Raw genomic sequence first — 111,347 nt, 5'->3', positions numbered from 1 at the left:
GTAAGCTGTTTCCAGTGTGTGCTCTTTGACTTTTACGTATAGAGCATAGGCGCGCCTAATTATGAAAACATCATTTTCTTCAAGTGAGTATCGTGCGCGTTCTGCTTCTTCGGTTTTCTGTTTTGGGGGGCGGCCTAAGGGTATTCCTGGTTTGGCTATTCGTTTTACTCCTTTAGCGCCACTTTTCTCTCTATTGTCTAGGAAGCAATTTTTAGAATGACCAAGGCGCCAATATCGATATAGTAGGCGATATATGCTCTTTCTGGGAATTCCCAACTCATCTGCGCGCTGACTTATCATTGCTCCCATTCTAGATTCGCAGAACAATTCCCCGGGTATATCCGTGTTTATTAGGGGGGAAACCCATTGCCAGCATTTTTCGCGTTTTTCCTTTTCTCTGTCGCTAATGTCCTCGTCGCGACGAAGCATAAAGTTCGGTGTTTTCTCGCTGATTTTCTTGATGTTGCCATCGTTAAGGAGGGCCTTGATTTGGCTAAGTCTAAACTCTAGAGGCTTTTTATCCGGGAATGACAGCGGGAAGAGAATTATCGTATCTGAGTTTAAGCTAATCCAGATTACTCTTGACTCAACTTCTATCTCACAGTCCGCTGTGGTTGGTGCGAGGATTTCGTTCTTGTATATTTGCATGTTACGCACTCCATCTGCTGGGGGTTGCCAGAAGAGATACCCTGAACTTTATATGATTCCCAAGTGAGATTCGCTCTTCGCTTAAATCAATCTCTATGAGGTTTTTCCACAAGCAATAGAAGAACAGGTGCTCAATTTCGTTAGTGGAAAAATTCATTTCTTTTGCGATAATTATTAGCGAGTCTGAAAGGGGAGCAGGGGAGGCAGATATTTTGCTTAATTTAGAGAGAAATTTGTTTATGGAGATGGATGTGTCCAGATGTTCTGGGAGTCTGACTTTCGCCTTTCCATAGATGTAGTCGAGATTTTCCGTTTTTTGGGTGTTAAGGGAATCTTCCGAAACGTTTTTCCAATCAATTCCCTTGGATTTCCAGTATTGCCGCTCGATGGCTAGTTTCTCTACTGTTCTTCTGCCATTAACAAGATCTTTCTTGTATTTAACTGACCTTGCAGCAAGTTTGGGTCGACCAGAGGGATCGCTGAGAGTAAGCAAGAAATCTGTGGTCATGACACATGGAGTGCGAGTGCCTGGGTACATCGGGTGAGCAATCCCTAACTCATTCGCACAGCGTTGAGTTTCTGAAACGGGTAGAAGCGGGAACTGCTCCCGGAAATCGATGATTTGATTTGAGTAGTCGCAGACCAGAAAGTAGTAATACTCAAGATCTGAGAGGAGATGGTACGTGCGACCTACTTTCAGCCCCTTCACTATGCGAGACCGCCCTTGGGAGGGCACATCTCTCACCGTCAGCCATGGCTTGTAAGAAGAACCTTCCCCTTGGCCAGCGCCTGCCTTGATATGGCGACGTATGTCCTCAGGGGTTAGAAAACGCTTACCTCTCACGTGCACCTCCCGTGGAAGTGGCGGAGGAGCCGTCTATTGCATAGGTAAGGCTAGGTAGGACTGGATGCCTTGCTTGGGGGGGTGACAATCGGTTTTTCACAGAAAATACATATTTTTCAATGAGATAGGTGATTGTCAGAATATTTTGGTATTTGTCAAAATATATTGGTATTTGTCAAAATATTTTGGCAGAAACCACACCAAACGCGGCATTTCTCCCGCTTTCTGCAAGGTCTGAATCCTGATTCACTGAAAGAAGTGAATCAGGATTCAGATCATGGCTTATCGCACCACCGCTTCCCGAATCGACCGTGATCAGGCGCTGCGCAGCCGCATTCTCGCGTGTGCCCATGCACGGGTGGTGGAAGGCGGCTTCGCCGCGCTGACCATGCAGGCCCTGGCCGAGGACGCCGGTATCGCCACCGGGAGTCTCTATCGCCATTTCGGCAACAAGGGCGAGCTGGCGGCTGAGGTGTTCGCCAAGGCCAGCCAACAGGAAGTCGACAGCCTGGCCGAGGTGCTGCGTGGCGAGGGACCGGCCGCCGAGCGTCTGGCGCGCGGCCTGCGCCAGTTCGCTGCGCGCGCCTGGCACAGCCAGCGGCTGGCCTTTGCCCTGATCGCCGAACCGGTCGACCCCGAAGTGGACGAACAGCGTCTGCTCTACCGCGAGGCCTACGCCGAACTGTTCTGCCAACTGTTGGCGGAAGGCCAGGCGCGTGGTGAGTTCCAGGTGTCATCCATATCCCTGACCGCTGCCTGCCTGGTAGGCGCTATCGCCGAGTCCCTGGTCGGCCCGCTGTCGCCTCCGGCCCGCGCCCTGCGCGAGTCCGGTCATGCGTCGGACGACCTCGAGGCCGTCTGCACCACTCTCGTCACTTTCTGCCTGCGCGCCCTGGGCGCCAGTCAATCTGCCCCTGGAGACTTTCGATGAGCCTGCACGAGTTCGCTGAAACCCATGAAGTTTTCAACCAGGTGCCGCCACTGGATGGCGCCAACCTTTATCGCGTCGACCTCCCGCTGCAGGAGTGGGTGCGTCGTTACCAGGGTGGTTGGGCCGAACAGCGCCTGGATACCTATGGCGCCTTGGCCGGCGGCTCACTGATGGCCGCGGGTTTTCTCGCCAATGAGAACAAGCCGGTGTTCAAGAGCCACGACCGCTATGGCCACCGTGTCGACCTGGTGGAGTTCCACCCGGCTTACCACGAGCTGATGCGCGCTGCCATCGAGCACGGCATTCCGTCCATGCCCTGGACCGATCCGCGTGCCGGTGCCCAGGTTGCTCGCGCCGGAATGAGCTACTTGCACAGCCAGGCCGAAGCCGGCACCGGCTGCCCGCTGACCATGACCTTCGCCAGTGTGCCCGCCCTGCGTCTGCAGGCGGACATCGCCGAGAAGTGGCTGCCGAAGATACTGTCCACCGAGTACGACCCGCGCAACCTGCCCATCGAGCAGAAGACTGGCGCCACCATCGGCATGGCGATGACTGAGAAGCAAGGCGGTACCGATGTCCGTGCCAATACCACCCGTGCCCACCCGGTGGGCATCCCGGGGCCGGGCCAGGCCTACGAGCTGGTGGGGCACAAGTGGTTCTGCTCGGCGCCCATGTGCGACGCCTTCCTTACCCTGGCGTACACCGACAAGGGGCTGTCCTGCTTCCTGCTGCCGCGTCACCGTCCGGACGGCAGCCGCAACGAGTTCTACATCCAGCGCCTGAAGAACAAGCTGGGCAACTGGTCCAATGCCTCCAGCGAGGTCGAGTACCGTGGCGCCCTGGCCTGGATGGTGGGTGAAGAGGGCCGTGGCGTACCGACCATCATCGAGATGGTGGCCCTGACGCGCTTCGACTGCATGATCGGTTCCAGCGCCTTGATGCGTCAGGCGTTGACCCAGGCCGCCCACCACTGCGCCTACCGCAAGGTCGGCGGACGCGTGCTGGCTGAGCAGCCACTGATGCAGAACGTGCTGGCCGATCTCGCGCTGGAAAGCGAAGCCGCATTGGCCCTGACCATGCGCATGGGCCGCGCCCTGGACAACGCCCACGACGAACAGGAAGACAAGTTCGCCCGCCTGGTGACCGCCGTGGGCAAATACTGGATCTGCAAACGTGCCCCCGCGATGATCAACGAAGCCGCCGAATGCCTGGGGGGCGCGGGCTACGTGGAAGACACCATCCTGCCGCGCCTCTACCGCGAAGCACCGGTCAACTCCACCTGGGAAGGCTCCGGCAACGTGCAGTGCCTGGACGTACTGCGTGCCCTGTCCAAGGAGCCCGGTGTGCTCGACGTGCTGTTCGCCGAGCTGGGCGACGGCCACGGCGATGCGCGACTCGCGTCCTTCATCGGCAACCTCAAGAAGGGCTTCGCTGATACCGGCGATATTCAGTACCGCGCCCGCCAGCTCACCGAAGACGTGGCCGTAGCACTGCAGGCCAAGCTGCTGCTGGAGGCCGGCAACGCCACTGTCGCCGACGCCTTCATCGGCAGCCGCCTGAATGGTTACGGCCGCGTCTACGGCACCCTGCCGCGCGGCGCCGACGTGGAGGCCCTGGTGGCCCGGGCTACACCGCATCTGGCGTGATCCCAAGGTTCCTCCACCCGCCGTGCGGCGGGTGGAGTGAGCGGCGAGGCAACCTGCCGAATCGTTCTATGCCTTTATCTGTCCAAGCAGGCAAGATAGGTCCAGAGCGAATAGAAAGGATGCCGACCGTGAGCCGCGAACCGAACGATTTTGTAATTGCCGAAACCGCCGAGGAAGCTGTCGATCGCCTCGCCGAGCTGCACAGGCAGGCTACCGGAGCCCTCAGTCAGGCGCTGAAGCGCTACATCAAGGAACGCATCGAGCCGGATGCCGAGCAGCGCGCGCTGTTCCGCTACCCGCTGCTGCGCATTACCTATCGCTGCCAGGGCGAAGTGCCCTCCACCACTCGCGCTTACGCCAAGATCCAGGTGCCGGGCAACTACTGCGTTACCGTCACCCACCCGGACGCCTTCCGTAAGTATTTGCTGGAGCAGTTGCGGCCGCTGATGCATGACTTCACCGTGCTGGTGGAAGTGGGGATCAGCCAACAGAACATCCCGTATCCCTACGTGGTGGAGCAGGGCGACGAACTGGCCGGATCCGGGGTGACCGCCGCCGAACTGGCGCGCGTGTTCCCCAGTACCGACCTTTCCGCCGCCACCGATGGCGTGGCTGATGGTCTCTACGATTGGGAAAACGCCGACCCGCTGCCCCTGGCGCTGTTCGACGCCGCGCGCGTGGATTTCTCCCTGCGCCGCCTGGTGCACTACACCGGTAGCGACTGGCGCCATGTGCAGCCGTGGATTCTGCTGACCAACTACCACCGCTATGTCGACCAGTTCATCCGTCACGGCATCGATCAACTGCGCGAAGATCCGCGCTTCGTGCGCATGGTGCTGCCGGGCAACGTGGTGGTGGAGCGCGGTATGGATGAAGGCGAGATGCAGGCCATCGTCGACGGTGTGGTCTGGCACCGCTACCAGATGCCGGCTTACCACCTGATCGCGGCCGATGGACACGGGGTGACCCTGGTGAACATCGGCGTCGGGCCGTCCAATGCCAAGAACATTACTGACCACCTGGCCGTGCTGCGCCCGCACTGCTGGCTGATGATCGGCCACTGTGGCGGCCTGCGGCAGTCGCAGACCATTGGCGACTACGTGCTGGCCCACGCCTACATGCGCCGCGACGGCATTCTCGATCGGGTATTGCCGCCTAATATCCCGCTGCCGGCCCTGGCCGAAGTGCAGCAGGCATTGCAGGAAGCCGCGGCACAGGTCACCGGTGAACGTGGCGAAGACCTCAAGCGCCGCCTGCGCACCGGTACCGTGCTCACGTATGACGACCGCAACTGGGAGCTGCGTTGGGCCCAGGAGCGACCGCTGATCAACCTGTCGCGGGCGGTAGCGGTAGATATGGAAAGCGGCACGATTGCGGCCCAGGGCTACCGTCTGCGGGTGCCCTACGGCACCTTGCTGTGTGTCTCCGACAAGCCGCTGCACAGCGAGATCAAGCTGCCCGGCTCGGCCAGTGCCTTCTACCAGCGCGCCGTCAGCCAGCACCTGCGCATTGGCATTGCAGCCCTCGACCTGCTGCGTACTCAGTTGAACGCATTGCACTCGCGCAAACTGCGCAGCTTTGATGAGCCGCCATTCCGCTGATCGACGCGGCGTCCTGATTGTCCAGGGCGAGAATTCACTCGCGAAACGAACGAAGAAGGGCCGCGCAGTGCGGCCCTTCTTCATTCAATCGGTCAAGGCTGGAATCAACCACTGATAGCCCGGAGTCGGCACACGGAAGACGTCGGCGTCCACCTGCCAGTCGGCAAGTGCCTTGGTCAGGTCGCGGGGCGGGGCGAACTGACCTTCATCCGTGAGGTTGAAGGTGCCGAAGTGGATGGCCAGGCTGCACCCGGACTCCAGCTGCTTGTGGGCTTGCACGGCGTCGTCCGGGTTCATGTGGTTGTCGCGCATGAACCAGCGCGGCGCGTAGGCCCCGATGGGCAGGGCGGAAAAACGCATCGGCCCGAAGCGTTCGCGGATCAGGCGAAACTCTGGTCCCAGGCCGGTATCCCCGGGGAACAGGAAGGGGCCGTCCGGTGATTCGATCACGAAGCCCATCCACAGCGTTTCGTTGGTATCGCTGCGGGTTCGCGCCGACCAGTGCTGTACCGGCACCGAATGCAGTTTGAGGCCGCCCGCCAGCGGCAGTTCCTGCCACCAGTCCAGTTCGGTGACCTGCTTGAAGCCGGCTTCGCGAATCAGCACCCCGTTGCCCAGCCCGCTGACCACGGTGGCCAGAGGGAAGCGCTCCACCAGCGCACGCAGGCTTTCCAGGTCCAGGTGGTCGTAATGGTTGTGACTGACCAGGATCAGGTCGATGGGCGGCAACTGGTCCAGCCCCAGGCCCGGCGGGTGATGGCGCCTGGGGCCGACGAAGCTGAAGGGGCTGACCCGCTGGGACCAGACCGGGTCGGTGAGGATATTCAACCCGCGATGCTGGATCAGCAGGGTGGCGTGGTTGATGTAGGTGACCCGCAACTCGTCGCCCTCAACCCGAGTCGGCACTTCGGGTGGGACGGCCGGGCCGGGCTGGTCGAGCCAGTCCGCCTGCTTCTCGCGGCTGAACTGCCAACGCAGGAAGGCGCGCAAGTCCTTGTGCGGTTTGGGTTCCACGTTGCGAAAGCGCCGGCCGTCGAAGTTGTCCGAGGCCTGGCCACGATAGGGTGAGCGGTGATAGCCCGCGAGGGTCATCAAGTTGATCAGCCAGATAGGACGCAGGGCACGCGACATGGCGTTCTCTCTTGCGGCAGGGAAGCACTCAACCTAGCATGCCTCTCCCATTCCCAGACCGCCAACCCGTTTCCAGGCATGTCGCGTCCAACTCGCCCCTCCCGTCCCGCTTCCCGTCGCCCCAGTCCCGCTGCTCCTCGTCGCGTGGCCAAGGCGCCGCCGGCCGAACCGCGCCTGGTGCTGTTCAACAAACCCTTCGACGTGCTGACCCAGTTCAGCGACGGGGAGGGCCGCGCGACGCTCAAGGACTACATCCCCATCCCCGGTATCTATCCCGCCGGGCGGCTGGACCGTGACAGCGAGGGCCTGCTGCTGTTGACCAACGACGGCCGCTTGCAGGCGCGCATCGCCGACCCGAAGCACAAACTGGCAAAGACCTACTGGGTGCAGGTGGAAGGTGAGCCCAGCGAAGAGCAGCTCCGGCAATTGCGCGAGGGCGTGGAGCTGAACGACGGGCCGACCCTGCCGGCTGAAGCGCGGCGGATTGAAGAGCCGCAGCTATGGGAGCGCAACCCGCCCGTGCGTTTTCGCAAGAGCGTGCCCACTGCCTGGCTGGAGCTGGTGATTCGTGAAGGGCGCAACCGCCAGGTCAGGCGCATGACTGCAGCGGTAGGGCTGCCTACCTTGCGCCTGGTACGAGTGCGAATAGGCCCCTGGAGCCTCGATGGGCTGGGGCTGGGGGAATACAGGGAAGTGCCGGCCCAGCTCTGACCGGCTTGCTGAGCCCGCCTTGGCTGACGGGCTCGGGCGTTGCGACTCAGATACCTTCCAGGCCGCCAATTACCAGCGTCTTGATGACGAAGCCCAGCACGCCCAGGCCGAGGGCCAGGAACAGGATCATGGTGCCGAAGCGTCCGGCCTTGGACTTCTTGGCCAGGTCCCAGACGATGAAGGCCATGAAGGCCACCAGGCCGGCGATCATCGCCGTCATCATCAATTCTTCGAATTTCTCCGGGCTCATTTCACACCTCGTGGACTGAATACAGGCTGCACCCGCTCGGCCGAAGGGCCGGGCGGAAAGCGGGGCGGTGCGCTTGTGATTCTGTGAGCCGGAGGGCTCTTATGAGGCGGGGCCACGCGGGGGTACAGCAAAGCGCGAGGATTATACGCCAAGCCATCCGCCGCGCGAGGGCCGTTCAGCCGCGCAGGTGGCCCAGGGGGAGCTCCGTGCTGCTCAGTACCTGGTTGAGCACGAAGCTCGAGCGCACGCTGGTCACCCCTTCGATTCGGGTCAGTTGCCCGAGCAGGAACTGTTGGTAGTGGTCCATGTCCGGCACTACCACCTTCAACTGGTAGTCCGCTTCCATACCGGTGACCAGGCTGCACTCCAGCACCTCGGGACATTGGCTGATCACTTCCTGGAAGTGCTCGAAGCGCTCCGGCGTGTGCCGGTCCATGCCGATCAGCACGTAGGCGGTGAGGCTGAGACCCAGCTTCTTGCGGTCCAGCAGGGCGACCTGGCGAACGATATAGCCGTCATCCTCCAGTTGCTTGACCCGTCGCGAGCAGGGCGAAGGGGACAGCCCTATGCGCTCAGCCAGCTCCTGATTGGAGATGCGCGCGTCGCGCTGCAGTTCGGCGAGGATCTTGAGGTCGTAGCGATCGAGCTTTTCCATTGCGGCCGCCATTATTTGATTGGATTGCGATATATCTTGCTGTCTTAGTGATTAATTGCGCAAGTGGCACTGTATTGAGCAATGTTCGCAATCATTCGTCGTGCGCCTGGACGTAAGATTTCTCTCAGTTTCACAGCCCGGACAGCAAGTCCACCCGACCCGCCCAATCAGGTGCGTCGGCGCCGCCGATCCAACCGGATCGAGCAGGTCCCCGGGTCCGCGCTGCCCAATCAGGCAGGCGATGAAAGCGGCGACACAATCGCCAGCACAGGACGAATTTCCCGAAGGGGACCCGCAGTATGGGGTCCCCTTTTTTCTTGCGCGTATGAAGCGGTTGTCAGGCCAACCCTGCCAGCTTCAGCAGCCACCAGGCCAGGATCGCGACCTGTACGAAGAACCCGGCAAACCTCAACCAGACGAAAAGCGCGCTGGTGCTGATCAGGTGCATGCAGCTCTGGAACAGTCGGGCGCCGAGAAGCAGGCCAGCGAGCGGGTCGGTGATTGCGGTTTGCCCGGCAGCGATGGCGTAAAGCAGTACGGCCGCCTGCATCGGCAGGTTTTCCAGGGCATTGGCATGGGCGCGTACCAGGCGCTGGCCGAATGCTCCGGGGGTATTGCTGCCGTCAGCGGCGAAGGCGTTGACCTTCATCCGCCCAGCCAGTACCAGCAAACCGCGCTGGTTCACCATCAGGAAAACCAGCAGCAGGCTCCACGCCACCAGCCCGAGCAGGGCGGCGGCGGATAGGGACGGGGGCATTGCAGACTCCTCGTTATTGTTATGGAAGGAGGCAGTCTAGGAGTTTTAGAGCAATTGCTCTAGTCGTGCTTCACCACTTCGCTGGGGTCGGCATGCACCAGCACTTCGGCACGAGGGTACTGCGCTGTGATGGCATCCGCGGCCGCTTCGCAGAGAGCGTGGGCACGGGAAAGCGTCAGCTCCCCTGGAAGCTCAAGGTGCAGTTGCACGTACCAGTGGTTGCCGGAAATCCGCGTGCGCAGGTCGTGTGCGCCAAGCACGCCGGGGACCGCGCACGCCAGTCGGTGCATGTCGGCGCTGATCGCCGGCGTCAGTTCCTCGTCCATCAACACCGAAATCGATTCCCGCGCGATGCTGATGGCACTCCAGAGGATGTAGCCGGCGATACCCAGGCCGAACAGCGCATCAGCCTGTTGCCACCCCAGGTTGGCCAGCACCAGGGCGAGGAGAATCCCGCCGTTGAGCAGCAGGTCGGAGCGGTAATGGAGGGAGTCGGCGCGGACAGCGGTGGAGCCGGTAGCGAGGATCACCCTCCGTTGCAAAAGGAGCAGTGCAGCGGTGAGGGCCAGTGACAGGATCATCACGCCGATACCGAGCATTTCCGCCTCGAGCGGCTGCGGGTCATTCAGGCGCTCGTAGGCCTGGGCCGCCACCAGCACGGAACTGACGCTGATGAATAGCGCTTGTGCCAGGCCGGCCAGGGCTTCGGCCTTGCCGTGACCGTAGCGATGGTCGTCATCAGCCGGTTTCAGGGCGTAGTGCACCGCAAGCAGGTTGAGCAGGGAGGCTGCGCTATCCATCAGCGAATCGGTCAGGCCGGCGAGCAGGCTGACCGAGCCGCTCATGGCCCAGGCGATGGCCTTGGCTATGACGAGGATGATGGCGACGGCGAGGGAGGCTCGGGTGGCCAGGCGCAGCAGTTGCGCGTGCCGGCGGGGTGAGGTCATGCCGACTCCGGCTTGAAATAGATGAAGTCCATGGCCGGCGTCTCCAGGCCCATGGCCGAAATCGCGGCGGAGGCCTGGCCGCGGTGGTGGGTACCGTGGTTGACCAGGTGGGTGACGATATCTGCCAGAGAGCGGCGCTGGGATTCGCCGCGCATATTGCGGTAGTTAAGTGGACTCAGCAGGGCGTTGCCCTCCAGTCCGGCCAGCTGCACCTGCCAGGCCTGCACGCCCGCCGCCAGGCAAGCGGCAAGTCCGTCGCGCCCATTGGCCACTTCCACGTCCAGGCGGTCAAAGGGCGGAGGCTCCTGGCGTACCCGCGCCAGCCAGATGCGATCCACTGCCGCCAGATGGTTCAGGGTCCCGTGCAGGCTGCCGAAGAACAACCCGCACGGCGCGCGTAAGGCCGCATCATCCACGGGCCGCAGGCTCTCCAGCAGGCGCTGGTAAGCCCAGCCGTGGTAGGCCAGCAGATGCTGGAAGTGCCTGGCCAGCGCGTCCATTTCAGGCGGCTGGGCGCAAGCCCAGGGCGGCCAGTTGCTGCAGGTTGCCGCTGCGCTGAAGCAACTGCGGGTTGTCCAGTGGCAGGTCATGGCCGGTTTCGCGGGCGATGATCGATTTCAGGCGTACCGGGTCGACCTTGCCGTCGGCGCCGATGGCCTCCTGCAGCTTCTCGGGGGCGACCTGGGCATTCTGGCCCCCGGGCAGGTAGATGGCCCCGGTGGCGAAGTCGACGGCGAAGGCAATCAGGCCAGGGATCACGAAGAAGAGAATGCCGATGGCATCCATGGCTGCTACGGCCGGGTCGATCTTGCCTTCGATCTGGCCGCGACGATCCGGGTAGAACAGGGTGCCACAGGCGGTGAGCTGGGTGAGCAGGGCGGCGGCGACGGCGCCGCCGATCCAACGGGAAGCAATGCGCATAAGCATCTCCTGGTCGAAAGATCGCAACTATATCAAGGCTGTTGTTGCAAAACTGCCTGACATCGCCAAGACCCCGGCAAGGAACTGGCAGTTCGCCGGTATACTTTTGCGCCAGTCTGGAGCGCCCATGAATCCGTTACCCATCGATGCCGTCCTGCCCGCCTTGCGGGCCGCCCTGCAATCTCGCAACGAAGCCGTACTGGAGGCGCCGCCCGGGGCCGGCAAGACCACGCGCGTGCCGCTGGCGTTGCTGGACGAGCCCTGGCTGGCCGGACAGAGCATCCTGATGCTGGAACCCCGCCGCCTGGCTGCCCGCGCCGCAGCTGAGCGTCTGGCGAGCGAGCGGGGTGAGACGGTGGGCGAAACCGTTGGTTACCGCATCCGTATGGAATCCAAGGTCGGCCCGCGCACCCGTATCGAGGTGGTTACCGAGGGCATCCTTGCGCGCCGCCTGCAGGACGACCCGGCGCTGGAAGGCGTCGGCCTGGTGATCTTCGACGAGTTCCACGAGCGCAGCCTCGATGCTGACCTGGCCCTGGCGCTTTGCCTGAACGGACGCGCCCTGCTACGCGACGATCCGCCGCTGAAGGTGCTGCTGATGTCCGCCACCCTGGAAGGCGAGCGTCTGTCGCGTCTATTGGATGAGGCGCCGGTGGTGCGCAGCGAAGGTCGCATGTTTCCGGTGGAGCAGCGTTGGGGCCGACCCAGCCAGCTGGGGGAGGCGCTCGAGCCAAAGGTGGTGCAGACCGTGCTTCAGGCCCTGGCCGACGAGCCCGGCAGCCTGCTCGTGTTTCTCCCCGGCCAGGCGGAGATCCGCCGCGTCGCCGAGCAATTGGTAGAGCGTCTCGACGGTCGCCCCGACATCCTGCTCTGCCCGCTTCACGGCGAACTGGACCTGGCGGCCCAGCGCGCGGCCATCGAGCCAGCCCCGGCGGGCCAGCGCAAGGTGGTGCTGGCTACCAACATTGCCGAAACCAGCCTGACCATCGACGGCGTGCGCGTCGTGGTGGATGCCGGCCTGGAGCGGGTGCCACGTTTTGACCCGGCCAGCGGCATGACGCGCCTGGACACCCAGCGGATTTCCCGCGCCTCTGCGACCCAGCGCGCCGGCCGTGCGGGACGCCTGCAGCCGGGTGCCTGCTATCGCCTCTGGTCCGAGGCCCAGCACGAACAAATGGCCGCCCACGGCAGCGCGGAAATCCTCCAGGCCGACCTTGCCAGCCTGGCGCTGCAACTTGCGCGCTGGGGCGTCGGGGACCCCAATGAACTGGCCTGGCTCGACCCGCCGCCCAGTGCCGCCTATGCCCAGGGCCGCGATCTGTTGCAACGCCTCGGCGCTCTGGCTGAGGACGGCAGCCTGACCCGCCATGGCCAGGCCATGGCCGAGCTGCCTGCCCATCCGCGCATTGCCCACCTGCTGCTGCGTGGCCAGGCCCTGGGGCTCGGCGGCCTGGCCTGTGACCTTGCGGCGCTGCTGGGCGAACGCGACATCCTGCGGGGCGGCGGTGCTGATCTACATAGCCGCCTCGCCCTGCTGGCGGGTGGCGATCGGGCCGCACGTGCTACCCGTAGCGGCGTGCAGCGAACCCGCCAACTAGCGCGGCAGTTCCGCTCCTACCTGCGTGGCCCGGCCAGTGACCCTGTGGCCGATCCGGATCACCCGCGCTGGCTCGGCTGCCTGCTGGCCTTCGCCTACCCCGACCGTATCGCCCAGCAACGTCGGCCAGGTGGCGCCGACTACCGCCTGGCCAATGGTCGAGCGGCCACGTTCGGTGAGCCGGATGCGTTGATGAAGGAGCCCTGGCTGGTGATCGCCGACCTCGGCAGCCGTCAGGGCCAGCGCGAAGAGCGCATCTACCTGGCCGCCGATCTCGACCCGGTGCTGTTCGACGGGCCCTTGGCCGAGCAGGTGAGCCATCAGGACCTGCTGGACTGGGACGAACGCGAAGGCGTGCTGCGTGCTGAAAGGCAGATCAGAGTCGGCGAACTGGTACTGGCCCGAGAGGCCTTGGCCGCGCTGGACGAGGAAGCCCGTTCGCGGGCGCTGCTCGGCCTGGTACGACGCAAGGGGCTTGAGCTGTTGCCCTGGACCCCGGAGCTGCGTCAGTGGCAGGCGCGTGTAGCGCTGCTGCGCCGCCTCGACCTTGCCGACAAGGGCAACAGCGAGTGGCCGGACCTCTCCGACGGCGCCCTGCTGGCCAGTCTGGAAGACTGGCTGCAGCCCTGGCTGGGCAAGGTCAGCCGCCTCAGCCACTTTTCCAACCTCGACCTTGCCGGCATCCTTCAGAGCCTGCTGCCCTGGCCGCTACCGCAACGCCTCGACGAACTGGCGCCACGTACCCTGGAGGTACCCTCCGGTTCACGCATCCGAGTGGACTACAGCGATGAGATGCCGGTGCTGGCGGTGCGATTGCAAGAGCTGTTCGGCCTTGCTGATACCCCCCGCATCGCCGGTGGCCGCCAGGTCGTCAAACTGCACCTGCTTTCTCCGGCTCAGCGCCCGGTGCAGGTGACCCAGGATCTGGCCAGCTTCTGGCGCAACACCTACACGGACGTGAAAAAGGACCTCAAGGGGCGCTACCCCAAGCACTACTGGCCGGATGATCCTCTGGTAGCCGAGCCGACCGCGCGGGCAAAGCCGAGGAAGTGAGCCTGCGTTTGCTGTTACACGCGTAGGGGCGATTTCAATCGCCATGGGACGCGAAGTGGCCCTCAAAGAATGTGAAGGACAGGCCTTCGGCCTGCTAGGTGAATGAATTGGCTATGTCTGCGTTAGCTGTCGCGAGAGATTTATTATCGGGCCGAGAGCCTTGTAGGAGCTGGCTTGCCAGCGAAACGGGGCCATTCGCTGGCAAGCCAGCTCCTACGGGCAATGCAGCTGCTTGCAACACGTCATGCAGACAGAGCCAATGAATTCGCCCCTTCGGTTCAGCAGCCTCCCAGGCGGCAGGACGGATTCCCGATCCTCATTGCACCGACGGCAGAAAGAACCTGGCCACCAGCGGCAAATGATCGGATATCCGCAGGGTATCGTCCTGGCGTACTCGCGCTTCGATGCGGGTCAAGCTGGGGCTGTGGAGGACGTAGTCCAGCGTACGGTCCGGCCCTTTCACCCCGGGGTCGTTGGGGTAATGGGTGTACCACTGCGCTTGCCATGCGCCGCCAGCTTCCTCGACGCTGGGAATCATCGGGTACTGATCCCATAGCGCCCTCAGTTCGCTGTCGCGGGTATAGCGGCGTCGCTGGGCTTCGGACAGGCGTTCGTACTGGCCTGGAGGCAGTTGATTGAAGTCACCTGTGAGGATCCAGGGCAGGCCCGTGCTCTGTAACTGGTCGAGCAAACCGCGGGTCATGGCGAGCTGACGTTTCAGGGTTTCCTGGTCCTCGGGCAGGGCATCCAGGTGCGTGTTGATCGCCGCCAGGCGGCCACCGCCACGTATCGGCAGGTAGCTCACCAGCAGGGCCCGTTTCTTGTCGAACTGGCGGCTGACCGGATCGTTCTCCTCCAGCGGCAGTTGCAGGCGTTCGGCGCTCTCGATGCGGAAGCGGCTGAGGGTTGCCAGCTTCATGCCGACGCTGCCGAGTATATGGGGATGCGGCACGAAGGCGGCCTTCCAGTAGAAGGCCTGGCTGGCGCAGGGGTAGAGGTCCGCCAGGCGCTCGTGGAGCAGGGCCAACTGATCCTGGTAGTCGGTGGCGCGGGCGCCCTCGTGCAGTTCCTGGAGATTGACGATATCCGGCTGCTCTTCGCGTATCACCCGTACGACCTCGTCCAGGCTGTAGGCCAGATCTTCGGGCGTGGGGCGCTCGTCCCGGCCTTCGTCGTCCGGGAGGTCGTAGTAGAAGACGTAGCGCTTGCCGGCCAGGTATTGCAGGTTCCAGGTCATCACCTTGAGTGCCTGGCCGGGCTGCAGTTGTGGCGCTTCGGCCAGGCAGGCCAGGGGAGCAGGCTCGCGGGCCGCGGGATGCCACGTCAGTGCAAAGATCAGGGCGACCAGGCCAACGACCAGGACCGACAGGCTGAGCAGGGCAAAACGCAGGACTCGGGGCATCGGCAAGAGCAGGCATCTATGCTGGAAGAGGGCGAGCATACCCGAGCCGCCGCTGCGGCCCAAGCCAGACACGCCCGGGAGGATTGCCGTGAGCAGCGAAGTGCGGATCGCCCAAAAGGGGCCTTACGAGGTGGAGGTGGTCGCTGGCCGGGATTACTTCTGGTGTCGCTGTGGTCGAAGCCAGCAACAGCCATTTTGCGATGGGTCTCACAAGGGCAGTGGCCTGGTGCCACTCAAATTCCATGCAGAGGTCAGCGAAACCCTGTATTTCTGTGGCTGCAAACACAGCCACACACCGCCTTGCTGCGATGGCACTCATAACGAACTGCAAGACTGATCCGGGAGCCGGCATGCAGCTGGGCGTAGTCCTCTGGTCATTCCAGGCCTTTATCTCCAAAGCGCGGCGTCGCTGGTTCTGGCTGGCGGGCGTGCTACTGCTTCCCGGCCTGGCAAACGCGGACGACCAGGCACCGTTGCGGGTGATGACCGACTACTGGCCTCCGTTTCGCATTGCTGGCGAAGGGGGGGCATTGCGCGGCCTGGACATGGACCTGCTGGCCGAACTGGAGCGCCGGACTGGACTGCGCTTCGAAGTGCAGCGTGCGCCCTGGTCGCGTGGGCTGGCTGCCCTGGAGCGGGGGGCGGCGGATCTGATGACCGGGCTTGCCCGGACGCCAGAGCGCGAGCGCTATATCGATTATCTGGATCGCCCGTACTTCACCTGCGCGCCGCGCTTCTACAGCCTGCCGGAGTTGGCTCAGAGCGTTACCGGCTATCCGCAGCTGGGCCAGTACGACATCGGTTTCGTGCGGGGCTCGGCCTACTTCGAACCCTTCGACTCCGACCAGGCGTTGCGCAAGGTCGGAGTCGGCAGTGAAGGGCAGTTGCTGGACATGCTGCGCCACAAGCGGCTGCAGTTGGTGATCGGCACCGACTGCCAGGTGGACTATGAATTGCTGCGCGACCCGGCCCTGGCTGGGCGCATCGTCAAACTGGCGTATCGGCCACCGGCACGCACCGAACTTTTCCTCGGCTTCTCGCGCCAGCGGTCGTTGCTGCCCCAGCGCCAGGCCATTGCCGAGGCCCTGGGGAAGATGATCGATGAAGGTTGGGTGCTGGGCGCCGCGCAGCGCTATCGCCCCGGCGCTCAGTGAGCGTGGGGTTCGACGTACAGCTCATAGCCCTGATCCAGGTCCATGTCCCAGAAGGTCGCTTCGATCTTGTGGCCGTCCAGATCGCGGACGAAACAGCCATAGTAGGGATCGCCGTATTCCGGACGCGGGCCGGGTTCACCGTCGCCCTTGCCGCCGGCATCCAGCGCTGCTTCGAAGAAAGCCAGCACGGCCTCCTTGCTGGGGGCGAAGAAGCCGATGTGGGCGCCATTGCCAACGCTGGCCGGGCGGCCGTCCACGGGCGTCTGCACCCAGAACTCGGGGTACTCGCGGCCGTAGGCCACGGCGCCGGGGTGTTCCATGATGCGTCTGCAGCCCAGGGTGGCCAGCACCTTGTCGTAGAAGGCGACGGCGCGCTCGAAGTCGTTGGTGCCCACCGAGATGTGGGACAGGATGCTGGGATTTTCAGCCATGGGGGATCCTCCTTGAGTGGCTTGAAAAGACTAGCAGCCTGGCAAAAAACTACTGCACTCGGCCATGCGTTGTTGAAATCAGCCGACGCTCGCTACGCAATTCAATCGTATTCCGGGCAGCGATCACTGCTCGGTCGCCTGCTCCGTCACCAGCGTGAACATCCGGTACAGGGTGATGCTGACAAATAGCTGGAAGAAGCTATTGAAGCTTTCAAGCATCACGGTGCCCACCGGGTCCGGGTTGTCCCCGAGTTCGCGATAGGCGAACCAGTCCACCAGCCAGATCGGCCCCATCACCAGCAGCACGCAGGCGAGGATGCTCCAGAAGTGGCCCCGGGTCAGGGCAAAGCTTTCCTTGATGGCGTCCAGTGGCGCCTTGCCCTCCAGTACCAGCAGGTATTCGGCGAACGCCAGTTTGATCATCACGTAGAGGCCGGGAATGATCAGCATCCAGGCCCCGACCATGATCAGCAGGGTGCTGATGGCGGCCAGCACGGCGAACGAGGGCCAGCGGAACAGCGCCATCTCCAGCACCTGCCGGGGTTTGAGCCGGATGCGGTGGCTGCGGCTGTCGACGAAAATGATCAGCGCGCCGACGTAGAGCGGGTAGAACAGCATGCTGAGGATGATCGAGGCGCCCTGGGATTTGTCCGGGCCAAGCCAGGCGACCAGCCCTTGTTGGGCGATGGCTTCGATGAGGATGGTCGGCAGGCAGAGCAGGACGATCTCGCCGACATTGCGGGAGAAAAAGTACCAGGTGTCGCGCAGCAGCTCGAAAGGATTCATCAGCAGGCAGTCACATCTTGCGGCAGTCAGTCTTGGGCACTTTAGCCCAAGCTACGGCTGCCTCCAAAGGCATCCTCAGCTGGAGCGATAGTTCAGCACCCGATTGGGGAGGGTTGGCAGCAGGCGTGCAAGGTCGGCGGTGGAAACCTCCAGCGTGCGTTCTGGCGGGCCGGGTGAAAAGAGCAGGTATTCGTGCTGGAAGATAGCATCGTCGAAGACCAGCGTAATCGCCGCGGCATGACCCAGCGGACAGGCGCACTGCGGCACGCAGCCGGTCAGGGCCACCAGCTCCTCGTCGCTGGCGATGCTCGGACGCGCACCCAGCACTGCCTTGAGCTGGACCCAGTCGGCCCGCGCGTTCTCCAGCGTTACCAGCATGGCGTAGCCGCCGCCTCTCAGGCGCAGGAACAGGCTCTTGCTCTCCACCCCACGCAGGCCGAAGCGCTGGCGCACCGCATGGGCGGTGGGGTAGTCGAGCACGGCTTCGTGACTGACTTCCCGGTAGGGGATGGCGAGATCGTCGAGCAGGGCCAGATTGCGGGCGTGAAGCGACATCGGAGTTCCGGGTGATGGGAAACAGGAGCGCCATGATAGTCGTTCAGGGTGGGCTCAGATCATCCAGCCCGGCCTCCTGCAGAACCTGCTGCTCGATCTGTTGCAGGCGACCTGTTTTCGCCATGTGCCGCAGCACTTCCTCCAGGCGAACTGCCAGGTCGCGATGGCGTGGGTTGAGGTAGTGGTGCATGGAGAACCGCTCCAGCACCGGATGCAGCGGCTGGATACCGCGCATGCCGCTCTGGCGCAGGATGCACATGCCTGAATAGTAATCCTCGACATGCACGTCTACCCGCCCCCCGGCCAGCTTGCGCATGCCGTTTTCCACCCCGTTGGACGGTGACATGCGCACGCCTTTCAGTCGCAGCTCCAGGGCCGCCTTGCCGCGTTCGAACCCCACCAGGTAGGGCTTGAGGCTGGACCAGCCGTGCAGTTGCAGCGGGCGATTGGCGAAGGCCACGGTGTAGGTCTCGAACAACGGAGTGCGGATCAGCAGCAGGTCGTTGCGCTGCTCGGCAACCAGGCTGGTGCGGCACAGTTCGCCATCGTTCAGGCCACGCTCGGCGTACTGCAAGGCGCGCGCGGCGGGGGCGGCGCGCGTCTCGATGCGGATACCAAGCTCCGCGTAGGCTTCCACCAATATGCGTTTGCAGATGTGAAACAGTGGCAGGCCCTGGTCGGGGAAGGCGCTGAACACCAGGCGCGCCTCGGCATGACAAGGGGCAGACAGGAGCAGCAGGGCAAGCAGGCAGCATCCATGAGCGCGCATTGCACAATCGCCTTTGGCACGGCCTGCGGCTGGAGTGACTGCCAGACGGCGCCGCCTGCCATGGCGGGCGCCTTGCTCCCTGCAACAGACCCATGCGGTGGGTCTCGGCGTCTTCCCCGTTCTCGAAGCTCGCGGGGGTAGCTGAAACTATAGACGCCCGCTCTCAAGGCGTCGGCCAGATCGCCAGCAGTTCGTCAGCGAGCAGCACCTGGGCGTACTCGCCCTGCAGGTTGGCCATGGCCATGTCATGCACTTCTTCGGCGCTGCGCGGGCGGCCGGCGAAATCAGCCTTGGCGAAGGTGTAGCAGGCGTCCGTCACGACCCGTGTGGTGAAGCCCAGGTTGCCGGCGCTGCGGGCGGTGGCTTCTACCGAGTTCTCGCTGGCGACGCCGACGATCACCAGCGCATCGATGCCGCGTACTCGCAACCAGTGTTCCAGGCCGCTGTTGATAAAGGCGTCGGGGACGTTCTTTTCAAGCACCTGCTCGTGATCCAGAGGTGTGAACTCCGGCTGGAACAGGGCGCCGGATTGGCCGGGGGCAAAGACCGAATTCGGCTCGCGAGAGATGTGGCGGATGTGCACCAACGGCCAGCCGGCCTTGCGCCACTGTGCCAGCAAAGCAGCCATGTGGGTTTCCGCACCGGGGTTATTGCGTGGCTTGTCCAGGCGGCGAATACCCTGCTGTTGATCGATGATCAGCAGGGCACCTGGCGACTTCTGCAAGGTCATATCCACTTTCCATTCCCTGAGGCTGGCATACTGGCGGAAATCTACCCTTATCCAGCCGCCGCCAGCCAGCCGCGAGGAGCCGCGTTGAAGAAAATCGCAGTATTCGCCGACGTGCAGAACCTCTACTACACGGTGCGCCATGTCTACGGCTGCCACTTCCACTACAGCGCCTTCTGGCAGAGCGTCAGTGCCGAGGGGGCCATAGTCGAAGCCAGCGCCTACGCCATCGACCGGGGCGACCCCAAGCAACAGCAGTTCCAGCAAATCCTGCGCAACCTGGGCTTCAACGTGAAGCTCAAGCCGTTCATCCAGCGCAGCGACGGCTCGGCAAAAGGCGACTGGGATGTCGGCATCACCATCGATGTGCTCGATGCCGCTCCCCGCGTGGATCTGGTGGTGCTGGCCTCGGGCGACGGCGATTTCGACCTGTTGCTCGAACGAGTGGCCCACGCCCATGGCGTGGAAACCCTGGTCTACGGCGTGCCCGGCCTCACTGCGCAATCGCTGATCCGTTCCGCGAGTCGCTACCAGCCCATCGAAGGCAACCTGCTATTGCGGAACTGAAACCCGCCCCAAACTGGACATTCTTGTGGACCCCATCGCTGTCATCGACTTCGAGACCACCGGCATCACGCCGGGCAACGACTGCCGCGCCACCGAGATCGGCGTCGTCATCCTGGAGGGCGGACGTATCGTCGACCGCTACCAGAGCTTGATGAACGCCGGCATACCGGTGCCTGCCTTTATCCAGGGCCTGACCGGGATCACCACCGCCATGCTGCGCGACGCGCCGCCGGTGGAGCAGGTAATGGGCGAGGCCGCCGACTTCATCGGTGACCTGCCGCTGCTGGCGCACAACGCCTCTTTCGACCAGAAGTTCTGGGATTTCGAGTTGGCTCGCATCGGCCGTTCACGTCGGCAGGCGTTCGCCTGTTCCCTGCTGCTTGCGCGACGCCTGCTGCCCGAAGCACCCAACCACAAACTCGGCACGCTCAATACCTGGGCGGGCCTGCCCAACACCGGCAAGGCCCACCGTGCGCTGGCCGACGCCGAGATGGCCGCCAACCTGACCTTGCACCTGGCCGGGCGCCTGCGGGACAGGCACGGGATCAACGAGGTCTCGCACACGTTGTTCTGCAGCCTGCAGAAAGTGCCGGCGGCGAAAATTCCCGAAGCGCTCAGGCGGCATCGGGAGGGTTGAGAGCCCTTCAGGGCGCTCAGCCTTTCACCGTTCGCAGGGTTTCGACCTTGCCGCGCTCCTGCAGCACGCCGGGAATCCTCTGCTCGAAGGGCGTCGACAGGATCAGCGAAGTCTTGGTTGCGCCGAACTTGCCGATCTGGTCGATCAGGTCCTGCAGCTCCGGCATCGACGCCACGGCGGCCTTGATCAGCAGGCAGGCATCGCCAGTCACCCGGTGGCAGAGGTTCAGCTGGGGAATTTTCTCCAGGGCTTCCTGGGTGCGCTTGTAGTCGCGGTCCGTGATGCGCAGTTCGATCACGCATTCGATGGGCAGGCCCACCTTCGCCAGGTCGACACTGGCGTGGTAGCCGGTGATGACCCCGCTGGCTTCCAGCTTGGCAACCCGGTCCGCCACGGCCGGCGGCGACAGATTGACCCGGCGGGCCAGGTCGGCGAAGGACGCTCTGCCATTCTCGATGAGTGCCGCCAGCAGCAGTCGGTCGTACTTGTCCATGGGACCTCCGGATTCGGCTTCTGTCGAATCAACGGCAGAAGATTGTGAAATCAGTTCTTTCCAAGGTTTCGGGCGCCATGAATAAGGCTTTCGTCCTTATTTCTCGCTTATTGCCTTACTTAGAATAGACACCTCACTCCTGCCTTTGTCGAGTTCCGATCATGCCTGCGCGCCGTTTTCCGCTCTTGCTCATAGGGGCCTTCCTCGCTCTGTACCTGATCTGGGGCTCCACCTATCTCGCGATCCGCATCGGCGTCGAATCCTGGCCGCCGTTGCTGATGGCGGGCATCCGCTTCGTGGTCGCCGGCGCGTTGATGTACGGCTTCCTGCGATGGCGCGGAGTGCCCAACCCGAGCTGGCAGGAATGGAAGTCCGCTGCAGCGATCGGCTTCCTGTTGCTCAGCTGCGGCAACGGCGGCGTGACCCTGGCCGAGGATCTGGGCGTGGCGTCGGGCGTCGCTGCACTGGCCGTGGCCACGGTGCCGCTGTTCGCACTGCTGTTCGGCCTGATCTGGGGCCAGCGCACCACGCGCCTGGAGTGGGCCGGCATCTTCCTGGGGCTGATCGGCATCGGCCTGCTCAACCTCGGCTCCAACCTCCAGGCCAGCCCCCTCGGCGCCGTCCTGATCATCTTCGCGGCTGCGGCCTGGTCCTTCGGCTCCATGTGGAGCAAGAACCTCAAGCTGCCCGCCGGCCCCATGGCCAGTGCCGTGGAAATGCTCGCCGGCGGCGTCGCCCTGCTGGCCGGCAGCCTGCTCAGTGGCGAGCGCATGGTTGGTGCGCCCACTACCGCCGGTTGGGGGGCGCTGGCCTACCTGATCGTGTTCGGCTCCATCATCGCCTTCAGCTCCTACCTCTACCTGCTGAAGAACGTGCGCCCGGCAGCGGCTACCAGCTACGCCTATGTCAATCCGGTGGTGGCGGTGTTGCTGGGCATCGGCTTCGCGGGTGAAACCATCGGCATCGAGGAAGCCCTGGCCATGCTGGTGATCATCAGCGCGGTGGTGCTGATCGGGCTGCCGCAATGGCGCGAGCGCAAGGAGGAGAAGGCCGAAGGGCTGCAAGAGCAGACCAGTTGATCCCGAAGGGCTGGGGCGGCCTGCTAGAATTGCGCCTTTTCCGCACACTATGGCTGCCCCAATGACCTTCGCTTCCCTCGGCCTGATCGAACCCTTGCTGCGCGCCACCGAGGCGCTCGGCTACCAGACCCCATCGCCGGTGCAGGCCGAGGCGATTCCCGCCGTCCTCAAAGGGCGCGACCTGATGGCCGCGGCCCAGACCGGCACCGGCAAGACCGCCGGCTTCGCCTTGCCGCTACTGCAAAAGCTGACCCAGGAAGGTCCACAGGTGGCCAGCAACTCGGTGCGCGCCCTGGTGCTGGTGCCCACCCGCGAGCTGGCGGAGCAGGTCAACGAAAGCTTCCGCGTCTACGGCCAGCACCTGCCGCTGCGCAACTACGCGGTCTACGGCGGCGTCAGCATCAATCCGCAGATGATGAAGCTGCGCAAGGGCATCGACGTCCTCGTCGCCACCCCCGGTCGACTGCTCGACCTCTATCGGCAGAACGCGGTGAAGTTCAACCAGCTCCAGGTGCTGGTGCTGGACGAGGCCGACCGTATGCTCGACCTCGGCTTCGCCCGTGAGCTGGACGAGCTTTTCGTCGCGCTGCCCAAACGCCGCCAGACCCTGCTGTTCTCTGCCACCTTCTCCGATGCCATCCGCCAGATGGCCCGCGAGCTGCTGCGCGACCCGCTATCCGTCGAAGTCAGCCCACGCAATGCTGCCGCCAAGAGCGTGCGCCAGTGGCTGATCCCGGTGGACAAGAAGCGCAAGAGTGAACTGTTCCTGCACCTGCTCGAGGATCGTCGCTGGGGGCAGGTGCTGGTCTTCGCCAAGACCCGCAAGGGGGTCGATCAACTGGTGGACGAACTCCAGGCGCATGGCGTCTCTGCCGACGCCATCCACGGCGACAAGCCGCAGCCCTCTCGACTGCGCGCGCTGCAGCGGTTCAAGGACAGCGAAGTGCAGGTGCTGGTGGCTACCGACGTGGCGGCCCGTGGCCTGGACATCGACGATCTGCCGCTGGTGGTCAACTTCGACCTGCCCATCGTCGCCGAGGACTACGTGCATCGCATCGGCCGTACCGGTCGCGCCGGCGCCACCGGCGAGGCGGTGTCCCTGGTCTGCGCCGACGAGGTGCAACTGCTGGCGGCCATCGAAGTGCTGACCCGCCAGACCCTGCAGCGCCGCGATGAGCCGGATTTCATCCCCGATCACCGGGTACCGATGACTGACGCCACCGGCCAGGTCGTGAAGAAGCCAAAGAAACCGAAGAAGCCCAAGGAACCTCAGGCAGGCGCTGGCAAGGCGGTCAAGGGCGCATCCCTGGGCCGCTGGATCGACAGCGAAAAACCCAAGGTCAAGTCGGTGCGCAAGGCTCCGGGCTTCGGTAAGGCCAAGAAGGGCTGAACGCCACCCCGAGCGTCACTCGAATGTGGTGAAGGGTGACGCCTTGTGGCGCTGCGGGAACCGGAATGGGGCAGGGCGATGAACGTCCAGTCCCGTACCAGAGGGCCTGGTTGGGCTTTCAGGATATTGGCTCACTTCCTGCATTTCTGTGTGAAATGCTGAACGCCTATAGTGATTGAAGCGCAGCCCAACCTCAGGCATTTCCCACATGCGCCACAAGGAACTCAAACACTGGACCACCGGTGTCGCCCACCTGCTGGCCCAACCGGCCGGTAGAACCCGTTTGCTCGGCCTCAGCCAATGGCTGCAGCAGGTTTGCCACGTCGATCATTTCGTGCTCTTCGTCTACGAAGGCAATCACCGGCCGCTGGCGCTATTCGACACCTTCCCGCCGGACAAGCGCCATGTGTACGTCGAGGACTACCAGGTCGGCCCCTACCTGCTCGATCCTTTTTACCTCGCCTGCACCCGCAACCAGGCACCCGGCCTCTGGCGTCTGCGCCAGTTCGCCCCGGACCACTTCTATCTCGGCGAGTACTACGTCACCTACTACCAGCAGACGGGCCTGACCGAGGAGATCGCCTTCTTCGTCGACCTGGCCGATGGCGCCAAGGCGGTGCTTTCGCTGATGCGCAGCACCTGCAGCCCGGCCTACAGCCGTGACGAGATGCAGCTGCTGGACTGCGCCCAGCCCGTGGTCGAACAGGTGGTCAACGAAGCCTGGGAACTGGCGCGTGCCCATGCACCGCGCCCCGCACAGGACCTGGACTACAAGATCCGCGAAGCTTTCGACCAGTTCGGCGCCCATGTCCTCACGGCCCGTGAGCAGGAAGTGGTGCAGATGCTCCTGCGCGGCCACTCCAGCGCTTCGGTGGCCGAGCATTTGTGCATAAGCCCGGGGACGGTGAAGATCCACCGCAAGAACATCTACGCCAAGCTCGGCATTGGTAGCCAGTCGGAGCTGCTGGGCCTGTTCGTGCGTGATCTCGCCGGCCAGCAGGATGAGCCAGAAGCGCTGCAAAAGGCGGTTTAGGCTTATCGCTGTTGGCAATTAACAGGGGCTGGTCAATAACCGAGCAGCCTGCGCGAAACCAGCCGCTACGGGCCTCCGCCGCGGCTACCCACGACTTATCCACAATTATTTGCACAGAATTTGTGGGCAGCGAGATGGATATCCAGGCCGCTGCGACTTGACATTCTGCGTAGGGGCGAATGAATTGGCCCCTTCGGATCAAGCGCTGCTCAAAAACCAAGCACTTGCTTCAAGCCCTTGCGGCAAGCGAGCTGCAGCCGGTCATCCATAACTTATCCACATGCTGCTCCACAGATTCTGTGGAGGGCGCGCCTATCCCCGGAGGGATATATACAGCCGAAAACCGCCATTGCTAGCGTGTGGCCATATGCCAAGAACACCTGCAAAAAGGGGCCGGCCGTGAGTGATGCAAGCGAGTGCTTCGATATCGAGTTCCGCCATGTGGTCAAGCGCTATGGCGCGGTCGCGGCGGTGAACGGCCTGAACTTCAAGGTGCGGCGTGGTTCCTTTCATTCCTTCCTCGGCAGTTCCGGCTGCGGCAAGACCACCACCCTGCGGATGATCGCCGGCTTCGAGCAGCCCAGTGAAGGCGAGGTGCTGCTGGCCGGGCGTTCGGTGGCCGGGGTGCCGGCCCACCTGCGGCCGGTGAATATGGTGTTCCAGAGTTACGCGCTGTTCCCGCACCTCTCGGTGGCGGAAAACATTGCCTACGGCCTGCGCTACCACCAGCCGCGCCCGGACCGTGCCGAGCAACGCCGCCTGGCCGATGAAGCATTGGAAATGGTGCGCCTCTCCGGCTTCGGCCAGCGCAAGCCCCATGAACTGTCTGGCGGCCAGCAGCAGCGGGTCGCCCTGGCCCGCGCCCTGGTGAATAAACCCACGGTGCTGTTGCTGGACGAACCCCTGGCCGCGCTGGACCGCAAGCTGCGCAAGGAAATGCAGTCCGAATTGCTGCGCCTGCAGCGCGAGGTGGGCATCACCTTCGTGCTGGTCACCCATGACCAGGAAGAGGCGTTGTCGATGAGCGACAGCATCAGCGTCATGCAGGACGGCCAAATCCTCCAGAGCGCCAGCCCCGAGCAGCTCTACGAATCGCCGGCGAGCCGCTACGTGGCCGACTTCATCGGCGAATCCAACCTGTTCGACGGCACCGTGCGGCGCATCGAGGATGGCCGCGTGCTGCTGGAAACTGCCCACGGCCTGCAACTGGCCAGCCCGCCGACGCCTACCGGGCCGATCCTGAAGGCGTCCGAGCCTGGCTGTATCGCGGTGCGCCCTGAACTGATCGCCATCGGCGCTGGCGAAGAGGCGCTGCCCCGGGAGATCAGCCTGCCCGGCGAGGTAGTGGACCGCATCTACCTCGGCAATCTCACCGAGTACCGCGTGCGTACCGAGCCGTTCGGCATCATTTGTGTGCGCGTGCCACGCCATGGGCAGCACGAGCGCTCGGCCTTCGAACATGGATCGCCGGTACGCATTGGCTGGGATCAGGCCGCCGGTCTCGCAATGACCCTGTAACGACGCAGTACGGAACGGACAAGAACAACCAACCACTCACAGGCAGGTAGCAGCAATGGATCGGAAAGACTTCATCAAGCAACTGCGCAGTTGGCAGAACGGCTCCATCAGCCGTCGCGAGTTCCTTGGCCGCACCGGCCTGGGCCTGGCCATGGCGGTCATGGCCGCCAACATGCCGGGGCTGCTCACCAGCAACCGGGCCTTCGCCGCCGAGAAGGGCTCCCTCGGCGACCGCGTGGTCCTCGCCACCTGGCCGAACTATCACAATGCCGAGAACTTCGCCGCCTTCGCCGAAAAGACCGGCGCCCAGGTGCAGATGAACGTCTTCGGCTCCAACGAAGAAATGCTCGCCAAGCTCCAGGCCGGCGGCAGCGGCTGGGATGTCTTCGTCCCCACCAACTACACCATCAGCACCTACGCCGAGTTGGGTCTGATCGAACCCCTGGATCTGTCGCGCATCCCCAACTTCGACCCGGCCGCCTATGAGAAGCGCTTCATGGAGCAGGGCGTGATCAACGGCAAGACCTACGCCGTGCCGAAGAACTGGGGCACCACCGGATTCGTCTACGACGGCGGGAAGATCAAGGCCAGGCCCACCACCTGGAAGGAGTTCTGGGAGCTGAGCAAAGGCGAGGCGACTGGTCGGGTGATGGTCCACGACTACCAGCTCACGGTCATCGGCAACGCGCTGAAGTCCTTTGGCTACAGCTTCAACTCCATCGATCCGAAGGAGCTGGCCGACGCCGAGAAGCTGCTGCTGGAGGTCAAGCCGCACCTCTTCGCCATCAACTCCGACTACCAGCCCTCCATGCGCAACGGCGATGCCTGGATGTCCATGTGCTGGACCGGCGACGCCTCCCAGCTGCACCGCGACATGCCGCAGATGACCTACGTGCTGGGGCGCGAGGGCGGCGAGCTGTGGAGCGACTTCTTCGCCATTCCGAAGAGCGCCGAGCGGCCGGATGCGGCCTATGCGCTGATCAACTACCTGCTCGACCCGCAGGTGAACAAGCTCGAAGTGGAAGCCCACGGCTACCCAACCGGCGACAAACGGGTGGATGCGCTGTTGCCCAAGTCCATGCTCGAAGACCCGATCATGTATCCGGCCGCCGACCTGCTCAGTGCCTTGGAATTCGGCGCCGCAGCCACCCTGACCAGCCCGGCACGGGCGGAGCTGATGGCGCGCTTCAAGGCAGCCTGATGCATGACGTTGTAGGAGCGAGCTTGCTCGCGAACCTGCGTTCGCGAGCAAGCGCGCTCCTACGGTGGACGTCTCCATGAATCGCAAGGAATCCTCCATGAATGTCGCCCTTGGCGCTCCAGCGCTGGCCGATACGGGCCGGGCCGCGCCAGTCGAAAGCCGCAGCCTCGGCCGACGCGTCACGCTGCTGCTGTTGCTGCCGTCCACCCTCTGGTTCCTGCTGCTGCTCCTGCTGCCGCTGGTGATCATCCTGGTCTTCAGCCTGGGCGAGCGCAGCCCGGTGGGTGGCTACAGCGCGGCGCTGACCCTGGACAACTACCTGAACCTGGGGGCGCGCGCGAAGGCCTTCTACAACACCCTGCTGCTGGCGCCATTGGGCACCCTGGTGTGCCTGGTGGCGGCTTACCCGCTGGCCTACTTCCTGGCCGTGAAGGTGCAGCGCAACCGCTCGCTGTTGCTGACCCTGGTGATCGTGCCGTTCTGGACCAGCTTCCTGATCCGCACCTATGCCTGGATCTTCATCCTTGGCGGCAAGGGCATCCCGGCGCTGCTGGCGATGGTCGGGCTGGAGGATGTGCGACTGATCAATTCGCCGACCGCGGTGCTGATCGGCATCGTCTACGGCTACTTGCCGCTGATGGTGTTCCCCATCTACGTCAGCCTGGAGAAGCTGGACAAACGCCTGCTGGAAGCGTCGTCCGATCTCGGCGCCAGCGCCTTCGAAACCTTCCGACGGGTGACCCTGCCGCTCTCCGCCCCCGGCGTCATCACCGGCGCGATGCTGGTGTTCATTCTGCTCATGGGCGAGTTCCTGATTCCGGCCATCCTCGGCGGTGGCAAGGTGTTTTTCGTCGGCAACGCCCTGGTCGACCTCTTCCTGCAATCGCGCAACTGGCCGTTCGGCAGCGCGGTGGCCATGACCCTGGTGGCGATGATGCTGGCGATCATCGCCCTCTACCTGAAGCTGGTGGCGCGCTACGGCAAGCGCGGCACGGAGGGGATGCTCTGATGTGGCTGCGCAGCTATTCCACCTCGCTGTACCTGTTCCTCTACGCGCCGATTGCGCTGATCGTGCTGTTCTCCTTCAACGCCGGGCGCAGCGGGCTGGCCTTCGAGTGTTGCTCGGCGCAGTGGTTCGGCCGTGCCTTCGGTAACCCCTTCATCATGGAGGCCCTGGGCACCAGCGCGCTGATCGCCTTCTGCTCGGCGCTGATCGCCACAGTGTTCGGCACCCTCGCGGTCTTCGGCCTGCAGCGGGTGGGTAGACGCGTGCGGCTGTTTTTCGATGCACTGACCTACTGCGCCATCATCATCCCCGGCATCGTCATCGGCATCGCTACCCTGATCGCCTTCATCAGCCTGTTCGAAGTGGTCAATCCGCTGCTCGACCTGCTGCTGGGCACCGGCTTGCCGCGCCTGCGCATGGGATTGTTCACGGTGATTGCGGCGCACTCGCTGTTTACCATGGCGCTGGTGATGGTGATCGTCCGCACCCGCGTCGAAGCCCTGGACAAGGCCCTGCTGGAAGCCTCCGCGGACCTCTATGCGCCGCCCCTGGAAACCTTCCGCCGGGTGACCCTGCCGCAGATCGCCCCGGCCATCTTGGCCAGCTTCCTGCTGGCGTTCACCTTCAGCTTCGACGATTTCATCATCGCCTTCTTCGTCGCCGGCTCGGAAACCACCCTGCCGATCTACATCTTCTCGTCGATCCGCCGGGGCATCACCCCGGAGATCAATGCCATTTCGACGGTGATCATCTGCGTCTCCCTGGCGCTGCTGTTCACCTCCCGCTACCTGCAGAACCGTCGCAGCGGCGCCTGAGCGCCCATGGAGCAAAGCCATGCGTGACCAGCTGTACATCAACGGGCAATGGGTCCGTCCCGATCTGGGCGGCTATTTCGAAGTGCTCGACCCCAGCAATGGCGACCTGATCCAGCGGGTGCCGGCCGCCACCGAGGAAGACATCGACCATGCCGTGCGTGCCGCTCGCCAGGCCTTCAATCGGGGCTGGGGGCAGAGCAGCGGGGCAGAGCGTGCCGGTTGGCTGGAAGCCCTGGCCGATGAGCTGGAATGTCGCCAGGACGCCTTGGCGGTTCTGGAAGTACGCGATAACGGCAAGCCGCTGCCCGAGGCGCAATGGGACATCGCTGACGCCATTGGCTGCTTCCGTTACTACGCCGAACTGGCGCGGGAACTGGATGGCCGCCAGGACCAACCGCTGGCGCTGCCGGATGACCGCTTCAGCTGCCGCATCCGTTACGAACCGGTGGGCGTTGCCGGGCAGATCATTCCCTGGAACTACCCGCTGCTGATGGCCGCCTGGAAGGTGGCCCCGGCCCTGGCGGCGGGCGCCACCTGCGTGCTCAAACCGTCGGAGATGACGCCGCTGACCGCGCTGGAACTGGCCGGCGCCGCCGAGCGTATCGGCCTGCCCTCCGGTGTGCTCAATGTGGTCACGGGCCTTGGCAGCGAAGCTGGCGGGCCCCTCAGCCAGCATCCGGGTGTGGACAAGTTGGCCTTCACCGGTAGCGTGCCGACGGGGTCGAAAATCATGTCGGCGGCCGCCGCCGACATCAAGAACATCAGCCTGGAACTGGGGGGCAAGTCGGCCTTCATCGTCTTCGACGACGCCGACGTGGACGCGGCGGTGGAGTGGATCATGTTCGGCATTTTCTGGAACCAGGGGCAGGTGTGCAGCGCCACCTCGCGCTTGCTGGTGCAGGAGGGCATCGCCGCTCGACTGATCGAGCGCCTGGTGGATGAAACCCGGCGCATCGCCATCGGCCCCGGCCTGGAACGCGGCGTGCTGCTGGGGCCGCTGGTGAGTGCCGGGCAGTACCAGAAGGTCATGGGCATGATCGAACAGGGCAAGCAGGAGGCCAATCTGCTGACCGGTGGCAAGCGCCCCTCGCACCTGTCCCACGGCTACTTCGTCGAGCCGGCGGTGTTCGATGAGCCGGCGGACAACGGCCGAATCTGGCGTGAGGAAATCTTCGGCCCGGTGCTCTGCGTGAAGCGCTTCAAGACCGAGGCGGACGCCTTGCGCATGGCCAACGACAGCCGCTTCGGCCTGGCCGCTGCGGTCATGAGCACCGACCTGGACCGCGCCGCACGGGTGGCTAACGGCCTGCGTGCCGGCATCGTCTGGGTCAACTGCTCGCAACCCACCTTCACCCAGGCGCCCTGGGGCGGCATGAAGCAGAGTGGCATCGGCCGCGAGCTGGGCCGCTGGGGGCTGGAGAACTACCTGGAGGTCAAGCAGGTCACCGAGTACAGAAGCACCGAGCCTTGGGGGTGGTACCTGTAGGGGCGATTCCAATCGCCAAGAGGCCGAAGGTCTGCCTTGCTGATTGCCGGGGCTGCTGTGCAGCCCTTGGCCAATGAGTTCGCCCCTACAGGAGCCGTGGACGATTCGTCTCCGCCAGCTGCCGCGTCAACCGCGCCACCTCGGTCATGTCGGTGATCACCAGGCAGACCCGCTCGACTTGCCCACCGGCCGCCGCCAGGGGCAGGACCGTGAGGTTCTGGTACATGAAATCTTCCTCGCCGGTGATCGGGCGGTAATTCTCGAAGCGAATCAGGTAGGGCCGTTGTTCCCACAGGCTGAAAGCGCGGGTCCCGAGTTGCAGCACGGTGTCCACCTTGCGGCGCAACCAGCTGCGGTCGATCTCCGGGAACACGTCGAAGAGGTTCTTGCCATGCACCCGGTCGGGACCGAGGCCTGAATGGTTCTCCATGAAGCTGTTCCACACCTCGATTCGGTACTGGCGGTCCAGGACCACCACCCCGACGTCCAGGCACTGGACGATATCGAGCAGCCAGTGGAGTTCCTTGAAGTCGATCTGTGCCGGCATGGGTCAGTCCATCAGGTAGTGGATCTTCTGGGTCAGGCGCGCGATGGAGGTTTCGGTGAAGAGCAGCAGCAGGTCGAAGTGCAGGTTGTGGTCTTCGATGGCGTAGCTGATCTCCACCGCCAGCGTCTTGCGCCAGCGCCGGTTATTGAGCTGGAACAGTCGTTCGATGGAGCTGTGCTGGCCGAGCAGTTGCGGGTGGCCCTGGGAGAAACGCACATCGATCTGCTCGGCGATGCCGGCCAGGCAGGCGCCAATCAGGATGCTCGCCAGGTCCAGCAGCATCTCTGCCTCATCGGCATCGCCCTGGGGCTGCCAGCCGAGCAGGCGCGCCACCTCGGCGCTCTCGGCGTCGTGGAACAGCAGCAGCGCCTCGCCGGCGATGGATTCGCCGATAAAGCCCTGGCACACCGCCGACAACCGCTCGCCGCGCTGGGCGTCGGCCAGGGCCATGTGCAGTTCGCTGACTTCGAAGAGGTTGACGTTGGGCACCGGTAGTTGCACGAACACGCCGAGCACCCGCGCCAGCAAGGCAGCGGCGCGGCCCATGGCGACGTTGCTGACTTCGCGCAGGGCGTCGCGGAAATTCACCCGCAGGTCCGGGTCGATGCGGCCGGGGACGCCGATGACCGGACTGGTGGACGGCGCCGGGCGCAGCAATCCGAGACGGATCAGGGTTTCGCGCAGTTCGTCGGGGTCGGCTGGCTTGCGGATAAAGGCGAGCGCCCCCAGCTCCTGGACACGGCGCTGGGCCTCTTCCTGGACATCGCCGGACACCACCACCACGCGGGCCTTCAGGCCTTCGGTGCGGATTCGGCTGAGGACCTGGTAGCCGTCCATCACCGGCATGGTCAGGTCCAGCAGGACCACGTGACCGTGGCCCTGGCGGATGGCATCAAGGGCTTCTTCGCCGTTGCCGGCCTGTGTGATATGCACCGGCCAGTCCAGCGGCAGCGCGCGGATCAACTGCTTGCGCGCCATCATCGAGTCGTCGCAGACGAGGAGGGGAATCACCTTGGGGGCACCGCATGGAAAAAGCTGGGCTCTGGGCAAGCATAGACGCTGGCCGCGTGCCAGCGGACACCTCGCGGCCAGCTTCCGATCAGATGTGATTTCTGGCGAGCTGCCGGTCGGTCAGCTTGTCGTGAGCCAGCGCAGTACGCCCTGTCCGGCGACGCGGCCGCTGGCGAAACAGGCGGTGAGCAGGTAGCCGCCCGTGGGGGCTTCCCAGTCGAGCATCTCGCCGGCGCAGAACACCCCCGGCAATTGCTTGAGCATCAAACCTTCGTCCATGGCCTCGAAGGGCACGCCACCGGCCGAGCTGATGGCTTCGTCCAGCGGTCGCGCCCGCACCAGGGTCAGCGGCAGGTTTTTGAGGGTGTCCGCCAGGCGGGCGGTATCAAGGAAGTCGTCCTTGGCCGACAACTCCCGCAAAAGGCCGGCGCGGGCGCCGTCGATGCCCAACTGGCTGTGCAGGTGTTTGGCCATGGAGCGTGACCCGCGTGGTCGGGCCAGGGCCTTGGTGATCTTCTCCACGCTCTGGTTGGGCAGCAGGTCGAGGTACAGGGTGGCGCTGCCGGTGGTAGTGATGCGCTCGCGGATGGTGGCGGACAGGGCGTAGATCAGGCTGCCTTCGACACCGGTGCTGGTGAGCACGAACTCGCCTTGTCGCGGTGCCGTGTCGTCCAGCCGAATGGTGACCGACTTGATCGGCGCACCGGCGAACTTCTCTTGCAGCAGAGGGCTCCAGCCAGGCACTTCGAAGCCGCAGTTGCTCGATTGCAGCGGCGCGATGTGGACGCCGCGCGTTTCCAGCAGCGGAACCCAGGCGCCATCCGAGCCCAACCGCGCCCAGCTGCCGCCGCCGAGCGCCAGAAGGCAGGCATCGGCTTGCACACGGGTTTCGCCGCTTGGTGTGGCAATGCGCAGGGCGCCCTGGTCATCCCAGCCCAGCCAGCGGTGACGGTTGTGGATAACCACGCCTTGCTCACGCAGGCGCTTGAGCCAGGCGCGCAGCAAGGGCGCCGCCTTCATGTCAGTGGGGAAGACCCGGCCCGAGCTGCCGACGAAGGTGTCGATGCCGAGATCGTGAATCCATGCCCGCAGCTCCTCGGCGCCGAAGTCCTGTAACAGCGCGGCGACCTGATCGCGGCGTGCGCCGTAGCGGCCGAGAAAGGGTCCCTTCGCTTCCGAGTGAGTGATGTTCATCCCGCCCACGCCGGCCAGCAGGAACTTGCGACCGACCGAGGGCATGGCATCGAACAACTCCACCCGAGCGCCGCCCTGGGCCAGGACTTCGGCGGCCATCAGGCCAGCGGGGCCACCGCCGATGACGGCGACGAAGGGGGAGGAGTCGTTCATGGGGATAACAATGCAGGAGTGGGGAAGAGGCGCATTCTACTGCACCAGAGGGCAGGCCTGCGGCCTGCTTGGCGATTGAAATCGCCCCTACAGCAAAGCCCCGGACTGGGCACCAATCACCTTCGTAGGATGGGTAGAGCTGGCGAAACCCATCAATCCAACGGCATGGGCATCGCTCTAATTCACTGCCCCAGTCCCATCTCCCGCCAGACCCGATCCGCGCTGTGATGGAGGATGCCGTGACGGCGGGCGAGGGCGGCACGGTCCTTGTCGTAGCCGCCGCCAATCACACCCACCACAGGAATGTCCCGACCCAGGCAATGGCGGATCACCCGCTCGTCGCGATCGGCGAGGCCGGCGTCGGTGAGCTGGAGGTAGCCCAGGGCATCGTCCTTGTGCACGTCCACGCCGGCGTCGTAGAGCACGATGTCTGGCTGATACAGGGGCAGCAGGTAGTTGAGTGCGTCGTCCACCACGTGCAGGTAGTCGGCGTCTCCCATGCCCATGGGCAGGGGGATGTCCCAGTCACTTTCGGCCTTGCGCGCGGGGAAGTTCTTCTCGCAATGCAGCGATACGGTGATGGCTTCCGGCGTATCGGCCAGCAACCGGGCGGTGCCGTCGCCCTGGTGCACGTCGCAGTCGAAGATCAGCACCCGTTGCGCCTTGCCTGTTTCCAGCAGGTAGCGGCTGATCACCGCCAGGTCGTTGAAGATGCAGAAGCCCGCCGCGTGGTCGAAGTGCGCGTGGTGGGTGCCGCCGGCCAGGTGGCAGGCCAAGCCGTGCTTCAAGGCCAGGTCGGCGGTCAGCAGCGAGCCGCCTACCGCGCGCACGGTGCGTCGGGCCAAGGGTTCGCTCCAGGGCAGGCCGAGGCGGCGCTGCTCCTCGCGGCCCAGCTCGCCGCTGAGGAAGCGCTGGATGTAGTCCGGACAGTGGGCCAGGGCGAGCACCTCGGGCGGGCACATGTCCGGTCGATGCAAGCGCGCGTCGGTGGTCAGGCCGCAGTCCAGCAAATGCGCGTAGAGCAGGCGGAACTTCTCCATCGGGAAGCGGTGCTCCGCCGGAAACGGCGGGCTGTAGTCATCGTGGTAGACCAGCGGCAGGAACATCGATCGGCACTCGGGGCGGTACGCAGGGCAGTATTATGGGGCCTTCGAGCCAGGTTCAAGAGTAAGTCCCATGTCCCCGATCGAACTGCTTACCCCGCGCCTGCATCTGCGTGACTGGCGCGACGACGACCTGCCAGCCTTTGCCGAACTGAATGCCGATGTCGAGGTGATGCGCCACTTCCCCGCCTGCCTGAGCCGGGAGGAAAGCGATGCCCTGGCGGCGCGCATCCGTGCCCACTTCCGTGACCACGGCTTTGGCCAGTGGATCGTCACGCACCGCTCGGACGGTGCTTTCGTCGGTGTGCTCGGCCTGCAGAACGTGAACTTCGAGGCCCACTTCACGCCCGCGGTGGAAATCGGCTGGCGACTGATGCCGAGCTATTGGGGACAGGGCCTGGCCAGCGAAGCGGCGCAGGCCGCCCTGGCCTTTGCCTTCGAGCCGCTGCAACTGGTCGAAGTGGTGGCCTTTACCGTGCCGACCAACCTGCGTTCCCAGGCGGTGATGGCGCGTATCGGCATGCAGCGCGACGCGGACGGGGACTTCGACCATCCGCGCCTGCCCGACGGCGATCCGCTGCGACCCCATTGGCTTTACCGACTGGGCCGCGCCGAATGGGAGGCGCTGCGATGAGCGACGCCGTGCGCGCTTACCACGAACTCAGCAAGCACCGTCCGGAGCGCTTCGCCCCCGGCCCCGGCCAACTGGACTGGGCGACCCAGCCGGCACCTTTCCGTCGTTATGCCGGGGCGCGCCTGCTGGAGCTCTGGCACCGGCCGCTGGAAGAGACGCCACCCTACGACGCGGTGTTCGCGGCCCCGGTCGGTCGGCCGGCGCCGCTCGATCGGGAAAGCCTGTCCCAACTGCTCTATGACAGTCTGGCGATTTCCGCGTGGAAGGAAGCTGGTGCCAGCAAGTGGGCCCTGCGAGTCAATCCGTCCTCGGGCAACCTGCACCCCACCGAGGCCTACCTGCTGCTGCCGCCGGGGGCGGTGGAGGAGGGCGGCTTGCTCGCGCACTACGCGCCGGATGCCCACGCCCTTGAGGTGCGCGCTGAACTGCCGGCACCCCTGGCTGCGCCGCTGGCCGCGTCGCTACCGCCGGGTGGCTTCCTGCTCGGCCTGGCCAGCATTCCCTGGCGGGAGGCCTGGAAATACGGTGAGCGCGCCTACCGTTATTGCCAGCACGACCTGGGCCATGCCTTGGCGGCCCTGGCCATCGCCGCCAGCGCGCTGGGCTGGCAGGTGCGCGTCATGGGCGGGGTTGCCGAAGAAACACTGGACTCGCTGCTGGGGCTGGACCGCCCCGGCTTCGTCGAGCGCGAATTTGCCGATGTGCTGCTGTGGATAGGCCCGGCCCAGGCTGTGGCGTTTGCTCTGGATCAATCGCTGTTGGCGGGGATGGCAGCCCTGGAAATGCAAGGTGCGCCCAATCGGCTGTCCCGCGAGCAGCGCCATTGGCCGGAACTGGAGCGCATCCACGGCCTGTGCCGCGCACCGCGCCTGCCGCTGGCGGACTGGCGCGCCCCGATTGCCAGTGTCACTGTGGATAACCCCGGCCTGCCTTTGCGGCCGTTGCTGCATCGTCGGCGCAGCGCCCAGTCGATGGATGGCCGCAGCGGCATTCATGCCGACCTGCTGCTGGCCTGGTTGCGCCGCCTCATGCCGGAAAATTCGCCCGTCCCCTTCGCCAGTCTCGGCGCGCCCCGGGTAGATCTGCTGCTTTTCGTCCACCGCGTCCAGGGCCTGGCGCCCGGCCTCTATTGGCTGGCCCGTGGCGCTGTATCCGAAGGCGAGCTGGCCAGCGGTTTGCGCGAGGACTTCCTCTGGCAGCGCGCCAGCGACGAGCTGCCGTTGTACCGCCTGCTGGAGGGCGACGCCCGTGGCCTGGCGGGATTCCTCTCTTGCGGTCAGGACATCGCCGCCGACGGCTGCGTTGCCCTGGCGATGCTCGCGCGCTTCGACGACGCCCTGGAGCAGGGCGCCTGGCACTACCCGCGGCTGTACTGGGAATGCGGCCAGATTGGCCAATTGCTTTACCTGGAAGCCGAGGCCGCCGGGATATCGGGCACCGGTATCGGCTGCTACTTCGACGATTCGGTACATGAATTGCTGGAAATGGCCGACAGTCGCTGGCAAAGCCTTTACCATTTCACCATCGGTCGCGCGCTGTGGGACGAGCGCCTGACGACGCTTCCGGCCTACCCCGAACTACGACGACCGCCCCGGCCATGACCGGGGCGGCAGCCTTGCAGAGGAGATCCCCATGACCCAGGTGCTCGACGAGCTGGTCGCGCTGCTGAGCCTCGAATCCATCGAAGAAAACCTGTTCCGTGGCGTCAGCCAGGACCTCGGTTTCCGCCAACTGTTCGGCGGCCAGGTGCTGGGCCAGTCCCTCTCCGCCGCCAGCCAGACGGTGGAGCCCGAGCGCCATGTGCATTCGCTCCACGGTTACTTCCTGCGTCCGGGCGATGCCACCTTGCCGGTGGTGTATTCGGTCGAGCGCGTCCGCGACGGTGGCAGTTTCAGCACCCGTCGGGTCACCGCCATCCAGAAGGGCCAGCAGATATTCACCTGCAGTGCGTCCTTCCAGCAGGACGAGGAAGGTTTCGAGCACCAGTTGCCCATGCCCCAGGTGCCGGGGCCGGAGAGCTTGCCCAGTGAGCTGGAAATCGCCCGGCAGAACGCCCATCTGCTTTCCGAGCGGGTGCGCGACAAGTTCCTCTGCGCCAAGCCCATCGAGATTCGTCCGGTCACTGCCGACAACCCCTACGACCCCAAGCCGGGCGAGCCGATCAAGCACCTCTGGTTCCGCGCCGATGGCAGCCTGCCGGACATCCGCGCGATCCATAAATACATCCTGGCCTACGCTTCGGACTTCGGTCTGCTGACTACTTCCATGCTCCCCCATGGCGTGTCGGTGTGGCAGAAGTTCATGCAGGTGGCCAGCCTTGACCACGCCCTGTGGTTCCACCGCGACCTGCGTGCGGACGACTGGCTGCTGTATTCCATGGACAGCCCCTGGGCCGGCAATGCCCGCGGCTTCTCCCGTGGCAGCATCTTCAACCGCTCCGGCCAATTGGTGGCCTCGGTGGCCCAGGAGGGCCTGACCCGCCTGCGCGAGGATTGGAAGTGACGCTTGCGGGTACCGATCTTGGGCGATACCGCCACTGGGTGTTCGACATGGACGGCACCCTGACCATCGCCGTGCATGATTTCGCCGCCATTCGCGTGGCCCTGGACATCCCGCCGGAGGATGACATCCTCCACCATCTGGCGGCCTTGCCCGAAGATGAAGCCGCCGCCAAGCACGCCTGGCTGCTGGAACACGAACGGGAGCTGGCGCTGAATGCGAACCCTGCTGACGGCGCCCTCGAACTGGTGCGTGAGCTTCACCGGCGCGGCTACCAGCTCGGCATCCTCACCCGCAACGCCCACGAACTGGCGCTGCTGACCCTGGAGGCCATCGGCCTGGGCGACTGCTTCGCCACCGATGACATCCTGGGGCGCGGCGAAGCCCCGCCCAAACCCCACCCCGGCGGCCTGCTGCACCTGGCCGAACGCTGGCAGGTCGACCCTCGTGAACTGGTGATGGTGGGTGACTACCGCTTCGACCTCGATTGCGGCCGCGCCGCTGGCGCCGGCACCGTGCTGGTGAACCTGCCGGAGAACCCCTGGCCGGAGCTGGCGGACTGGTTCGCGCGCGATTGTGGGGAGTTGCTGGGGATGGTGAGGGGCTGAGTGAATCAGCCGTTATCCACGGTGGGATGACTCATGCAGAAGACAAAGCTTGTCGTGGTCAGAGTTGTCCGAGCTCGGCTGAACCTGGCACTCCGCCGCCGGCGCGAGTCACCCCTCTCCCCCAGGGAGAGGGGACGGGGGTGAGGGATGCATCATCCCGCTCGTCCCGTCAGAGCCGCGCCGTCGAAAAGGTATCGCACCGTCCCACTTCGCCCTTATCGAAGCCCATCTTGAACCAGCGCACCCGCTGCTCCGACGTCCCGTGGGTGAAGGAGTCCGGCACCACCTGGCCGCGGGCCTGGCGTTGCAGGCGGTCGTCGCCGATGGCGTTGGCGGCGTTGAGGGCTTCTTCCAGATCGCCAGGTTCCAGCCAGTTCAGGCGCTTCTGTGCGTGGAAGGCCCAGACACCGGCCAGGCAGTCGGCCTGGAGTTCCTGGCGTACCAGCAGGCCGTTGTCGCCCTCCACCCGTTCTCCGCGTTGGCGGGCGGCGTTGACCTTGGCGGAAACGCCCAGCAGGGTCTGCACGTGGTGGCCCACTTCATGGGCGATCACATAGGCCTGGGCGAAGTCGCCAGCGGCCTGGAAACGGCTGGCCATTTCCTCGAAGAAGTCCAGGTCCAGGTAGACCTTGCGGTCTCCCGGGCAATAGAAGGGGCCGACCGCCGACGAGGCGAAGCCGCAGGCCGATTGCACGCCACCGTTGAACAGCACCAGGGTCGGGTCCTGATACTGGCGGCCGGCGGCCTGGAAGATGGCGCGCCAGGTGTCTTCGGTGTCGCCGAGGATGGCGCTGACGAACTCGCGCTCTTCCGGCGTACCACTGGGCATGGCTGATTGCTGTTGGGGATTGACCGAGGCGTTCTGCTGGGTGATCTGGCCGAGGATCTGCAGCGGGTCCTCGCCCATCAACAGCGCCACCACGACCACGATCGCTATACCGCCCAGGCCCAATCCCTTGCCACCGCCCAGGCGCATGCCGCTCCCCGCGCCTCCGGCGTCTTGTACGTTGTCGCTGCGACGCGCACGTTGCCAGCGCATGACCACTCTCCATTCGAAAGGCGAGTTAATCAGTGTTGACGCTGGAGGCGGGCACCGCCAGCCCGGTCGTCAGCCCAGCTCGGCCGGGGCCGGCAACAGGCGGGCATGGGCCAGCAGTTGAACCTCACCGCCCACCAGCACATTTCCGGCTGTGGTCACGCATACATCAAGCCGGCTCGGGCGGCCGAGGAAGCGGCCCTGGGCCAGGGCGAACGGCTGGTCGGCGCGCTCCAGCCCCTGTGCCACGCGCCAGGCGGCCACCGGCCCGGCAGCGCTGCCAGTAGCGATGTCCTCGACCACGCCCAGCGGGTCCCAGGTGCGACCTTCGCGGGCGTCCACGTTCATCAGGAAGACGAAGGCGGCGCCGATGCCGGCCAGGGCGTCATCCAGCAGCTCGCGCTGTTTCGCCGCCTCCAGGCCGGCAGCGGTTACTGGCAACAGCAGGTAGGGTAGGCCGGTGCTGACCACCTGGGCCGGGTAGCGGCCGTCACGCTCGCTACCAAAGGCGGCGGCGAAGGCATCGGCGGCGGAGTCGTCCAGCACCTGGCCGAACGCGGCGGCGCCCTGGTCCATTTCTGCGTAAAAGCCCTTACCCTGACGGCGGGTGGCGATACGCACCTGCTTCTCCGGCAGCTGGAGCAGCCAGTTGGCGTCTGACTTGCCGCCATGCAGGTGATGCAGCAGGGCAGCGGCGCCCAGGATCGGATGGCCGGCGAAGGGTAGTTCCTCTTCCACGGTGAACACGCGGGCGGAGAAGGCGTTCGGGGCCTCCAGCGGCGCCAGGAAGATCGACTCGAACTGCCGCAGCTCGCGGGTCAGTTCCTGCATGGCGGTGGGGGAGAGCCCGCTGCAATCGGGGAAGACCGCCAGGCCGTTGCCAGCCAGTACCCGTTCAGCAAACACATCGACTTGCCAGTATTCCATTTCAGGCTCCAGGGAAAAGAAAACGGCCGCTTCAAGCGGCCGTCCGAGGGGATGCTCGGGTTCAGCGGGCAGGATACTCGCTGAGCACGCTCAGCTTGCCACCCTGGGCAACGCCGATCACCTGGTAGGCGTCCTGCCGGTCGCCCATTTCCATGCCGGGGGAACCCACCGGCATGCCCGGTACGGCAGCGCCCAGCAGGTCGGGGCGCTCGCGCAGCTTGAGTACATCGCTGGCCGGCACATGGCCTTCGACGAATTTACCGTCCACCACGCCGGTGTGGCAGGAGCCGAGCTGGTAGGGCACGCCGACGCGCATCTTCACCGCGGCCATGTCGCTTTCCTCGTGGTCGCGGACCTGGATGCCGTTGTCCCGCAGATGACTGATCCAGGCCTTGCAGCAGCCACAGTTCGGGTCACGGTAGACGTCCATGGTGATGGGCTCGGCAGCCTGGGCGATGCCGGCCAGCAGGGTGGTGAGCAGGAGGAGGGAACGCATGGGGGCTCCTTGCGGCCAGGCAGGCCGGAAACAAAGAAAAGTAGGATAGCGCTGCACCTTTCCAGGCCCAAGCAAAGCTCTGTATCAGACTATTCCCGAGCGGCCTATGCTTTTTCCTGACCTCGTTGTGAGACCAGACGATGCTCTTCACCCGCATCCTGCTGGGCCTGCAGGCCCTCATTCTTGCTGGCTTCGGGCTGGCGTACTTCATCCGCCCGGAAGAAATGGCCAGCCTCAGCGGCATGCTGCTGATGGACCCTTCGGCGGTGACCGATGTGCGTGCTTACTACGGCTGTCTGCAGTTGGGCATCGCGGCCTTCCTGCTGCTGGCCCAACTGCGCCTGCAACTGGCGCGGGCAGCGCTGGACCTGCTGGTGCTGATCTATGTCGCCCTCGCCTTGGGGCGGATCAGTGGCCTCTGGCTGGACGGCAGTCTGGGGCAGACCTTCAACCTCTACGCGCTGCTGTTCGAGGTGGTGTCGGCGGGGATGGCCTTTGCCGCGTTACGCAAGCTGGATGGGGCCTAGGCTTCCCAGCCCTCGTAGGATGGGTTGAGCCTGCGAAACCGATCAACCGTGGCTGCATGGGTTTCGTGCCTCAACCCATCCTACGGTTCTGTAGTCAGGGGGGGACGTTTCATCGAGCCACCACCGAACTCAGCGCCGCTCCAGCAGCACGCCCGATTCCATGTGGTGCGTGTAGGGGAACTGATCGAACAGGGCGCAGCGCACCACCTTGTGGGTATCGCTCAACTGCTGGATGTTCGCCGCCAGCGTCTCCGGATTGCAGGAGATATAGAGGATGCGGTCGAAGCGGCGGGTCAGTTCGCAGGTGTCCGGGTCCATGCCGGCGCGGGGCGGGTCGACGAAGACGCTGCCGAACTCATAGCGCTTGAGGTCGATACCCGCCAGGCGGCGGAATGGGCGCACTTCGTTCAGCGCTTCGGTCAGTTCCTCCGCGGACAGGCGCACCAGGGTGACGTTATCCACAGCGTTATCGGCCAGGTTGGCCAGGGCGGCATTCACCGAGGTCTTGCTGATCTCGGTGGCCAGCACCTTGCGCACGCGGGTAGCCAGCGGCAGCGTGAAGTTGCCGTTGCCGCAATAGAGCTCGAGCAGGTCGTCCTGGCGATCGCCCAGCACGTCGAAGGCCCAGCCCAGCATCTTCTGGTTCACCTCGCCATTGGGCTGGGTGAAGGCCCCCTCCGGCTGGCGATAGCGGAACACCTGGCCAGAAACGGTCAGTGCTTCCTCGACATAGTCGCGGCCGATGACGATGCGCTTGCCCTTGGAACGACCTACCAGGCTCACACCCAGTTCGGCGGCCAGCGTCGCGGCTTCGGCCTGCCAGGCGTCGTCCAGCGGGCGGTGGTAGCAGAGCGTGATCAGCGCATCGCCGGCCAGGGTGGTCAGGAACTCCACCTGGAACAGCTTGAAGGACAGCACCTTGCTCGCTTGCCAGCCGGCTTTCAGGCGCGGCATCAGTTCGTTGATGCGGCGGCTGGCGATGGGGAAGTCTTCGATCATCACCGGGGTGAACTTGTCGCCGGCTTCGAACATCGCGTAGTGGCGGTTTTCGCTGCCGGTCTCGCGCCACAGGCGGAATTCCGCGCGCAGGCGATAGTGCTCACGGGGGGATTCGAAGACGTCCGGTTCCGGGGCATCGAAGGGCGCCAGCAGCGCCTTCAGGCGCTGCGTCTTCTCGGCAAGCTGGGCGGCGTAGGCCGCCGGGTCGAACTGGGGACGACTCATCAGTGGAAGAAACCCATCTTGATAACAAAGAGCACCGCGAGGATCACCAGCGCCGGGCTCAGCTCTTTATAGCGGCCGGCGAGGGTCTTGATCGCGGCCCAGGCGATGAAACCGAAGGCGATGCCATCGGCAATGGAATAGGTGAACGGCATGGCCAGGGTGGTGATCAGCACGGGAGCGGCAGTGGTCAGGTCGCTCCAATCTATCTCGGCCAGGCCCGAGGCCATCAGCACGGCAACGAAGAACAGTGCCGGCGCGGTGGCGAAGGCCGGCACGCTACCCGCCAGCGGCGAGAGGAACAGCGCCAGCAGGAACAGTACGGCCACCACCAGCGCGGTGAGGCCGGTACGGCCACCGGCGCTGACGCCCGCGGCGGACTCGATATAGCTGGTGGTGGTGGAGGTACCCAGCAGGGAACCACCCATGGCGGCGGTGGAGTCGGCGATCAGGGCACGGCCCATCTTCGGCATGTAGCCATCGGCGCGCATCAGGCCAGCCTTCTTCGCCACGGCGATCAGGGTGCCGGAGTTGTCGAACAGGTCGACGAAGAGGAAGGCGAAAATCACGCTCACCAGGCCGATTTCCAGCGCCCCCTTGATGTCCAGCTGGAGGAAGGTGGGGGCCAGCGACGGCGGCATGGAGAAGATGCCAGCGAACTGGGAGACGCCCAGCGCGATGCCGGCGATGGTCACCAGGAGGATGCCGATGAGCACGGCGCCGGTCACCTTGCGGGCTTCCAGGGCGACGATCAGGAAAAAGCCGAGCACGGCGAGGATCGGCTCGGGCTTGGTCAGGTCACCGACGGTCAGCATGGTCACCGGGTGGGCGGCAACGATGCCGGCCTTCTGCAGGGCGATCAACCCGAGGAACAGGCCGATGCCGGCGGCGATGGCCGAGCGCAGTTCCAGCGGGATGCTGTTGATGATCCACTCACGGATCTTGAACACCGAAAGCACGAAGAACATGCAGGCGGAGAGGAACACGGCGCCCAGGGCCACCTGCCAGGTGTGACCCATCTGCAGGACCACGGTGTAGGTAAAGAAGGCGTTCAGGCCCATGCCGGGGGCCAGGGCGATGGGGTAGTTGGCGATCAGCGCCATGGTGGCCGAGCCGATAGCGGCTGCAAGGCAGGTGGCGACGAAGATCGCACCCTTGTCCATGCCGGTCTCGCCGAGGATGGCCGGGTTGACGAAGAGGATGTAGGCCATCGTCAGGAAGGTCGTCAGACCGGCCAGGACCTCGGTGCGCACATTGGTATCGTGCGCCTTGAGTTGGAACAGCTTTTCCAGCATGTGTGGGCTCCCCGTGACGCACTGCGTCGTTGTCATTCAGCTGGCGAAAAGCAAAGCACAAATGCACGGCGCACGCGGGCGCCATGGACTTTTCTCTGCCAGTCTGAAAAAAGGCGCGCATCATACCAGCTCGCCCCGGAGCGGTGAATTTATGACCGGACGGACAGCTTCGGTTTCCAGGAAAAGGAGAACACCATGCATACCCAACCTCATCTCCAGGCCCTGATCGCCGTTGCCGAAGGCGTTGAAGACCTGGAAACCGTGACCCTGATCGACGTGCTGCGGCGCGCCGACATCAAGACCGTGGTGGCCAGCATCGAAACCCGCCGGATGATCACACTGGCCCGCGGCACTCGCCTGACCGCCGACACCATGCTGCTGGACGTGCTGGCCCAGGAATACGACCTGATCGTCCTGCCCGGTGGCATGCCCGGCGCCCAGCGCCTGGGCGAGCACGAGCCGCTGGCCGAGAAGGTCCGCCAGCAGGCCAAGGCCGGCCGTTTCTTCGCTGCCATCTGCGCCTCCCCGGCTATGGCCCTGCAGCCCTACGGCGTGCTGCGCCAGCGCCGCATGACCTGCTACCCGACCTTCAGCGACCGGCTGTCCGGTTGCGCCTTCGTCGACCAGCCGGTGGTGGTCGACGGCAACTGCATCACCGCCCAAGGGCCGGGCTCTGCCCTGGCCTTCGCGCTGACCCTGGTGGAACAGCTGTGCGGCAAGGCCAAGCGCAACGAAATCGCCAAGGCGATGCTGGTGGAGTGACGGGAGAGTTGCAGGGGCTTGTCCTGTAGGAGCGAATTCATTCGCCAAGGGCGGCAAAACCGCTCCCCAGGGTTATGCAGGGCAGCCCTTCGGCCTGCTTGGCGAATAAATTCGCCCCTACAATTGGCTCATCCCCACGAAAAGCAGGCTCAGTGCAGCTTGTCCCGCTTGGCCAGGCTCGGGAACAGTTTCATCCACAGGCCGGTCACGATCAGCGTGCCGACACCGCCCATGACCACCGCCGGCACGGTGCCGAACCAGGCGGCGGTGACGCCGGACTCGAACTCACCCAACTGGTTGGAAGCGCCGATGAACAGCCCATTCACCGCACTGACGCGGCCACGCATCTCGTCCGGGGTGTGCAGCTGCACGAAGGCACCGCGGATCACCATGCTGATCATGTCCGCCGCGCCGAGCACGGCCAGCACCGCCAGGGAGAACCAGAAGGAGGTGGACAGGCCGAAGGCGATGGTCGCCACGCCGAACACCCCCACCGAGGTGAACATGATTCGCCCGACATTGCGCTCGATGGGGAAGCGCGCCAGCCAGAAGGACATCAGCAATGCGCCGACCGCCGGAGCCGAGCGCAACAGGCCCAGGCCCCAGGGGCCGGTGAGCAGGATGTCCTTGGCGAACACCGGGAGCAGGGCGGTGGCGCCACCCAGCAGCACAGCGAAGAGGTCCAGGGAGATCGCGCCGAGGATGTCCGGCCGGCTGCGGATGAAGCGGATGCCCGCCAGCAGGTTCTCCAGGTTGGCCGGCGCCTTGTTGGCCTGCTGCTGGCTGCTCGAAAGGCCCAGCATCAGGACGCAGGCGGCGATGTAGAGAACCGCCGTCGGGCCGTAGACCCACAGGCTGCCGAAGGCGTAGAGCAGGCCGCCGAGGGCCGGCGCGACGATGGTGGCTGCCTGCATCGCTGACGCAGAGGCGGCAACGGCGCGGGGGAACAGTTCCTTGGGCACCACATTGGGTAACAGTGCCTGGGTAGCCGGCATCTCGAAGGCGCGCGCGGCTCCGAGAACGAAGGCCATCAGGAAGATCAGCTCGCGGCTGGCGCTATCAGTGGCGCTGGCGAACACCAGCGCCCCAGCCACCAGGGCCTGCAGCACCTGGCAAAGGGCGGCAACGCGGCGGCGGTCGAAGCGGTCGGCCACATGCCCGGTATGCAGCATGAACATCACCCGTGGCAGGAACTCCACCAGGCCGACCAGGCCCAGGTCGAGCACGCTGCCGGTGAGTTCGTAGATATGCCAGCCGATGGCGACTGTGATCATCTGGAAACCGCTTGCCGTGCAGACGCGGGCGAACCAGAAAGCCAGGAAGGGACGATGGTGGCGTAGGAGGAGGGCCTGAGACATATCCGGAAAAAGCTTAGGCTGCTAACGGTGGCGCAGCCTAGCACGACGGCGGAAACATGCGGTTGCATTTGCCGAAGAGAGCGTTCGATCAGCGCCTGCTCCTCGGAAATTTCTGACCAAAGAGACAGATTTCCCCTTTGTGTCTGTCAGTGATTTCGTTAGAATTTGACTTTAAAGTCAGGTTTATCCCTCCGACTACTCTCATATCTACGGCCCTTCTCCCCGGAAGGGCCGACAACCGTGTTTTGCACAAAGAAAAGGGCCGGCCACCGCCGGTCGATGAGGAACGGGCATGTCCACTCCTGAGTTATCCCGTCGCGCCTTCCTGCAAGGCAGCGTCGTCGCCGGTATCGGCATCACCCTTGCCCCTTTGGGCAGCAAGGCCTTCGCCGCGCTGTTCGAAGAGCAGGTCACCCGCACGCCGGAGCCCTGGCACACCGTTGGTGGCCAGGCTCGTGGGCGGATCGACGGCGTCAGCAAGGTCTGCGGCGGCAAGGTGTTCGCTCGAGACATTCGCGCCAAGGACATGCCCGGCTGGCCGCAGCAGCAAGGCCATGCGCTGCTGCTCAAGGCCACCCGTGCCGATCATCTTTACCAAGGCATCGACCTGTCCATGCTTGGCGAAGAGCTCAAGCCCGATCGCGTGGTGACGGCTGTCGACCTCGCACGGGACGGCATCGCCTTCCCTGAAGGCCACAACCCCGACCCCTTCCTGCCCGAAGGCCAGGTGCCGATGTTCATCGGCCACCCGGTGGCGCTGCTGATCTGGAAAGACTTCGACCGTTACCGTCGGGCGAAGAACATCCTCAAGTTCAACGAGAAGGTGGTGCGCTACGGTGCCCAGGCTCCGCTGTACCAGCGTGACCCCTACGGCAGTTTCCGCTTCGTGCGCGTTGGCGGTGCCACGCCTTTCGAGCCGGATACCTTCTCCAGCCTGAAGGACAGCATGCTGTTCCCGCTGATCCGCGAGCGCAAACCCACCTGGGGCGCTGGCAACCCGGCTGGCGATCTGACCGCCCAGGGCCTCTACCACGCTGAGCAGATGCAGTTGAAGCTGGCCAATCCGCCAGAAGGCTGGATGGTCTTCGACGAACGCTTCAAGACCCAGTCCATCGAGCCGGCCGCCCTGGAAGCGGACAACGGCAACGGCTGGTACGACCCGGCCACCGGCACCCTGCATTTCGTCGTGGCCACCCAGTGCCCCTTCGAGGTGGCCGAGCAGACCGCGCACATGCTGGCGCCGTCGCGCTTCAAGGTGCAGAAGCTGAACATGCACCCCGGCTACACCGTCGGTTACGGCTCCAAGGACAACAACATCTTCGTGTTCTACGCCGCCCTGGCCGCCATCTACGGCGACGGCGTGCCGGTGCGCCTGGCCAATGACCGCTACGAGCAGTTCCAGAGCGGCATCAAGCGCCACCCCTTCGACATGCATTACCAACTGGCGGTGAAGAAGGACGACCTGTCGTTCCAGATCTTTCGTGCCCACATGGATGTCGACGGCGGCGGTCGCATCAACTACAGCCCCTCGGTCGCCGCCGTGGGTGCTACTGCCGCGCAGTCCATCTACTACCTCCCGCAGAGCGATCTGGCGGCCACCGCCTACCACTCCCGTGGGGTCGAAGCCGGTTCCATGCGTGGATACGGCACCCTGCAGACCATGGCCGCCACCGAAATGATGGTGGACGAGGTCGCCGCGCGCCTGGGCGTCGACCCCATTGAGCTGCGTCGCAAGAACGTCTTCAAGTCCGGCATGAAGAACACCCAGGGCGCGATTCCCGCCGGTGCCCTGCGCCTGGACGAAATCCTCGACAAGGCTGCGCAGCACGAGGTCTGGAAGAACCGCGACACGCGCAAGCGCGAAGAAGAGGCGAAGGACCCGGACAACTACTACGGCGTAGGCTTCGCCATCTGCCAGAAGGACTTCGGCACCGGCTCCGAGGCCCCCATGGCGAGCCTGGAGTTCACCGCCGACGGCCGCGTGACGCTGCGCCAGATCGCCATCGACATGGGCACCGGCATGGCGACCTCCCAGGCGCTGCTGGTGGCGGACTACCTGGGCCGCCCGGCCCATGAGATCCGCACCGGCGTCACCGAATGGTCCGAGCTGGACCTGACCACCAGCGGCAACCCTTACCTGATCAGCCAGGCTGAACAGGATGCCGCGCTGAAGAACCCGCGCTGGGTCGGCAAGCTGGCGTCGCCGTCCTCGGCCACCAACTCGGCCTACTACTCCGGCCACGGCACCCGCGAGGCGGCACGTATCCTCTTCAACCACGGCCTGTGGCCGGCGGCGCTGAGCATCTGGGGGCGCGGCGAGTTTGGCGGCCTGGCCAACCCCTACGTGGTACGCCGCGAGGACGCCCATTGGGTGGAAGGCAAACTGACCGCCAATGGCCTGCCGCCGATCCCCTTCGAGGTGCTGGCGCACAAGGCCCACGAGCTGGGCCTGGTCACGGGTGTCAGCGTCCACGGTTTCAACCGCTGGGCCTGGGCCGAGGGCGAGTTCGACATCGACGGCAAGCGCGACACCTTCCCGCTGGACGCCGTGGCCGCTAAATACGGTGACGGTGCTGCCAAGGAGAAGAAGGCGAAGATGACCAGCCACGGCTACCACCTGCTGGACCGTACCGCCATCAGCTATCCGCCGACCCAGCTGAACAACGCCATGGTCACCTACTACAGCCCGGTGGCGACGCTGGTGGAAGTGAAGGTGAACAAGGGCAGTGGTGAGGCGCGGGTGATCAACCACCATTCCTGGCTGGAGTGTGGCCGGGTGATCGTGCCCGAACTGGTGCTCGGTCAGCTCGAAGGCGGCATCGCCATGGGCATCGGCCACGCGCTGCTGGAAGACATGCCGCTGTACGAGGGCGGCCCCGGCGAAGGCACCTGGAACTTCAACCGTTACCAGCTGCCCCGCGCCAAGGACTGCGCGGTGTGGAAACAGACCGCTGAAATCCTCCCGCCGCTGTCGCCCAGCGACCCGGCCAAGGGCATTGCCGAAGTGGTGATGATCCCGGTGGTCGGCGCCATCGTGAACGCCGTGGCCCACGCCACCGGCAAGCGCCTGCGCGACCTTCCCCTGACTCCGGCCCGCATCAAGGAGGCCCTCCATGGCTAAGCGCGCCCTCAGCATGACCCTCAACGGCCAGGCCGTCGGTCCCTTCACCGTGGACGACGACCTGATGATGATCGAGTTCCTCCACGAACACCTGAACCTCACCGGCTCGCGCCTGGGTTGCGGCCAGGGCATCTGCCATGCCTGCGTGGCGATCCTCGACAAGCCCGACGGCACCAGCGAGGAGATCCGCACCTGCATCACCGGCGCGCACTTCTTCGACGGCAGGAAGGTGCGCACCATCGAAGGCCACGCCAAGCGTGATGCCAAGGGCGAAGTGACCGAGCTGAACCCGATCCAGCAGAAGTTCATCGACCAGTTCGCCTTCCAGTGCAGCTACTGCACCCCCGGCTACGTCAACGCCGCCACCGTGCTGGTGGAAAAGCTCCAGCGCCAGCCGGTCAAGCGCAGTGAACTGGAAGGGGAGATCGAACACGCCCTGGGCAACCACATCTGCCGCTGCACCGGCTACGTCCGCTACTACAACGCCGCGCGCGAAGTGGTGGAAGGTCTCGGCCTGGTCAAGGAGGGTTGAGGATGCGCTCGTTACTCCTCGCAGCCCTGCTGCTGCCCCTGGCCGCCCAAGCCGCTGAACAGCCGGCGGACAAGGCGCTGATCGAGCGTGGCAAGTACCTGTCCCGTGCCGCCGACTGCGTGGCCTGCCACAGCATCGAAGGCGGTGCCGAGTACGCTGGCGGCCTGCCGCTGGTGTCGCCGTTCGGCACCATCTACGGCACCAACATCACTCCGGACAAGGAGCATGGCATCGGCGACTACAGCGCTGAAGAGTTCTACAAGGCCGTGACCCAGGGCGAGCGCAAGGACGGCGGCAAGCTCTACCCGGCCATGCCCTACACCTCCTACCACCTGCTCAAGCGTGAAGACTCCGACGCCATCTACGCCTATCTGATGAGCCTGGAGCCCATCGCCAAGCCGAGCCCGAAGACCGACCTGGCCTTCCCCTTCAACGTGCGCTTCGGCATGACTTTCTGGAACATGCTCTACAAGAACCGCGTGCAGCTCGAGCCGGCCGACGGCAAGGGCGAGGAGTGGCAGCGCGGCCAGTACCTGGTGGAAGTGCTCGGCCACTGCGGCGAGTGCCACACCCCGCGTAACGCGCTGGGTGCCCTGCAGCAGGACCTGCGCATGACCGGCGGCGTGATCCTCGGCTACGAGGCCCCGAGCCTGCTGGCCAAGGACCTGGCCGAGCGCGGCTGGACCACGGACGACTTGTCCACCTTCCTCAAGCACGGCATCAGCGATCAGGGTTCGGTATTCAACGAGATGTACCCGGTGCTGCACCACAGCACCCAGTACCTGCCTCAGGATGATCACCGCGCCATGGCCACCTACCTGCTGGGCGAAGAGCCGCCGGCGCCGCGCAAGATAGCTGCCGTGGCCGAGGCTGAACTGGGCGAAAGCGCCGCTCGCGGGCGCCAGGACTACCTCAACGTCTGTGCCGGTTGCCACGGCGTGGCAGGAGAAGGCGTGCCGCACGTGGCAGTTGCCATGAACGGCAACACCACCCTGCGCCTGGCGGATTCCCGCAACCTGCTGCGGGTGATCGACGACGGCATCCGCGAGCAGCAGTTCACCGGTTTCGAACGGATGCAGCCAATGCCCGGCTTCAGGGATAAACTCGACGACGGCCAGATGCGCGACCTGCTCAACTACCTGCGTCAGACCTGGGGCGGCCTTGAGGCTGAGGTGAGCCCGGAGCGGGTGACGGAACTGCGCGGCGAGGTCCTGTCGTCTCACTGATTAGGGTATTTCCCACGATGCAACACCTCGATCTGCTGGTGGTGCGCAAGGCGCTGGAGTGGTCCGCTTCCGGCCAGCGCGTGTGGCTCTGCACCGTCCTCGCGACCTATGGCTCGGCGCCCCGTGCGCCGGGCTCCCTGCTGGCTGCCACCGCCGACGGGCACTGGATCGGCTCGCTGTCGGGCGGCTGCGTGGAAGATGACTTTCTCGAACGCCTGGTCGCCGGTGCCTTTGCCGAGCCGGTTCAACTGGTGCGCTATGGCGACGGCAGCGATACCCAGTCGTCGATCCGTCTGCCCTGCGGCGGCATTCTCGACGTGCTGGTGGAAAACCTGCCCGCCGACTGCGATGTCCAGGCGCACCTGCGAGAGCTGGAAACGGCCTTGGCCGGCCAGCGCCGCTTGATCCGCGAGGTCGCCCTGCCCGAGGGCGTGCGTCGGTTGTTGCCTGACCGCGACCACGGCCCGCGAGTGGAGCGCCTGGGCGACCTGCTGCACCTGCGCGTCGGCGCCGCCCAGCGCCTTTTGCTGGCGGGCTACTCCACGGTGGCCCAGGTATGCGCCGAGTTTGGCCAGAGCCTGGGCTTCGAGGTGGTGCTCTGCGACCCGCGTGATGAGGTGTTGCACGGCGTCGAGCTGCCGGGCGTGGAAATCCGCCGCGAGCTGCCTTCGGAGTTCATCCGCCAGGGCGGCTGTCACGCCGATACCGCCGTGGTTGCCCTGACCCATGATCCGAAGATCGACGACCTGGCGATGATCGAGGCGGTTCGCACCGAGGCCTTTTACATCGGCGTGATGGGCTCCATGGCCACCAGCGCCAAGCGCATGGAGCGCCTGCGCCGGGTCGGTGGCCTGAATGAGGCGGAGCTTGCGCGCATCATCGCCCCCATTGGCCTGAACCTTGGCAGCAAGACCCCGTCCGAAATCGCCCTGGCGGTGCTCGCGGACATCCTGCGGGTGCGCAATGGGATTGCGCGCGAGCGGGTGTGATCAGGCGAATTCAATCGCACGAATCCTTGTAGGGGCGAATTCATTCGCCAAGGGCAGCTATGCTGCCCCCCTTCGGCCTTGCAGGGCAGACCTTCGGCCTGCTTGGCGATTGAAATCGCCCCTACAGTTTCATCGCCCCGGGAGTTGATGCATGCCCAATGTCCCCGCCCTGATCCTCGCCGCCGGTTTCGGCACCCGCTTTGGCAGCGACAAGCGCCGCGCCGCCCTGGCTGACGGCCGCACGCTGCTGGCAGCCAGCCTGGAGCGTGCCCGGACGGTGTTCGACGAGGTGCATGTAGTGCTGCGCCCGGAAGACGATTCGGCGGAGTTGGGGCTGCCGGAAAGCTGCAGCATCATCCTGTGCGAAGACGCCGGGCAGGGCATGGGCCATAGCCTCGCGGCCGGTGCGCGGGCGCTTGCTGGTGGCGGGGGAGAAGCCATCGCCGTACTGCTCGGGGACATGCCCTGGATCGCTGAATCCAGCCTGCGCACGCTGCTGGCCAAGGCCGCGTCGGACCGTATCGTGTTCCCTGTGCATCACGATGAGCGTGGTCATCCCGTGCTCTTCGGACGGGACTTCTGGCCGGAACTCCAGGCGCTCACCGGCGACGAAGGCGCGCGGCGGGTGCTGCGCGCCCATGCCGCCGCCTGGGTGGCGGTGGGGGTGGACGATCCGGGTGTGCTGCGGGATGTGGACAGCCCTGAGGCGCTCTATCCCTGTTCCGCGTCCTGAAACTCCATACCCCTGCATATTCCATGCGGCGGTCGGCCGCGCGGCAACCTGTCGCGCGGCAACGAACCACAGCTGCCTGAAAGCCTTGAACGGCTACTCTCTATGCATTGCTTGATCCGCGTCAAAACCCCTGGCGCGGGTTTGTGAAGGGCCAATCTGGCCCGCATCCAGTCGCAGCAGACCTCACAAGAACAATTCGGTCCGGCCTGGCTCCTCTATCCGGTGGAGTCGCGCGGGGCCTGCACCCGTATCAACCTGATTAGAGGATTCGCCATGTTCGGATTGGAGGCTCTCGATCTCGCCCGAATGCAGTTCGCCTTCACCGTGTCCTTCCACATCATCTTCCCGGCCATCACCATCGGCCTGGCGAGCTACCTCGCCGTCCTGGAAGGGTTGTGGCTGAAAACACGCGAGGAGGTCTACCGCGACCTCTATCACTTCTGGTCGAAGATATTCGCCGTGAACTTCGGCATGGGCGTGGTTTCCGGCCTGGTCATGGCCTACCAGTTCGGCACCAACTGGAGCGCCTTTTCCGACTTCGCCGGCGCGGTCACCGGGCCGTTGCTGACCTACGAGGTGCTCACCGCGTTCTTCCTCGAAGCCGGCTTCCTCGGCGTCATGCTGTTCGGCTGGAACCGCGTGGGCCCTGGCCTGCACTTCTTCTCCACGGTGATGGTGGCCATCGGCACCATCATTTCCACTTTCTGGATCCTCGCCTCCAACAGCTGGATGCAGACCCCGCAGGGCTTCGAGATCATCGACGGCCGCGTGGTACCGGTGGACTGGCTGGCGGTGATCTTCAACCCGTCCTTCCCCTACCGCCTGCTGCACATGGCCACCGCCGCCTTCCTCGCCACCGCCTTCTTCGTCGGCGCCTCGGCGGCCTGGCACCTGCTGCGCGGCCGCGACAACCCGGCGATCCGCAAGATGCTCTCCATGGCCATGTGGATGGCGCTGATCGTGGCCCCGGTACAGGCGTTCATCGGCGACCTGCACGGCCTCAATACCCTCAAGCACCAGCCGGCGAAGATCGCCGCGATGGAAGGCCACTGGGACAACAGCAGTGGTGAAGCCACCCCGCTGATCCTCTTCGGCTGGCCGGACATGGAGCGCGAGGAAACCCGCTTCAAGGTGGAGGTGCCCTACCTCGGCAGCCTGATCCTGACCCACAGCCTGGACAAGCAGGTACCGGCGCTGAAGGACTTCCCGAAGGAAGACCGCCCCAACTCCACCGTGGTGTTCTGGTCGTTCCGCATCATGGCTGGCCTGGGCATGCTGATGATCCTCACCGGCATGTGGAGCCTGTGGCTGCGCTGGCGCGGCGGGCTGTTCCAGTCCCGGCCGTTCCTCTACCTGTGCCTGTGGATGGGCCCGTCCGGGTTGATCGCAATCCTCGCCGGCTGGTTCACCACCGAGATGGGCCGCCAGCCCTGGGTGGTCTATGGGTTGATGCGCACGGCCGACGCGGTGTCCAACCACAGCGTGACGCAGATGAGCCTGACCCTGGTGAGCTTCGTGGTGGTGTACTTCGTGCTCTTCGGCGCGGGCCTGGGCTACATGATGCGCCTGGTGCGCAAGGGCCCGGTCACCCACGAAGGCAAGGAACAGGGTATCGGCGGCCCCGGCCAGCACCGCACCCCTGCGCGCCCGCTCTCGGCGACCGAAGAGGGCATGGACGATGACGACAACGCGACCGAGGTAAGGAGCTGAACCATGGGCGTCGATCTTTCACTGATCTGGGCGATCATCATCATCTTCGGCGTGATGATGTACGTGGTGATGGACGGTTTCGATCTCGGAATCGGCATCCTCTTCCCCTTCGTCAAGGATGACGGCGAGCGCGACGTGATGATGAACACTGTCGCGCCGGTCTGGGACGGCAACGAGACCTGGCTGATTCTGGGAGGCGCCGGCCTGTTCGGCGCTTTCCCGCTGGCCTACTCGGTGGTGCTGTCCGCGCTCTACCTGCCGCTGATCCTGATGCTGCTGGGGCTGATCTTCCGTGGCGTGGCCTTCGAGTTCCGCTTCAAGGCCAAGCCGGCCAAGCGTCACCTGTGGGACAAGGCCTTCATCGGTGGCTCCATCGCCGCCACCTTCTTCCAGGGTGTGGCGCTCGGCGCCTATATCGAAGGCATCCCGGTGGTGAACCGCACCTTTGCCGGCGGCTCGCTGGACTGGCTGGCACCCTTCCCGATGTTCTGTGGCCTCGGCCTGATCGCGGCCTACGCGTTGCTGGGCTGCACCTGGCTGATCATGAAGACCGAAGGTCGCCTGCAGCAGCAGATGCACGACCTGGCGCGCCCGCTGGTGCTGGTGCTGCTGGCCATCACCGGCATCGTCAGCATCTGGACGCCGCTGGCCCATGAGGACATTGCCGCGCGCTGGTTCAGCCTGCCCAACCTGTTCTGGTTCATGCCGGTGCCAATCCTGGTGCTGGTGTGCACCTGGGCGTTGCTGCGCGCCGTGGCGAACAACGCCCACCACGCGCCCTTCGTGCTGACCCTGGTGCTGATTTTCCTCGGCTATAGCGGCCTGGGTATCAGCCTCTGGCCGAACGTGATCCCGCCGTCCATCTCCATCTGGGAGGCCGCCTCGCCGCCACAGAGCCAAGGCTTCATCCTGGTGGGCGCGCTGTTCATCATTCCCTTCATCCTGATGTACACCGCCTGGAGCTACTACGTGTTCCGCGGCAAGGTGACCCAGGAAGACGGTTATCACTAGGAGCGGCCTGTGGATAAGTCAGAGAAGAAACCGCTGTGGCAGCGCCTGGGCTGGCTGGTGGGCATCTGGGCCCTCAGCGTGCTGGCCTTGGGCGCGGTGGCCTACCTGCTGCGGATGTTCATGACGGCGGCGGGGTTGAGTACGCACTAGACCTTTTCTCCCCTCTCCCTCCGGGAGAGGGGCTGAGGGTGGTTGTAGCTGGCTCGCGTTAGGGGCAGTTGCGCTGCCCTTGGCGAATGAACTCGCCCCTACACGACTCAGTAGCCCGTTGTCGTCATTTGCTTGCCTTTAACACCACGAACTTAGGCGTAGCCGCCACCTGCTCCACACCCCGGAACAGGCGCTTGAGCTTGGCGTGGTAGCCCAGGTGGCGGTTGCCCACGATCCACAGCTCGCCCCCCGCCACCAGTGCATTGCGCGCCTGCACGAACATGCGCCAGGCGAGGAAGTCGCCCACCACCTGCTGCTGGTGGAAGGGTGGGTTGCACAGCACCAGGTCCAGCGAGTCCGCAGGCTGTTCGGCCAGGCCGTCGCCCGCGCGGATATCCACAGGGCGTTCGCCGAGTGCCGCTTGCCAGTTTTCCCGAGCCGATTGCACCGCCATGTAGGACTCATCCACCAGGGTCATCTGCGCCTGCGGGTTGGCCAGGGCGTAGGCGATGCCGAGCACGCCATTGCCGCAGCCCAGGTCCGCCGCACGGACGTCCGCCAGGCTGCGCGGCAGGTGCGGGAGGAAGGCGCGGGTACCGATATCCAGGCCTTCGCGGCAGAACACGTTGGCATGGTTGACCAGGGTCAGGCGTGGCTGGTCCAGTTGGTAGCGGGTGGGGTAGGGCGAAGTGACGGCCGGCTTCTGTTCGGGCGTGGCGATCAGCAGGCGCGCCTTCTTCACGGCCAGTGACGGTTGCATCGGGCCGATGTATTTCGCCAGCAGGTCCCCCGCAGCGTGAGGCAGGTGCTTGACCATGCCGGCGGCGATCACGCTAGCGCCGGGGGCCAGCTGGCCGTGCAGACGGATCAGTTGTTCTTCCAGCAGTGCCAGGGTCTTGGGCACGCGGATCAGCACGCGGTCGAATGGCCCTTCGGCCACTTCACAGGCGGGTACGAAGTGCACGGCGGTGGTATCGAGGCCATTGCGCGCCAGGTTGCGTTGCAGGGCGATATGGCCCAGATGCGAGTCGCCGCTGCTGGTGACCCGCGCGTGAGGGGCAAGGCTGGCGGCCAGGGCGCCGAAGCTGTCGTTCAGCACCAGGATGCGCGCCTCGGCTGTCAGCCCCTGCCCATGCAGGTGACTGAGCAGGTACTCATCGGCGGCGTCGAAGGCCTGCAGCGGATCGTCCTGCTGTTCGGGCTGACGAACGAGGTCGAGCTGGGCAAAAGGCGTAGCAAATATAGGCATAAGAACCGGCGGTGTTTCTGAAGGCCGCTTTGCGAGACACTGGGGCGGCCTTCGAACGAATCGGAAAAGAGTGGGAGCGGAGTATGACCGCCAGCGAAGAGAAGTTCACCCGTCAGACCCTGCTGGATGTGCAGACCCTGACGCCTAACCTGTTCACCCTGCGCACCACCCGCGACGCGGGTTTCCGCTTTCGCGCCGGTCAGTTCGCTCGCCTGGGGGTGACCAAGGCCGATGGCAGCACCGTCTGGCGCGCTTATTCCATGGTTTCGGCGCCTCACGACGAGCATCTGGAGTTCTTCTCGATCGTCGTACCGGAAGGCGAGTTCACCAGCGAACTGTCGCGGCTTAAGGAAGGCGACACCCTGATGGTGGACAAGACAGCCTTCGGCTTCCTTACCCTCGATCGCTTCGTCGATGGTCGCGACCTCTGGCTGCTGGCCACCGGAACTGGCCTTGCGCCCTTCCTGTCGATCCTCCAGGACCTGGAAGTCTGGCAGCGCTTTGAGCGCATCATCCTGGTCTACAGCGTGCGCCAGGCGGCCGAGCTGGCCTACCAGCCGCTGATCGACGACCTGAAGAGTCGTGACTACCTGGAAGGCGTGGCCGACAAGCTGCTGTATATCCCCGTGGTGACCCGCGAGGAAGTCGCCGGTGCCTTGCATGGGCGCATCACCACACTGATCGAGAACGGCGAGCTGGAGCGCGCCGCCGGCCTGGACCTGACCCCGGAGCACTCGCGCGTGATGCTCTGCGGCAACCCGCAGATGATCGAGGACACCCGCGCCGTGCTGAAGGCGCGCGACATGAACCTCAGCCTGACCCGCCGACCGGGGCAGGTGGCGGTGGAGAACTACTGGTAAAAGGCGGTCGCTGTTGCCGTTCAGCGACCGTAGGATGGGTAGAGCGGAGCGAAACCCATGCTGTCGGATCGATGGGGTTGCTGGCTCGCGGAACACCGCCCGCCCCATCCTGCCGGCTCAGGCATCCATCTCTATCCGGCTCGCACACCCCCCATTACACCGCCCCGGACAGCTGCACCCCGTGCTGCTGCGCCCGGTCGCGCGTTCCATGCGCTGGGCTACGGGTTCGTCATCGGCGAAGGGCAGCATGGTGGCTTCGTCCAGTTGGCGCTGGCTCCTGCCACCCAGGCAGGCCTGGGTGGCGAGGTAGAAGAAGGTCACGGCGGCCAGACTGAGCAGGGCGAAGGCGCTTTCACTATCCATGGGCCACCGCCTGCGGAACTGTCTCTGACGTACGGGCATCGCCCACGCGCACCGTGCGCCAGGTGTTCCAGGCCATCAGCAACATGCCGGTCACGAAGAAGATGCCGCCCACCATACGCACCACGAAGCCGGGATAACTGGCTTCCAGGGCCTCCACGAAGGAGTAGGTCAGGGTGCCGTCTTCGTTGACTGCACGCCACATCAGCCCTTGGGTGATGCCGTTGACCCACATCGAGGCGATGTAGAGCACGGTGCCGATGGTGGCCAACCAGAAGTGGGCGTTGATCAGGCCGATGCTGTGCATCTGGGCGCGGCCGTAAAGGCGCGGAATCAGGTGGTACAGGGAGCCGATGGTGATCATCGCCACCCAGCCCAGCGCCCCGGCGTGCACGTGGCCGATGGTCCAGTCGGTGTAGTGGGAGAGGGCGTTGACGGTCTTGATCGCCATCATCGGGCCTTCGAAGGTGCTCATGCCGTAGAAGGCCAGGGACACCACGAGGAAGCGCAGGATCGGGTCCTCGCGCAACTTATGCCAGGCCCCTGAGAGGGTCATCATGCCGTTGATCATGCCGCCCCAACTGGGCGCCAGGAGGATGATCGACATCACCATGCCGAGGGACTGCGCCCAGTCGGGCAGGGCGGTGTAGTGCAGGTGGTGCGGACCGGCCCAGATGTACAGGGTGATCAGCGCCCAGAAGTGCACGATGGACAGCCGATAGGAATACACCGGGCGCCCGGCCTGCTTGGGGATGAAGTAGTACATCATCCCGAGGAAGCCGGTGGTCAGGAAGAAGCCTACCGCGTTGTGCCCGTACCACCACTGCACCATGGCATCGGTGGCCCCGGAGTAGACCGAGTAGGACTTGAACCAGCTCACCGGGATGGCCATGTGGTTGACGACATGCAGCATCGCGGTGACCACGATGAACGCACCGAAGAACCAGTTGCCCACGTAGATGTGCCTGGTCTTGCGCTTCATCACCGTGCCGAAGAACACCACCGCGTAGGCGATCCAGACGATGCCCATCCATACCGCACCGGTGAATTCCACCTCGGCGTATTCCTTGGTGGTGGTCAGACCCTGGGGCAGGGTGACCAGCAGGATCACCACCAGCGCCTGCCAGCCCCAGAAGGTGAAGGCGGCCAGCGCGCCGCCGAACAGCCGCGCCTGGCAGGTGCGCTGCACTGTGTAGTAACTGGTGGCGAACAGCGCGCTGCCGCCGAAGGCGAAGATCACCAGGTTGGTGTGCAGCGGGCGCAGGCGGCCGAAGCTGGTCCAGGGCAGGTCGAGGTTCAGCGCCGGCCAGACGAGCTGGGCGGCAATGAACACACCCATGCCCATGCCGACGATGCCCCAGACGATGGTCATGAGGGCGAACTGGCGAACCACCTTGTAGTCGTAGGTCGGTTCCGGGATTGCGGTGTTCATGTGCGTGCCTTTCGGTTGGGAAGACTGAGCGGTCGCCACTCTAGAAAGCTCGCCGAAAAGGAAACAGACTCAGATCATTTAGCTTTTTAGTGATCAGATTGGCGGCATATGCAATACCTGTAGGAGCGAGCTTGCTCGCGAATGTATGCGCTTCGCGAGCAAGCTCGCTCCTACCGTTGGCGTCACGCGAAATTTCATCTGATATGGTTTTTCTAGCTATATCTGGCGCTGTTTCTTCGTTCTGCCGCTGGCCATAGTTACGGCTCCGCCCGCCTTGCTGGAGCCCGCTTGCATGTACCACTACGACGACTACGACCGCGCCCTGGTGCAGGAGCGCGTGGCGCAATTCCGCGACCAGGTGGCGCGGCGCATCAGTGGCGAGCTGACTGAGGAAGAGTTCCTGCCCCTGCGCCTGCAGAACGGTCTTTACCTGCAGAAGCACGCCTACATGCTGCGGGTTGCCATTCCCTACGGGACGCTGTCGTCGAACCAGTTGCGCTGCCTCGCACGCATCGCCCGCGAGCATGACCGCGGCTACGGCCACTTCACCACCCGGCAGAACATACAGTTCAACTGGATCGACCTCGCCGAGGTGCCGGATATCCTCCAGCAGTTGGCCGAAGTGGAGATGCACGCCATCCAGACCTCCGGCAACTGCGTGCGCAACATCACCACCGAGGCCTTCGCCGGGGTGGCGGCTGATGAAGTGCTGGACCCGCGTCCGCTGGCGGAAATCCTGCGCCAGTGGTCCACCATCAATCCGGAATTCCTCTTCTTGCCGCGCAAGTTCAAGATCGCCCTCTGCGCCGCCGAGCAGGACCGCGCCGCCGTGCAGATGCACGACATCGGCCTCTACCTGTACCGCGACGACGTGGGCGAGATGCGTTTTCGCGTGCTGGTGGGCGGTGGCCTTGGCCGCACGCCGATCCTCGGCCAGCAAATTCGCGACGGCTTGCACTGGCGCCATCTGTTGTCCTACGTCGAAGCCATCCTGCGGGTCTACAACCGCCATGGCAGGCGCGACAACAAGTACAAGGCGCGGATCAAGATCCTGGTCAAGGCCCTGGGTATCGAGGCATTCGCCCGCGAGGTGGAAGCCGAATGGCAGCACCTGAAGGACGGCCCAGCCGAGCTGACCGAGGCCGAGTACCAGCGGGTTGCGGCTAGCTTCGACGCACCGGCTTACGCCCATCTCGACGATACCGATCTGGGCCACGGCAGCCATCTGGCAGGGGACCCGGCGTTCGCCCGCTGGTGCGCGCGCAACCTCCAGCCGCACAAGGTGCCGGGCTACGCCGCCGTGGTGCTGTCCACCAAACCCGGCCCAGACGCGCCGCCCGGCGATGTGACGGCGGCCCAGATGGAGGCAGTCGCCGAGTGGGCCGAGCGCTTCGGTTTCGGTGAAATCCGTATCGCCCATGAACAGAACCTGGTGCTGCCGGATGTACGCAAGGCCGATCTGCACGCGCTCTGGCAACTGGCCTGTCAACAGGGCCTGGCGACAGCGAACATTGGCTTGCTCACCGACATCATTGCCTGCCCGGGGGGCGACTACTGCTCCCTGGCCAACGCCAAGTCCATCCCCATCGCCCAGGCCATCCAGGCGCGCTTCGCCGATTCGGCGGCGTTGCAGGAGCTGGGTGACCTCAGCCTGAACATCTCCGGTTGCATGAACGCCTGTGGCCACCACCACATCGGCAATATCGGCATCCTCGGCGTGGATAAGGGCGGCAGCGAGTGGTACCAGATCACCTTGGGCGGCGCGCAGGGCATGGACAGCGAGCTGGGCAAGGTGATCGGCCCATCCTTCAGCGCTGAGGAGGTGCCGGATGTGATCGAACGGGTAGTGGAGACCTTCCGTGACCACCGCGAGCCGGAAGAGCGCTTCGTCGACACCGTGCGGCGCATCGGACTGGAGCCCTTCAAGGTACGGGTCTACGCCAAGGCGGAGGTGACGGCATGAACAACCTGATCAAGCTTGTAGATGGCCAGGCACGCCTGGTGGACGACCCCTGGACGCTGGTGCGCGAGGCGGGAGAATCCTTGCCTGACGGGCAACTGATCCTGCCGCTGGCGCTCTGGCGCGAGCGCGGCGGTCGCGATGGGCTGTTGCTGCAGCCGGATGATGAAGTGGAGCCACTGGCGCCGTTGGCCGACGATCTGCCGCTGATCGCGGTGGATTTCCCGAGCTTCCGCGATGGCCGCGGCTACAGCCAGGCCTACCTGCTGCGCACCCGCCTTGGCTGGCGCGGCGAACTGCGTGCGGTGGGTGATGTCTTGCGCGACCAGCTCAGCCATATGCGCCAATGCGGCTTCGATGCCTTTGCCGTGCGTGAGGACAAATCCGCCGAGGATGCGCTGAAGGGGCTGGCCGGTGTGAGCGTGCTTTATGGGCGTTCGGTGATAGAGCCAAGACCTCTGTTCCGCAGGCGGTAAGAAAATTCGTACATGAATGGTAAAAATTCCTCGCTTAGAGTTGGTGGTTTTCTGACCTAGCATTCGCAGTTCGTTTATCCGAACCGGAAACCAATGGACAGCGATAGTTGTAAGCCGCCCCCTGCATCCCTGGGCGCGGCCCCCCTTCCCAACGGCGTCCGCGCACGCCGATTCGAACTGCAGCCTCCTGCTGCCTACCCTTCGTGCATGTCGATGCAACGCCCACAGGCGTGGTTCGTGCCTGCCTGTGACCTTCTCCAGAGAGCCTGACCCCTATGGAATGGATAGTTGACCCTACGGCCTGGTTGGGCCTTTTGACCCTGATCGTTCTCGAAATCGTCCTCGGCATCGACAACCTGGTGTTCATCGCCATCCTGGCGGACAAGCTGCCGCCCCATCAGCGGGACCGCGCGCGGCTGATCGGCCTGTCCCTGGCCCTGGTGATGCGCTTGGGCCTGCTGGCCAGCATCTCCTGGTTGGTGACCCTGACCTCGCCCTTGTTCGAGGTGTTCGACAAGAGCTTCTCCGGCCGTGACCTGATCATGCTGTTCGGTGGTGTGTTCCTGCTGTTCAAGGCCACCATGGAGCTGCACGAGCGCCTGGAAGGCCGGGTTCATAGCCAGGGCGGCAGCCGTACCTATGCGCTGTTCTGGCCGGTCGTGGCGCAGATCGTGGTGCTGGATGCGGTGTTCTCCCTGGACGCGGTGATCACTGCCGTGGGCATGGTTGAGCACCTGGAAGTGATGATGATCGCCGTGGTCGTTTCCATCGGCCTGATGATCATCGCCAGCAAGCCGCTGACCGCCTTCGTCAACGCCCACCCGACGGTGATCATGCTGTGTCTGGGCTTCTTGATGATGATCGGCTTCAGCCTGACGGCCGAGGGCCTGGGCTTCCACATTCCGAAAGGCTACCTGTACGCCGCCATTGGTTTCTCGCTGCTGATCGAGGCCGCCAACCAATTGGTGCGCTGGCGCCGCAAGCGCCAGTTGCACGGCGGCCGCGAGCTGCGCGAACGCACCGCCCACGCCGTGTTGCGCCTGCTCGGTGGGCGCGGCGTGGAGGCAGACGAAGTGGGTGAGGACATCGCCGACCTGCTGGACGGTGGCGACGCCGGCAAAGTGCCCTTCGATCGCCGTGAGCGGATCATGATCAGTGGCGTTCTGGGGCTGGCCGAGCGTCCGATTCGTACCCTGATGACCAACCGCAGCGAGGTGGAACGTATCGACTTGCACGAGCCGCGCGAAAGCATTCGCGACGCCCTGCTGCGTTCGCCGCACTCGCGCCTGTTGGTGATCCGTGGTGGTGATGTGGATGAGCCCCTGGGCTACGTGCACAAGAAGGAGCTGCTGCGCGAGCTGCTCCAAGGCCAGCAGCCGGACTTCGAGCAAGTGCTTCGAGTCCCGCCGAACCTGCCGGAAAGTGCGTCGGTGCTGAGTGCCCTCGAGGAAATGCGCAGGGCGTCGACCCACGTGGCCTTTGTGGTCAACGAGTTCGGCGGCTTCGAAGGGCTGCTGACCATGACCGATATCCTCGAGTCCATCGCTGGCGAACTGCCCGATGCCAGCGAGGTGGACGGCCTGGACATCGAGCCCTGCGAGGGCGGCTGGAAAGTCAGCGGTGCGGTGAACCTGAGCCTCTTGGGTGAGCGCCTGGGCTTTTCCGCCAAGCCTGGCGAGGACTACCAGACCCTCGCCGGCCTGGCGATGAGCCTGCTGGACCGACTGCCGGTGACCGGCGACGCCCTGGAAGTGGAAGGTTGGCAGCTGGAGGTGGTCGAGGTGAAGGAGCGACGGGTGAACCGGTTGTTGCTCAAGCCCATCTCATAGATGGCCGGGGCGTAGAAGGGGCGAATTCATTGGCGCTGCCTGCATGACGTGTTGCAAGCAGCTGCATTGCCCCTGCAAGGCTCTTGCACCGATGGTCAATGTCTCGCAGCAGCTAACGCAGTAGCGAATTCATTCGCCAAGCTGACCGCAGGTCCGCCCTGCAAGCCCAAAGGGGCCGCTTCGCGGTTCGCCCCACAAGTAGCAACGGCGCCTATGAGGCGCCGTTGTCTTTTGCGGCCGTGCCGTCAGGACTACTTGTCCTGCTGCGCTTTGAGCAGGTCGCGAATCTCGGTCAGCAGTTCCTGCTCCTTGGTCGGTGCCGGCGGGGCTTCCGGTGCGGCGGCTTCTTCGCGCTTGAGCCGGTTGATCGCTTTCACCCCCATGAAGATCGCGAAAGCCACGATCACGAAGTCCAGAATGGTCTGGATGAACTTGCCGTAGCTCAGTACCACAGCCGGGATGTCGCCCTCGGCCGCCTTCAGGGTGACGGCCAGGTCGGAGAAGTCCACACCGCCGATCAACAGGCCAATGGGAGGCATGATCACATCGCCCACGAAGGACGAGACGATCTTGCCGAAGGCGGCGCCGATGATGATACCCACGGCCATGTCGACCACGTTGCCCTTGACGGCGAAGGCTTTGAATTCACTGATCAGACTCATGTTTCACTCCCTGAGGTTCTGGTTTTAGCGCTGAAGTGTAATTCAGCAAGTCGAGGCTGCCAGCGATGGCCACCTCCTTGTGCGGGCGCACATGCTAGGGCCCCGGCACCGGCCGTGCCAAGCTCGGGAGGAGATTCCGTCAGGTGGCGCTTTCCAGCGGCGGTGCCTGGTCTAGCCTGAGAGGGAGGCTGCAAGAGGAGGGTCGCTGCCATGCCACTAGAACATCATCCGCTCAACCGTGAATTCCCGGAGTTCAAGGACACCATGCGCTCGCTGCTGCAGAGCGATGCGCACTTTGCCCGGTTGGCGGGGGAGTACCAGAGCCTGGATTCGCAAATCTACGAAGTCGAGGACGGCAACAAAGCCCTCGACGACAACGCTTTGCACGGACTTAAGGTCCAGCGAGTTGCACTCAAGGACGAAATTGCCCGAATGCTCAAGAGCGCCAAGGGCTGATGCCTTGATTTGATCGGGGTCAACAGGGTGCGGAAGGTGGACGGATAGGCTGGAGCATCCACTATCCGGAGCCTGTGCCATGCCTGCCACCACTCAAATGCCCGGCGCGGACTTTTCGTCTGCGTTGTCCGTTTCGCCTGAACGTCAGGAAGCCGTCGAACGCCTGGAACGCCTGCAACAGCAGTACGAGCTGCTGCAACGACGTATCGCGCGTGTCGAGGAAGGTAGCGAGCCACTGGACGGCTCCAGCCTGACCGCGCTGCGCATGCGCCTGGACGGCCTGCGTGAGGATCTGGAGCGCCAGCGTCGGCGGGCCAGCGGTCAGTGCTGCAACTGTGGGGGCGGCTGCCGAGGCTGATCCGCTATCATGCGGGCTTTCGTGTTTCTGACGGAGTCCGCTGATGGCCAAGGCCAAGCGCATGTACGGCTGCACCGAGTGCGGCGCCACCTTCCCCAAATGGGCCGGCCAGTGTGCCGACTGTGGGGCTTGGAACACCCTGGTGGAAACCGTGCTGGAGGGCACTGCTGCCAGCTCGAACGGGCGTACCGGCTGGACCGGCCAGCAGGCGCAGATCAAGACCCTGGCCGAGGTCAGCGTCGAGGAGATGCCGCGCTTCTCCACCGCCTCCACCGAGCTGGATCGCGTCCTTGGCGGCGGCCTGGTGGACGGTTCTGTGGTGTTGATCGGTGGCGATCCCGGCATCGGCAAGTCCACCATCCTCTTGCAGACCCTCTGCAACATCGCTGCGCGCTTCCCCGCGCTCTACGTCACGGGTGAAGAGTCCCAGCAGCAGGTCGCCATGCGCGCCCGTCGTCTCGGTTTGCCGGAAGACAAGCTCAAGGTGATGACCGAAACCTGCATCGAAAGCATCATCGCCACCGCGCGGCTAGAGAAGCCGAAGGTGATGGTGATCGACTCCATCCAGACCATCTTCACTGAACAACTGCAGTCGGCGCCCGGCGGCGTTTCCCAGGTCCGCGAGAGTGCGGCCTTGCTGGTGCGCTTCGCCAAACAGAGCGGCACGGCGATCTTCCTGGTCGGCCACGTGACCAAGGAAGGTGCCCTGGCCGGTCCGCGCGTGCTGGAGCACATGGTGGACACGGTGCTGTATTTCGAGGGCGAGTCAGACGGCCGCCTGCGCCTGCTGCGGGCGGTGAAGAATCGCTTCGGTGCGGTCAACGAACTGGGCGTGTTCGGCATGACCGACAAGGGCCTGAAAGAAGTTTCCAACCCTTCGGCGATCTTCCTCACCCGGGCTCAGGAATCCGTGCCCGGCAGTGTGGTGATGGCCACGTGGGAAGGCTCCCGGCCCATGCTGGTGGAGGTCCAGGCCCTGGTGGACACCAGCCACCTGGCCAACCCCCGCCGCGTGACCCTGGGCCTGGACCAGAACCGCTTGGCCATGCTGCTCGCGGTGCTGCATCGCCATGGCGGCATCCCCACGTATGACCAGGACGTGTTCCTCAACGTGGTGGGTGGTGTGAAGGTGCTGGAAACCGCGTCCGACCTGGCGCTGATCGCCGCAATCATCTCCAGCCTGCGCAATCGCCCGCTGGCTCATGACGTGCTGGTGTTCGGTGAGGTGGGCCTGTCCGGCGAGGTTCGTCCGGTACCCAGCGGTCAGGAGCGCTTGAAAGAAGCGGCCAAGCACGGCTTCAAACGCGCGATCGTGCCCAGGGGCAATGCGCCCAAGGAAGACCCGCCCGGCCTGAGCGTGGTGGCGGTGACGCGTCTGGAGCAGGCATTGGATGCGTTGTTCGAGTAGCGGGAAGCCGGACATTCGCCCCTACAAGGAGCGTTTGCCCGGAGGGCTATTCTTCGCCCAGCGCATGCAGCTCGCGCTCCAGCAGCTCTTCACTGCCCAGGTTGAGCTCCACCAGGCGGCGTAGATGACTGATGGAGTCCAGGTCGATATGGCAGCAGATGAAACCGAGCTGGTCGTCCTGGGCGCGGGTCAGCTCCACTTCCATCGCGACCTGGACGTCGGCGCCCAGGTCAATGCACACATCGAATGGTTTCGCCGGGTCGCCATCCCAATCCGCCGGACGAATCACAAGCAGGCCCTTGAGGGAAATATCGTGCAGCTCCGCCGTCCAGCGCTTATCGCCCTGGGATATTTCGGTGGCGGCGTCGAAGTTGATGCGCTGGAAGCGCCGACGTTCGCTGGCGGTTTCACTCATGTCCATGCTCCTGCGAGATTTCAACCACTATAGCCAAGGCTGGTGGTGGGGGACGCCGAGTTTCAGGTCAAAAGGTGGTGCCTGTCGCGCCGGACAGCGCTGGAACCCGGCAAGGCGTGCCGGGGCCAGTTTGACAGTTCCCTGTCTGTCGCCAAAGCTGCTTAGGCGGTTTTTCTATAAATCCATGCGGAGCGCAAATAATGGATAAGCGACTGCTTAGCAAGGGGTTGATCGTGGGGCTGCTGGGCGCAGCCAGCTTGGCGGCGCAGGCCGACCAGGCCGGTGGCGGCGGCTGCGGTTGGGGCAACATGCTGTTCGAAGGGCAGCGCGGTCTGGTCCCGCACCTGCTGGCAACCACCACCAACGGTACTTCCGGCAACGCCACCTTCGGCCTCACATCGGGCACCAACGGTTGCGACTCCAGCGTTCGACTCGGTTACGGCGGCCGCTCGCTCCTGGCGATGAACGGCATGCTGGACAACATCGCTGAGGATATGGCCCAGGGCCAAGGCGAGGCGCTGGATGCCTATGCCACCCTGCTGGGCATCGAGCAGGCCGACCGTGCTCACTTCGCACAGGTTACCCAGGCCAACTTCTCCACCATCTTCTCTTCCCCCGACGCGACCGGTGAGCAAGTACTGGCAGCTACCCTTGACGTGATGAGCCGCGACCAGCAGTTGGCTCGCTACGCGAAGCTGCCGAGCTAAGTTCTGCAAGGCATAAGGAAGCCGGGCGATGCCCGGCTTTTTTCTAGTACTCAGTCGTTGAAAAGGCCATTCCAGAGCCTGCACGGGCACCGGCTGCGTCCAGGGGAACTAAGCTTGTGCGGCAGCTTGTCTGTTCACCCATTCGGAGCTCCCTATGAACAACAACAACAGCGTCCTGCGCCACCTGCCCTGGGCAGTACTGGCTGTGGTCGGCGCCTGTGCCCTGGGTGTCGTCGCATTGCGCCGTGGCGAAGCGATCAACGCCCTGTGGATAGTGGTCGCCGCGGTTGCCCTCTACCTGGTTGCCTATCGCTACTACAGCCTGTTCATCGCAACCCGAGTGATGCAGCTGGACCCCGCTCGCGCCACGCCCGCGATCATCCACAACGACGGTCTCGACTACGTCCCGACCAACAAGCACGTGCTCTTCGGGCACCACTTCGCCGCCATCGCCGGCGCTGGTCCGCTAGTGGGGCCGGTGCTCGCCGCGCAGATGGGCTACCTGCCCGGTACGCTCTGGCTGATCGCCGGTGTGGTCCTGGCCGGTGCGGTGCAGGACTTCATGGTGCTGTTCATTTCCAGCCGCCGCGATGGCCGTTCCCTGGGCGAACTGGTGCGCGAGGAAATGGGTCAGGTGCCCGGTACCATCGCACTGTTCGGCGCTTTCCTGATCATGGTCATCATCCTCGCGGTGCTTTCGCTGATCGTGGTGAAGGCCCTGGCTGAGAGCCCCTGGGGCATGTTCACGGTGATGGCGACCATCCCCATCGCGATGTTGATGGGAATCTACATGCGCTACATCCGCCCCGGCCGCATCGGTGAAATCTCGGTGGTGGGCGTGGCGTTGCTGCTGGCCTCCATCTGGCTCGGTGGCCAGGTGGCCGCCGACCCGGTCTGGGGCCCGGCCTTCACCTTCACCGGCGTGCAGATCACCTGGATGCTCATCGGCTACGGCTTCGTCGCCGCCGTGCTGCCGGTGTGGCTGGTGCTGGCACCGCGCGACTACCTGTCGACCTTCCTGAAAATCGGCACCATCGTGGCGCTCGCCATCGGCATCCTGATCACCATGCCAGACCTGAAGATGCCGGCCCTGACCCAGTTCGTCGACGGCACCGGTCCGGTGTGGAAGGGCGCCCTGTTCCCCTTCCTGTTCATCACCATCGCCTGTGGTGCCGTGTCTGGCTTCCATGCGCTGATCTCCTCGGGCACCACGCCCAAGCTGCTGGCCAGCGAGTCTCATGCCCGCTACATCGGCTACGGCGGCATGCTGATGGAGTCCTTCGTTGCCATCATGGCCATGGTTGCTGCTTCGGTGATCGAGCCGGGCGTGTACTTCGCAATGAATAGCCCGCCGGCCGTGGTGGGTGCGGATGTCGCCAGTGTCGCTGCGACTGTCAGCAGCTGGGGCTTCGCCATCACGCCCGAGCAGTTGGAGGCCACCGCCAAGGACATTGGTGAGCACACTATCCTGGCCCGCGCCGGTGGTGCGCCGACGTTGGCCGTGGGTATCGCGCAGATCCTCCACCAGCTGCTGCCGGGTGAGAACACCATGGCTTTCTGGTACCACTTCGCGATCCTCTTCGAGGCGCTGTTCATCCTCACCGCGGTGGATGCCGGGACCCGTGCCGGTCGCTTCATGCTGCAGGACCTGCTGGGTGAGTTCGTTCCGGCACTCAGCAACACCGAGTCCTGGACCGCCAACGTCATCGCCACCGCTGGTTGCGTGGCCCTTTGGGGCTGGTTGCTGTACCAGGGCGTGATTGACCCGTTGGGTGGCATCAACACCCTGTGGCCGCTGTTCGGCATCTCCAATCAGATGCTCGCCGGTATCGCCCTGATGCTGGGCTGCGTGGTGCTGATCAAGATGAAACGTCAGCGTTATGTGTGGGTGACGCTGATTCCGGCCACCTGGCTGTTGATCTGCACCATTACGGCAGGTGTGATCAAGCTGGTGGACCCGAACCCGGCCGTCGGTTTCCTGGCCTTGGCCCAGAAGTACAGCGATGCTGCCGCCGCTGGCCAGATCCTGGCCCCGGCCAAGGACATGGGTCAGATGCAGCACGTGATCTTCAACGCCTACACCAATGCCGGGCTGACCGTGCTGTTTCTCTTCGTGGTGCTGAGCATCCTGTTCTACGCCATCAAGGTAGGGCGCGGCGCCTGGATGAAGCCGGAGCGCACGGACAAGGAATCGCCCTTCCAGACGATTCCGGAAGCATGAGGAGGACCCGGGTATGTTCAATGACCTGAACCGCATGGGGAAGTACCTGGGCCAGGCCGCGCGCATGCTGGTCGGTATGCCCGACTACGACAACTACGTCGAGCACACGCGCAGCAAGCACCCGGACAAGCCGGTGATGACCTATGAGGAGTTCTTCCGCGAACGGCAGGAAGCCCGCTACGGCGGCGGCAAGGGGCGGCCGGTGCGATGCTGCTGAGCTGACCGGCTGCTGGTCGAAGCGCCACGCATTGTTGTGGCGCTTCTTTTTGGGCGCGGCTGTTTCGCCGGCCATGCGATATCCAGGTTCGCCTGCCCAACGAATCCACCGCCCATGAAAAAGCCCGGCATGTGCCGGGCTCGTTCGTCGCGGGTCTGTCGCTTACTTGCCGTAAACCGGCAGCTTGGCGCAGATCGCCTTGACCTGTTCGCGAACGCGGTCGACCACGGACTCGTCGCCCATGTTTTCCAGGATGTCGCAGATCCAGGTGGCCAGCTCGCGGCACTCGACTTCCTTGAAGCCACGCGTGGTCACGGCCGGGGTGCCGATGCGCAGGCCGGAGGTCACGAAGGGCGAGCGCGGGTCGTTCGGTACGGAGTTCTTGTTCACGGTGATGAAGGCACGACCCAGGGCGGCATCGGCGTCTTTACCGGTGATGTCCTGCTTGATCAGGCTGAGCAGGAACAGGTGGTTCTGGGTACCGCCGGACACTACGTCGAAGCCACGGTCGATGAACACCTGTGCCATGGCTTGGGCGTTCTTCACCACTTGCTGCTGGTACGCCTTGAACTCGGGCTGCAGGGCTTCCTTGAAGCACACGGCCTTGGCGGCGATGACGTGCTCCAGCGGGCCACCCTGGGCGCCCGGGAATACGGCGGAGTTCAGCTTTTTCTCGATCTCTTCGTTCTTGCGAGCGAGGATCAGGCCGCCGCGCGGGCCGCGCAGGGTCTTGTGGGTGGTGGTGGTGACCACGTCAGCGAACGGTACCGGGTTCGGGTACACGCCAGCGGCAACCAGGCCGGCCACGTGGGCCATGTCGACGAACAGGTAGGCGCCTACCTTGTCGGCGATGGCGCGGAAGCGCGGGAAGTCGAGGATCTGCGAGTAGGCGGAGAAGCCGGCGACGATCATCTTCGGCTTGTGCTCGACGGCCAGGCGCTCGACTTCGTCGTAGTCGATCAGGCCGTTGGCGTCGATGCCGTACTGCACGGCGTTGTACAGCTTGCCGGAGGAGGAGACGCTGGCGCCGTGGGTCAGGTGACCGCCGTGGGCCAGGCTCATGCCGAGGATGGTGTCACCGGCCGACAGCAGGGCCAGGTAGACGGCCGAGTTGGCTTGGGAGCCGGCGTGGGGCTGGACGTTGGCATAGTCGGCGCCGAACAGCTCTTTGGCGCGATCGATGGCCAGTTGCTCGACAACGTCGACGTACTCGCAACCACCGTAGTAGCGCTTGCCCGGGTAGCCTTCGGCGTACTTGTTGGTCAGCACCGAGCCCTGGGCTTCCATCACCGCCGGGCTGGTGTAGTTCTCGGAGGCGATCAGCTCGATGTGCTCTTCCTGGCGCTGGGCTTCTTGCTCCATGGCAGCAAACAGGTCGGCATCGTAGCGGGCGAGGGTCAAATCACGGCTGAACATGGCGGTCCTCTTAGGGAACGGTGCAGGGGAAAGGCGCGCATTCTAACCGATCGGTCGCTGGCTGGCATATGAAGGTCGGTCATGTGACAGACAAGTGGCCTTCATCTCGTCCGTGGCGCGCGATTCAGCTGAGGATGAAGTTGGCGCTGGTGCCAAACAGGCGCTCGAACTGGGCGGCCGGCACGGGGTGGCCGAACAGGTAGCCTTGAACTTCGTCGCAGCCGTGTTCGCGGAGGAAGTTGAGCTGGGCATGGGTTTCCACGCCTTCGGCGATGACCGCCAGGTTCAGGCTGTGGGCCATGGCGATGATTGCGCGGGCAATCTGCGCGTCGCGCTCGCCGTCGGGCAGGCCGTCAACGAAGCTGCGGTCGATCTTCAGTACGTCGATGGGGAACTGCTTGAGGTAGTTGAGCGAGGAGTAACCCGTGCCGAAGTCGTCTACCGCGATGCACAGGCCGAGGCGTTTGAGGTTTTCCAGGATGGCCATGGCCTGTCCCACGTCGCGCATCAGGATGCTCTCGGTCAGTTCCAGCTCCAGGCAGGCCGGCGGCAGGCCACTGTCTTCGATGATGTCGGCGATGCGTTCGGCCAGTTGGCCATCGGCGAACTGGCGGGCGGAAATGTTCACCGAGATCTTCGGCAGGCGCATCTTGGCCCGGTGCCAGGCCTTGAGCTGGCGGCAGGCCTCGTTCAGTACCCATTCGCCCACCTGCACCACCAGGCCGAGTTCTTCCAATACCGGGACAAACTCCCCTGGCGGTACCAGGCCGCGCGTGGGATGGCGCCAGCGCAGCAGGGCCTCTACGCCGGTCAGGCGCTTGCCATCGCCGGAGAACTGCGGTTGGTAGTACAGCAGGAACTCGCCCTGTTCCAGCGCGTGGCGCAGGTCGCTTTCCAGTTCCAGGCGCTCCAGAGCACGGGCGTTCATGTCCGCCTGGTAGAACTGGAAGTTGTTCTTGCCGCGTTCCTTGGCGTGATACATGGCGGTGTCGGCGTTCTTCATCAGTTGGCTCAGCTCGCGGCCATCCTGGGGCGAGAGGGCAATGCCAATACTGGCCGTGACGAAGAACTCGCGACCTTCGAGGACGAAAGGACGGGCCAGGCTGTCGAGGATCTGCTCGGCGACGTGGATGGCCCGGTTCAGTGCGCCTTCGCGGGTGGCGCGGGGTTGCAGCAGCAGGGTGAACTCGTCCCCACCCATGCGCGCCACGGTGTCGTCTTCGAGGACGCACGCCGCCAGGCGCACGGCCACGTCCTTGAGCATGCGGTCGCCTGCGGCATGGCCGAGGGAGTCGTTGATCGGCTTGAAGCGGTCCAGGTCGAGGAACATCAGCACCACCCATTCCTGGTGCCGTTCGGCGTACTGCAGGGCGGTGTGGAGACGGTCCTGGAACAGGGTGCGGTTGGGCAGGTGGGTCAGACCGTCGTAGTAGGCGAGGCGATGGATGCGCTGTTCGCTGGCCTTGCGCTCGCTGATGTCGCTGAAGAAGCAGACATAGCTGACCAGGTCGCCGTCTTCATCATGCACGGCGGTGATGCCGACCCAGGCTGGGTAGTTGTCGCCCATGCGTCGCTTGAGCCAGATCTCGCCTTCCCAGCTGCCGCGCAGGTTGAGCTGGCCAATGATGTAGTTGAGCTGCTCGGCCTGCTGGCGGTCGGCGGTGAGCGTCGCGGGCAACTGGTCCAGCACCTCGCGGGCGGAGTAGCCGGTGATTCGGCTGAAGGCTTCGTTGACCTGGACGATGTAGCCGGCCGGGTCGGTGACGAGGATGGCCGAGGTGGAATGCTCGAATACCGTGGCGGCCATGCGCATCTCTTTCTCGGCGCGGCGCTGCTGGCTGATGTCGCGGCCGACGCCGAGCATGCCCTCGAAGCGTCCGTACTCGTCCCACATCAGCATGGTGCGCAGTTCCACCGGGATCTTCTGCCCGTCGGCGCGCATGCAGTCGAAGAGGAACAGCCGCGCGGGCATCTGGCTGCGCAGCTCGGTCAGGCGCTGCGGATTGCCCAGGGCGTTGCGAATCTGCTCCAGCTGATCGAACAGATTCATCATCTGTCGCGGGTCGGCGGCCAGGCCGTTGAAGCCGTTGGCCAGGGTCCAGTCAACGCTGTAGCCGAGTACCGGCATCACCGAGGGGCTGACGTAGTTGAGCCGCAGTTCGCTATCGGTGGTGAAGATCACGTCGCTGATGCTTTCGGCCAACATGCGGTAGCGGCGTCCACTCTCGCGCATGGATTCGGTGGCCTCGATCTGTTCGGTGATGTCCTTGGCCACGCCGATCAGGCGGCTGACCCGACCTTTCTCGTCACGGGCCAGGGCCTGCTCACGCACGTCGAACCAGTGCCAACTGCCATCCTTGTGGCGCCAGCGCAGCTGGCACTGCAGCAGCATGCCGTCGCCCACTACCTGTTGCAGGCTGCGCACGCGCCAGTACTGCTCGGTATCGTCCGGATGCAGCAGCTCTTCCCAGAAGCGTTCGCCCATCTTGCGGACATCGTCACGGCCATAGCCCAGCTGCTGGGCGAGACGGTTGTTGGTGAGCATCACCCGCTTGCTGATGATGTCGTGGACGTAGAGGGTGTCGGGCACCGCCAGCACCACATCGGACCAGAAGCGCTCGCGCTCGATCAGCGAGAGCTCCACCTGCTTGCGGCTGGTGATGTCGTTGATGCTGAGGGTGACGGCTTCCAGGTCCTGGATCATGCTCGGCAGGTGCAGCACCAGCCAGATGTGCCGCATCTGGCCCTGGGCAGTGACGATCTGGCTCTCCATCTCCAGGTGCTTGTTGCCGCCCAGCAGGGCCGCCATCAGTTGGAAGCGGATGCCACCTTCGCGCAGGGGATGGGAGCCGATCAGTTGTCGCCAGGCCTGCTCGCTGCTGCTGACTTCCAGCAGGTGCATGGCGACCTGGTTGACTTCGGTGATGCGCAGCAGGCGCAGCAGCTCTGCGTGGCGCTGCGGATTGTCCTTGATCCACGTGGCCAGGCTGGTGCGGTCACGCATGCCGTTCTGGATGAGGTACTTGCGCAGGTCGGCAAGGTCGAGCACGCAGAGGGCGATACCGCCCCCTTCGAAAATGTCCTGGTAGCGCCGTCGGGTTTCCTGCAGAACGCGCAGGGCGCGTTGCTCTTCGGTGACGTCGCGCAACACCCAGACATAGCCGAGCAGTTGGGCGCCGTCGTTGAGGTCGTTGCGGGTGACGGCCAGTAGGCGCTGTTCGCCGCTTCGCTGGAACTGCACCAGGTCCGAACCCAGATCCTGGTCCAGGCCGGGGGCGTTGAGCAGTAGCGGGTCCAGGCCCGGCAGCAGCGCCAGCAGGTGATGCTCCTGGGCGGCGTCTGCGCTGATGCCGAACAGGGCTTCGGCCTGCGGGTTGAGGTAGCTCAGGCGGCCATCCACCTGGGTCACCAGTACGCGCTCCTCGATCACGCCGAGGGCGCTGGCGGCCTGGCGAAGGGAGCGACGCGAGGCGTCGTTGAGTTCGCGCAGGCCGCGTTGTTCACGTTGCAGGTAGTAGAGAGCGATCAGCGCCAGGCTGGCGCTGATGAGGAACAGCAGCAGCTTGCTGAGCAGCTCTGGCAGCAGGCTGGCGCGTACCTGGCGTTCGTCGTGCAAGGCGCGGAGCTGCCAGTCACTGTGGTCGAGTGGCGAGACGAGGATGGTCTGCACTTCCTGCTCTGCGGTTACCGGCATCACGATGGAGGTGTCGCGTCGCGGTTTGCCGCTCTGCGCCAGGACCCGCTGGAGGACGCGATCCTCCAGCAGCCATCGATAATCGCGGTCCTGATGCTTTAGCAGCCAGGTACGGATGGCATCGGCGTCGAGACGCAGCGCCCAGTAGCCGCTGGGCTCGGGCAGGGGAGATTGGCGCAGGATCAGGTAGACCTCGCCACGGCCCTGGGGACTGAAAGCGTAGTGGTAGATCTCGCCTTCGCCTCGCTGGACCAGGCTGGCCAGGAACAGGGCGTCGTCGTTGCCGGCCTGGGTATCGGCCAGCACGCCGCCGTTGGGGTTGAGCCACACCAGGCTGTTGATCGACGGCAGGATGGGGCGCAGCAGGTCCAGTTCGACCAGCTCCTGGTCTTTATTCCGGGGATTGGGGGGCTGCTGGCGAAGCAGGGCGAGAACGGCGTCCGCCTTCATCTGCATGACCAGTTCAAGGTGACTGGCCAGCTCGCGGGTCAGGGTGTAATTGCGGTCCCGCGCACCGTCCTGCAACTGTCGGTATTCCTGGTGCAACTGCCAGAGCAGCAGGGCCAGCATCAGGAGCACAAGGCCTACCAGCAGGCCCTTGACCGAACCGCGCGCGGGGACGCTGGCCAGAGGGAGTCCTGGCTCGTGCTGGGCTGGCGGGCGTGGGTTGGCTGGCACGGATGGCGTTCCTGCTACTGCTCGATTGGCAGGTGACGGGGTGTCCCGGACCCTGGGGCCCGCGGACCGGCTAGCATGCCTTGAAGGCCTCCAAAGTGCCAGTACGAACGACGAGCGTCGTTTGCCCTCCCCGGTGCATTCCGGTAGCTTTGCCGCACGCGCGCGGGAGCGCCTGTTCCCAAATTGTCGCTCCCCGCCTTATCCACTATTTGTCACAGCACCAAGGTCAGCCATGGCTCAATACGTCTACACCATGCACCGGGTCGGCAAGGTCGTGCCCCCGAAGCGTGAGATTCTCAAAGACATTTCCCTGTCCTTCTTCCCGGGCGCCAAGATCGGCGTGCTCGGCCTGAACGGCGCAGGTAAGTCGACCCTCCTGCGCATCATGGCCGGGGTGGATACCGAGATCGATGGTGAAGCCCGCCCGATGCCCGGCATCAAGGTCGGCTATCTGCCCCAGGAACCCAAGCTGGACCCGACCAAGAGCGTGCGTGACATCGTCGAAGAGGCGGTGGGCGAGATCAAGCAGGCCCAGGCCCGCCTGGACGAGGTCTACGCTGCCTACGCCGAGCCGGACGCCGACTTCGACGCCCTGGCCGCCGAGCAGGCCAAGCTGGAAGCCATTCTCCAGGCTTCCGACGGCCACAACCTGGAGCGCCAGCTGGAAGTCGCCGCCGACGCCCTGCGCCTGCCCGCCTGGGACGCGAAGATCGAACACCTCTCCGGCGGTGAGAAGCGCCGAGTGGCCCTTTGCCGCCTGCTGCTGTCGGCCCCCGACATGCTGCTGCTGGACGAACCGACCAACCACCTGGACGCCGACTCCGTGGCCTGGCTGGAGCACTTCCTCCACGACTTCCCCGGCACCGTGGTAGCCATTACCCACGACCGTTACTTCCTCGACAACGTCGCTGGCTGGATCCTCGAGCTGGACCGTGGCCACGGCATCCCCTTCGAGGGCAACTACTCCGGCTGGCTGGAATCCAAGGCCAACCGCCTGGCCCAGGAAGCCAAGCAGGAAGCCTCCCACGCCAAGGCCATGAAGGCCGAACTGGAGTGGGTGCGCCAGGGCGCCAAGGCTCGTCAGTCCAAGTCCAAGGCCCGTCTGCAACGCTTCGAGGAAATGCAATCGCAGGAATTCCAGAAGCGCAGCGAAACCAACGAGATCTACATCCCGGCTGGTCCGCGCCTGGGCGACAAAGTCATCGAACTGCACAACGTCACCAAGGGCTATGGCGATCGCGTACTGATCGAAAACCTGTCCCTGAGCATTCCGAAAGGCGCCATCGTTGGCGTGATCGGCGGCAACGGTGCTGGCAAGTCCACCCTGTTCCGCATGCTGACCGGCAAGGAGCAGCCGGATTCCGGCACCATCGAGATCGGTGAAACCGTGCAGATCGCCAGCGTCGACCAGAGCCGCGACAGCCTGGAAGGCACCAAAACCGTGTGGGAGCAGGTCTCCGACGGTTTCGAGCAGATCAAGATCGGCAGCTACGAAGTCCCGTCGCGCAGCTACGTCGGCCGCTTCAACTTCAAGGGCGCCGACCAGCAGAAGTTCGTCAAGGACCTCTCCGGTGGTGAGCGTGGCCGCCTGCACCTGGCCCTGACCCTGAAGCAGGGCGGCAACGTGCTGCTGCTCGACGAACCGTCCAACGACCTCGACGTGGAAACCCTGCGTGCGCTGGAAGAAGCGCTGCTGGACTTCCCCGGCGCCGCCATCGTGATTTCCCACGATCGCTGGTTCCTGGACCGTATCGCCACCCACATCCTCTCCTACGAGGACGACGGCAAGGTGAGCTTCTTCGAAGGCAACTACACCGAGTTCGAAGCGGACCGCAAGAAGCGCCTGGGCGACGCGGCATCCCAGCCGCACCGTGTGCGTTACAAGAAGCTGGCGCAGTAAGCGCCAACGCGACAACGGAGCCGCAAGGCTCCGTTTTCGTTTCTGGAGGTTCGATGAAAGGATTCAACCACTATCTGTTCTGGCTCTCGACCCTGGCGCTGTTCGGCGTCTGCGGCTTGTACTTCTCCTTCTATCCCTCTCCGGCCTGGAAGCTGGGCGCCGTGCCCTGTTCCCTGGTGCTGGGGGGCGGGCTCTATGCCTGGCTCGCGCGGCGTGAGCGTTTCAGCACCCTGTTCGGTCTGGAAACCGATGCCGCCCGCTGGTCATTGCACCTGATGCTGGGGTCGCTACTGGTGCTGGTGGTCTGGGGCGCCTTGCAGGTTCCGGCAGCCGCGCTCTACACCCAGTGGTTGGGGCAGGACGCCGAATTCGCCGCGCGGGTGCTGGACAAGGACGATGGCGGCCTGGGCTGCCAGTTCCGCGTTGAGCTGGTGCTGGACGATGCGGCCGTTGGCGTCGGCGTCTGCGTGCCTGAGGATACCTGGTACTCCCTGCCGGATCGCGGCGCGGTGGTGATGCGTGGCAAGCGCAGCGGACTGGGTATCAATCCCCGTCAGGTGTTGCGGCAATCTGCGGGGCGCTGATTCTCCCCGCTGTCTTGTGAATCGGCATGGTGCGCTGAGCGCACATCGCTGGTGCGAATTTTCGTTGGAGTAACCGGACGCCGGCACCCTCGAATAGCAGGATTTCTAGGGAGATTCCGCTTTTCAGGATGCGGATTTATAGGTATTGCACCAAAAAGATTCAAATATGCGTCATTTTGCCCTATCGAGGTGCTGGTCAGATTGATAGAGTCTCGCGCCATAAATTGTTCATAAAAGAAAAATTGGTGAGAGTCATGACGCAATCTGTCGACGCCTTCCTGCTGCGCCTGAAGCAACGCGACCCCGACCAGCCTGAGTTCCATCAGGCTGTGGAAGAGGTGCTGCGCAGCCTGTGGCCATTCCTTGAGGCCAACCCGCAGTACCTGGAGGCCGGCATCATCGAACGGATCGTCGAGCCGGAGCGTGCCGTCCTGTTCCGGGTGCCTTGGGTCGACGATCAGGGCCGGGTCCGGGTCAACCGCGGATTCCGCGTGCAGATGAGCAGTGCCATCGGACCCTACAAGGGCGGCCTGCGCTTCCATCCGTCGGTGAACCTCGGCGTCCTGAAGTTTCTCGCCTTCGAACAGGTGTTCAAGAACTCCCTGACTTCGCTGCCCATGGGCGGTGGCAAGGGCGGCTCGGACTTCGACCCCAAGGGCAAGAGCGACGCCGAAGTCATGCGCTTCTGCCAGTCCTTCATGAGTGAGCTGTACCGCCACATCGGTGCCGATCTCGACGTGCCGGCCGGTGATATCGGCGTTGGCGCCCGTGAGATCGGTTTCCTGTTCGGCCAATACAAGCGCCTCTCCAACGAATTCACTTCGGTGTTCACCGGCAAGGGGCTGGCCTACGGCGGTAGCCTGATTCGCCCGGAGGCCACTGGTTACGGCTGTGTCTACTTCGCTCAGGAAATGCTCAAGGGCATCGGTCGCGACGTCGATGGTCAGCGTGTGGCCATTTCCGGCTCCGGCAATGTGGCCCAGTACGCAGCGCAGAAGGTGATGGAGCTAGGCGGCAAGGTGATTTCCCTGTCCGACTCGGAAGGTACCCTGTTTGCCGAGGCCGGCCTGACCCAGGAGCAGTGGTCGGCGCTGATGGAGCTGAAGAACGTTCGCCGTGGTCGACTCAGCGAGTTGAGCGGCACAGGCCTGCGCTTCCTGCCGGGCCAGCGTCCCTGGGCACTGCCCTGCGACATCGCGCTGCCCTGCGCGACCCAGAACGAGCTGGATGCCGAAGACGCCCGGGCGCTGTTGGCCAATGGCTGCGTCTGCGTTGCCGAGGGCGCCAACATGCCGTCCACCCTGCAGGCTGTGGATATCTTCACTGAGGCGGGGATCCTCTTTGCACCTGGCAAGGCGTCCAACGCCGGCGGCGTGGCCACCAGCGGCCTGGAGATGAGCCAGAACGCCATGCGTCTGCACTGGACCGCCGGCGAGGTGGACCAGCGCCTGCACGGCATCATGCAGAACATCCACCACGCCTGTGTGAGCTACGGTGAGGAAAACGGGCGGGTGAACTACGTCAAGGGCGCCAACATTGCCGGCTTCGTGAAAGTGGCCGACGCAATGCTGGCGCAGGGCGTGGTGTAACTACCGCGCTCTGCCGGGTGCAGCGAAGTCCCTTGTTGGGCTTCGCTGCGCTCTGCCACAACCTGCACGTGTAATCGCGAGAGGCCTTGCGCCCGCGCGGCGTCAGCCCTTGACGCAGACCACCTGGCGCAGGGTATGCACCACTTCCACCAGGTCGCGCTGAGCCGCCATCACGGCATCGATATCCTTGTAGGCCATGGGGATCTCGTCGATCACATCCTTGTCCTTGCGGCACTCCACGTGGGCGGTGGCGCGGGCCTGGTCTTCCACGGTGAACAGCTTCTTCGCCCGCCCTCGGCTCATCGTGCGACCGGCACCGTGGCTGCAGGAGCAGAAGGCGTCCTCGTTACCCAGTCCGCGGACGATGAAGCTCTTGGCGCCCATGGAGCCGGGGATGATGCCCAGCTCGCCTTTCTGCGCCGACACCGCGCCCTTGCGCGTCACCAGCACTTCGCGGCCGAAGTGCTGTTCCCTCTGCACGTAGTTGTGGTGGCAGTTCACCGCTTCCAGGCTGGCCTCGAAGGGTTTGCCGATGGCCTTGCGCGCGGCAGCAATCACCGCCTGCATCATCAAGGCGCGGTTCTGCCGGGCGAAGTCCTGGGCCCAGCCCACCGCTTCCACGTAGTCGTCGAAGTGCTTGCTGCCTTCTTCGAAGTACGCGAGGTCGCGATCCGGCAAGTTGGCCAGGTGCTGGCGCATATCGGCCTGCGCCAGCTCGATGAACAGGCTGCCAATGGCATTGCCCACCCCGCGCGAGCCGCTGTGCAACATGAACCAGACCCGGTCGGCCTCGTCCAGGCAGACCTCGATGAAGTGGTTGCCGGTCCCCAGGGTGCCGAGGTGATGGCGGTTGTTGGTCTTTTCCAGTCGCGGGTACTTGGCGGTGATCGCCTTGAAACGCCTGGAGAGCGAGCGCCAGGCCTGGTCGGTGGCATCCGGTACGTCATCCCAGGCGCCCTGGTCGCGTTTGCCGAAGGTCTTGCCGTGGGGGACGGCACGCTCGATGGCGCTGCGCAGACCGCGGAGGTTGTCCGGTAGGTCGGCGGCGCGCAGGGAGGTAAGGGCGGCAATCATCCCGCAGCCGATGTCCACGCCGACGGCGGCAGGAATGATGGCGCCTACGGTGGGGATCACGCTGCCGATGGTCGACCCCTTGCCCAGGTGCACGTCGGGCATCACCGCGAGGTGCTTGAAGATGAAGGGCATCTTCGCGGTATTGATCAGTTGCTGGCGGGCTTCCTCTTCCACTGGGACGCCTTGGGTCCAGAGCTTGATCGGCTTGCCGTTGGATACTTCCAGCAATTGGGGGCCGTTGGTGTTCATCTGCGTCGCCTGACGAGGGGGTGGATAACCATTCTGGGCCCGTTGTGATGGGGCAGGCGCGCATCTTACCGACGGAACTCGGGGTTTCGTACCTCAACCCATCCTGCAGATCAGGCCAGACCTACCACGCAGGATGGCGTAGAGCGAAGCGAAACCCATCATCCAGCGCCAATCAGTAGTGGTACCACTTCAGCTCCAGCATCACCTCGTTGACCGGCGCGGCGAGCTGGCTGAACTCCCGCTGGGCTGTCAGGCGCAGCCCGAGGTTGCGGGAAATGTCCCATTGCTGATTGAGGGACAGGCGGCGGCGGACTTCGCCATTGTGGAAGTAGTCGCCGGAGGCTTCCAGGCTGAGGCTGCCCAGTGGGTTGTGCCAGAGCAGGCCGGTATTGAAGCCTGCGGCAGTGGCGATGAAGGGTGCGAAGTCTTCGTTGTGCTCGATGCGTGCGGTGGCCAGGGCGAAACCCAATGCATCTTCGGCAAGCTGCCAGGAGCCGCCGACACCGCCGTTGAGGTGGCTGACCAGGCGCTCGTCGCCGTCTTCTCCGAGCACGCGTTCCAGCCCCCCGGCCACCTGCCAGGACCAGGGTTTGAGTAGCTCGCCGCGCGGCGTCAGCGAGCGGATGGTCGCCAGGTCCAGGCGTTGCAGCTGCCAGTGGTTGTCCTCGTACTGGCGCAGCTTGAGCTGGAGGATTTCGATCTGCGCGCCCAGCGGGAAGCCGGAGAGGTTGTCGTTGAGGTCGTGGTAGGCCATGCGCAGGCCATACTCGGCGAAGGAGCGGTCTTCACGTGTGCCGGCCCCTAGCTGCCAGGTTCGCGACTCGTGACCTTCCTCGGGCAGGCTGGGGCGCTCGATGTCCAGTTCCGGTGGTGGGTTGCGGTTGATGCCTTGCAGCAACTTGTAGCTGCGCATGGCGTTCTCGCGGGTGCGCTCCTCACCGGTGGAGTGGTAGCGCACCAGACGGAACGCCGCGTCCTGGATCAGCGCGCGCCGCGGCGCGGGGAGGGCGAGGAAAGCCGGGTCGTCCAGCAGTTTCTCGTCGTCGGCCAGACGCAGCACCCACTGCTGTTCGGCGTCATCCAGGGGTGCAGCGCGGGCCAGCAGTTCCTTCTCCCGCGAGGGTCGGTAGTCGATGGACTCCACCAGGCCGGCCTGTTTGACCGCGCGTACGGTGTCGGTCGGGATGGCGGTGATCGGGAAATGGTCGGTGAGTTCGATGCCGGGGCGGGCGATTTCCAGCAGTTCCAGCAGACGATAGGAGCAGTTCTCATCGAAGAAGTAGTAATCGAAACGGATCTGCTTCAGCTCCCAGACATGCTCAACCATGCGCCCTGTTTCCTCGGCAGTGAGGTTCAGGCGGTATTCCCAGAGGTCACGGTTCTCCAGGCGGCTGTATTCCTTGAGCTTGTCGCGGTAGGGCACCAGGGCGAACAGTCCGGGGTAGCCACCCATCAGGCCCTTCCAGGCGTAGAGGATGCTGTTGTCGGCCCCCTCGATGAAGGCACCGAAGTTCAGCGCATAGCTGAGCATTACGGTGTTGTTTTCGTGGATGTCCGGCTGGTCGATGCGCAGCAGGGTGTGGCCGAACATGGACGAGGGGCTGTTGAGGTAGGCCGCGGGAAACACCAGGACCGTGCTGTGTGGGTTGACGTCGGCGTACCAGGCCTTGAACTCGCTGCAGGCCGGCTGCGGCAGGTCGGTGAGCTGGAGTTGCTCGCGCAGCCAGCGGGTGCGCGCCGGGTAGGTGCATTGCGGGTGCTTGTCGCCAAGATCAGCCGGGGCATAGAGCGCGTCCAGGGTGGCGCGCAGTTCGTCGGCCGGATTGTTCGGCCCACCCTCGGCGAGGAAGAAATCAGCGTCATCCACATAGCTGCGCCAGCCGCCCAGTTTGCCGGTCTCGTAATGACCCAGGGCGATCCAGTAAGGATCGTCCGCCAATGCCTGGAGGCGTTCGGCGGGGACTTCGGGAGCAGCGTGGGCGGTGATCCAGGTGCACAAGGCGAGGTACGGGAAAATCCGTTTCAAGGGCGCAGCTCTTCTTGGTGAGAGGTTCTTCGGCCGGAGCTTTGGGTAAGGCCGGGGCGGGTGTCAAGCAAGGCGATGGCCGGCATTTGCGCAAGTTTGCCGGAGTGGGATGCAGGCTGCGTTACAGCGTCCACACTTAGGGGGTGAACTGGGGAGATTCCAATATGACCGCTACTGACCCTATGGCCACACTCGATGCCCTGATTGCGGAGTACACCGCTCGCGCCAACGCCATTCGCGAGGACCTGGCCCGCAGCCACTCGCCGGATTTCGCCGAGCAGGCGATCCAGCGGGAGAACGACGAAGTGCTCGAGGCCATCCTTGCCGAGACTCAGGCGGCCCTGCGCCGCGTGGGTATGGCCAAGCTACGCCTGGCCGACGGCAGCTACGGTTATTGCCAGCGTTGCGGCGAGCTCATAGAGCCGGCGCGCCTGGCTGTGCTGCCGGCGGCCGAGTACTGCCTGGGCTGCGCTGACCTGGCCCATTGATCAGCTCTGGCGCAATGCCTTGCCAGTGATGTCAGGGCGGCGCCAGAATGCGGCCATTGCTTTCTTGCCGAGCCATTAAGGACACTCGATGCCTGACTCCTTCGCTGCCAGCCTGCGACTGACGCCCGATGCGCTGACCCGTCCCTTCGAGCCGGACCAGTTCAGCTTCAAGACCACTGACGACCTGGAGCCCTTCCGGGGCGTGCTCGGCCAGGAACGTGCGGTAGAGGCCCTGCAGTTCGGTGTGGCCATGCCTCGCCCCGGGTACAACGTCTATGTGATGGGCGAGCCGGGCACCGGCCGCTTTTCCTTCGTCCAGCGTTACCTCAAGGCCGAGGGCAAACGCCTGGACACGCCGGCGGACTGGGTTTACGTCAACCACTTCGACGAGCCGCGCGAACCCCGTGCCTTGCAGTTGCCAGCAGGCGAGGCGCAGGACTTCATCTGCGACATCGAACAGCTTGTGGATAACCTCCTGTCCACCTTCCCGGCGGTGTTCGAGACGCCCACCTTCCAACAGAAGAAGAGCGCCATCGACCGCGCCTTCAACCAGCGCTATGACCGCGCCCTGGACGTGATCGAGCGCCTGGCCCTGGAGAAGGACGTCGCCCTTTATCGCGATAGCGCGAACATCGCCTTCACCCCGATGAAGGACGGCAAGGCCCTGGACGAGGCGGACTTCGCCCAGTTGGAAGAGGCCGAGCGCGAGCGTTTTCACGACGACATTGCAATTCTGGAAGAGCGCCTGAACGAGGAGCTGTCCAGCCTGCCGCAGTGGAAGCGCGAGTCCAGCAACCAGTTGCGCCAGCTGAACGAGGAAACCATTACCCAGGCTCTGCAGCCGCTGCTTTCTCCCCTGTCGGAAAAGTATGCGGAGAATGCCGGTGTGGTGGCTTACCTGCAGGCCATGCAGGTCAACCTGCTGAAGACGGTGGTGGACCAACTGCTGGACGAAAAGCCGGATGCCCAGCGCCGAGAGCTGCTGGAAGAGCAGTACTGTCCCAGCCTGGTGGTGGGGCACCATGCCAACGGCGGTGCTCCCGTGGTGTTCGAGTCCCATCCCACTTACGACAACCTGTTCGGCCGTATCGAGTACGGCACCGATCAGGGCGCCCTCTACACCAGCTATCGCCAACTGCGTCCGGGAGCGATACACCGCGCCAACGGCGGCTTCCTGGTGCTGGAGGCTGAGAAACTGCTCGGCGAACCCTTCGTCTGGGATGCGTTGAAGCGTGCGCTGCATTCGCGTCAGCTGAAGATGGAGTCCCCTCTCGCGGAGCTGGGCCGCCTGGCCACCGTGACCCTCACGCCGCAGGTGATTCCGCTTCAGGTGAAGGTGGTTATCATTGGCTCGCGCCAGCTCTACTACACGCTGCAGGACCTGGACCCGGACTTCCAGGAGATGTTCCGTGTGCTGGTGGACTTCGATGAAGAGATCGCCCTGTCCGACGACAGCCTGGAACAGTTCGCCCAGTTGCTGAAAACCCGCACCTCGGAAGAGGGCATGGCGCCGCTCAGCGCCGCTGCCGTCGCCCGTCTGGCAACCTACAGCGCCCGTCTGGCCGAGCATCAGGGACGTTTGTCGGCGCGTATCGGCGACCTGTTCCAACTGGTCAGCGAGGCTGACTTCATCCGCCAACTGGCCGGCGCACCGGTGACCGGTGCCGACCATATCGATCGCGCGCTCAAGGCCAAGGCCACCCGCACCGGTCGGGTTTCCGCGCGCATTCTCGATGACATGCTGGCAGGCGTCATCCTGATCGATACCGCCGGTGCGGCCGTAGGCAAGTGCAATGGCCTGACGGTGCTGGAAGTGGGCGATTCGGCCTTCGGTGTACCGGCGCGGATTTCCGCCACCGTCTACCCGGGCAGTTCGGGAATCGTCGACATCGAACGTGAGGTCAACCTCGGCCAGCCGATCCACTCCAAGGGCGTGATGATCCTCACGGGCTACCTCGGCAGTCGTTATGCCCAGGAGTTCCCGCTGGAGATTTCCGCGAGCATCGCCCTGGAGCAGTCCTACGGCTACGTGGACGGCGACAGCGCTTCCCTGGGTGAAGCCTGCACGCTGATCTCTGCGTTGTCGCGCACGCCGCTCAAGCAGTGCTTCGCCATCACCGGCTCGATCAACCAGTTCGGTGAAGTGCAGGCGGTGGGTGGGGTCAACGAGAAGATCGAGGGTTTCTTCCGTCTCTGCGAGGCTCGTGGCCTGACGGGCGAGCAGGGCGTGATCATCCCCCACGCCAACGTCACCACCCTGATGCTCGACGAGCGCGTACTGGACGCGGTGCGCAAAGGCCGCTTCCACGTCTATGCGGTTCGCCAGGCCGACGAGGCCCTCAGCCTGCTGGTAGGCGAACCGGCCGGTGTGCCGGACGACAAGGGCCAGTTCCCGGAGGGCAGCGTCAACGCCCGCGTGGTGGCGCGCCTGCGGGAAATCGCCGAGATGGGCCTGGAAGAAGAAGAGAAGGCCGCGCCGGCCCAGGAAGTGGTGGAGGCCGTTGCCAAAGCTGCTTCGCCGCCCAAACCGGCGCGCAAGGTGCCGAAGCAGGGGCCCGGCAAGGCGCCGGGTGCGGACAAGACCCAGGGCCAGGCCTGAACCTGCGCCGACTGGCTGCACCGGATCGGGTTCCCGGTGTGGCTGGTCGGTCATTGAGCGGTAGGGGCGAATGCTTGCGTAGCCTGCGTCCCGCCACTTTTCCCTCACGCTGTTCACAGGGTTATCCACAGCTCGCGTGGATAAGCATCGTGCTTTCGCAGGTCCCAACTCGGGTGTAGGCTGAAAACAGGCCTCTGCGAGGAAAGCCGCCATGACGCGCAACCTCTGCCTTACCCGCCAGTGCCTGGGACTGGTGACCCGGATCGAATGCGTGATCCGTCCGTTGGCGGGAGAGAATGGACTCTGGACACTGCTCTGTGCGGCAGGAATGTCGGGCGAGCAGCCCTCGGCGATCAAAGCCCAGGGCCCATTCCACGGACCTCTCGTGGCAGAGTCGGTACTGTCCGCGATAGCGGATTGCCTGGCTGAGCAGGGTTACACCGAAGCCCATGACCCGCCGATCTGGCGCCTGCACCTGCAGGGTGAGCTACGCCGCATCAACGGCACACGTTGCCGGAACCTCGGCGACTACCAGTTCCGCCCCGAAACCTGACGGCTTCCTGGTTGGACAGCTTTTGAGCAACTGCCGCTGGCCGGCGGGTGATGGGGCGTCTACTGGACACTCCAGGGCTCATGCACAGACTTATCCACAGTGTTTGGGGATATGCCTGTAGCGTTGCCATTATTTTTCTGTAGGAAGCACGCCGTTATACTCGCGGCCGGTTTATTTGCTGACTACGAGAAGCCATGGAACGCTTACTAGAAAATTCGATGTACGCCGCGCGCTGGTTGCTGGCTCCCATTTACTTCGGCCTGTCCCTGGCGTTGCTGGCGCTGACCCTGAAATTCTTCCAGGAGGTGTGGCACATCCTGCCCCATGTGTTCGAGAAGACCGAGGCGGACCTGATCCTGGTGCTGCTCTCGCTGATCGACATGTCCCTGGTGGGCGGTCTGCTGGTTATGGTGATGATCTCCGGCTACGAGAACTTCGTCTCGCAACTGGATATCGATGATGACAAGGAGAAGCTGAGCTGGCTCGGCAAGATGGATTCCGGCTCGCTGAAAATGAAGGTGGCCGCGTCCATCGTGGCGATTTCCTCCATCCACCTGCTGCGCATCTTCATGGACGCGCAGAACATCGATAACGACAAGATCATGTGGTACGTGGTCCTGCACATGACCTTCGTTATCTCTGCTTTCGCCATGGGCTACCTGGACAAGATGACCAAGCACGACCACTGATTCGCACTTCTTTGCCGTCCATGCCGCCCGGCCGCTGAAAAGCGGACGGGCGGTTGCGTTTCTGCCGTCGGTATTTGGCGCTGTGCATTAGATTTGAGGTGTACAGCGCGCGAGGGCGAAGCCATGAAATTGCACGACCTCACCAGCCATGCCCGTGCCGGGCACGTTGAAGAAATCAACCTTATCTCCCTGGAAGGCGGCATCTACCTGCTTGAAGCCAGGATCGATGGCCGTTCCCATCACCTGGACGATGGCCGCGGCCATGCCACTCAGCTGCGGTCGGTGGAGCATGCCCGAGAAGTGCTTCATGAGTTTCCGGATCTTCCTTTCCACCTGGTGCACAACGTGGTGCATGACGAGATGTGTGGGATGGCGGCGGACAGCCAGGACACCGTGCGCGTTCCCATTTCAACCCGCAGTTCCCACTGAGCGTGGAGTAGCGGACCGGACCCCGCGCCGGGGAAAGGAAGCTGTGCTAGTCTGGCCGGCCTTTTTTTCCCTGAGCGGAGTTCCGCCATGTCCCAACTTGATCTTTCCACCGACGAAACCCGCGTCAGCTACGGCATTGGTCGTCAGCTCGGCGATCAGATCCGTGACAATCCCCCGCCCGGCGTGAGCCTGGACGCAGTGCTCGCTGGTCTCAGCGACGCTTTCCAGGGCCTGGAAAGCCGCGTTGATGGTGCTGCCCTGTCGGCCAGCTTCCGTGTGATCCGCGAGCGCATGCAGGCCGAAGCCGAGGCCAAGGCCGAAGCTGCTGCGGGTGCCGGTCGCGAATACCTGGTTGAAAACGCCAAGCGTGAAGGCGTGACCGTCCTGCCGTCCGGCTTGCAGTACGAAGTGCTGGTGGCGGGCGAGGGCGCCAAGCCGTCGGCAGAAGACACCGTGCGCACCCACTACCACGGCACCCTGATCAATGGCACCGTGTTCGACAGCTCCTACGATCGCGGCCAGCCGGCCGAATTCCCGGTGGGCGGCGTGATCGCTGGCTGGGTCGAGGCGCTGCAACTGATGAACGCCGGCAGCAAATGGCGCCTGCACGTCCCGAGCGAGCTGGCCTATGGTGGCCAGGCTGTCGGCAGCATTCCGCCGCACAGCGTGCTGGTGTTCGACGTGGAACTCCTGGAAATCCTCTGATCCAGGCTGACTCCTGGTCGAGCCTTCCCTGGCCCGGCCAGGAACCGGCGAGGGCGCCTTTGCCCTCGCTGCAGGACTGGCGCCCGGGCGCCTGTCCTGCGGATGACGCATCCTGGCGTCATCCAGATTCCCGTTCTCCACTCAGTGCACTTCGCCGTGGGGGCGTAATGCCCTGGCGTAGCAGAACAGGAAAAGGTTGCGCACCAGCTCCTTGAGCACCAAGGGCTCGCTGGAGTTCAGGCCGGCGAGGTCAAGGTCGCCCTGGTCGCGTAATTCGTCGAGGGCCTCCTCTTCCAATACGGCGCAGACTTCACCGGTTTCCCGATGCAGTATCCGCAGGTAGGGGTGGGGGCGATCCAGCCAGGCATCGATCAAGTAGGTCATGGCTCATCTCCTTGAAAAGCGTTGAGATGAGAATAATTCCTATTAGCAAAATAGCAAGCGCTAATCGAGACCTTTCGTCGAGGCAGAAAAAAGCCCGTCGCTTGGACGGGCTTTCGGCTGTTCGCTACTCAGTGAGTTCGCGCGACGGCGAACTCTGTGAGCTCGACCAAGGCATCGCGGTAGGCATTGGACGGCAACGTGTCCAGGCAGGCGATGGCACGGGCGGCATAGTCGCGCGCCAGGCGAGCGGTGTAGTCCAGGGCGCCAGCAGCTTCTACGGCGGCACGGATGCCTTCCAGGTCCTGGCTGCCGCCTTGCTGAATGGCCTTGCGCACCACGCTGGCCTGTTCCGGGGTGCCGTCGCGCATGGTGGCGATCAGAGGCAGGGTGGGCTTGCCTTCGGCCAGATCGTCGCCGACGTTCTTGCCGAGGGTAGCGGCATCGCCACGGTAATCGAGCAGATCGTCCACCAGTTGGAAAGCGATACCCAGCGCGTCACCGAACTGGCGCAGGGCTTCTGCCTGCTCGGCGCTGGCGCCGGCCAGCACAGCAGCGCTGTGGGTGGAGGCTTCGAAGAGCATCGCGGTCTTGCCGCGGATGACTTCCATATAGGTTTCTTCGGTGGTGCTGGCGTCGCGGATCTTGGACAGCTGCAGCACTTCACCTTCGGCGATGACCCGGGTGGCCTGGGAGATGATGCGCATCACCGGCATGGAGCCGAGTTCCACCATCATTTCGAATGAGCGGGCATAGAGGAAGTCACCCACCAGTACGCTGGGTGCGTTGCCCCACAGGGCGTTGGCGGTGGAGCGACCGCGGCGCAGGCCGGAGGCATCCACCACGTCATCGTGGAGCAGGGTGGAGGTGTGCAGGAACTCGATGGTCGCCGCCAGCAGGCGCAGTTGATCGCCGCCGAACCCAAGGGCGTTGCCGCCCAACAGCACCAGGAGTGGGCGCAGGCGCTTGCCGCCGGCAGAGACGATGTAGTCACCGATCTTTTCCACCAGAGGAACGCGGGAGGTCAGCTGCCGACGGATGATGTCGTCGACTGCGGTGAAATCGTCCGCCACCACGCGGTAGAAAGCCTGGGGTTGCATCGGCCAGAGGTGCTCCAATTGGGTTGCGCGGCATGCTAGGGACCGGGCCGGGGCCTGTCAAGGCGAGTGCTGGCGGTGCTTGCGCGGCAATCGCGGCTTGCGTACAATCGCGGCCCCTGAACTTCCTTGGGCATTTTCCTGCCTTACGCAATTGCATGGGCGTCAGTTCCGGCGCCATGCAGCCATGCCGACCGATACCTCTTTTTATAAAGCGTCGGGTGAGCAGGTTTAACGGAGAAAATCCATGTACGCAGTTATCGTTACCGGCGGCAAGCAATACAAAGTCGCTGAAGGTGAATTCCTGAAGATCGAGAAGCTGGAAGTCGCCACTGGCGAATCCGTGACTTTCGATCGCGTCCTGCTGATCGGCAATGGCGAAGACGTGAAAATCGGTGCTCCGGTCGTTGATGGCGCCAAAGTAGTCGCTGAAGTGGTCTCTCAAGGCCGTCACGACAAAGTGCGCATCATCAAGTTCCGCCGTCGTAAGCACCACATGAAGCGCCAGGGCCACCGCCAGTGGTTCACTGAAATCAAGATCACCGGCATCCAGGCCTAATTTCCTTTTTGGAGGATTTGACTCATGGCACACAAAAAAGCTGGCGGTTCTACCCGCAACGGCCGCGACTCAGAAAGTAAACGCCTTGGCGTGAAGATGTACGGCGGCCAGGTCATCAAGGCCGGCAACATCATCGTGCGTCAGCGCGGCACCCAATTCCACGCCGGCGTCGGCGTTGGCCTGGGCAAGGACCACACCCTGTTCGCGAAAGTGGACGGCGTGGTCAAGTTCGAGGTTAAAGGTGCTTTCGGTCGCAGGTACGTAAGCATCGTCGCGGCCTGATCGCGACCTCGCTGTAAAAGCCCCGTCTTGCGACGGGGCTTTTTTGTTTCTGCTTTGTGGAAACTCTGCATTGAGCGGGGTTCCCTGTATCCTATGTGCTTTGTTTCTCTCAACCCGTCCCCGTGACGGGAGGCGTCCTGATGAAATTCGTCGATGAAGTATCGATCTTTGTAAAAGCGGGCGACGGCGGCAATGGCCTGATGAGTTTCCGTCGCGAAAAATTCATTGAAAAGGGCGGCCCCAACGGTGGTGACGGGGGCGATGGCGGCTCCGTGTACATGGAGGCCGATCCGAACCTCAATACCCTGGTGGACTACCGCTATACCCGTCGTTTTGACGCCCAGCGTGGCGAGAACGGCGGCAGCAAGGACTGCACCGGGCGCAAGGGTGAGGATCTGATCCTGCCGGTGCCGGTCGGTACTACTGTGATCGACGCTGCCACCCAGGAAATCATCGGCGACCTGACCAGGGCGGGTCAGCGCCTGTTGGTGGCGCAAGGTGGCTGGCACGGCCTGGGCAACACCCGTTTCAAGTCCAGCACCAACCGTGCGCCGCGTCAGACCACCAAGGGCAAGCCTGGTGAGTCTCGTGACCTCAAGCTGGAACTGAAGGTGCTGGCCGACGTCGGTCTGCTGGGCCTGCCGAATGCCGGCAAGAGTACGTTCATTCGTGCGGTGTCCGCTGCCAAGCCGAAAGTGGCTGACTACCCCTTCACCACCCTGGTGCCGAATCTGGGTGTGGTCAGTGTCGGCCGCTTCAAGTCCTTCGTTGTGGCCGATATCCCGGGTCTGATCGAGGGTGCCGCCGAAGGCGCCGGCCTGGGTATTCGTTTCCTCAAGCACCTGGCGCGTACCCGTCTGCTGCTGCATATCGTCGATATGGCGCCTCTGGATGAAAGTGATCCGGCCGAAGCCGCCGCGACCATTATCGAGGAGCTGGGGCGTTTCAGTCCGGCCCTGACCGAACGTGATCGCTGGCTGGTGCTGAACAAGGCCGACCAGTTGCTCGATGAGGAGCGTGATTCGCGCATGAAGGCGGTGCTCGAGCATCTGGGCTGGTCCGGTCCGGTGTTCGTGATCTCTGCTCTGGAGCGCGAAGGTACTGAGGCGCTCTCCCAGGAGATCATGCGCTACCTCGACGAGCGCACGCTGCGCATGGAAGAAGAGCCGGAGTACGCCGAGCAGCTCGCCGAGCTGGATCAGCGCATCGAGGACGAGGCTCGCGCCCGTCTGCAGGCCATGGACGACCAGCGCGCCCTCCGCCGTGCCGGTCTGAAGAGTGCCGGTGCTGATGATGACGACGATTTCGATGACGATGAGGATGACGGCGACGGGCCGGAAATCTTCTACGTACCCTGACCCCCGGCGCCACCCGGTGCTGTGGAGTGTTCGCATGGCCGCGCGCCTTGCCGCGCGGCCTTCTAGCTAAGGTTGGACGATATGCGGGACAAGGTGACTGGCGCGCAGCGCTGGGTGGTGAAGATCGGTAGTGCTTTGCTGACGGCTGATGGTCGTGGGCTGGATCGCTCGGCCATGGCGGTTTGGGTCGAGCAGATGGTGGCCCTGCGCAATGCAGGCGTGGAGCTGGTATTGGTGTCCTCTGGCGCTGTGGCGGCCGGTATGAGTCGTCTGGGCTGGCAGAGTCGTCCAAGCGCCGTGCATGAACTGCAGGCCGCTGCCTCGGTAGGGCAGATGGGGTTGGTTCAGGCTTGGGAATCCAGCTTTGCCGAGCATGGTCGCCACACGGCGCAGATCCTGCTGACCCATGACGACCTGTCTGATCGCAAGCGTTACCTGAACGCTCGCAGCACGCTGCGTACTCTGGTGGAGCTGGGTGCGATCCCGGTGATCAACGAGAACGACACCGTGGTCACCGATGAAATCCGCTTCGGCGATAACGACACCTTGGCGGCCCTTGTGGCCAATCTGGTGGAAGCTGATCTGCTGGTGATCCTTACCGATCGCGACGGCATGTTCGATGCCGACCCGCGCCACAATCCTGATGCGCAGCTGATTTTCGAGGCTCGTGCCGATGACCCGGCGTTGGATGCTGTGGCGGGTGGCACAGGCGGTGCGTTGGGGCGGGGCGGCATGCAGACCAAGCTGCGTGCAGCGCGGCTGGCGGCTCGTTCCGGCGCCCATACGGTGATCGTCGGTGGGCGAATCGAGCGGGTGCTGGATCGCCTCAAGGCGGGAGAGCGTCTGGGAACTCTATTGGCACCTGAGCGCGGCATGCTGGCCGCGCGTAAGCAGTGGCTGGCTGGCCATCTACAGACTCGCGGCACCCTGGTGCTTGACGCAGGTGCGGTCAAGGCGCTGCGTGAGGACCGCAAGAGCTTGCTGCCTGTCGGCGTCAAGGCTGTCCAGGGCAGCTTCCGTCGGGGCGAGATGGTGGTCTGTGTCGGGCCTGATGGCGCCGAAATCGCTCGTGGCCTGGCTAACTACAGTGCCCTTGAGGCGCAGAAGATCATCGGTCAATCGTCCGACCTCATCGAAAAGCTGCTGGGGTATGTCGACGAGCCGGAACTGGTGCACCGGGACAATCTGGTTCTGGTCTGAGGTTGGGAGGAAAGGATGCGACTGATCAAGGGAATGGCGGCGGCTCTGCTGGCAATGCCGCTGTTGGCTGCGGCTGAAGAGGTCGGCTCGGTATCCACGGTGTTCAAGTGGATGGGGCCGAACGACAAGATCGTGGTCGAGGCCTTCGATGACCCTCGGGTGGAGGGTGTGACCTGCTATCTCTCGCGTGCCAAGACTGGCGGTGTAAAAGGCGGTTTGGGATTGGCTGAGGATCGTGCTGAAGCGTCCATTGCCTGTCGCCAGGTGGGGCCTATTCGCTTCAATGGTGAGCTCAAGGATGGCGAAGAGGTATTCAAGGAGCGTACCTCGCTGGTGTTCAAGACCATGCAGGTCGTGCGCTTCTTCGATCGCAAGCGCAATACCCTGGTCTATCTGGTCTACAGCGACCGGGTGATCGAGGGCAGCCCGCAGAACGCGGTCACCGCGATACCGATCCTGCCCTGGCCGAACCGGCCTTGAGGTGATGAAAAAGCCCGGAGATTCCGGGCTTTTTCATGGGTGGAGAGTATGAAATCAAAATACGCAGGCAATAAAAAACCGGCCAGAAGGCCGGTTTTTTACAAGAACTCAAGCTTAGGCAGCAGCTTGACCGAGCGCCTTGATGTGGGCGTTCAGGCGGCTCTTGTGACGAGCAGCTTTGTTCTTGTGGATGATGCCTTTGTCGGCCATGCGGTCAATCACCGGTACAGCAGCGGTGTAGGCGGCTTGGGCCTTGGGCAGGTCCTTGGCGTCGAGCGCCTTGACCACGTTCTTGATGTAGGTACGAACCATGGAGCGCAGGCTGGCGTTATGGCTACGACGCTTCTCAGCCTGTTTGGCGCGTTTTTTGGCAGAAGGTGTGTTGGCCACCGTCAAGCTCCTCGAAACTGGGGAATTGAATCAAATTAAGGCCGCGAATCATGCCCACGTGACTTGGCCTTGTCAAGGGTGATCACGTGAGTCGGGCGACGAGCGTAAGCTTTTCTCGCTGGATGATTTTATCCGGCCCGGACTCTACACTCGGCAGCCTTGATCGCCCTCCGGCAGCACCGGGCGGGCCGTGCCATTCCTGTCCGGACCCCTGAATGAACCTGCTCAAGTCGCTGGCGGCTGTCAGCTCCATCACCATGCTTTCCCGCGTATTGGGCTTCGTTCGCGACACCATCGTCGCGCGCTACTTTGGCGCCGGCGTGGCCACCGACGCCTTCTTCGTGGCTTTCAAGCTGCCCAACCTGCTGCGCCGGATCTTCGCCGAGGGCGCATTCTCCCAAGCCTTCGTACCCATCCTGGCCGAGTACAAGACCCAGCAGGGGGAAGAGGCGACCCGCACCTTCATTGCCTACATCTCCGGCCTGCTGAGCCTGGTGCTGGCGCTGGTGACCCTCGTGGGCATCCTGGCGGCGCCCTGGGTGATCTGGGCGACCGCGCCGGGTTTCGCCGATACGCCAGAAAAGTTCGCCCTGACCACCGACCTGTTGCGGGTGACCTTTCCCTATATCTTCCTGATCTCGCTGTCGTCCCTGGCGGGGGCCATCCTCAACACCTGGAACCGCTATTCGGTGCCGGCCTTCGTGCCGACGCTGCTGAATGCCAGCATGATCATTTTCTCGTTGTTCCTGCTGCCCTATTTCGACCCACCCATCATGGCCCTTGGATGGGCGGTGCTGGTGGGCGGCCTCGCGCAGTTGCTTTGCCAGCTACCGTCCTTGAAGCGTATCGGCATGCTCGTGCTGCCGCGCCTGAACCTGCGCGATACCGGCGTCTGGCGCGTGCTCAAGCAGATGGTTCCGGCAATCTTCGGGGTGTCCGTGGGGCAGATCTCGCTGATCATCAACACCATCTTCGCGTCCTTCCTGGCGGCGGGTTCGGTGTCCTGGATGTACTACGCCGACCGCCTGATGGAGTTGCCCTCGGGCGTGCTCGGGGTTGCCCTGGGTACCATCCTGCTGCCGTCCCTGGCCAAGACCTATGCCAGTGACGACCGCCATGCCTACTCGCAGCTGCTCGACTGGGGGTTGCGCCTGTGTTTCCTGCTGGTACTGCCCTGCACCCTCGCCTTGGCGCTTCTGGCTGAGCCGTTGACGGTGGCGCTGTTCCAGTACGGCAAGTTCACCGCCAACGACGCGCTGATGACCCAGCGCGCGCTGATTGCCTACGCGGTGGGCCTGCTCGGGATCATCCTGGTGAAAGTGCTGGCGCCTGGTTTCTACGCGCGGCAGAACATCCGCACGCCGGTGAAGATTGCCGTCTTCACCCTGGTGGCGACTCAGCTGATGAACCTCGCTTTTGTCTTCCCGCTGCGTCACGCCGGTCTGGCGCTGGCCATCAGCCTGGCCGCCTGCATGAACGCGGGGCTGCTCTACTGGCAACTGCGCAAGCAGCAGTTGTTCCAGCCGCAGCCGGGCTGGGGCAAGTTCCTCGCCAAGCTGGTGCTGGCGGTGGTGGTGATGTGCGCCGTGTTGCTGGGTGTGATGTACCTGCTGCCGGCCTGGGATCAGGGCGGCATGGCCGAGCGCCTGCTGCGTCTGGGTGCGCTGGTAGGCGCCGGCGTGATCGCCTATTTCGGCGTGCTGGCACTACTGGGCTTCCGTCTGCGTGATTTCGCGCGGCGCGCTGTGTGATTCGCTGACTTCCAGCTCATCGCCACTTGTCGCGCTGGCAGGTCTGTAGCGCCTGTTGTCCAGCGCCGGCTGTGCGTATAATCGACCACTTTGTGAACAAGACTTGTGCTATGCAGCTGGTTCGAGGCCTACACAACCTGCGGCCCCAAGATCGGGGCTGCGTCGCCACCATCGGCAATTTCGACGGCGTGCACCGCGGCCACCAGGCCATTCTCAAGCGGTTGCGCGAGCGTGCGGCTGAGCTGGGTTTACCCACGTGCGTGGTGATCTTCGAGCCGCAACCGCGCGAGTATTTCGGTCCGGACACCGCCCCGGTACGCCTGACACGCCTGCGCGACAAGCTCGAATTGCTGGCCCGTGAGGGCGTGGATCGCGTGCTTTGCCTGTCCTTCAATCGCCGTTTGCGTGAGCTCAGCGCGGCCGAGTTCGTCCACGCGGTGCTGGTGGAAGGCCTGGGTGCCAAGCACCTGGAGATTGGCGACGATTTTCGCTTCGGCTGCGACCGCGCTGGCGACTTCGAATTTCTGCAGCAGGCCGGCGCCGCCGAAGGCTTCAGTGTCGAGGCTGCCGCCACCGTTGAGCTGGATGGCCTGCGGGTCAGCAGTACCCGGGTGCGCCAGGCGCTTGCTGACGGTGACTTTGCCCTCGCCGATCGCCTGCTGGGGCGTCCATTCACCATCACCGGCCGAGTGCTTCATGGGCAGAAACTCGGTCGTCAGTTGGGCACGCCGACTGCCAATGTGCAGCTCAAGCGTCGCCGGGTTCCGCTCAACGGCGTGTACCTGGTCAGCGTGGAGCTGGATGGCCGGCAACTGCCCGGCGTTGCCAACATCGGCGTGCGTCCCAGCGTCAAGGGTGACGGGCGCGCCCACCTGGAGGTCCACCTGCTGGACTATGCCGGCGATCTCTATGACCGGCGGATCAGCGTGACCTTCCACCACAAGCTGCGCGATGAGCAGCGTTTTGCCTCCCTGGAGGCGTTGAAGTCGGCGATCGATGCGGATGTCGCTGCCGCCCGTGCCTATTGGCAGGGTACTCAATCAAATTGAAGAGCCTGGACTGAAATGACCGATTACAAAGCGACCCTGAACCTGCCAGAGACGGCATTCCCGATGAAGGCCGGTCTGCCCCAGCGCGAGCCGGAACTGCTGCAGCGCTGGAACAGCATCGACCTGTACGGCAAGCTGCGGCAGATCGGCGAAGGGCGCCCGAGGTTCGTCCTGCACGATGGCCCGCCCTATGCCAACGGCAGCATTCACATCGGTCACGCGGTCAACAAGATCCTCAAGGACATCATCGTCCGCTCCAAGACCCTGGCAGGCTATGACGCCCCCTATGTGCCCGGCTGGGATTGCCACGGCCTGCCCATCGAGCACAAGGTCGAGACCACCCACGGCAAGAACCTGCCTGCGGACAAGACTCGCGAGCTGTGCCGCGCCTACGCCTCCGAGCAGATCGAGGGCCAGAAGGCTGACTTCATCCGCCTCGGCGTCTTGGGTGACTGGGACAACCCTTACAAGACCATGGCCTTCTCCAACGAAGCGGGCGAAATCCGTGCCCTGGCCGAAATGGTCAAGCAAGGCTTCGTGTTCAAAGGCCTGAAACCGGTGAACTGGTGCTTCGATTGCGGTTCGGCACTGGCCGAAGCTGAAGTCGAATACGCCGACAAGAAGTCCGATGCCATCGACGTCGCCTTCCCGATCGAGGACGCCGACAAGTTGGCCGCCGCCTTCGGCCTGTCGAGCCTCGCCAAGCCCGCTGCCATCGTCATCTGGACCACTACCCCCTGGACCATCCCGGCCAACCAGGCGCTGAACGTCCATCCCGAGTTCAACTACGCGCTGGTCGATACCGGCGCGCGTCTGCTGGTCCTCGCCGAAGAACTGGTGGAATCCTGCCTGCAACGCTACGGTCTGGAGGGCCAGGTTATCGCCACCGCCAAGGGCGAGGCGCTGGACCAGATCCGCTTCCGCCACCCGTTCTACGAGCGTCTTTCGCCCGTCTACCTGGCCGAGTACGTCGAGCTGGGCGCCGGTACCGGTATCGTGCACTCCGCGCCGGCCTACGGTGAGGACGACTTCCGTACCTGCAAGCAGTACGGCATGAGCAACGACGACATCCTCAGCCCAGTGCAGAGCAACGGTGTCTATGTCCAGGACCTGCCGTTCTTCGGCGGCCAGTTTATCTGGAAGGCCAACCCGGCGATCGTCGCCAAGCTGGAAGAAGTGGGCGCGCTGCTCAAGCACGAATCCATCAGCCACAGCTACATGCACTGCTGGCGTCACAAGACTCCGCTGATCTACCGCGCCACCGCGCAGTGGTTCGTCGGCATGGACAAGCAGCCGCAGCAGGGCGCCACCCTGCGCGAGCGCGCGCTGACCGCCATCGAACAGACCGAGTTCGTTCCGGGCTGGGGCCAGGCGCGCCTGCACGGCATGATCGCCGGCCGGCCGGACTGGTGCATCTCGCGCCAGCGCAACTGGGGCGTGCCGATTCCCTTCTTCCTGCATAAAGCCACCGGCGACCTGCACCCGCGTACCGTCGAGCTGATGGAGCAGGTGGCACAGCGTGTCGAGCAGGAAGGCATCGAGGCCTGGTTCAAGCTGGACGCCGCCGAACTGCTCGGTGACGAGGCCGGCCAATACGACAAGATCAGCGACACCCTGGACGTCTGGTTCGACTCCGGTACCACGCACTGGCATGTCCTGCGCGGCTCTCACGCCGAATTGGGCCATACCAGCGGCCCTGCCGCCGACCTCTACCTGGAAGGCTCCGACCAGCATCGCGGCTGGTTCCACTCCTCCCTGCTGACCGGCTGCGCCATCGACGGCCATGCGCCGTACCGCCAGTTGCTGACCCACGGCTTCACCGTGGACGAGAGTGGCCGCAAGATGTCCAAGTCCCTGGGCAACGTGATCGCTCCGCAACAGGTCACCGACAGCCTGGGCGCCGACATCCTGCGCCTGTGGGTTTCGGCCACCGACTACTCCGGTGAGATGGCCGTTTCCCAGCAGATCCTCCAGCGCAGCGCTGATGCCTATCGCCGCATCCGCAATACCGCGCGTTTCCTGCTGGCCAACCTGAACGGTTTCGACCCGGCCAAGGACCTGCTGCCCGCCGAAGACATGCTGGCTCTGGACCGCTGGGCAGTAGACCGCGCTTTGCTGCTGCAGCGTGAGCTGGAAGAGGCCTACAGCGAATACCGCTTCTGGAACGTCTACTCCAAGGTCCACAACTTCTGCGTGCAGGAGCTGGGCGGCTTCTACCTGGACATCATTAAAGACCGCCAGTACACCACCGCGCCCGACAGCGTGGCGCGCAAGTCCTGCCAGACCGCGCTGTTCCACATCGCCGAGGCGCTGGTGCGCTGGGTGGCGCCGATCCTGGCCTTTACCGCCGAGGAAATCTGGCAGTACCTGCCGGGCGAGCGCAACGAATCGGTCATGCTCAACACCTGGTACCAGGGCCTTGGCGAGATACCGGAAGGCACCGAACTGGGCCGCGAGTTCTGGGAACAGGTCATGGCCGTCAAGGCTTCGGTCAACAAGGAGCTGGAAAACCTGCGCAGCAACAAGGCCATCGGCGGCAACCTGCAGGCCGAAGTGACCCTCTTCGCCGAGGACGCCCTGGCGGCCAGCCTGGCCAAGCTGGGCAATGAGCTGCGTTTCGTGCTGATCACCTCTGCCGCTGATGTGCAGCCGCTGACCAGCGCGCCGGCCGATGCCGTGGAAACCGAGGTCGCCGGCCTCAAGCTGAAGATCCACAAGTCTTCCCACACCAAGTGCGGCCGCTGCTGGCACCACCGCGCCGATGTCGGCCAGTTCGTGAAGCACCCGGACCTGTGCGGTCGCTGTGTGGACAACATCGATGGTGCCGGCGAGGTTCGTCACTATGCCTAAGGCATACGGTCGTCTCGGCTGGCTCTGGCTCACGGTCCTTGTGTTCGTACTGGACCAGGCGAGCAAGTGGTTCTTCGAAACCGAGCTCAACCTCTATCAGCAGATCGTGGTCATTCCCGACTACTTCAGCTGGACGCTGGCCTACAACACCGGCGCGGCCTTCAGCTTCCTCGCTGACAGCTCCGGCTGGCAGCGCTGGCTGTTCGCTGCAATTGCCCTGGTGGTCAGCGGCGTGCTGGTGGTCTGGCTGAAGCGCCTGAAGCCCGAAGAGACTTGGCTGGCCGTTGCGTTGGCCCTGGTCCTGGGCGGCGCGCTGGGCAACCTCTACGACCGCGTGGTGCTTGGCCACGTGGTCGATTTCATCCTGGTGCATTGGCAGAACCGCTGGTACTTCCCAGCGTTCAACCTGGCCGATAGCGCCATCACCGTTGGCGCCCTGATGCTGGCGCTGGATATGTTCAAAGCGAAGAAGTCCGGAGAACCTGCCCATGACTGAACATCGTATAGGGCCGGACATGGAGGTCACCCTGCATTTCGCCATCAAGCTGGATAACGGCGACGTGGTGGACAGTACCTTCGAGAAGAATCCGGCCACCTTCAAGGTCGGCGACGGCAACCTGCTGCCGGGCTTCGAGAGCGTGTTGTTCGGCCTCAAGAGCGGCGACAAGCGTGTGCTGGCCATAGAGCCCGAGCAAGGCTTCGGTCAGCACAACCCGCAGAACGTGCAGGTGATGCCGCGCGGCAACTTCCAGGACATGGAGCTTTCCGAAGGCCTGCTGATCATCTTCAACGATGCGGCCAATGCCGAGCTGCCCGGGGTGGTCAAGCTGATTGACGACACCCACGTGACCATCGACTTCAACCACCCGCTGGCCGGCAAACCGCTGGCCTTCGAGGTGGAGATCCTGTCGGTCAAGCCGGCCTGATCTTCTCGCGGCCGGACGAGGTAATCCCCATGCAAATCAAACTCGCCAACCCCCGCGGCTTCTGCGCCGGCGTCGATCGCGCCATCGAGATCGTCAACCGCGCCCTGGAAGTCTTCGGCCCGCCGATCTACGTGCGCCACGAAGTCGTGCACAACAAGTTCGTGGTCGAGGACCTGCGCGCTCGTGGCGCCGTATTCGTCGAGGAACTGGACCAGGTGCCGGACAACGTCATCGTCATCTTCAGTGCCCACGGCGTTTCCCAGGCGGTGCGCCAGGAAGCTGACCGTCGCGGCCTCAAGGTGTTCGATGCCACCTGCCCACTGGTGACCAAGGTGCACATGGAAGTTGCGCGCTACAGCCGCGACGGCCGCGAATGCATCCTCATCGGCCACGCCGGTCACCCGGAAGTGGAAGGCACCATGGGCCAGTACGACGCCCGCAACGGTGGCGCGATCTACCTCGTGGAAGACGAGGCCGACGTGGAGCGCTTGCAAGTCCGCAACCCCGATGCGCTGTCCTTCGTGACCCAGACCACCCTGTCCATGGATGACACCAGCCGCGTCATCGACGCATTGCGCACCAAGTTCCCCAACATAGGCGGTCCGCGCAAGGACGACATCTGCTACGCCACTCAGAACCGCCAGGACGCGGTCAAGCAGCTGGCCCACGAGAGTGACGTGGTTCTGGTCGTCGGCAGTCCCAACAGCTCCAACTCCAACCGCCTGCGCGAACTGGCTGAACGCATGGACACCCCGGCCTATCTGATTGACGGTGCCGAAGACCTCAAGCGCGAATGGTTCGACAAGGCACAGCGCGTCGGCATCACCGCCGGTGCTTCCGCACCTGAGGTGCTGGTGCAAGGCGTGATCGACCAGCTCCGGGAGTGGGGTGCGGAGGTCGCGGTAGAGTTGGATGGAAGGCCGGAGAACGTGACCTTCTCCATGCCGAAGGAATTGCGGGTGATCAACGTAGGTTGACACTACCCATTCCTCCCACATCCGAAGGCGTGCGCGAGTCTTTGACCATCCGGAGCTGAAACTGCTGCAGACCGGCGGCAGCCGCGAGTCAGCAGTTGTCAGGCCTCTTCTTGACGCTGCGTACCCTGCCTGTTGCATTTAGTACCAACTGCCTGACCGGCAGTTGGCCATTGGTATGGCAAAGCGTCAATGTGCCGGCTTGGAAGGCGCCGCCTATCAAAGCTGTTCGGCCCATTGGCGTGTAGCGCACATAACGTCGTACTGGTGAATTGCCCTTGATGATCAACCCTTCCGGCTGTGGGCCGACCTGCCTCAGTATGGGTTCGTCGTAGTCCCATCGACCATTGCCGTTCTGGTCGGCGTAGATCAGCCACCCTGTTGACCAGTCTCCGTCCTGATTATCGACGAGTACCGCGACCCTCCGTGTTACCGATGCTTGACGCGCATAGGCAAAGCTAGTGATCAGTGACTGATTGGCGGCAGTCAATTCCTGCGCCCGGATGAACTGGCTGAGCGCCGGAACGCCAAGGCTGATGGACAGCGCGACAAGTGTCAGTACGACCAATGCTTCGATGAGGGTGAATCCGTGTGGGGTTCTGACCATGGCATCCTTGCCTTCTTGAGAATTCAGGAGATATCGGCCTGTCGTCCCTGACCTTTGTCCGCCCGTCGCCGACAAAAGGACCGGAATCAGGCCTGGCCTGTAAGCTTCTGGAATTGAAGGGATTTCTCAAGATCACCAGGTCGACGGTGAATTAGGGAAAACTCCGGAAATTGGCGGCAGATCACTTCGCGCTACAAAGGAATGACGCATGCTGTGTGTATAGATGTCCTAGGAATGCATGTGTAAAGCGCGCGTTACACTGTCGGTGGCTGATACCCGTTGTGCGCACTGAAACTGAGACGAGAATCGGGTGAAGTTGCGACAGCAGTCGGAGGATGGACAATGGCGGCAACTGAAGGGATTTCAGCTGAATCAGGGATTAAGCAGTCGAATCAGGCACTACTCTGGTCGTCAACCCAAGAAGGTGACTCGGTGGGCAGAACGAAGCAGCGGGGCTTTACCCTCATAGAACTCATGATCACGGTGGCGATAGTCGGCATCCTTGCAGCAATCGCCTATCCGAGTTACCAGCAGTATGTGATTCGCGGTAATCGTGCGGCTGCACAGGCGCAGATGATGGATATCGCCAATCGCCAGCAGCAGTACTTCCTCGCCAATCGTACGTATGCGACCAAGGAGCAACTGGGCTATAGCCTTGAGAGCGACCTGGTCGGCAAGTACACCGATAGCATCACTCTGGGCGCCGGTTCCGTCCCCAGCTTCACCATCACCTTCACGGCGGCTGGGTCGCAGGCGAGTGATGGAAACTTGACCCTCAATAATGAGGGAGTCAAGAACCCTCCGGCCAAGTGGTAGGTGCAATGAATCCTTCATTGTCGGTGACCCCGCAGCGTGGCCTGACCCTTATCGAGGTGCTGGTCACTATCCTCATCCTGTCCATCGGGCTGCTGGGTATGGCGGGCCTTCAGGCCCGGCTGCAGCAGTCCGAAATGGAGGCGTATCAGCGTGCCCAGGCCTTGCTACTGCTTGATGATATGGCAAACCGCATTGCTGCCAATCGCAACGCGGCAGTCAGTTATGTCACCGGAACGACATCTCCCCTGGGCGCTGGAATGACCTGCGCAAGCGTGACGTCGAGTTCGTCCCCTAGAGACCGGGACATCAGCGAGTGGTGCAATACCTTGCAAGGCGTGACGGAGACCAGCGGTACGGCCAGGGTCGGTGCGATGGTAGGGGCAAGGGGCTGCGTGGAGTCTATAGGTAGCAATCAGTATCTGGTCACCGTTGCCTGGCAAGGGCTTACGCCAATCTCGGCTCCACCGTCAGGTGTAGCGTGCGGAGCTAACAGTTATAACGGCGTAACCGGGTCCGCTTGTGCGAATGACCTTTGTCGACGTGTGGTAACCACCATTGTGCGTGTCGCGAACCTATGAATGACATGAACACCGCTTTTCGCGGCCTCGCATCCGGAACTTGTGGCCGCCTACGACAGTCGGGATTTAGCCTGGTCGAGCTGATGATCGCGGCCGTCATCAGCCTACTGATAATGGCGGCGGTCCTGACGCTTTTCCTGGACGTGTCGAGGACCAACGATGAAATGGCCAAAACTAACGCGCAGATTGAGAATGGCCGTTTTGCGTTGCAATTGCTCCAAGAGGATCTGGCTCATGCAGGATTCTGGAGTGGCTATGTTCCCGAGTTCGATGACCTGAGCAGCAGCGCAGTGCCTACCGACGTTCCCGACTCGGTACCAGAGCCGTGTTCCTGGACCGCCGCCGATAACGCGAATCTTTTGGGCATCTCCGTGCAGGTGTATGACGGCGTGCCGCCTGGCTGCTCTGGAATAGTCACCAACAAGAAGGCCAATACTGATGTTCTCGTGGTGCGGCATGCTGAAACTTGTCGTCCCGGAGTCGGCAACTGCGAGGCCGAGCAATCTGGAAAGCTCTACTTCCAGCCCTCCTTCTGCGCGGATGACGCGGTCCGCTACGTGCTGGGCACCAGTGGCTTCACCTTGAGGAATAGGGACTGCGCCACGCTATCGGACAAGCGCAGGTTCGTCTCCAATCTCTATTACATCCGCGATTATTCGGTTACCGCCGGGGATGGCATACCGACGCTCATGCGTTCGACTTTCGGTTCGGGAGCTATGCCGGGTGCAGGGGAAGCGCTGATCGAAGGCATCGAGGGCTTCCGGGTTGAGTTGGGCATCGACAGCGTCGGCGATGGTGGCGTGGCCAATAATTACAGCGAAGCGATCAATTTCGCCCTGAATGCCCAGGGCGACGTTGATCGTTCGCGACCGATCAATCGGGGCAACGGGACCGCGGACGGCGAGTTCGTGCGTTGCCCGGCAGCAGGTTGCTCAGTAGAACAGCTCATTGACGTGGTCGCGGTCAAGGTCTTCCTGCTGGTCCGTGGCGTTCAGCCTTCGCTGGGTTTCAGCGACAGCAAGAGCTACGCCTTGGGAGCGGCCGATCCGGCGGCGGAGATCGTCGGTAGCAACTACAAACGTCACGTCTATTCAACCACTGCTCGCCTGGTCAACGTCTCGGGACGGAGGGAAACACCATGATCATGAGGGCTGCGCACCGTGATCAACAAGGCGCGACGCTCGTCGTCGGACTGATCATGCTGCTGATGCTCACCCTTCTGGTGGGCAGTGCGTTCACCATGAGTGGCAGCAGCCTCAAATCGGTTGGGAATATGCAGGCTCGAGACGAGGCGCTGGCCGCCGCCAACGTCGCAATCGAACAGGTTGTGAGTTCGCCCTTCACCGATGCGCCGACGGCCGAGTCGATTAACGTGGACATCAACAATGACGGTACCGCCGACTACACAGTGGACATCGCTACCCCAGTCTGCATGAGCGAAACCGAGCTTCCTGTCGTGACCGAGGAGCAGCTCAGTGGCTTGCGCGCTGGGGTGGAACCGCCAGATTCGCAATGGAGCACGGTCTGGGAGTTGGTGGCGACAGTCTCCGATCCAGTCAGCGGTGCATCCGCGCGCGTGCGGTCCGGCGTGCGGGTGTTGCTGTCGGAAATCGAGAAGGAAAGCGTGTGTCCGTAACCGAATGCTGTTTCAGGAGAGCGGTATGAGAACGGGGTTCTTGAAAGGAATTTTGGCGGCGTCGGCCCTGTCGTTCTGCTTGCCCGTCCAGGCGGAGGACATTGACCTGTTCGTGGGTACTACACCCAGCGACAACGATGTGCCGAATGTGCTGATTGTGTTGGACAACACCGCGAACTGGAACAACGCCTTCACTAATGAAATGGCTGCGCTGAGCACCGTGCTGGGTGGCCTGGATGCCAACAAGTTTCGCCTTGGCCTGATGATGTTCACGGAAACCGGGCAGGGCAACTCCAACACGGATGGTGCTTATGTGCGCGCCGCCATTCGCTTGCTGGATAGCAGCAACAAAACCAAGTACCAGCAGCTCGTGCAAAGCCTGGATATCACAGACGACAAGTCGAATGGTGGCAAGGTCGGCCTGGCCATGTGGGAGGCCTACCAGTACTTCTCCGCCGGAGCGCCTCACGCGGGCAATGGCAAGACGAAGACGGATTACACCGGAAACGCCTCGGGTACCACTGCGTCGAACGCGGTCTATGCTCTCGCTGGCAATGCCCTGGCTGCGAAGAATTCGACGGTGTACAACACGCCGATAGCCTCTGGATGCGCCAAGAACTTCATCATCTACATCAGTAATGGGGCGGCCCAGGACAACAACGCCGACATTACCGCCGGCACGTCAGCCTTGGCGGCGGCTGGGGGCAGGACGACCACCATCCCTATTTCGCCCAGTGGTTCGCAGGACAATGTGGCGGATGAGTGGGCGCGCTTCATGAAGTCCAGTGACCACGGCATCGTCACCTACACAATCGACGTCAACAAGGTGACCACTGGCCAGGGGCCAGGCTGGACGGCGCTGCTCAAGAGTATGGCGAGCGTCAGCGGTGGCAAGTACTTCGACGTGACCAGCACTGGTAGCGAAATCGCCGACGCACTGAAGACAGCGCTTTCCGAGATCCAGTCGGTGAACAGTGCCTTCGCCTCGGTTAGCTTGCCGGTGAGCGTGAACACCCAAGGAACCTACCTGAACCAGGTCTTCATCGGGATGTTCCGCCCCGACGAAAACCTTGGGCCGCGCTGGGTCGGTAATCTCAAGCAATATAAGCTGGGGCTCAGCAATGGCGCCCTGAGGCTGCAGGACGCAGCTGGCAACGCAGCAATCAACAGTTCGACCAACTTCATCACTGAGTGCGCCCGTAGCTTCTGGACGCCCACGAGCCTCGATACCTACTGGCAGAACAAGCCGCAGGGCGCCTGCCTGACGGTGGCTAATTCCGACATCTCGAATACGCCGGACGGCAACGTGGTCGAGAAGGGCGGACAGGGTTACCTGCTGCGCAGCGGTGCTAGCCGGACGGTCTACACGTGCAATCCGTCTTTCGCCTCATGCACTCAGCTCACCAACTTTGCCACCACAAACACGGACATCACCTCGTCCCTGCTCGGCGTCGCCGACGCTGAACGGACCAATCTGATCGATTGGGCGCGTGGCCTGGACGTCAACGACGAAGACCAGGATCAGGTCACAACCGCCGAAAAGCGCCAGTCCGCCCACGGCGATGTGGTGCATTCGCGCCCGGTGGCAATTGACTACGGCACGACCGATTCACCGCAGGTCGTAGTCTTCTATGGCGGCAACGATGGTGTATTCCGGGCGATCAACGGCAATCGGACCGATAGCATCGGCTCCGTTGCGGCGGGTGGCGAGCTGTGGTCCTTCGTCCCGCCGGAGTTCTACGACAAGCTGAGTCGGTTGCGTGCGGAGTCCCCGACCATCAGCTTCCAGGGCAGTACGGGCGGCCAGCCGAAGAGCTATGGTATCGACGGTCCCATCACGGCATTTCGCGGCACCATCGACGCTACTCAGAAGACCTATATCTATGCCGGCATGCGCCGCGGTGGACGGGCCCTCTATGCATTCGATGTCACCACCCCGGCCAGCCCCTCGCTGAAATGGAAGGTTGGCTGCCCGAACCTTGCGAACGATGATGGCTGCACCAGTCAGATGAGCGGCATTGGGCAGACCTGGTCCTCGGCAGTGGTGTTGAAGGCTGCGGGTTATGGGGCCGGCAACTCGCCGATGCTTATCATGGGGGGGGGGTATGACAACTGCGAGGATACCGATAACGGCACGGTCAATCACTCCTGTACCTCCTCCAGCAAGGGCAACAAGATCTACGTGTTGGATGCCAATACCGGAGTCGTGCTGGCGGTACTGGATACCAAGCGTGGTGTGGTCGGAGATATCACTGTAGTGCCCGACAGTTCGGGATTGGCGAAATATGCCTATGCTGCCGATGTCGGAGGCAATGTCTACCGCATAACCATCGGCAATGACGAGCCGGACGATTGGGATATCACCCGGATTGCCTCGTTCGGCTGTGCGGATGAGGGAAGTTGCTCTAGCAACCGGAAATTCATGTTCGCCCCTGAGGTGGTGGTTGCCAGTGATGGCTATCTGCTCCAGATTGGCTCCGGCGACCGGGAGAAGCCGTTGAGTACCTTCACTGCAACCGCGGGGGTTACCAATTACTTCTTCAATTTCAAGGATAGGCCTACCGAATCAGACTGGCTTAGCACTGATGACACCTGTTCGGATGACGGGGAAGACTTCATGTGTCTCGATTCCCTGCTGGCGCTATCCGGCGATTCCACTCCGACCCAGGAGCAGCTGAATGCCAAGCCCAAGGGCTGGTACCTTGGCCTGGAGGCATCCGAACAGGTAGTGACTTCGGCAGTGACGGTTTTCGGCCGAATCGTCTTCAATACCCATCAACCGACCCCGCCGGATCCGAATGCCTGTTCCGGTCTGGGCACCAACCGGGCTTACAACATCGCCTATAAGGATGCTTCTGGCCTTGATGGCGACCGGTTCGTCGTTCTCGACGGCGGCGGGCTTTCGCCTTCTCCAGTGGCGGGTAAAGTTAGGCTGGATGATGGTACGGAATTGCCGTTCGTTTGCACCCTCGAGTGCTTCGAGCCAGATCCCGAGTTCTCCTCAGTGACACAACCCAAGGGCCGGGTTTACTGGAGCATCGACAGAGAATGAGTCGTTTAGCTTTGGGACTGGATGACGGCAGAGCCGCTGGGATACGCGGCTCTGCCGGCTTCACCCTGATTGAGCTGATGGTCACTCTGGCGGTCTTGGCAGTGCTGCTCGGTATCGCGATTCCGTCTTTCACTGTAAGCGAACGGGCATCACACCTTGCCGGCGGGTACCCAGTTATGCGGCAGCAGCTCGGTCAGGGCGCTGGCCTTCTGCGTCGGCAGGCGCATGAGCACGTCCTTCAGGTAGGCGTACGGATCGTGTCCGTTCAGGCGGGCTGACTGGATCAGCGTCATCAAGGCTGCGCCACGCTGGCCACTGCGTAGCGAGCCGGCAAACAGCCAGTTGGAGCGCCCCAAGGCCCAGGGGCGGATCTGGTTCTCGATCCAGTTGTTGTCAATGGGCAGGTTGCCGTCATCCAGGTAGCGCACCAACGCCGCCCAGCGCTTGAGGCTGTAGTCGAGTGCCTTGGCGATCGCGCTGCCTTCCGGCACCTTCTGCCGCTGCCCAAGCATCCAGCTATGCAGGCCATCGATGATCGGCCTAGCTTTGTCCTGGCGCAGTTGCCGACGCTGTTCGGCGAGCAGCTCTCGCCCCTCGCGCTCCACCTCGTACAGTTGGCCGATGTACTGGAGGGCCTGCTCAGCCAGTTGGCTCTGGTTGGCGGCATGCAGGTCGAAGAACTTGCGCCGGGCATGGGCCATGCAGCCGATCTCGGTCACGCCTTGCTCGAAGCTGGCCTTGTAGCCGGCGAAGTCGTCGCAGACCAGTTTGCCTTGCCAGTCTCCCAGGAAGCTGCGCGCGTGCTCGCCGGCCCGGCTCGGCCTGAAGTCGTAGACCACGGCCTTGAGGTCGGCAAAGGGGCTGGGTGCATAGGCCCAGACGTAAGCCCGCTGGGTCTTCTTCGTACCCGGGGCGAGCATCTGCACTGGGGTTTCGTCGGCGAGGATGACGTCCTGCTGAAGCAGGCAGTCGCGCAGCGCATCGACCAGGGGTTGCAGCTGGACGCCGCAAGCGCCGACCCATTGCGCCAGCGTGGAGCGCGCGATGGCCAGGCCGGCGCGGGCGAATATCTTTTCCTGGCGGTATAGCGGCAGGTGATCGGCGAACTTGGCCACCATGACCTGAGCCAGTAGCCCGGCAGTCGGGATGCCCTTGTCGATCACCTGCGCAGGCACTGGGGCCTGAATCAGCGTTTCACACTTGGCGCAGACCCACTTGCCACGGATATGCCGCTCAACGGTGAAGATGCCCGGGGTGTAGTCGAGCTTCTCGCTGACGTCTTCGCCGATGCGCTTGAGTTGACAGCCGCAGGCACACTGGGTGCTGTCCGGCTCGTGAAGTATCAGCGTGCGCGGCAGTTCGGCCGGCAGCGGCGCTCGCTTGGGCTGCTGCCGTAGCTCGCGCTTGGCGGGCTCTGGTCGGGCCGCCTCAAGCTCTGCCTCGATGGCGGCGATGTCGGCATCGATCATCTCGTCCAGCAAGTTGAGCTGGTCGACATTGAGCTGCTCGCTGCGGCGGGCGAAGCGGTGGCGCCGCAGCACGGCGAGTTCGTGGTTCAACCGCTGGTTGAGCGTCTCCAGATGATCGACGCGCTGGCTCAACTGCGCGGCCAGTTGGCGCAGTTGCTCAGGTGTCAGATGATCGAAAGCGGCAGGATTCATGCCGCCGAGTGTGAGGATTTCTGGCCCCCTCGGCGATAGGCCATTGGCCTAATTGCACCCCGGCTACAGGAGCCTGATCTCGGCATCAGGCCCAAGACGCTGCCAAGGCAGGCCGACCACCAGGGCCTGCAACTGCTCGGGACTGAGTTCCAACTGCTGTCCCTGCCAATTGCCCGACCAGACGAAGCGCCCCTTATTCAGCCTCCGAGCAGCCAGCCAGATGCCGAAGCCATCGTGCACCAGCACCTTCATCCGATTGGCGCGCTTGTTGGTGAACAGGTAGGCACAGTGCGGCTGCGCCGCACCGAATACCTGAACCACCCGGGCCAACGCTGTTTCGGTGCCGGCGCGCATGTCCAGCGGCTCGGTGGCGAGCCAGATGCGCTCAATGCGGATCACTTCAGCAGCTCGCGCAGGAAGCGGGCGCAGCCTTCAGGGTCGTTGCCCGGCCACTGCACCGACAGTTTGCCGGCCCGATGGGGAATGGCGATCTGGATGGCCATGTCGGCCGCACTCGGGGTAGCCGGCAGGCTCGGGGCGAGAGGAATCGGAATAAAACTGGAGGGTGCAGCGGGCAGATGTGCCTGCTGACGGCGAATCCACTTGTGCACGAGATTGGCGTTGAGGCCATGGCTCAAGGCCACGCCGGCAACCGAGGCACCGGGCTGGGTGCACTCATCGACGACCTGGGCCTTGAAGGATTTGGGATAGGAGCGGCGTTGGCCTGGCACGGGAGATCCTCCGCAAGGGGCTGAAATGGTGTCCACCAAAAACAGGTGGACACCATGCCGCTAGCTGGAAGAACCGGGGAGGTGTGTTGGCCAGACGCTTAC

General features: G+C 63.8%; 108 protein-coding genes and 1 pseudogene (1 of these 109 running past the window's edge). 67 read left to right on the top strand and 42 right to left on the bottom strand.

Features of this window, described 5'->3' with window-relative positions:
* Both G559_RS29970 and G559_RS29965 read right to left on the bottom strand, forming a co-directional pair.
* Positions 1–648: the 5' end (the start) of a DDE-type integrase/transposase/recombinase gene (locus tag G559_RS29970; protein WP_081668111.1), read on the bottom strand. Its footprint begins 1,518 nt before the window's first position; the window shows 648 of its 2,166 coding nt (coding positions 1–648); its start codon is at positions 646–648; its stop codon lies beyond the left edge, outside the window.
* A gap of 1 nt (position 649) precedes the next feature.
* Positions 650–1,492, bottom strand: coding sequence for a TnsA endonuclease N-terminal domain-containing protein (locus G559_RS29965; protein ID WP_245586520.1), 843 nt, complete (start codon positions 1,490–1,492; stop codon positions 650–652).
* A 277-nt stretch (positions 1,493–1,769) separates the two neighbouring features.
* Here G559_RS29965 and G559_RS0118705 point away from each other — a divergent pair, with 277 nt between their 5' ends.
* The 3 genes from G559_RS0118705 to amn all read left to right on the top strand — a co-directional run bounded on the left by G559_RS0118705 (position 1,770) and on the right by amn (position 5,670).
* Positions 1,770–2,423, top strand: a complete 654-nt coding sequence (locus G559_RS0118705; protein WP_028629713.1) for a TetR/AcrR family transcriptional regulator — start codon at positions 1,770–1,772, stop codon at positions 2,421–2,423.
* On the top strand, positions 2,420–4,069 hold the full coding sequence (locus tag G559_RS0118700) for an acyl-CoA dehydrogenase family protein (protein ID WP_028629712.1): 1,650 nt from the start codon (positions 2,420–2,422) through the stop codon (positions 4,067–4,069). The genes G559_RS0118705 and G559_RS0118700 overlap by 4 nt, the downstream gene beginning before the upstream one ends.
* Positions 4,070–4,188: 119 nt before the next feature.
* The gene (gene amn / locus G559_RS0118695; RefSeq protein WP_036997565.1) at positions 4,189–5,670 is read left to right on the top strand and encodes an AMP nucleosidase; all 1,482 of its coding nucleotides are present in this window, start codon (positions 4,189–4,191) and stop codon (positions 5,668–5,670) included.
* Positions 5,671–5,754: 84 nt separating this feature from the next.
* Here the strand turns inward: amn and G559_RS29075 are convergent, their stop codons facing one another.
* Positions 5,755–6,801 (bottom strand): MBL fold metallo-hydrolase, encoded by a 1,047-nt coding sequence (locus G559_RS29075; RefSeq protein ID WP_036997563.1) that lies wholly within the window; start codon positions 6,799–6,801, stop codon positions 5,755–5,757.
* Positions 6,802–6,879: 78 nt separating this feature from the next.
* Here G559_RS29075 and G559_RS0118685 point away from each other — a divergent pair, with 78 nt between their 5' ends.
* Entirely contained in the window at positions 6,880–7,512 is a 633-nt protein-coding gene (locus G559_RS0118685; protein ID WP_028629710.1) for a pseudouridine synthase, read from the top strand.
* A gap of 46 nt (positions 7,513–7,558) precedes the next feature.
* On the opposite strand, the gene G559_RS0118680 is transcribed toward G559_RS0118685, so the two are convergent.
* The 6 genes from G559_RS0118680 to G559_RS0118655 form a co-directional block, all read right to left on the bottom strand.
* Complete coding sequence (locus G559_RS0118680; RefSeq protein ID WP_028629709.1) at positions 7,559–7,762, bottom strand: DUF2788 domain-containing protein; 204 nt, start codon at positions 7,760–7,762, stop codon at positions 7,559–7,561.
* Between the two features lie 175 nt (positions 7,763–7,937).
* Positions 7,938–8,417 carry an Lrp/AsnC family transcriptional regulator gene (locus G559_RS0118675; protein WP_028629708.1) on the bottom strand — a complete coding sequence of 160 codons (480 nt, stop codon included), beginning with the start codon at positions 8,415–8,417 and terminating at the stop codon, positions 7,938–7,940.
* 337 nt (positions 8,418–8,754) lie between these two features.
* Positions 8,755–9,174, bottom strand: coding sequence for an MAPEG family protein (locus G559_RS0118670; RefSeq protein WP_028629707.1), 420 nt, complete (start codon positions 9,172–9,174; stop codon positions 8,755–8,757).
* Positions 9,175–9,233: 59 nt separating this feature from the next.
* Positions 9,234–10,121 (bottom strand): cation diffusion facilitator family transporter, encoded by an 888-nt coding sequence (locus tag G559_RS0118665; RefSeq protein ID WP_028629706.1) that lies wholly within the window; start codon positions 10,119–10,121, stop codon positions 9,234–9,236.
* Positions 10,118–10,621: a DinB family protein gene (locus G559_RS0118660; RefSeq protein ID WP_028629705.1), complete on the bottom strand. Its 504-nt coding sequence runs from the start codon at positions 10,619–10,621 to the stop codon at positions 10,118–10,120. Before G559_RS0118660 ends, G559_RS0118665 begins: the two co-directional genes overlap by 4 nt.
* Before the next feature lies 1 nt (position 10,622).
* Positions 10,623–11,042: a hypothetical protein gene (locus G559_RS0118655; RefSeq protein WP_028629704.1), complete on the bottom strand. Its 420-nt coding sequence runs from the start codon at positions 11,040–11,042 to the stop codon at positions 10,623–10,625.
* Between the two features lie 127 nt (positions 11,043–11,169).
* On the opposite strand from G559_RS0118655, the gene hrpB reads away from it, so the two are divergent.
* Positions 11,170–13,692 carry an ATP-dependent helicase HrpB gene (hrpB, locus tag G559_RS0118650; protein WP_028629703.1) on the top strand — a complete coding sequence of 841 codons (2,523 nt, stop codon included), beginning with the start codon at positions 11,170–11,172 and terminating at the stop codon, positions 13,690–13,692.
* A 316-nt stretch (positions 13,693–14,008) separates the two neighbouring features.
* Here hrpB and G559_RS0118645 read toward each other — a convergent pair whose 3' ends face one another.
* Positions 14,009–15,094 (bottom strand): endonuclease/exonuclease/phosphatase family protein, encoded by a 1,086-nt coding sequence (locus G559_RS0118645; RefSeq protein WP_028629702.1) that lies wholly within the window; start codon positions 15,092–15,094, stop codon positions 14,009–14,011.
* 88 nt (positions 15,095–15,182) lie between these two features.
* Here G559_RS0118645 and G559_RS29960 point away from each other — a divergent pair, with 88 nt between their 5' ends.
* Both G559_RS29960 and G559_RS0118640 read left to right on the top strand, forming a co-directional pair.
* Positions 15,183–15,431: a CDGSH iron-sulfur domain-containing protein gene (locus G559_RS29960; RefSeq protein WP_081668109.1), complete on the top strand. Its 249-nt coding sequence runs from the start codon at positions 15,183–15,185 to the stop codon at positions 15,429–15,431.
* A gap of 13 nt (positions 15,432–15,444) precedes the next feature.
* A complete protein-coding gene (locus tag G559_RS0118640) occupies positions 15,445–16,248 on the top strand; it encodes a substrate-binding periplasmic protein (protein ID WP_081668108.1) in 804 nt (267 codons plus the stop codon).
* Here G559_RS0118640 and G559_RS0118635 read toward each other — a convergent pair.
* From G559_RS0118635 to G559_RS0118615, 5 genes are all read right to left on the bottom strand, one after another.
* Positions 16,242–16,679, bottom strand: a complete 438-nt coding sequence (locus tag G559_RS0118635; protein WP_028629700.1) for a VOC family protein — start codon at positions 16,677–16,679, stop codon at positions 16,242–16,244. The two genes, G559_RS0118640 and G559_RS0118635, sit on opposite strands and share 7 nt — an antisense overlap.
* A gap of 123 nt (positions 16,680–16,802) precedes the next feature.
* Positions 16,803–17,465, bottom strand: coding sequence for a YciC family protein (locus G559_RS0118630; RefSeq protein ID WP_028629699.1), 663 nt, complete (start codon positions 17,463–17,465; stop codon positions 16,803–16,805).
* Between the two features lie 75 nt (positions 17,466–17,540).
* On the bottom strand, positions 17,541–18,020 hold the full coding sequence (locus G559_RS0118625) for a YbaK/EbsC family protein (RefSeq protein WP_028629698.1): 480 nt from the start codon (positions 18,018–18,020) through the stop codon (positions 17,541–17,543).
* A 43-nt stretch (positions 18,021–18,063) separates the two neighbouring features.
* A complete protein-coding gene (locus G559_RS0118620; protein ID WP_028629697.1) occupies positions 18,064–18,789 on the bottom strand; it encodes a substrate-binding periplasmic protein in 726 nt (241 codons plus the stop codon).
* A gap of 163 nt (positions 18,790–18,952) precedes the next feature.
* Entirely contained in the window at positions 18,953–19,519 is a 567-nt protein-coding gene (locus G559_RS0118615; protein ID WP_036997562.1) for a cysteine hydrolase family protein, read from the bottom strand.
* 84 nt (positions 19,520–19,603) lie between these two features.
* On the opposite strand from G559_RS0118615, the gene G559_RS0118610 reads away from it, so the two are divergent.
* Complete coding sequence (locus tag G559_RS0118610) at positions 19,604–20,083, top strand: NYN domain-containing protein (protein WP_028629695.1); 480 nt, start codon at positions 19,604–19,606, stop codon at positions 20,081–20,083.
* Positions 20,084–20,108: 25 nt separating this feature from the next.
* On the top strand, positions 20,109–20,720 hold the full coding sequence (locus G559_RS0118605) for a 3'-5' exonuclease (RefSeq protein WP_028629694.1): 612 nt from the start codon (positions 20,109–20,111) through the stop codon (positions 20,718–20,720).
* Positions 20,721–20,736: 16 nt separating this feature from the next.
* Here G559_RS0118605 and G559_RS0118600 read toward each other — a convergent pair whose 3' ends face one another.
* On the bottom strand, positions 20,737–21,213 hold the full coding sequence (locus G559_RS0118600; RefSeq protein WP_028629693.1) for an Lrp/AsnC family transcriptional regulator: 477 nt from the start codon (positions 21,211–21,213) through the stop codon (positions 20,737–20,739).
* Positions 21,214–21,374: 161 nt separating this feature from the next.
* Between G559_RS0118600 and yedA the strand changes: the two genes are divergently transcribed.
* The 8 genes from yedA (at position 21,375) to G559_RS0118560 (ending at position 30,741) form a co-directional block, all read left to right on the top strand.
* On the top strand, positions 21,375–22,292 hold the full coding sequence (gene yedA / locus G559_RS0118595; RefSeq protein WP_028629692.1) for a drug/metabolite exporter YedA: 918 nt from the start codon (positions 21,375–21,377) through the stop codon (positions 22,290–22,292).
* A gap of 61 nt (positions 22,293–22,353) precedes the next feature.
* Entirely contained in the window at positions 22,354–23,682 is a 1,329-nt protein-coding gene (locus G559_RS0118590) for a DEAD/DEAH box helicase (protein WP_028629691.1), read from the top strand.
* A 208-nt stretch (positions 23,683–23,890) separates the two neighbouring features.
* Positions 23,891–24,715, top strand: coding sequence for a response regulator transcription factor (locus G559_RS0118585; protein ID WP_028629690.1), 825 nt, complete (start codon positions 23,891–23,893; stop codon positions 24,713–24,715).
* A 399-nt stretch (positions 24,716–25,114) separates the two neighbouring features.
* Positions 25,115–26,233: an ABC transporter ATP-binding protein gene (locus tag G559_RS0118580; RefSeq protein WP_028629689.1), complete on the top strand. Its 1,119-nt coding sequence runs from the start codon at positions 25,115–25,117 to the stop codon at positions 26,231–26,233.
* A gap of 55 nt (positions 26,234–26,288) precedes the next feature.
* Entirely contained in the window at positions 26,289–27,434 is a 1,146-nt protein-coding gene (locus G559_RS0118575; RefSeq protein WP_028629688.1) for an ABC transporter substrate-binding protein, read from the top strand.
* 97 nt (positions 27,435–27,531) lie between these two features.
* The gene (locus tag G559_RS0118570; RefSeq protein ID WP_051246751.1) at positions 27,532–28,443 is read left to right on the top strand and encodes an ABC transporter permease; all 912 of its coding nucleotides are present in this window, start codon (positions 27,532–27,534) and stop codon (positions 28,441–28,443) included.
* Positions 28,443–29,255 (top strand): ABC transporter permease, encoded by an 813-nt coding sequence (locus G559_RS0118565; RefSeq protein ID WP_028629686.1) that lies wholly within the window; start codon positions 28,443–28,445, stop codon positions 29,253–29,255. The genes G559_RS0118570 and G559_RS0118565 overlap by 1 nt, the downstream gene beginning before the upstream one ends.
* A gap of 19 nt (positions 29,256–29,274) precedes the next feature.
* The gene (locus tag G559_RS0118560) at positions 29,275–30,741 is read left to right on the top strand and encodes an aldehyde dehydrogenase family protein (RefSeq protein ID WP_028629685.1); all 1,467 of its coding nucleotides are present in this window, start codon (positions 29,275–29,277) and stop codon (positions 30,739–30,741) included.
* An 85-nt stretch (positions 30,742–30,826) separates the two neighbouring features.
* On the opposite strand, the gene G559_RS0118555 is transcribed toward G559_RS0118560, so the two are convergent.
* From G559_RS0118555 to G559_RS0118540, 4 genes are all read right to left on the bottom strand, one after another.
* Positions 30,827–31,288: a PAS domain-containing protein gene (locus tag G559_RS0118555; protein ID WP_028629684.1), complete on the bottom strand. Its 462-nt coding sequence runs from the start codon at positions 31,286–31,288 to the stop codon at positions 30,827–30,829.
* A 3-nt stretch (positions 31,289–31,291) separates the two neighbouring features.
* Complete coding sequence (locus G559_RS0118550) at positions 31,292–32,299, bottom strand: response regulator (protein ID WP_028629683.1); 1,008 nt, start codon at positions 32,297–32,299, stop codon at positions 31,292–31,294.
* 120 nt (positions 32,300–32,419) lie between these two features.
* Entirely contained in the window at positions 32,420–33,646 is a 1,227-nt protein-coding gene (locus G559_RS0118545) for a TIGR03862 family flavoprotein (protein ID WP_028629682.1), read from the bottom strand.
* Positions 33,647–33,828: 182 nt separating this feature from the next.
* Complete coding sequence (locus G559_RS0118540; protein ID WP_028629681.1) at positions 33,829–34,752, bottom strand: histone deacetylase family protein; 924 nt, start codon at positions 34,750–34,752, stop codon at positions 33,829–33,831.
* A gap of 70 nt (positions 34,753–34,822) precedes the next feature.
* Between G559_RS0118540 and G559_RS0118535 the strand changes: the two genes are divergently transcribed.
* Genes G559_RS0118535 through G559_RS0118520 form a run of 4 tightly spaced genes read left to right on the top strand, consistent with a single transcriptional unit; the run spans position 34,823 to position 38,490 of the window.
* The gene (locus G559_RS0118535) at positions 34,823–35,383 is read left to right on the top strand and encodes a GNAT family N-acetyltransferase (RefSeq protein WP_028629680.1); all 561 of its coding nucleotides are present in this window, start codon (positions 34,823–34,825) and stop codon (positions 35,381–35,383) included.
* The gene (locus G559_RS0118530) at positions 35,380–36,984 is read left to right on the top strand and encodes a nitroreductase family protein (RefSeq protein ID WP_028629679.1); all 1,605 of its coding nucleotides are present in this window, start codon (positions 35,380–35,382) and stop codon (positions 36,982–36,984) included. The genes G559_RS0118535 and G559_RS0118530 overlap by 4 nt, the downstream gene beginning before the upstream one ends.
* 31 nt (positions 36,985–37,015) lie before the next feature.
* The gene (tesB, locus tag G559_RS0118525) at positions 37,016–37,885 is read left to right on the top strand and encodes an acyl-CoA thioesterase II (RefSeq protein WP_028629678.1); all 870 of its coding nucleotides are present in this window, start codon (positions 37,016–37,018) and stop codon (positions 37,883–37,885) included.
* Positions 37,882–38,490 carry an HAD family hydrolase gene (locus G559_RS0118520; RefSeq protein ID WP_028629677.1) on the top strand — a complete coding sequence of 203 codons (609 nt, stop codon included), beginning with the start codon at positions 37,882–37,884 and terminating at the stop codon, positions 38,488–38,490. Before tesB ends, G559_RS0118520 begins: the two co-directional genes overlap by 4 nt.
* 169 nt (positions 38,491–38,659) lie before the next feature.
* On the opposite strand, the gene ypfJ is transcribed toward G559_RS0118520, so the two are convergent.
* The 3 genes from ypfJ to G559_RS0118505 form a co-directional block, all read right to left on the bottom strand.
* Positions 38,660–39,529: a KPN_02809 family neutral zinc metallopeptidase gene (ypfJ, locus tag G559_RS0118515; RefSeq protein ID WP_028629676.1), complete on the bottom strand. Its 870-nt coding sequence runs from the start codon at positions 39,527–39,529 to the stop codon at positions 38,660–38,662.
* Between the two features lie 69 nt (positions 39,530–39,598).
* Positions 39,599–40,453 (bottom strand): PhzF family phenazine biosynthesis protein, encoded by an 855-nt coding sequence (locus G559_RS0118510; protein WP_028629675.1) that lies wholly within the window; start codon positions 40,451–40,453, stop codon positions 39,599–39,601.
* Between the two features lie 61 nt (positions 40,454–40,514).
* On the bottom strand, positions 40,515–40,949 hold the full coding sequence (locus G559_RS0118505) for a DUF411 domain-containing protein (RefSeq protein WP_028629674.1): 435 nt from the start codon (positions 40,947–40,949) through the stop codon (positions 40,515–40,517).
* 140 nt (positions 40,950–41,089) lie between these two features.
* Between G559_RS0118505 and G559_RS0118500 the strand changes: the two genes are divergently transcribed.
* Complete coding sequence (locus G559_RS0118500; protein ID WP_028629673.1) at positions 41,090–41,476, top strand: DUF4345 domain-containing protein; 387 nt, start codon at positions 41,090–41,092, stop codon at positions 41,474–41,476.
* 129 nt (positions 41,477–41,605) lie between these two features.
* Here the strand turns inward: G559_RS0118500 and trmA are convergent, their stop codons facing one another.
* Both trmA and G559_RS0118490 read right to left on the bottom strand, forming a co-directional pair.
* The gene (gene trmA / locus G559_RS0118495; protein ID WP_028629672.1) at positions 41,606–42,700 is read right to left on the bottom strand and encodes a tRNA (uridine(54)-C5)-methyltransferase TrmA; all 1,095 of its coding nucleotides are present in this window, start codon (positions 42,698–42,700) and stop codon (positions 41,606–41,608) included.
* A complete protein-coding gene (locus tag G559_RS0118490) occupies positions 42,700–43,992 on the bottom strand; it encodes an NCS2 family permease (protein WP_028629671.1) in 1,293 nt (430 codons plus the stop codon). Before G559_RS0118490 ends, trmA begins: the two co-directional genes overlap by 1 nt.
* A gap of 195 nt (positions 43,993–44,187) precedes the next feature.
* Between G559_RS0118490 and G559_RS0118485 the strand changes: the two genes are divergently transcribed.
* Positions 44,188–44,754 carry a DJ-1 family glyoxalase III gene (locus G559_RS0118485; RefSeq protein WP_028629670.1) on the top strand — a complete coding sequence of 189 codons (567 nt, stop codon included), beginning with the start codon at positions 44,188–44,190 and terminating at the stop codon, positions 44,752–44,754.
* Positions 44,755–44,903: 149 nt separating this feature from the next.
* On the opposite strand, the gene G559_RS0118480 is transcribed toward G559_RS0118485, so the two are convergent.
* Positions 44,904–46,112 (bottom strand): MFS transporter, encoded by a 1,209-nt coding sequence (locus G559_RS0118480; RefSeq protein ID WP_028629669.1) that lies wholly within the window; start codon positions 46,110–46,112, stop codon positions 44,904–44,906.
* 292 nt (positions 46,113–46,404) lie between these two features.
* On the opposite strand from G559_RS0118480, the gene G559_RS0118475 reads away from it, so the two are divergent.
* The 8 genes from G559_RS0118475 (at position 46,405) to G559_RS29070 (ending at position 55,584) form a co-directional block, all read left to right on the top strand.
* Positions 46,405–49,233: a xanthine dehydrogenase family protein molybdopterin-binding subunit gene (locus G559_RS0118475; RefSeq protein ID WP_028629668.1), complete on the top strand. Its 2,829-nt coding sequence runs from the start codon at positions 46,405–46,407 to the stop codon at positions 49,231–49,233.
* Positions 49,226–49,765: a (2Fe-2S)-binding protein gene (locus G559_RS0118470; RefSeq protein WP_028629667.1), complete on the top strand. Its 540-nt coding sequence runs from the start codon at positions 49,226–49,228 to the stop codon at positions 49,763–49,765. The genes G559_RS0118475 and G559_RS0118470 overlap by 8 nt, the downstream gene beginning before the upstream one ends.
* A gap of 2 nt (positions 49,766–49,767) precedes the next feature.
* Positions 49,768–50,991, top strand: a complete 1,224-nt coding sequence (locus G559_RS0118465) for a cytochrome c (RefSeq protein ID WP_028629666.1) — start codon at positions 49,768–49,770, stop codon at positions 50,989–50,991.
* 17 nt (positions 50,992–51,008) lie between these two features.
* On the top strand, positions 51,009–51,980 hold the full coding sequence (locus tag G559_RS0118460; protein ID WP_028629665.1) for an XdhC family protein: 972 nt from the start codon (positions 51,009–51,011) through the stop codon (positions 51,978–51,980).
* Between the two features lie 151 nt (positions 51,981–52,131).
* Positions 52,132–52,713 carry a nucleotidyltransferase family protein gene (locus G559_RS0118455; RefSeq protein ID WP_028629664.1) on the top strand — a complete coding sequence of 194 codons (582 nt, stop codon included), beginning with the start codon at positions 52,132–52,134 and terminating at the stop codon, positions 52,711–52,713.
* Positions 52,714–52,986: 273 nt separating this feature from the next.
* Positions 52,987–54,423 carry a cytochrome ubiquinol oxidase subunit I gene (locus G559_RS0118450; RefSeq protein WP_028629663.1) on the top strand — a complete coding sequence of 479 codons (1,437 nt, stop codon included), beginning with the start codon at positions 52,987–52,989 and terminating at the stop codon, positions 54,421–54,423.
* A gap of 3 nt (positions 54,424–54,426) precedes the next feature.
* Complete coding sequence (cydB, locus tag G559_RS0118445; RefSeq protein ID WP_028629662.1) at positions 54,427–55,434, top strand: cytochrome d ubiquinol oxidase subunit II; 1,008 nt, start codon at positions 54,427–54,429, stop codon at positions 55,432–55,434.
* A gap of 9 nt (positions 55,435–55,443) precedes the next feature.
* Positions 55,444–55,584 (top strand): DUF2474 domain-containing protein, encoded by a 141-nt coding sequence (locus G559_RS29070; RefSeq protein WP_036997560.1) that lies wholly within the window; start codon positions 55,444–55,446, stop codon positions 55,582–55,584.
* A gap of 124 nt (positions 55,585–55,708) precedes the next feature.
* On the opposite strand, the gene G559_RS0118435 is transcribed toward G559_RS29070, so the two are convergent.
* Complete coding sequence (locus G559_RS0118435; RefSeq protein WP_028629661.1) at positions 55,709–56,833, bottom strand: methyltransferase; 1,125 nt, start codon at positions 56,831–56,833, stop codon at positions 55,709–55,711.
* Between the two features lie 83 nt (positions 56,834–56,916).
* On the opposite strand from G559_RS0118435, the gene G559_RS0118430 reads away from it, so the two are divergent.
* A complete protein-coding gene (locus tag G559_RS0118430; RefSeq protein ID WP_028629660.1) occupies positions 56,917–57,693 on the top strand; it encodes a ferredoxin--NADP reductase in 777 nt (258 codons plus the stop codon).
* A 117-nt stretch (positions 57,694–57,810) separates the two neighbouring features.
* On the opposite strand, the gene G559_RS0118425 is transcribed toward G559_RS0118430, so the two are convergent.
* Together G559_RS0118425 and ccoN are read right to left on the bottom strand one after the other, a co-directional pair.
* The gene (locus G559_RS0118425) at positions 57,811–58,056 is read right to left on the bottom strand and encodes a hypothetical protein (RefSeq protein ID WP_028629659.1); all 246 of its coding nucleotides are present in this window, start codon (positions 58,054–58,056) and stop codon (positions 57,811–57,813) included.
* A complete protein-coding gene (gene ccoN / locus G559_RS0118420) occupies positions 58,049–59,485 on the bottom strand; it encodes a cytochrome-c oxidase, cbb3-type subunit I (RefSeq protein WP_028629658.1) in 1,437 nt (478 codons plus the stop codon). Before ccoN ends, G559_RS0118425 begins: the two co-directional genes overlap by 8 nt.
* A 292-nt stretch (positions 59,486–59,777) precedes the next feature.
* Here ccoN and G559_RS0118415 point away from each other — a divergent pair, with 292 nt between their 5' ends.
* The 3 genes from G559_RS0118415 (at position 59,778) to G559_RS0118405 (ending at position 63,750) form a co-directional block, all read left to right on the top strand.
* Positions 59,778–61,448 carry a nitrite/sulfite reductase gene (locus G559_RS0118415; RefSeq protein ID WP_028629657.1) on the top strand — a complete coding sequence of 557 codons (1,671 nt, stop codon included), beginning with the start codon at positions 59,778–59,780 and terminating at the stop codon, positions 61,446–61,448.
* Positions 61,445–61,921 (top strand): DUF934 domain-containing protein, encoded by a 477-nt coding sequence (locus tag G559_RS0118410; protein ID WP_028629656.1) that lies wholly within the window; start codon positions 61,445–61,447, stop codon positions 61,919–61,921. Before G559_RS0118415 ends, G559_RS0118410 begins: the two co-directional genes overlap by 4 nt.
* A gap of 275 nt (positions 61,922–62,196) precedes the next feature.
* Positions 62,197–63,750, top strand: coding sequence for a TerC family protein (locus G559_RS0118405; protein WP_028629655.1), 1,554 nt, complete (start codon positions 62,197–62,199; stop codon positions 63,748–63,750).
* A 251-nt stretch (positions 63,751–64,001) separates the two neighbouring features.
* Here G559_RS0118405 and mscL read toward each other — a convergent pair whose 3' ends face one another.
* Positions 64,002–64,412: a large-conductance mechanosensitive channel protein MscL gene (gene mscL / locus G559_RS0118400; RefSeq protein ID WP_028629654.1), complete on the bottom strand. Its 411-nt coding sequence runs from the start codon at positions 64,410–64,412 to the stop codon at positions 64,002–64,004.
* A 210-nt stretch (positions 64,413–64,622) separates the two neighbouring features.
* Here mscL and G559_RS0118395 point away from each other — a divergent pair, with 210 nt between their 5' ends.
* The 3 genes from G559_RS0118395 to radA all read left to right on the top strand — a co-directional run bounded on the left by G559_RS0118395 (position 64,623) and on the right by radA (position 66,634).
* Positions 64,623–64,868 carry a YdcH family protein gene (locus G559_RS0118395; protein ID WP_028629653.1) on the top strand — a complete coding sequence of 82 codons (246 nt, stop codon included), beginning with the start codon at positions 64,623–64,625 and terminating at the stop codon, positions 64,866–64,868.
* Between the two features lie 79 nt (positions 64,869–64,947).
* Entirely contained in the window at positions 64,948–65,226 is a 279-nt protein-coding gene (locus tag G559_RS0118390; RefSeq protein WP_028629652.1) for a hypothetical protein, read from the top strand.
* A 43-nt stretch (positions 65,227–65,269) separates the two neighbouring features.
* Positions 65,270–66,634, top strand: coding sequence for a DNA repair protein RadA (gene radA / locus G559_RS0118385; protein WP_028629651.1), 1,365 nt, complete (start codon positions 65,270–65,272; stop codon positions 66,632–66,634).
* Between the two features lie 46 nt (positions 66,635–66,680).
* Here the strand turns inward: radA and G559_RS0118380 are convergent, their stop codons facing one another.
* Entirely contained in the window at positions 66,681–67,049 is a 369-nt protein-coding gene (locus tag G559_RS0118380; protein ID WP_028629650.1) for a PilZ domain-containing protein, read from the bottom strand.
* Between the two features lie 200 nt (positions 67,050–67,249).
* Here G559_RS0118380 and G559_RS0118375 point away from each other — a divergent pair, with 200 nt between their 5' ends.
* The 3 genes from G559_RS0118375 (at position 67,250) to G559_RS0118365 (ending at position 70,194) form a co-directional block, all read left to right on the top strand.
* Positions 67,250–67,756 carry a DUF3015 domain-containing protein gene (locus tag G559_RS0118375; protein WP_028629649.1) on the top strand — a complete coding sequence of 169 codons (507 nt, stop codon included), beginning with the start codon at positions 67,250–67,252 and terminating at the stop codon, positions 67,754–67,756.
* 154 nt (positions 67,757–67,910) lie between these two features.
* Positions 67,911–69,977, top strand: a complete 2,067-nt coding sequence (locus G559_RS0118370) for a carbon starvation CstA family protein (RefSeq protein ID WP_028629648.1) — start codon at positions 67,911–67,913, stop codon at positions 69,975–69,977.
* A 13-nt stretch (positions 69,978–69,990) separates the two neighbouring features.
* The gene (locus G559_RS0118365) at positions 69,991–70,194 is read left to right on the top strand and encodes a YbdD/YjiX family protein (RefSeq protein WP_028629647.1); all 204 of its coding nucleotides are present in this window, start codon (positions 69,991–69,993) and stop codon (positions 70,192–70,194) included.
* Positions 70,195–70,356: 162 nt separating this feature from the next.
* On the opposite strand, the gene glyA is transcribed toward G559_RS0118365, so the two are convergent.
* Complete coding sequence (gene glyA, locus G559_RS0118360) at positions 70,357–71,610, bottom strand: serine hydroxymethyltransferase (RefSeq protein ID WP_028629646.1); 1,254 nt, start codon at positions 71,608–71,610, stop codon at positions 70,357–70,359.
* 124 nt (positions 71,611–71,734) lie between these two features.
* Entirely contained in the window at positions 71,735–75,874 is a 4,140-nt protein-coding gene (locus G559_RS0118355; protein ID WP_036997568.1) for a sensor domain-containing protein, read from the bottom strand.
* A gap of 340 nt (positions 75,875–76,214) precedes the next feature.
* On the opposite strand from G559_RS0118355, the gene ettA reads away from it, so the two are divergent.
* The 3 genes from ettA to gdhA all read left to right on the top strand — a co-directional run bounded on the left by ettA (position 76,215) and on the right by gdhA (position 80,055).
* Positions 76,215–77,882 (top strand): energy-dependent translational throttle protein EttA, encoded by a 1,668-nt coding sequence (gene ettA, locus G559_RS0118350; RefSeq protein ID WP_028629644.1) that lies wholly within the window; start codon positions 76,215–76,217, stop codon positions 77,880–77,882.
* Positions 77,883–77,935: 53 nt separating this feature from the next.
* Positions 77,936–78,466, top strand: coding sequence for a hypothetical protein (locus G559_RS0118345; RefSeq protein ID WP_028629643.1), 531 nt, complete (start codon positions 77,936–77,938; stop codon positions 78,464–78,466).
* Positions 78,467–78,720: 254 nt separating this feature from the next.
* A complete protein-coding gene (gdhA, locus tag G559_RS0118340) occupies positions 78,721–80,055 on the top strand; it encodes an NADP-specific glutamate dehydrogenase (protein WP_028629642.1) in 1,335 nt (444 codons plus the stop codon).
* Positions 80,056–80,157: 102 nt separating this feature from the next.
* Here gdhA and G559_RS0118335 read toward each other — a convergent pair whose 3' ends face one another.
* Positions 80,158–81,378, bottom strand: a complete 1,221-nt coding sequence (locus G559_RS0118335) for an RtcB family protein (RefSeq protein ID WP_028629641.1) — start codon at positions 81,376–81,378, stop codon at positions 80,158–80,160.
* A 172-nt stretch (positions 81,379–81,550) separates the two neighbouring features.
* Positions 81,551–83,404 carry an Lnb N-terminal periplasmic domain-containing protein gene (locus tag G559_RS0118330; protein WP_028629640.1) on the bottom strand — a complete coding sequence of 618 codons (1,854 nt, stop codon included), beginning with the start codon at positions 83,402–83,404 and terminating at the stop codon, positions 81,551–81,553.
* 164 nt (positions 83,405–83,568) lie between these two features.
* On the opposite strand from G559_RS0118330, the gene G559_RS0118325 reads away from it, so the two are divergent.
* The 6 genes from G559_RS0118325 (at position 83,569) to G559_RS0118300 (ending at position 88,867) form a co-directional block, all read left to right on the top strand.
* On the top strand, positions 83,569–83,892 hold the full coding sequence (locus tag G559_RS0118325) for a TraR/DksA family transcriptional regulator (protein WP_028629639.1): 324 nt from the start codon (positions 83,569–83,571) through the stop codon (positions 83,890–83,892).
* An 88-nt stretch (positions 83,893–83,980) separates the two neighbouring features.
* Positions 83,981–86,491: a Lon protease family protein gene (locus G559_RS0118320; protein WP_028629638.1), complete on the top strand. Its 2,511-nt coding sequence runs from the start codon at positions 83,981–83,983 to the stop codon at positions 86,489–86,491.
* A 211-nt stretch (positions 86,492–86,702) separates the two neighbouring features.
* Positions 86,703–87,044 carry a PA4575 family protein gene (locus G559_RS0118315; protein ID WP_028629637.1) on the top strand — a complete coding sequence of 114 codons (342 nt, stop codon included), beginning with the start codon at positions 86,703–86,705 and terminating at the stop codon, positions 87,042–87,044.
* 194 nt (positions 87,045–87,238) lie between these two features.
* Positions 87,239–87,733: a TIGR00645 family protein gene (locus tag G559_RS0118310; protein WP_028629636.1), complete on the top strand. Its 495-nt coding sequence runs from the start codon at positions 87,239–87,241 to the stop codon at positions 87,731–87,733.
* Between the two features lie 123 nt (positions 87,734–87,856).
* Complete coding sequence (locus G559_RS0118305; RefSeq protein ID WP_028629635.1) at positions 87,857–88,162, top strand: DUF6482 family protein; 306 nt, start codon at positions 87,857–87,859, stop codon at positions 88,160–88,162.
* Between the two features lie 87 nt (positions 88,163–88,249).
* On the top strand, positions 88,250–88,867 hold the full coding sequence (locus tag G559_RS0118300; protein ID WP_028629634.1) for an FKBP-type peptidyl-prolyl cis-trans isomerase: 618 nt from the start codon (positions 88,250–88,252) through the stop codon (positions 88,865–88,867).
* 141 nt (positions 88,868–89,008) lie between these two features.
* Here G559_RS0118300 and G559_RS0118295 read toward each other — a convergent pair whose 3' ends face one another.
* Together G559_RS0118295 and G559_RS0118290 are read right to left on the bottom strand one after the other, a co-directional pair.
* Positions 89,009–89,251, bottom strand: coding sequence for a PA4570 family protein (locus G559_RS0118295; RefSeq protein WP_028629633.1), 243 nt, complete (start codon positions 89,249–89,251; stop codon positions 89,009–89,011).
* A gap of 128 nt (positions 89,252–89,379) precedes the next feature.
* Positions 89,380–90,348, bottom strand: coding sequence for a polyprenyl synthetase family protein (locus G559_RS0118290; RefSeq protein ID WP_028629632.1), 969 nt, complete (start codon positions 90,346–90,348; stop codon positions 89,380–89,382).
* A 244-nt stretch (positions 90,349–90,592) separates the two neighbouring features.
* On the opposite strand from G559_RS0118290, the gene rplU reads away from it, so the two are divergent.
* The 5 genes from rplU (at position 90,593) to G559_RS0118265 (ending at position 94,224) form a co-directional block, all read left to right on the top strand.
* The gene (rplU, locus tag G559_RS0118285) at positions 90,593–90,904 is read left to right on the top strand and encodes a 50S ribosomal protein L21 (protein WP_016490856.1); all 312 of its coding nucleotides are present in this window, start codon (positions 90,593–90,595) and stop codon (positions 90,902–90,904) included.
* 24 nt (positions 90,905–90,928) lie between these two features.
* Complete coding sequence (gene rpmA / locus G559_RS0118280) at positions 90,929–91,186, top strand: 50S ribosomal protein L27 (protein WP_028629631.1); 258 nt, start codon at positions 90,929–90,931, stop codon at positions 91,184–91,186.
* A gap of 140 nt (positions 91,187–91,326) precedes the next feature.
* Entirely contained in the window at positions 91,327–92,544 is a 1,218-nt protein-coding gene (gene cgtA, locus G559_RS0118275; protein ID WP_028629630.1) for an Obg family GTPase CgtA, read from the top strand.
* 81 nt (positions 92,545–92,625) lie between these two features.
* Entirely contained in the window at positions 92,626–93,744 is a 1,119-nt protein-coding gene (proB, locus tag G559_RS0118270) for a glutamate 5-kinase (RefSeq protein ID WP_028629629.1), read from the top strand.
* A gap of 15 nt (positions 93,745–93,759) precedes the next feature.
* Positions 93,760–94,224, top strand: a complete 465-nt coding sequence (locus G559_RS0118265; RefSeq protein WP_028629628.1) for a CreA family protein — start codon at positions 93,760–93,762, stop codon at positions 94,222–94,224.
* Between the two features lie 114 nt (positions 94,225–94,338).
* Here G559_RS0118265 and rpsT read toward each other — a convergent pair whose 3' ends face one another.
* Positions 94,339–94,614 carry a 30S ribosomal protein S20 gene (gene rpsT / locus G559_RS0118260; RefSeq protein WP_028629627.1) on the bottom strand — a complete coding sequence of 92 codons (276 nt, stop codon included), beginning with the start codon at positions 94,612–94,614 and terminating at the stop codon, positions 94,339–94,341.
* Positions 94,615–94,829: 215 nt separating this feature from the next.
* Here rpsT and murJ point away from each other — a divergent pair, with 215 nt between their 5' ends.
* From murJ to ispH, 6 genes are all read left to right on the top strand, one after another.
* Positions 94,830–96,365 carry a murein biosynthesis integral membrane protein MurJ gene (gene murJ / locus G559_RS0118255; RefSeq protein ID WP_028629626.1) on the top strand — a complete coding sequence of 512 codons (1,536 nt, stop codon included), beginning with the start codon at positions 94,830–94,832 and terminating at the stop codon, positions 96,363–96,365.
* Between the two features lie 110 nt (positions 96,366–96,475).
* Positions 96,476–97,414: a bifunctional riboflavin kinase/FAD synthetase gene (ribF, locus tag G559_RS0118250; RefSeq protein ID WP_028629625.1), complete on the top strand. Its 939-nt coding sequence runs from the start codon at positions 96,476–96,478 to the stop codon at positions 97,412–97,414.
* A gap of 15 nt (positions 97,415–97,429) precedes the next feature.
* Positions 97,430–100,264, top strand: a complete 2,835-nt coding sequence (gene ileS, locus G559_RS0118245) for an isoleucine--tRNA ligase (RefSeq protein WP_028629624.1) — start codon at positions 97,430–97,432, stop codon at positions 100,262–100,264.
* Positions 100,257–100,760, top strand: a complete 504-nt coding sequence (gene lspA / locus G559_RS0118240; RefSeq protein ID WP_028629623.1) for a signal peptidase II — start codon at positions 100,257–100,259, stop codon at positions 100,758–100,760. The genes ileS and lspA overlap by 8 nt, the downstream gene beginning before the upstream one ends.
* Positions 100,753–101,190 (top strand): FKBP-type peptidyl-prolyl cis-trans isomerase, encoded by a 438-nt coding sequence (locus tag G559_RS0118235; protein WP_028629622.1) that lies wholly within the window; start codon positions 100,753–100,755, stop codon positions 101,188–101,190. The genes lspA and G559_RS0118235 overlap by 8 nt, the downstream gene beginning before the upstream one ends.
* 29 nt (positions 101,191–101,219) lie before the next feature.
* A complete protein-coding gene (ispH, locus tag G559_RS0118230) occupies positions 101,220–102,167 on the top strand; it encodes a 4-hydroxy-3-methylbut-2-enyl diphosphate reductase (RefSeq protein WP_028629621.1) in 948 nt (315 codons plus the stop codon).
* 88 nt (positions 102,168–102,255) lie between these two features.
* On the opposite strand, the gene G559_RS0118225 is transcribed toward ispH, so the two are convergent.
* Positions 102,256–102,771, bottom strand: coding sequence for a GspH/FimT family pseudopilin (locus tag G559_RS0118225; RefSeq protein ID WP_028629620.1), 516 nt, complete (start codon positions 102,769–102,771; stop codon positions 102,256–102,258).
* A 474-nt stretch (positions 102,772–103,245) separates the two neighbouring features.
* Here G559_RS0118225 and G559_RS0118220 point away from each other — a divergent pair, with 474 nt between their 5' ends.
* From G559_RS0118220 to G559_RS31280, 6 genes and pseudogenes are all read left to right on the top strand, one after another.
* A complete protein-coding gene (locus G559_RS0118220; RefSeq protein ID WP_051246758.1) occupies positions 103,246–103,587 on the top strand; it encodes a type IV pilus assembly protein in 342 nt (113 codons plus the stop codon).
* A gap of 5 nt (positions 103,588–103,592) precedes the next feature.
* The gene (pilV, locus tag G559_RS0118215) at positions 103,593–104,165 is read left to right on the top strand and encodes a type IV pilus modification protein PilV (RefSeq protein ID WP_245586519.1); all 573 of its coding nucleotides are present in this window, start codon (positions 103,593–103,595) and stop codon (positions 104,163–104,165) included.
* Positions 104,162–105,307 (top strand): PilW family protein, encoded by a 1,146-nt coding sequence (locus G559_RS0118210; protein ID WP_245586518.1) that lies wholly within the window; start codon positions 104,162–104,164, stop codon positions 105,305–105,307. The genes pilV and G559_RS0118210 overlap by 4 nt, the downstream gene beginning before the upstream one ends.
* Complete coding sequence (locus G559_RS0118205; protein WP_028629616.1) at positions 105,304–105,801, top strand: PilX N-terminal domain-containing pilus assembly protein; 498 nt, start codon at positions 105,304–105,306, stop codon at positions 105,799–105,801. The genes G559_RS0118210 and G559_RS0118205 overlap by 4 nt, the downstream gene beginning before the upstream one ends.
* Before the next feature lie 25 nt (positions 105,802–105,826).
* Positions 105,827–108,853 carry a pilus assembly protein gene (locus G559_RS0118200; protein WP_028629615.1) on the top strand — a complete coding sequence of 1,009 codons (3,027 nt, stop codon included), beginning with the start codon at positions 105,827–105,829 and terminating at the stop codon, positions 108,851–108,853.
* Positions 108,850–108,945 (top strand): annotated as a pseudogene (locus G559_RS31280) (prepilin-type N-terminal cleavage/methylation domain-containing protein); the annotation flags it as partial. The gene G559_RS0118200 and the pseudogene G559_RS31280, both read left to right, overlap by 4 nt.
* 57 nt (positions 108,946–109,002) lie before the next feature.
* Here the strand turns inward: G559_RS31280 and tnpC are convergent.
* The 3 genes from tnpC to tnpA all read right to left on the bottom strand — a co-directional run bounded on the left by tnpC (position 109,003) and on the right by tnpA (position 111,245).
* Positions 109,003–110,514 carry an IS66 family transposase gene (tnpC, locus tag G559_RS0118195; protein ID WP_028629614.1) on the bottom strand — a complete coding sequence of 504 codons (1,512 nt, stop codon included), beginning with the start codon at positions 110,512–110,514 and terminating at the stop codon, positions 109,003–109,005.
* A gap of 63 nt (positions 110,515–110,577) precedes the next feature.
* Entirely contained in the window at positions 110,578–110,913 is a 336-nt protein-coding gene (tnpB, locus tag G559_RS0118190) for an IS66 family insertion sequence element accessory protein TnpB (RefSeq protein WP_028629613.1), read from the bottom strand.
* Positions 110,910–111,245: an IS66-like element accessory protein TnpA gene (gene tnpA / locus G559_RS0118185; RefSeq protein ID WP_028629612.1), complete on the bottom strand. Its 336-nt coding sequence runs from the start codon at positions 111,243–111,245 to the stop codon at positions 110,910–110,912. The genes tnpB and tnpA overlap by 4 nt, the downstream gene beginning before the upstream one ends.
* Between the last annotated feature and the right edge of the window lie 102 nt (positions 111,246–111,347).

Source organism: Metapseudomonas resinovorans DSM 21078, from assembly GCF_000423545.1.
In the GTDB taxonomy this organism is placed as follows: domain Bacteria; phylum Pseudomonadota; class Gammaproteobacteria; order Pseudomonadales; family Pseudomonadaceae; genus Metapseudomonas; species Metapseudomonas resinovorans.
This window is presented reverse-complemented; position numbering and strand designations above follow the sequence as displayed.

What these genes read in the sequence shown, in the direction of transcription:
- G559_RS0118225 (WP_028629620.1), bottom strand. Translation starts at nt 102,771, where the DNA reads ATGGTCAGAACCCCACACGGATTCACCCTCATCGAAGCATTGGTCGTA.
- G559_RS0118560 (WP_028629685.1), top strand. Translation starts at nt 29,275, where the DNA reads ATGCGTGACCAGCTGTACATCAACGGGCAATGGGTCCGTCCCGATCTG.
- trmA (WP_028629672.1), bottom strand. Translation starts at nt 42,700, where the DNA reads ATGAGTCGTCCCCAGTTCGACCCGGCGGCCTACGCCGCCCAGCTTGCC.
- proB (WP_028629629.1), top strand. Translation starts at nt 92,626, where the DNA reads ATGCGGGACAAGGTGACTGGCGCGCAGCGCTGGGTGGTGAAGATCGGT.
- G559_RS0118480 (WP_028629669.1), bottom strand. Translation starts at nt 46,112, where the DNA reads ATGTCTCAGGCCCTCCTCCTACGCCACCATCGTCCCTTCCTGGCTTTC.
- rplU (WP_016490856.1), top strand. Translation starts at nt 90,593, where the DNA reads ATGTACGCAGTTATCGTTACCGGCGGCAAGCAATACAAAGTCGCTGAA.
- yedA (WP_028629692.1), top strand. Translation starts at nt 21,375, where the DNA reads ATGCCTGCGCGCCGTTTTCCGCTCTTGCTCATAGGGGCCTTCCTCGCT.
- G559_RS0118235 (WP_028629622.1), top strand. Translation starts at nt 100,753, where the DNA reads ATGACTGAACATCGTATAGGGCCGGACATGGAGGTCACCCTGCATTTC.
- G559_RS0118210 (WP_245586518.1), top strand. Translation starts at nt 104,162, where the DNA reads ATGAATGACATGAACACCGCTTTTCGCGGCCTCGCATCCGGAACTTGT.
- cgtA (WP_028629630.1), top strand. Translation starts at nt 91,327, where the DNA reads ATGAAATTCGTCGATGAAGTATCGATCTTTGTAAAAGCGGGCGACGGC.
- G559_RS0118625 (WP_028629698.1), bottom strand. Translation starts at nt 18,020, where the DNA reads ATGTCGCTTCACGCCCGCAATCTGGCCCTGCTCGACGATCTCGCCATC.
- G559_RS0118460 (WP_028629665.1), top strand. Translation starts at nt 51,009, where the DNA reads ATGCAACACCTCGATCTGCTGGTGGTGCGCAAGGCGCTGGAGTGGTCC.
- amn (WP_036997565.1), top strand. Translation starts at nt 4,189, where the DNA reads ATGCCGACCGTGAGCCGCGAACCGAACGATTTTGTAATTGCCGAAACC.
- G559_RS0118365 (WP_028629647.1), top strand. Translation starts at nt 69,991, where the DNA reads ATGTTCAATGACCTGAACCGCATGGGGAAGTACCTGGGCCAGGCCGCG.
- G559_RS0118575 (WP_028629688.1), top strand. Translation starts at nt 26,289, where the DNA reads ATGGATCGGAAAGACTTCATCAAGCAACTGCGCAGTTGGCAGAACGGC.
- G559_RS0118425 (WP_028629659.1), bottom strand. Translation starts at nt 58,056, where the DNA reads ATGGATAGTGAAAGCGCCTTCGCCCTGCTCAGTCTGGCCGCCGTGACC.
- ypfJ (WP_028629676.1), bottom strand. Translation starts at nt 39,529, where the DNA reads ATGCGCTGGCAACGTGCGCGTCGCAGCGACAACGTACAAGACGCCGGA.
- G559_RS0118555 (WP_028629684.1), bottom strand. Translation starts at nt 31,288, where the DNA reads ATGCCGGCACAGATCGACTTCAAGGAACTCCACTGGCTGCTCGATATC.
- G559_RS0118205 (WP_028629616.1), top strand. Translation starts at nt 105,304, where the DNA reads ATGATCATGAGGGCTGCGCACCGTGATCAACAAGGCGCGACGCTCGTC.
- G559_RS0118505 (WP_028629674.1), bottom strand. Translation starts at nt 40,949, where the DNA reads ATGCGTTCCCTCCTCCTGCTCACCACCCTGCTGGCCGGCATCGCCCAG.
- ribF (WP_028629625.1), top strand. Translation starts at nt 96,476, where the DNA reads ATGCAGCTGGTTCGAGGCCTACACAACCTGCGGCCCCAAGATCGGGGC.
- G559_RS0118305 (WP_028629635.1), top strand. Translation starts at nt 87,857, where the DNA reads ATGAAATTGCACGACCTCACCAGCCATGCCCGTGCCGGGCACGTTGAA.
- hrpB (WP_028629703.1), top strand. Translation starts at nt 11,170, where the DNA reads ATGAATCCGTTACCCATCGATGCCGTCCTGCCCGCCTTGCGGGCCGCC.
- G559_RS0118640 (WP_081668108.1), top strand. Translation starts at nt 15,445, where the DNA reads ATGCAGCTGGGCGTAGTCCTCTGGTCATTCCAGGCCTTTATCTCCAAA.
- G559_RS0118660 (WP_028629705.1), bottom strand. Translation starts at nt 10,621, where the DNA reads ATGGACGCGCTGGCCAGGCACTTCCAGCATCTGCTGGCCTACCACGGC.
- G559_RS0118675 (WP_028629708.1), bottom strand. Translation starts at nt 8,417, where the DNA reads ATGGAAAAGCTCGATCGCTACGACCTCAAGATCCTCGCCGAACTGCAG.
- mscL (WP_028629654.1), bottom strand. Translation starts at nt 64,412, where the DNA reads ATGAGTCTGATCAGTGAATTCAAAGCCTTCGCCGTCAAGGGCAACGTG.
- G559_RS0118620 (WP_028629697.1), bottom strand. Translation starts at nt 18,789, where the DNA reads ATGCGCGCTCATGGATGCTGCCTGCTTGCCCTGCTGCTCCTGTCTGCC.
- G559_RS0118295 (WP_028629633.1), bottom strand. Translation starts at nt 89,251, where the DNA reads ATGACCTACTTGATCGATGCCTGGCTGGATCGCCCCCACCCCTACCTG.
- ispH (WP_028629621.1), top strand. Translation starts at nt 101,220, where the DNA reads ATGCAAATCAAACTCGCCAACCCCCGCGGCTTCTGCGCCGGCGTCGAT.
- G559_RS0118430 (WP_028629660.1), top strand. Translation starts at nt 56,917, where the DNA reads ATGACCGCCAGCGAAGAGAAGTTCACCCGTCAGACCCTGCTGGATGTG.
- radA (WP_028629651.1), top strand. Translation starts at nt 65,270, where the DNA reads ATGGCCAAGGCCAAGCGCATGTACGGCTGCACCGAGTGCGGCGCCACC.
- G559_RS0118455 (WP_028629664.1), top strand. Translation starts at nt 52,132, where the DNA reads ATGCCCAATGTCCCCGCCCTGATCCTCGCCGCCGGTTTCGGCACCCGC.
- G559_RS0118395 (WP_028629653.1), top strand. Translation starts at nt 64,623, where the DNA reads ATGCCACTAGAACATCATCCGCTCAACCGTGAATTCCCGGAGTTCAAG.
- ccoN (WP_028629658.1), bottom strand. Translation starts at nt 59,485, where the DNA reads ATGAACACCGCAATCCCGGAACCGACCTACGACTACAAGGTGGTTCGC.
- G559_RS0118435 (WP_028629661.1), bottom strand. Translation starts at nt 56,833, where the DNA reads ATGCCTATATTTGCTACGCCTTTTGCCCAGCTCGACCTCGTTCGTCAG.
- G559_RS0118665 (WP_028629706.1), bottom strand. Translation starts at nt 10,121, where the DNA reads ATGACCTCACCCCGCCGGCACGCGCAACTGCTGCGCCTGGCCACCCGA.
- pilV (WP_245586519.1), top strand. Translation starts at nt 103,593, where the DNA reads ATGAATCCTTCATTGTCGGTGACCCCGCAGCGTGGCCTGACCCTTATC.
- G559_RS0118265 (WP_028629628.1), top strand. Translation starts at nt 93,760, where the DNA reads ATGCGACTGATCAAGGGAATGGCGGCGGCTCTGCTGGCAATGCCGCTG.
- G559_RS29075 (WP_036997563.1), bottom strand. Translation starts at nt 6,801, where the DNA reads ATGTCGCGTGCCCTGCGTCCTATCTGGCTGATCAACTTGATGACCCTC.
- G559_RS0118410 (WP_028629656.1), top strand. Translation starts at nt 61,445, where the DNA reads ATGAACAACCTGATCAAGCTTGTAGATGGCCAGGCACGCCTGGTGGAC.
- G559_RS0118670 (WP_028629707.1), bottom strand. Translation starts at nt 9,174, where the DNA reads ATGCCCCCGTCCCTATCCGCCGCCGCCCTGCTCGGGCTGGTGGCGTGG.
- lspA (WP_028629623.1), top strand. Translation starts at nt 100,257, where the DNA reads ATGCCTAAGGCATACGGTCGTCTCGGCTGGCTCTGGCTCACGGTCCTT.
- G559_RS0118600 (WP_028629693.1), bottom strand. Translation starts at nt 21,213, where the DNA reads ATGGACAAGTACGACCGACTGCTGCTGGCGGCACTCATCGAGAATGGC.
- G559_RS0118370 (WP_028629648.1), top strand. Translation starts at nt 67,911, where the DNA reads ATGAACAACAACAACAGCGTCCTGCGCCACCTGCCCTGGGCAGTACTG.
- G559_RS0118615 (WP_036997562.1), bottom strand. Translation starts at nt 19,519, where the DNA reads ATGACCTTGCAGAAGTCGCCAGGTGCCCTGCTGATCATCGATCAACAG.
- cydB (WP_028629662.1), top strand. Translation starts at nt 54,427, where the DNA reads ATGGGCGTCGATCTTTCACTGATCTGGGCGATCATCATCATCTTCGGC.
- G559_RS0118380 (WP_028629650.1), bottom strand. Translation starts at nt 67,049, where the DNA reads ATGAGTGAAACCGCCAGCGAACGTCGGCGCTTCCAGCGCATCAACTTC.
- tnpC (WP_028629614.1), bottom strand. Translation starts at nt 110,514, where the DNA reads ATGAATCCTGCCGCTTTCGATCATCTGACACCTGAGCAACTGCGCCAA.
- G559_RS0118510 (WP_028629675.1), bottom strand. Translation starts at nt 40,453, where the DNA reads ATGGAATACTGGCAAGTCGATGTGTTTGCTGAACGGGTACTGGCTGGC.
- G559_RS0118545 (WP_028629682.1), bottom strand. Translation starts at nt 33,646, where the DNA reads ATGAACGACTCCTCCCCCTTCGTCGCCGTCATCGGCGGTGGCCCCGCT.
- G559_RS0118685 (WP_028629710.1), top strand. Translation starts at nt 6,880, where the DNA reads ATGTCGCGTCCAACTCGCCCCTCCCGTCCCGCTTCCCGTCGCCCCAGT.
- G559_RS0118500 (WP_028629673.1), top strand. Translation starts at nt 41,090, where the DNA reads ATGCTCTTCACCCGCATCCTGCTGGGCCTGCAGGCCCTCATTCTTGCT.
- G559_RS0118485 (WP_028629670.1), top strand. Translation starts at nt 44,188, where the DNA reads ATGCATACCCAACCTCATCTCCAGGCCCTGATCGCCGTTGCCGAAGGC.
- G559_RS0118345 (WP_028629643.1), top strand. Translation starts at nt 77,936, where the DNA reads ATGAAAGGATTCAACCACTATCTGTTCTGGCTCTCGACCCTGGCGCTG.
- G559_RS0118490 (WP_028629671.1), bottom strand. Translation starts at nt 43,992, where the DNA reads ATGCTGGAAAAGCTGTTCCAACTCAAGGCGCACGATACCAATGTGCGC.
- G559_RS0118540 (WP_028629681.1), bottom strand. Translation starts at nt 34,752, where the DNA reads ATGTTCCTGCCGCTGGTCTACCACGATGACTACAGCCCGCCGTTTCCG.
- G559_RS0118565 (WP_028629686.1), top strand. Translation starts at nt 28,443, where the DNA reads ATGTGGCTGCGCAGCTATTCCACCTCGCTGTACCTGTTCCTCTACGCG.
- tesB (WP_028629678.1), top strand. Translation starts at nt 37,016, where the DNA reads ATGACCCAGGTGCTCGACGAGCTGGTCGCGCTGCTGAGCCTCGAATCC.
- G559_RS0118705 (WP_028629713.1), top strand. Translation starts at nt 1,770, where the DNA reads ATGGCTTATCGCACCACCGCTTCCCGAATCGACCGTGATCAGGCGCTG.
- G559_RS0118220 (WP_051246758.1), top strand. Translation starts at nt 103,246, where the DNA reads ATGATCACGGTGGCGATAGTCGGCATCCTTGCAGCAATCGCCTATCCG.
- G559_RS0118300 (WP_028629634.1), top strand. Translation starts at nt 88,250, where the DNA reads ATGTCCCAACTTGATCTTTCCACCGACGAAACCCGCGTCAGCTACGGC.
- G559_RS0118390 (WP_028629652.1), top strand. Translation starts at nt 64,948, where the DNA reads ATGCCTGCCACCACTCAAATGCCCGGCGCGGACTTTTCGTCTGCGTTG.
- ettA (WP_028629644.1), top strand. Translation starts at nt 76,215, where the DNA reads ATGGCTCAATACGTCTACACCATGCACCGGGTCGGCAAGGTCGTGCCC.
- G559_RS0118310 (WP_028629636.1), top strand. Translation starts at nt 87,239, where the DNA reads ATGGAACGCTTACTAGAAAATTCGATGTACGCCGCGCGCTGGTTGCTG.
- G559_RS0118570 (WP_051246751.1), top strand. Translation starts at nt 27,532, where the DNA reads ATGAATGTCGCCCTTGGCGCTCCAGCGCTGGCCGATACGGGCCGGGCC.
- G559_RS0118530 (WP_028629679.1), top strand. Translation starts at nt 35,380, where the DNA reads ATGAGCGACGCCGTGCGCGCTTACCACGAACTCAGCAAGCACCGTCCG.
- G559_RS0118200 (WP_028629615.1), top strand. Translation starts at nt 105,827, where the DNA reads ATGAGAACGGGGTTCTTGAAAGGAATTTTGGCGGCGTCGGCCCTGTCG.
- rpmA (WP_028629631.1), top strand. Translation starts at nt 90,929, where the DNA reads ATGGCACACAAAAAAGCTGGCGGTTCTACCCGCAACGGCCGCGACTCA.
- G559_RS0118635 (WP_028629700.1), bottom strand. Translation starts at nt 16,679, where the DNA reads ATGGCTGAAAATCCCAGCATCCTGTCCCACATCTCGGTGGGCACCAAC.
- G559_RS0118355 (WP_036997568.1), bottom strand. Translation starts at nt 75,874, where the DNA reads ATGCTGGCCCTGCTGCTCTGGCAGTTGCACCAGGAATACCGACAGTTG.
- ileS (WP_028629624.1), top strand. Translation starts at nt 97,430, where the DNA reads ATGACCGATTACAAAGCGACCCTGAACCTGCCAGAGACGGCATTCCCG.
- G559_RS0118465 (WP_028629666.1), top strand. Translation starts at nt 49,768, where the DNA reads ATGCGCTCGTTACTCCTCGCAGCCCTGCTGCTGCCCCTGGCCGCCCAA.
- G559_RS0118450 (WP_028629663.1), top strand. Translation starts at nt 52,987, where the DNA reads ATGTTCGGATTGGAGGCTCTCGATCTCGCCCGAATGCAGTTCGCCTTC.
- murJ (WP_028629626.1), top strand. Translation starts at nt 94,830, where the DNA reads ATGAACCTGCTCAAGTCGCTGGCGGCTGTCAGCTCCATCACCATGCTT.
- gdhA (WP_028629642.1), top strand. Translation starts at nt 78,721, where the DNA reads ATGACGCAATCTGTCGACGCCTTCCTGCTGCGCCTGAAGCAACGCGAC.
- G559_RS0118405 (WP_028629655.1), top strand. Translation starts at nt 62,197, where the DNA reads ATGGAATGGATAGTTGACCCTACGGCCTGGTTGGGCCTTTTGACCCTG.
- G559_RS0118375 (WP_028629649.1), top strand. Translation starts at nt 67,250, where the DNA reads ATGGATAAGCGACTGCTTAGCAAGGGGTTGATCGTGGGGCTGCTGGGC.
- G559_RS0118585 (WP_028629690.1), top strand. Translation starts at nt 23,891, where the DNA reads ATGCGCCACAAGGAACTCAAACACTGGACCACCGGTGTCGCCCACCTG.
- G559_RS0118475 (WP_028629668.1), top strand. Translation starts at nt 46,405, where the DNA reads ATGTCCACTCCTGAGTTATCCCGTCGCGCCTTCCTGCAAGGCAGCGTC.
- G559_RS0118315 (WP_028629637.1), top strand. Translation starts at nt 86,703, where the DNA reads ATGACGCGCAACCTCTGCCTTACCCGCCAGTGCCTGGGACTGGTGACC.
- G559_RS0118320 (WP_028629638.1), top strand. Translation starts at nt 83,981, where the DNA reads ATGCCTGACTCCTTCGCTGCCAGCCTGCGACTGACGCCCGATGCGCTG.
- G559_RS0118470 (WP_028629667.1), top strand. Translation starts at nt 49,226, where the DNA reads ATGGCTAAGCGCGCCCTCAGCATGACCCTCAACGGCCAGGCCGTCGGT.
- G559_RS0118700 (WP_028629712.1), top strand. Translation starts at nt 2,420, where the DNA reads ATGAGCCTGCACGAGTTCGCTGAAACCCATGAAGTTTTCAACCAGGTG.
- G559_RS0118645 (WP_028629702.1), bottom strand. Translation starts at nt 15,094, where the DNA reads ATGCCCCGAGTCCTGCGTTTTGCCCTGCTCAGCCTGTCGGTCCTGGTC.
- G559_RS0118290 (WP_028629632.1), bottom strand. Translation starts at nt 90,348, where the DNA reads ATGCAACCCCAGGCTTTCTACCGCGTGGTGGCGGACGATTTCACCGCA.
- G559_RS0118535 (WP_028629680.1), top strand. Translation starts at nt 34,823, where the DNA reads ATGTCCCCGATCGAACTGCTTACCCCGCGCCTGCATCTGCGTGACTGG.
- G559_RS0118335 (WP_028629641.1), bottom strand. Translation starts at nt 81,378, where the DNA reads ATGAACACCAACGGCCCCCAATTGCTGGAAGTATCCAACGGCAAGCCG.
- G559_RS0118630 (WP_028629699.1), bottom strand. Translation starts at nt 17,465, where the DNA reads ATGAATCCTTTCGAGCTGCTGCGCGACACCTGGTACTTTTTCTCCCGC.
- glyA (WP_028629646.1), bottom strand. Translation starts at nt 71,610, where the DNA reads ATGTTCAGCCGTGATTTGACCCTCGCCCGCTACGATGCCGACCTGTTT.
- G559_RS0118590 (WP_028629691.1), top strand. Translation starts at nt 22,354, where the DNA reads ATGACCTTCGCTTCCCTCGGCCTGATCGAACCCTTGCTGCGCGCCACC.
- G559_RS0118680 (WP_028629709.1), bottom strand. Translation starts at nt 7,762, where the DNA reads ATGAGCCCGGAGAAATTCGAAGAATTGATGATGACGGCGATGATCGCC.
- G559_RS0118325 (WP_028629639.1), top strand. Translation starts at nt 83,569, where the DNA reads ATGACCGCTACTGACCCTATGGCCACACTCGATGCCCTGATTGCGGAG.
- G559_RS0118655 (WP_028629704.1), bottom strand. Translation starts at nt 11,042, where the DNA reads ATGCGCATTGCTTCCCGTTGGATCGGCGGCGCCGTCGCCGCCGCCCTG.
- G559_RS0118415 (WP_028629657.1), top strand. Translation starts at nt 59,778, where the DNA reads ATGTACCACTACGACGACTACGACCGCGCCCTGGTGCAGGAGCGCGTG.